84 protein-coding genes, 1 tRNA gene and 1 pseudogene are annotated in these 100,992 nt (G+C 64.7%); 56 read left to right on the top strand and 30 right to left on the bottom strand.

Translation table 11 applies throughout. The features are described from left to right. Nucleotides 1–122 precede the first annotated feature (122 nt). Nucleotides 123–1,313 carry a M20 aminoacylase family protein gene (locus QCE69_RS12950; RefSeq protein WP_309918614.1) on the bottom strand — a complete coding sequence of 397 codons (1,191 nt, stop codon included), beginning with the start codon at nucleotides 1,311–1,313 and terminating at the stop codon, nucleotides 123–125. A gap of 164 nt (nucleotides 1,314–1,477) precedes the next feature. Between QCE69_RS12950 and QCE69_RS12945 the strand changes: the two genes are divergently transcribed. Both QCE69_RS12945 and QCE69_RS12940 read left to right on the top strand, forming a co-directional pair. Continuing rightward, nucleotides 1,478–3,559: a molybdopterin oxidoreductase family protein gene (locus tag QCE69_RS12945; RefSeq protein WP_309931070.1), complete on the top strand. Its 2,082-nt coding sequence runs from the start codon at nucleotides 1,478–1,480 to the stop codon at nucleotides 3,557–3,559. Between the two features lie 125 nt (nucleotides 3,560–3,684). After that, complete coding sequence (locus QCE69_RS12940) at nucleotides 3,685–5,358, top strand: long-chain fatty acid--CoA ligase (protein WP_309918609.1); 1,674 nt, start codon at nucleotides 3,685–3,687, stop codon at nucleotides 5,356–5,358. 156 nt (nucleotides 5,359–5,514) lie between these two features. On the opposite strand, the gene QCE69_RS12935 is transcribed toward QCE69_RS12940, so the two are convergent. Then, the gene (locus QCE69_RS12935) at nucleotides 5,515–6,678 is read right to left on the bottom strand and encodes a porin (protein ID WP_309918606.1); all 1,164 of its coding nucleotides are present in this window, start codon (nucleotides 6,676–6,678) and stop codon (nucleotides 5,515–5,517) included. A gap of 492 nt (nucleotides 6,679–7,170) precedes the next feature. On the opposite strand from QCE69_RS12935, the gene coq7 reads away from it, so the two are divergent. The 18 genes from coq7 (at nucleotide 7,171) to lpxC (ending at nucleotide 27,744) form a co-directional block, all read left to right on the top strand. After that, the gene (coq7, locus tag QCE69_RS12930; RefSeq protein ID WP_309811680.1) at nucleotides 7,171–7,824 is read left to right on the top strand and encodes a 2-polyprenyl-3-methyl-6-methoxy-1,4-benzoquinone monooxygenase; all 654 of its coding nucleotides are present in this window, start codon (nucleotides 7,171–7,173) and stop codon (nucleotides 7,822–7,824) included. A gap of 450 nt (nucleotides 7,825–8,274) precedes the next feature. After that, entirely contained in the window at nucleotides 8,275–8,703 is a 429-nt protein-coding gene (gene mraZ, locus QCE69_RS12925; RefSeq protein WP_309810034.1) for a division/cell wall cluster transcriptional repressor MraZ, read from the top strand. Between the two features lie 28 nt (nucleotides 8,704–8,731). Then, the gene (gene rsmH / locus QCE69_RS12920; protein WP_309931068.1) at nucleotides 8,732–9,673 is read left to right on the top strand and encodes a 16S rRNA (cytosine(1402)-N(4))-methyltransferase RsmH; all 942 of its coding nucleotides are present in this window, start codon (nucleotides 8,732–8,734) and stop codon (nucleotides 9,671–9,673) included. Next, nucleotides 9,670–10,014, top strand: coding sequence for a cell division protein FtsL (gene ftsL / locus QCE69_RS12915; RefSeq protein ID WP_309810025.1), 345 nt, complete (start codon nucleotides 9,670–9,672; stop codon nucleotides 10,012–10,014). Before rsmH ends, ftsL begins: the two co-directional genes overlap by 4 nt. Continuing rightward, nucleotides 10,011–11,867: a penicillin-binding protein 2 gene (locus tag QCE69_RS12910; protein ID WP_309918600.1), complete on the top strand. Its 1,857-nt coding sequence runs from the start codon at nucleotides 10,011–10,013 to the stop codon at nucleotides 11,865–11,867. The genes ftsL and QCE69_RS12910 overlap by 4 nt, the downstream gene beginning before the upstream one ends. Then, on the top strand, nucleotides 11,864–13,408 hold the full coding sequence (locus QCE69_RS12905) for a UDP-N-acetylmuramoyl-L-alanyl-D-glutamate--2,6-diaminopimelate ligase (RefSeq protein WP_309918597.1): 1,545 nt from the start codon (nucleotides 11,864–11,866) through the stop codon (nucleotides 13,406–13,408). Before QCE69_RS12910 ends, QCE69_RS12905 begins: the two co-directional genes overlap by 4 nt. After that, the gene (murF, locus tag QCE69_RS12900) at nucleotides 13,405–14,835 is read left to right on the top strand and encodes a UDP-N-acetylmuramoyl-tripeptide--D-alanyl-D-alanine ligase (protein ID WP_309931067.1); all 1,431 of its coding nucleotides are present in this window, start codon (nucleotides 13,405–13,407) and stop codon (nucleotides 14,833–14,835) included. The genes QCE69_RS12905 and murF overlap by 4 nt, the downstream gene beginning before the upstream one ends. Before the next feature lie 17 nt (nucleotides 14,836–14,852). Continuing rightward, complete coding sequence (gene mraY / locus QCE69_RS12895) at nucleotides 14,853–16,022, top strand: phospho-N-acetylmuramoyl-pentapeptide-transferase (RefSeq protein WP_309810012.1); 1,170 nt, start codon at nucleotides 14,853–14,855, stop codon at nucleotides 16,020–16,022. 71 nt (nucleotides 16,023–16,093) lie between these two features. Next, nucleotides 16,094–17,605, top strand: coding sequence for a UDP-N-acetylmuramoyl-L-alanine--D-glutamate ligase (gene murD / locus QCE69_RS12890; protein ID WP_309918593.1), 1,512 nt, complete (start codon nucleotides 16,094–16,096; stop codon nucleotides 17,603–17,605). Then, a complete protein-coding gene (gene ftsW / locus QCE69_RS12885) occupies nucleotides 17,602–18,897 on the top strand; it encodes a putative lipid II flippase FtsW (protein ID WP_309918590.1) in 1,296 nt (431 codons plus the stop codon). The genes murD and ftsW overlap by 4 nt, the downstream gene beginning before the upstream one ends. Beyond that, entirely contained in the window at nucleotides 18,894–20,012 is a 1,119-nt protein-coding gene (gene murG, locus QCE69_RS12880; protein ID WP_309931065.1) for an undecaprenyldiphospho-muramoylpentapeptide beta-N-acetylglucosaminyltransferase, read from the top strand. The genes ftsW and murG overlap by 4 nt, the downstream gene beginning before the upstream one ends. Beyond that, nucleotides 20,013–21,422 (top strand): UDP-N-acetylmuramate--L-alanine ligase, encoded by a 1,410-nt coding sequence (gene murC / locus QCE69_RS12875; RefSeq protein ID WP_309918585.1) that lies wholly within the window; start codon nucleotides 20,013–20,015, stop codon nucleotides 21,420–21,422. Nucleotides 21,423–21,447: 25 nt separating this feature from the next. Then, nucleotides 21,448–22,389: a D-alanine--D-alanine ligase gene (locus QCE69_RS12870; protein ID WP_309918582.1), complete on the top strand. Its 942-nt coding sequence runs from the start codon at nucleotides 21,448–21,450 to the stop codon at nucleotides 22,387–22,389. A 50-nt stretch (nucleotides 22,390–22,439) separates the two neighbouring features. After that, nucleotides 22,440–23,192 carry a cell division protein FtsQ/DivIB gene (locus QCE69_RS12865; RefSeq protein ID WP_309809994.1) on the top strand — a complete coding sequence of 251 codons (753 nt, stop codon included), beginning with the start codon at nucleotides 22,440–22,442 and terminating at the stop codon, nucleotides 23,190–23,192. Between the two features lie 26 nt (nucleotides 23,193–23,218). Further along, nucleotides 23,219–24,451 carry a cell division protein FtsA gene (gene ftsA / locus QCE69_RS12860; protein ID WP_309809993.1) on the top strand — a complete coding sequence of 411 codons (1,233 nt, stop codon included), beginning with the start codon at nucleotides 23,219–23,221 and terminating at the stop codon, nucleotides 24,449–24,451. A 109-nt stretch (nucleotides 24,452–24,560) separates the two neighbouring features. Continuing rightward, on the top strand, nucleotides 24,561–25,769 hold the full coding sequence (gene ftsZ, locus QCE69_RS12855) for a cell division protein FtsZ (protein WP_309809990.1): 1,209 nt from the start codon (nucleotides 24,561–24,563) through the stop codon (nucleotides 25,767–25,769). Nucleotides 25,770–26,059: 290 nt separating this feature from the next. Further along, nucleotides 26,060–26,563 carry a peroxiredoxin gene (locus QCE69_RS12850; protein WP_309918579.1) on the top strand — a complete coding sequence of 168 codons (504 nt, stop codon included), beginning with the start codon at nucleotides 26,060–26,062 and terminating at the stop codon, nucleotides 26,561–26,563. A gap of 263 nt (nucleotides 26,564–26,826) precedes the next feature. Next, on the top strand, nucleotides 26,827–27,744 hold the full coding sequence (gene lpxC, locus QCE69_RS12845) for a UDP-3-O-acyl-N-acetylglucosamine deacetylase (RefSeq protein WP_309918576.1): 918 nt from the start codon (nucleotides 26,827–26,829) through the stop codon (nucleotides 27,742–27,744). A 53-nt stretch (nucleotides 27,745–27,797) separates the two neighbouring features. Here the strand turns inward: lpxC and QCE69_RS12840 are convergent, their stop codons facing one another. Continuing rightward, a complete protein-coding gene (locus tag QCE69_RS12840; RefSeq protein WP_309931063.1) occupies nucleotides 27,798–28,289 on the bottom strand; it encodes a DUF721 domain-containing protein in 492 nt (163 codons plus the stop codon). Between the two features lie 297 nt (nucleotides 28,290–28,586). Here QCE69_RS12840 and secA point away from each other — a divergent pair, with 297 nt between their 5' ends. The 4 genes from secA (at nucleotide 28,587) to QCE69_RS12820 (ending at nucleotide 34,122) form a co-directional block, all read left to right on the top strand. Then, nucleotides 28,587–31,406, top strand: coding sequence for a preprotein translocase subunit SecA (gene secA / locus QCE69_RS12835; protein WP_309809975.1), 2,820 nt, complete (start codon nucleotides 28,587–28,589; stop codon nucleotides 31,404–31,406). Nucleotides 31,407–31,562: 156 nt separating this feature from the next. Next, entirely contained in the window at nucleotides 31,563–32,804 is a 1,242-nt protein-coding gene (gene argJ / locus QCE69_RS12830; RefSeq protein ID WP_309931061.1) for a bifunctional glutamate N-acetyltransferase/amino-acid acetyltransferase ArgJ, read from the top strand. Nucleotides 32,805–32,830: 26 nt separating this feature from the next. Then, nucleotides 32,831–33,694, top strand: a complete 864-nt coding sequence (locus QCE69_RS12825) for an ATP-binding protein (protein WP_309918567.1) — start codon at nucleotides 32,831–32,833, stop codon at nucleotides 33,692–33,694. Further along, nucleotides 33,691–34,122 carry an NUDIX domain-containing protein gene (locus QCE69_RS12820; RefSeq protein ID WP_309918565.1) on the top strand — a complete coding sequence of 144 codons (432 nt, stop codon included), beginning with the start codon at nucleotides 33,691–33,693 and terminating at the stop codon, nucleotides 34,120–34,122. The genes QCE69_RS12825 and QCE69_RS12820 overlap by 4 nt, the downstream gene beginning before the upstream one ends. A 25-nt stretch (nucleotides 34,123–34,147) precedes the next feature. Here QCE69_RS12820 and yacG read toward each other — a convergent pair whose 3' ends face one another. The 9 genes from yacG to QCE69_RS12775 all read right to left on the bottom strand — a co-directional run bounded on the left by yacG (nucleotide 34,148) and on the right by QCE69_RS12775 (nucleotide 41,974). Continuing rightward, nucleotides 34,148–34,339, bottom strand: a complete 192-nt coding sequence (gene yacG / locus QCE69_RS12815) for a DNA gyrase inhibitor YacG (protein WP_309918562.1) — start codon at nucleotides 34,337–34,339, stop codon at nucleotides 34,148–34,150. A 64-nt stretch (nucleotides 34,340–34,403) separates the two neighbouring features. Next, entirely contained in the window at nucleotides 34,404–35,159 is a 756-nt protein-coding gene (gene zapD / locus QCE69_RS12810) for a cell division protein ZapD (protein WP_309809957.1), read from the bottom strand. A 152-nt stretch (nucleotides 35,160–35,311) separates the two neighbouring features. Next, on the bottom strand, nucleotides 35,312–35,923 hold the full coding sequence (gene coaE, locus QCE69_RS12805) for a dephospho-CoA kinase (RefSeq protein ID WP_309931059.1): 612 nt from the start codon (nucleotides 35,921–35,923) through the stop codon (nucleotides 35,312–35,314). 31 nt (nucleotides 35,924–35,954) lie between these two features. Next, nucleotides 35,955–36,875, bottom strand: coding sequence for an A24 family peptidase (locus tag QCE69_RS12800; protein WP_309931057.1), 921 nt, complete (start codon nucleotides 36,873–36,875; stop codon nucleotides 35,955–35,957). 31 nt (nucleotides 36,876–36,906) lie between these two features. Next, entirely contained in the window at nucleotides 36,907–38,124 is a 1,218-nt protein-coding gene (locus QCE69_RS12795; protein WP_309918551.1) for a type II secretion system F family protein, read from the bottom strand. Further along, nucleotides 38,121–39,317: a GspE/PulE family protein gene (locus QCE69_RS12790; protein WP_309931056.1), complete on the bottom strand. Its 1,197-nt coding sequence runs from the start codon at nucleotides 39,315–39,317 to the stop codon at nucleotides 38,121–38,123. The genes QCE69_RS12795 and QCE69_RS12790 overlap by 4 nt, the downstream gene beginning before the upstream one ends. Before the next feature lie 73 nt (nucleotides 39,318–39,390). Then, nucleotides 39,391–40,680 carry an HlyC/CorC family transporter gene (locus tag QCE69_RS12785; RefSeq protein ID WP_309931054.1) on the bottom strand — a complete coding sequence of 430 codons (1,290 nt, stop codon included), beginning with the start codon at nucleotides 40,678–40,680 and terminating at the stop codon, nucleotides 39,391–39,393. A gap of 157 nt (nucleotides 40,681–40,837) precedes the next feature. Continuing rightward, nucleotides 40,838–40,914 (bottom strand) — tRNA-Pro (locus tag QCE69_RS12780). Nucleotides 40,915–40,981: 67 nt separating this feature from the next. After that, complete coding sequence (locus QCE69_RS12775; protein ID WP_309931053.1) at nucleotides 40,982–41,974, bottom strand: polyprenyl synthetase family protein; 993 nt, start codon at nucleotides 41,972–41,974, stop codon at nucleotides 40,982–40,984. Nucleotides 41,975–42,266: 292 nt separating this feature from the next. On the opposite strand from QCE69_RS12775, the gene rplU reads away from it, so the two are divergent. The 4 genes from rplU to proB all read left to right on the top strand — a co-directional run bounded on the left by rplU (nucleotide 42,267) and on the right by proB (nucleotide 45,322). After that, nucleotides 42,267–42,578: a 50S ribosomal protein L21 gene (gene rplU, locus QCE69_RS12770; protein ID WP_309931642.1), complete on the top strand. Its 312-nt coding sequence runs from the start codon at nucleotides 42,267–42,269 to the stop codon at nucleotides 42,576–42,578. Between the two features lie 25 nt (nucleotides 42,579–42,603). Then, nucleotides 42,604–42,864, top strand: a complete 261-nt coding sequence (rpmA, locus tag QCE69_RS12765) for a 50S ribosomal protein L27 (RefSeq protein WP_014192314.1) — start codon at nucleotides 42,604–42,606, stop codon at nucleotides 42,862–42,864. 193 nt (nucleotides 42,865–43,057) lie between these two features. Continuing rightward, nucleotides 43,058–44,146 (top strand): Obg family GTPase CgtA, encoded by a 1,089-nt coding sequence (gene cgtA, locus QCE69_RS12760; RefSeq protein WP_309918542.1) that lies wholly within the window; start codon nucleotides 43,058–43,060, stop codon nucleotides 44,144–44,146. Nucleotides 44,147–44,203: 57 nt separating this feature from the next. Continuing rightward, complete coding sequence (gene proB, locus QCE69_RS12755; RefSeq protein ID WP_309931051.1) at nucleotides 44,204–45,322, top strand: glutamate 5-kinase; 1,119 nt, start codon at nucleotides 44,204–44,206, stop codon at nucleotides 45,320–45,322. An 83-nt stretch (nucleotides 45,323–45,405) separates the two neighbouring features. On the opposite strand, the gene QCE69_RS12750 is transcribed toward proB, so the two are convergent. Both QCE69_RS12750 and QCE69_RS12745 read right to left on the bottom strand, forming a co-directional pair. After that, on the bottom strand, nucleotides 45,406–45,975 hold the full coding sequence (locus tag QCE69_RS12750; RefSeq protein ID WP_309918538.1) for a CNP1-like family protein: 570 nt from the start codon (nucleotides 45,973–45,975) through the stop codon (nucleotides 45,406–45,408). A 159-nt stretch (nucleotides 45,976–46,134) separates the two neighbouring features. Then, complete coding sequence (locus QCE69_RS12745) at nucleotides 46,135–46,788, bottom strand: RNA pyrophosphohydrolase (protein WP_309809923.1); 654 nt, start codon at nucleotides 46,786–46,788, stop codon at nucleotides 46,135–46,137. Nucleotides 46,789–47,085: 297 nt separating this feature from the next. Here QCE69_RS12745 and QCE69_RS12740 point away from each other — a divergent pair, with 297 nt between their 5' ends. Further along, on the top strand, nucleotides 47,086–48,822 hold the full coding sequence (locus tag QCE69_RS12740; RefSeq protein WP_309918536.1) for a proline--tRNA ligase: 1,737 nt from the start codon (nucleotides 47,086–47,088) through the stop codon (nucleotides 48,820–48,822). Then, nucleotides 48,822–49,421, top strand: coding sequence for a MarC family protein (locus QCE69_RS12735; protein WP_309833395.1), 600 nt, complete (start codon nucleotides 48,822–48,824; stop codon nucleotides 49,419–49,421). Before QCE69_RS12740 ends, QCE69_RS12735 begins: the two co-directional genes overlap by 1 nt. Before the next feature lie 43 nt (nucleotides 49,422–49,464). Here the strand turns inward: QCE69_RS12735 and QCE69_RS12730 are convergent, their stop codons facing one another. Beyond that, nucleotides 49,465–50,016 (bottom strand): hypoxanthine-guanine phosphoribosyltransferase, encoded by a 552-nt coding sequence (locus tag QCE69_RS12730; RefSeq protein ID WP_309809915.1) that lies wholly within the window; start codon nucleotides 50,014–50,016, stop codon nucleotides 49,465–49,467. A 133-nt stretch (nucleotides 50,017–50,149) separates the two neighbouring features. Then, nucleotides 50,150–51,517 (bottom strand): signal recognition particle protein, encoded by a 1,368-nt coding sequence (gene ffh / locus QCE69_RS12725; protein ID WP_309918533.1) that lies wholly within the window; start codon nucleotides 51,515–51,517, stop codon nucleotides 50,150–50,152. A 121-nt stretch (nucleotides 51,518–51,638) separates the two neighbouring features. Here ffh and QCE69_RS12720 point away from each other — a divergent pair, with 121 nt between their 5' ends. The 4 genes from QCE69_RS12720 (at nucleotide 51,639) to QCE69_RS12705 (ending at nucleotide 57,171) form a co-directional block, all read left to right on the top strand. After that, nucleotides 51,639–52,583, top strand: a complete 945-nt coding sequence (locus tag QCE69_RS12720; RefSeq protein ID WP_309918530.1) for a cytochrome c biogenesis protein CcsA — start codon at nucleotides 51,639–51,641, stop codon at nucleotides 52,581–52,583. A 29-nt stretch (nucleotides 52,584–52,612) separates the two neighbouring features. Further along, a complete protein-coding gene (locus QCE69_RS12715) occupies nucleotides 52,613–52,954 on the top strand; it encodes a PP0621 family protein (RefSeq protein ID WP_309918528.1) in 342 nt (113 codons plus the stop codon). Continuing rightward, a complete protein-coding gene (gene ampD / locus QCE69_RS12710; protein WP_309918525.1) occupies nucleotides 52,951–53,553 on the top strand; it encodes a 1,6-anhydro-N-acetylmuramyl-L-alanine amidase AmpD in 603 nt (200 codons plus the stop codon). Before QCE69_RS12715 ends, ampD begins: the two co-directional genes overlap by 4 nt. Before the next feature lie 582 nt (nucleotides 53,554–54,135). Then, complete coding sequence (locus tag QCE69_RS12705) at nucleotides 54,136–57,171, top strand: ribonucleoside-diphosphate reductase subunit alpha (RefSeq protein ID WP_309918522.1); 3,036 nt, start codon at nucleotides 54,136–54,138, stop codon at nucleotides 57,169–57,171. A 278-nt stretch (nucleotides 57,172–57,449) separates the two neighbouring features. On the opposite strand, the gene QCE69_RS12700 is transcribed toward QCE69_RS12705, so the two are convergent. Then, nucleotides 57,450–58,847, bottom strand: a complete 1,398-nt coding sequence (locus QCE69_RS12700; RefSeq protein ID WP_309931049.1) for an MFS transporter — start codon at nucleotides 58,845–58,847, stop codon at nucleotides 57,450–57,452. Nucleotides 58,848–58,968: 121 nt separating this feature from the next. Here QCE69_RS12700 and QCE69_RS12695 point away from each other — a divergent pair, with 121 nt between their 5' ends. The 4 genes and pseudogenes from QCE69_RS12695 to QCE69_RS12680 all read left to right on the top strand — a co-directional run bounded on the left by QCE69_RS12695 (nucleotide 58,969) and on the right by QCE69_RS12680 (nucleotide 62,350). Next, on the top strand, nucleotides 58,969–59,187 hold the full coding sequence (locus tag QCE69_RS12695; RefSeq protein WP_309811677.1) for a DUF3820 family protein: 219 nt from the start codon (nucleotides 58,969–58,971) through the stop codon (nucleotides 59,185–59,187). 766 nt (nucleotides 59,188–59,953) lie between these two features. Beyond that, nucleotides 59,954–61,207, top strand: coding sequence for a ribonucleotide-diphosphate reductase subunit beta (locus tag QCE69_RS12690; RefSeq protein WP_309809883.1), 1,254 nt, complete (start codon nucleotides 59,954–59,956; stop codon nucleotides 61,205–61,207). Between the two features lie 104 nt (nucleotides 61,208–61,311). Next, nucleotides 61,312–61,645, top strand: a pseudogene (locus tag QCE69_RS12685) (hypothetical protein). Nucleotides 61,646–61,675: 30 nt separating this feature from the next. Next, nucleotides 61,676–62,350: a histone H1-like DNA-binding protein gene (locus tag QCE69_RS12680; RefSeq protein WP_309931047.1), complete on the top strand. Its 675-nt coding sequence runs from the start codon at nucleotides 61,676–61,678 to the stop codon at nucleotides 62,348–62,350. A 244-nt stretch (nucleotides 62,351–62,594) separates the two neighbouring features. On the opposite strand, the gene QCE69_RS12675 is transcribed toward QCE69_RS12680, so the two are convergent. The 9 genes from QCE69_RS12675 to QCE69_RS12635 form a co-directional block, all read right to left on the bottom strand. Then, a complete protein-coding gene (locus tag QCE69_RS12675) occupies nucleotides 62,595–63,074 on the bottom strand; it encodes a hypothetical protein (protein WP_309809876.1) in 480 nt (159 codons plus the stop codon). 18 nt (nucleotides 63,075–63,092) lie between these two features. Continuing rightward, nucleotides 63,093–64,031, bottom strand: a complete 939-nt coding sequence (locus QCE69_RS12670; RefSeq protein ID WP_309931046.1) for a carbohydrate kinase family protein — start codon at nucleotides 64,029–64,031, stop codon at nucleotides 63,093–63,095. A gap of 122 nt (nucleotides 64,032–64,153) precedes the next feature. Then, nucleotides 64,154–64,654 carry a thiol peroxidase gene (tpx, locus tag QCE69_RS12665; protein WP_309809870.1) on the bottom strand — a complete coding sequence of 167 codons (501 nt, stop codon included), beginning with the start codon at nucleotides 64,652–64,654 and terminating at the stop codon, nucleotides 64,154–64,156. Between the two features lie 117 nt (nucleotides 64,655–64,771). Continuing rightward, nucleotides 64,772–66,112, bottom strand: a complete 1,341-nt coding sequence (locus tag QCE69_RS12660) for a DUF3426 domain-containing protein (protein WP_309931045.1) — start codon at nucleotides 66,110–66,112, stop codon at nucleotides 64,772–64,774. A gap of 50 nt (nucleotides 66,113–66,162) precedes the next feature. Then, nucleotides 66,163–67,065, bottom strand: coding sequence for a 50S ribosomal protein L11 methyltransferase (prmA, locus tag QCE69_RS12655; RefSeq protein WP_309931044.1), 903 nt, complete (start codon nucleotides 67,063–67,065; stop codon nucleotides 66,163–66,165). A 34-nt stretch (nucleotides 67,066–67,099) separates the two neighbouring features. Continuing rightward, the gene (gene accC, locus QCE69_RS12650; RefSeq protein ID WP_309918506.1) at nucleotides 67,100–68,467 is read right to left on the bottom strand and encodes an acetyl-CoA carboxylase biotin carboxylase subunit; all 1,368 of its coding nucleotides are present in this window, start codon (nucleotides 68,465–68,467) and stop codon (nucleotides 67,100–67,102) included. Between the two features lie 236 nt (nucleotides 68,468–68,703). Then, complete coding sequence (accB, locus tag QCE69_RS12645) at nucleotides 68,704–69,177, bottom strand: acetyl-CoA carboxylase biotin carboxyl carrier protein (protein ID WP_309918504.1); 474 nt, start codon at nucleotides 69,175–69,177, stop codon at nucleotides 68,704–68,706. Nucleotides 69,178–69,570: 393 nt separating this feature from the next. Then, nucleotides 69,571–70,125 (bottom strand): TlpA disulfide reductase family protein, encoded by a 555-nt coding sequence (locus QCE69_RS12640; RefSeq protein WP_309918502.1) that lies wholly within the window; start codon nucleotides 70,123–70,125, stop codon nucleotides 69,571–69,573. Between the two features lie 17 nt (nucleotides 70,126–70,142). After that, nucleotides 70,143–70,790, bottom strand: a complete 648-nt coding sequence (locus tag QCE69_RS12635; RefSeq protein ID WP_309918501.1) for a UDP-N-acetylmuramate--alanine ligase — start codon at nucleotides 70,788–70,790, stop codon at nucleotides 70,143–70,145. 188 nt (nucleotides 70,791–70,978) lie between these two features. Here QCE69_RS12635 and mpl point away from each other — a divergent pair, with 188 nt between their 5' ends. From mpl to pyrF, 16 genes are all read left to right on the top strand, one after another. Then, entirely contained in the window at nucleotides 70,979–72,373 is a 1,395-nt protein-coding gene (gene mpl / locus QCE69_RS12630) for a UDP-N-acetylmuramate:L-alanyl-gamma-D-glutamyl-meso-diaminopimelate ligase (protein ID WP_309931041.1), read from the top strand. Next, nucleotides 72,370–72,969: a YqiA/YcfP family alpha/beta fold hydrolase gene (locus QCE69_RS12625; RefSeq protein WP_309918496.1), complete on the top strand. Its 600-nt coding sequence runs from the start codon at nucleotides 72,370–72,372 to the stop codon at nucleotides 72,967–72,969. Before mpl ends, QCE69_RS12625 begins: the two co-directional genes overlap by 4 nt. 89 nt (nucleotides 72,970–73,058) lie before the next feature. After that, nucleotides 73,059–75,119 carry an RNB domain-containing ribonuclease gene (locus tag QCE69_RS12620; RefSeq protein ID WP_309931040.1) on the top strand — a complete coding sequence of 687 codons (2,061 nt, stop codon included), beginning with the start codon at nucleotides 73,059–73,061 and terminating at the stop codon, nucleotides 75,117–75,119. Then, nucleotides 75,116–75,958, top strand: a complete 843-nt coding sequence (gene aroE / locus QCE69_RS12615; RefSeq protein WP_309931039.1) for a shikimate dehydrogenase — start codon at nucleotides 75,116–75,118, stop codon at nucleotides 75,956–75,958. The genes QCE69_RS12620 and aroE overlap by 4 nt, the downstream gene beginning before the upstream one ends. Beyond that, entirely contained in the window at nucleotides 75,958–76,719 is a 762-nt protein-coding gene (mtgA, locus tag QCE69_RS12610; protein WP_309931037.1) for a monofunctional biosynthetic peptidoglycan transglycosylase, read from the top strand. Before aroE ends, mtgA begins: the two co-directional genes overlap by 1 nt. 407 nt (nucleotides 76,720–77,126) lie before the next feature. Further along, nucleotides 77,127–78,071: an IclR family transcriptional regulator gene (locus tag QCE69_RS12605; RefSeq protein ID WP_309931035.1), complete on the top strand. Its 945-nt coding sequence runs from the start codon at nucleotides 77,127–77,129 to the stop codon at nucleotides 78,069–78,071. Further along, nucleotides 78,068–79,045, top strand: coding sequence for a 2-dehydro-3-deoxygalactonokinase (locus tag QCE69_RS12600; RefSeq protein ID WP_309931033.1), 978 nt, complete (start codon nucleotides 78,068–78,070; stop codon nucleotides 79,043–79,045). The genes QCE69_RS12605 and QCE69_RS12600 overlap by 4 nt, the downstream gene beginning before the upstream one ends. A 16-nt stretch (nucleotides 79,046–79,061) precedes the next feature. Continuing rightward, nucleotides 79,062–79,751, top strand: coding sequence for a 2-dehydro-3-deoxy-6-phosphogalactonate aldolase (locus tag QCE69_RS12595; RefSeq protein ID WP_309931030.1), 690 nt, complete (start codon nucleotides 79,062–79,064; stop codon nucleotides 79,749–79,751). After that, on the top strand, nucleotides 79,748–80,527 hold the full coding sequence (locus QCE69_RS12590; RefSeq protein ID WP_309918474.1) for an SDR family oxidoreductase: 780 nt from the start codon (nucleotides 79,748–79,750) through the stop codon (nucleotides 80,525–80,527). Before QCE69_RS12595 ends, QCE69_RS12590 begins: the two co-directional genes overlap by 4 nt. A 142-nt stretch (nucleotides 80,528–80,669) precedes the next feature. Beyond that, nucleotides 80,670–81,677 (top strand): arabinose ABC transporter substrate-binding protein, encoded by a 1,008-nt coding sequence (locus tag QCE69_RS12585; RefSeq protein WP_309809827.1) that lies wholly within the window; start codon nucleotides 80,670–80,672, stop codon nucleotides 81,675–81,677. A gap of 60 nt (nucleotides 81,678–81,737) precedes the next feature. After that, nucleotides 81,738–83,252, top strand: coding sequence for an L-arabinose ABC transporter ATP-binding protein AraG (araG, locus tag QCE69_RS12580; RefSeq protein ID WP_309918471.1), 1,515 nt, complete (start codon nucleotides 81,738–81,740; stop codon nucleotides 83,250–83,252). Nucleotides 83,253–83,295: 43 nt separating this feature from the next. Then, complete coding sequence (gene araH / locus QCE69_RS12575) at nucleotides 83,296–84,312, top strand: L-arabinose ABC transporter permease AraH (protein WP_309918468.1); 1,017 nt, start codon at nucleotides 83,296–83,298, stop codon at nucleotides 84,310–84,312. Nucleotides 84,313–85,306: 994 nt separating this feature from the next. Beyond that, a complete protein-coding gene (locus tag QCE69_RS12570) occupies nucleotides 85,307–86,095 on the top strand; it encodes an SDR family oxidoreductase (RefSeq protein WP_309918465.1) in 789 nt (262 codons plus the stop codon). Continuing rightward, nucleotides 86,095–86,973: an SMP-30/gluconolactonase/LRE family protein gene (locus tag QCE69_RS12565; RefSeq protein WP_309931028.1), complete on the top strand. Its 879-nt coding sequence runs from the start codon at nucleotides 86,095–86,097 to the stop codon at nucleotides 86,971–86,973. The genes QCE69_RS12570 and QCE69_RS12565 overlap by 1 nt, the downstream gene beginning before the upstream one ends. Before the next feature lie 88 nt (nucleotides 86,974–87,061). Then, nucleotides 87,062–88,186, top strand: a complete 1,125-nt coding sequence (locus QCE69_RS12560; RefSeq protein ID WP_309918458.1) for an aldose 1-epimerase — start codon at nucleotides 87,062–87,064, stop codon at nucleotides 88,184–88,186. A gap of 78 nt (nucleotides 88,187–88,264) precedes the next feature. Beyond that, nucleotides 88,265–89,077: an orotidine-5'-phosphate decarboxylase gene (gene pyrF, locus QCE69_RS12555; RefSeq protein WP_309931026.1), complete on the top strand. Its 813-nt coding sequence runs from the start codon at nucleotides 88,265–88,267 to the stop codon at nucleotides 89,075–89,077. Between the two features lie 9 nt (nucleotides 89,078–89,086). Here pyrF and QCE69_RS12550 read toward each other — a convergent pair whose 3' ends face one another. Genes QCE69_RS12550 through thiL form a run of 4 tightly spaced genes read right to left on the bottom strand, consistent with a single transcriptional unit; the run spans nucleotide 89,087 to nucleotide 94,483 of the window. Beyond that, on the bottom strand, nucleotides 89,087–92,416 hold the full coding sequence (locus QCE69_RS12550; RefSeq protein ID WP_309931024.1) for a DEAD/DEAH box helicase: 3,330 nt from the start codon (nucleotides 92,414–92,416) through the stop codon (nucleotides 89,087–89,089). Between the two features lie 16 nt (nucleotides 92,417–92,432). After that, nucleotides 92,433–92,933, bottom strand: a complete 501-nt coding sequence (locus QCE69_RS12545) for a CinA family protein (RefSeq protein ID WP_309918449.1) — start codon at nucleotides 92,931–92,933, stop codon at nucleotides 92,433–92,435. A gap of 28 nt (nucleotides 92,934–92,961) precedes the next feature. After that, entirely contained in the window at nucleotides 92,962–93,483 is a 522-nt protein-coding gene (locus tag QCE69_RS12540; protein ID WP_309931021.1) for a phosphatidylglycerophosphatase A, read from the bottom strand. Beyond that, entirely contained in the window at nucleotides 93,473–94,483 is a 1,011-nt protein-coding gene (gene thiL, locus QCE69_RS12535; RefSeq protein WP_309918444.1) for a thiamine-phosphate kinase, read from the bottom strand. The genes QCE69_RS12540 and thiL overlap by 11 nt, the downstream gene beginning before the upstream one ends. A gap of 253 nt (nucleotides 94,484–94,736) precedes the next feature. Here thiL and QCE69_RS12530 point away from each other — a divergent pair, with 253 nt between their 5' ends. Together QCE69_RS12530 and QCE69_RS12525 are read left to right on the top strand one after the other, a co-directional pair. Further along, entirely contained in the window at nucleotides 94,737–97,031 is a 2,295-nt protein-coding gene (locus QCE69_RS12530) for an NADP-dependent malic enzyme (RefSeq protein WP_309918442.1), read from the top strand. Nucleotides 97,032–97,467: 436 nt separating this feature from the next. Beyond that, on the top strand, nucleotides 97,468–100,992 hold a 3,525-nt coding region (locus tag QCE69_RS12525), incomplete at its 3' end, for an ESPR-type extended signal peptide-containing protein (RefSeq protein WP_309931019.1).

Here is a 100,992-nt window from a genome sequence, read left to right as displayed (position 1 = left end):
GCAGCTTCGATCCCGCCGCCTTCGATCTCGTGCTAACGAATCAGCGGCTCTCAGAGGTCAAGTTCTGATCGTCAAGACGGCCTCAGATTGACGCTTACGCAGTGACTCACGCTAAACCAAGTTCAACGCGCCAAAAATCGCTCAGCCAAACGTACCCAATACGATGAGCCGATCGATAGCAGGTCATCGTTGAAGTCGTAGCTGGCGTTATGCAACATGCACGGTCCGGCGCCGTGTCCGTGATCGCGATGTCCACCGTCGCCGTTGCCGAGAAACGCATAACAGCCCGGCTTCGCAAGCAGCATGAACGAAAAATCTTCCGCGCCCATCGTCGGTTCGACGGAACTGTCCACCTTGTCTTCCCCGACAACCTCTGCCATGACCGCGGCTGCGAACCGTGCTTCCTCGGGTGCGTTGATCGTAGGGGGATAGTTGCGCAAGAAGTGCACGTCAGCTTCGCAGTCGTAAGCGGACGCAGTCGCTTCGACGATCTTCCTCATGCGCGCCTCGATCAAATCGAGCGTCTCGACCGTAAAAGTCCGCACAGTCCCACCCAGCCAGGCCTGATCCGGGACGACATTGACGGCATCGCCGGCATGAATCTGCGTGATCGAGAGCACCGCGGTATCCATGGGCTTCTTGTTGCGCGTGATGATGCCCTGAAGCCCGTTCGCGATCTGCACTGCCGTGAAAACCGGATCGCGTCCGTTATGAGGCATTGCCGCGTGCGAACCCGTTCCGCGGATCGTCACGCGAAACTCGTTGCTCGACGCCATGATCGGCCCTGCAGTCACACCGAAGTGGCCAGCCGGCATGCCGGGCCAGTTGTGAATGCCAAACACGGCATCGACGGGAAAGCGCTCGAAGAGTCCATCCTCGATCATCGCTTTCGCGCCCGCGCCGCCTTCCTCCGCCGGCTGAAATATGAAGACGACAGTTCCATCGAATTGACCGTGTTGCGACAAATGCTTCGCGGCCCCGAGCAACATGGCCGTATGGCCATCGTGACCGCAGGCGTGCATGCGCCCATCGTAAGTCGACCGGTGACCAAAGGTGTTCAGTTCCTGGATGGGCAAGGCGTCCATGTCGGCACGCAGGCCAATCGAAGCATGACCGTCGCCGCGTTTCAACACGCCGACCACACCCGTCTTGCCCACCCCGCGATGAACTTCAATGCCCCATCGTTCGAGGCTTTCGGCTACCAGCCGAGCCGTGCCGACCTCCTCATAACGCAGTTCGGGATGAGCATGAATGGTTCGTCGAAGGGTCTGGATTTCGTCGTGTGATGCTTCGATTTCAGGGATCAGGTTCATTTGAACTACTCTTGGATTTGAATTCGGAATGCGCGTATTGACTACGTATGGTGTTCTCCCATTCTACGCCCCCACTATTTGCCGGATCGGGCGGACGGTCGCATAGCGGGCGTAATAGAATTCCGTTATCTGCCGCCGTTTTTCATGTTTTTTCGGACTTTCCAATGAACGCCCCAGCCGAGTTCGCCCGCGCCGTTTGCCCGCATGATTGTCCCGACACGTGCGCCTTGCGCGTGACCGTCAAGGACGGCAAGGCGATCAAAGTCAGCGGCGATCCCGACCATACGCCCACCCAAGGCGTGCTCTGCACAAAGGTAACGCGCTACGCCGAACGCACGCATCACAAGGATCGCCTGCTCACGCCATTGCGGCGTATTGGCCGAAAGGGCGAAGGACGATTCGAGGCGATCGGCTGGGATGAAGCGCTCAAGCTCGCAGCCGAACGGCTTAAGCCAATCGCGAAACGCGCCCCCGAAGCCATCCTGCCGTATAGCTATGCCGGCACCATGGGACTCGTTCAGGGCGAAAGCATCGCGGCGCGCTTCTTCAACGTACTCGGCGCGTCGCGGCTCGAGCGCACGATCTGCGCCGCCGCGGGCGCTGCCGGCCTCCGCTATACCTACGGCGCCAGTCTCGGCATGCACACCGAGTTCTATGCCGAGAGCGAAATCATTCTGATCTGGGGCGCCAATCCGATCGCATCGAGCCTGCATTTCTGGACCCTTGCCCAGGAAGCCAAGCGCCGAGGCGCGAAGCTGATTGCCATCGATCCCTATCGATCGCTGACGGCCGAGAAGTGTCATCAGCACATCGCGCTGCGGCCCGGCACTGACGCAGCGCTCGCGCTCGGCATGATCGACGTGCTGATTCGCGAGCATCTCATCGATCCCGACTACATCCGCGCGCATACGCTCGGTTTCGACGCGCTCGCCGCGCGAGCAGCGCAGTTTCCGCCTTCGCGCGTCGCGCAGATCTGCGGCATCGAAGAGGGCGTCGTGGTCGAACTGGCGCGCGCCTTCGGCTCGACGAAGAAAGCGTCGATCCGTCTCAACTACGGGATGCAGCGGGTGCGCGGCGGCGGTAACGCGGTGCGCGCGATTGCCTGTCTGCCGTCGCTCACGGGCGCATGGCGTGAACGTTCGGGCGGGCTGCTGCTGTCGTCATCGGGTTGGGCGCCCATCGATGGCGCCGCGCTCGAGCGTCCCGATCTCCTGCCCGGCTGGCCCACTAAGCTTCCCCGCGCGATCAGCATGAATGCGATCGGCGATGCGCTGCTGCATCCGGGCGACGAGACCTTCGGCCCGAAGGTCGAGGCGCTGATCGTGTACAACTCCAATCCGGTCGCGGTTGCGCCGGACTCGGCGAAGGTCGCCGCGGGTTTCGCGCGTGAGGACTTGTTCACGATCGTGCTCGAGCATTTCCAGACCGATACCGCCGACTACGCCGACCTGATTTTCCCGGCGACGACGCAGCTCGAACATCTCGACGTCCATAAGTCATACGGCCATACGCACATCATGGCGAACATGCCGGCAATCGAGCCCGTTGGCGGATCGCGGCCGAATACCGACATCTTTCGTGGCATCGCCCGCGCGATGGGCCTGGACGAGCCGGCGTTATACGAGACCGACGAGGCGATTGCATCGAAGGCGTTTCACTGGAACGATTCGACGCTCGAAGGCGAAGGCTGGGACAGCCTGAAGGAAGCGGGCTGGCTGAAGCTCCGACTGGACGACGCGCCGCTGGCGAATGGCGGGTTTCGCACGCCCTCCGGCAAGTGCGAGTTCTACAGCGAACGCCTGAGACAGGAAGGACTCGACCCGCTGCCGGACTATCTGCCGCCCTATGAATCGGCCGACGGCTCGCCGGAACTGCACGCGCGCTATCCGCTCTCGATGATCTCGCCGCCCGCGCGCAACTTCCTGAACAGCAGTTTCGTGAATATCGAGAGTCTGCGCGCCGCGGAGCGCGAGCCTCATCTTGATCTCCATCCCGCCGACGCAGCGGCTCGCGGTATTGCAGACGGTGCCCTGGTGCGCATCTTCAACGACCGCGGTTCGATGCAGGCCCGTGCGCGCGTAACGGAGCGGGCGCGCGAGGGCGTCGTCGTCGGTCTGTCGATCTGGTGGAAGAAGCTGTCGCCGGACGGCCGCAACGCGAACGAAGTGACCAGCCAGGCGCTGACGGACCTCGGCCGATCGGCAACCTTCTACGATTGCCTGGTGGAAGTGGAACCCATGCATTGATGAGTTCGTTCACGAGGGACGAAACAAGTGTGCAGCATGGCGTCTAACCCAGTTGTCGGACGTAATCCAAGCAGCTAGGATTTCATTTCCGCACGACCATTCTAAAAGCTGATAAAGGAGACGCCGTGGAGAAACCGTGGCTGAAGTCGTATCCGGCCGGCGTGCCAGCGGAAATCGATGTATCGGCGTATCGGTCGGTTTCCGAGTTGCTCGAGGACAGCTTCCGCGCCAATCGCGACCGTCGCGCGTTCGTGTGCATGGGGCAGGCCATCACCTACGGCGAGCTCGACACGATGTCGCGCAACCTCGCCGCGTTTTTCCAGCAGAAGGGCCTGGCGCGCGGTGCGCGCGTCGCGCTGATGATGCCGAACGTCCTGCAATACCCGGTGGCGATCGCGGCCGTGTTGCGCGCGGGATATATCGTCGTCAACGTGAATCCGTTGTACACGCCGCGCGAACTGGAGCATCAGCTCAAGGACAGCGGCGCGGAAGCGATCGTCATTCTGGAAAACTTCGCGGGCACCTTGCAGGCCGTGGTCCGGAACACTGCGATCAAACACGTGATCGTCGCTGCGATGGGCGACCTGATGGGCGTGAAGGGCCTGCTCGTCAATTTCGTCGTGCGCCGCGTGAAAAAGCTGGTGCCCGAATGGAGTTTGCCCGGAAGCATCCGCTTCAATGACGCACTGGCCGAAGGCGGCCGCGCGACGCTTCGAGCGGTGACGCAGGGCCCCGACGACGTCGCGTTCCTGCAATATACCGGCGGCACCACGGGCGTCGCGAAAGGCGCGACGCTCACGCACGGCAACGTGGTGGCGAACACGCTGCAATCCCAGGCGTGGTTCGATCCGGCGCGCAAGCGTCGGCCGGACATCGACCAGTTCGTGTGCGTGGTTGCGTTGCCGCTGTATCACATCTTCGCGTTGACGGTCTGCGGCTTCCTGACGATCCGCTGCGGCGGCGTCGGCATGCTGATTCCGAATCCGCGCGACATCGCGGGCACCATCAAGGAACTGAAGGGCGTGCAGATCAACACGTTCCCGGCTGTCAACACGCTCTACAACGCGCTGTTGAATCATCCCGATTTCGGCAAGCTGGATTTCTCGAAGCTCATCGCCGCGAACGGCGGCGGCATGGCCGTGCAGGAAGCGGTGGCCAAGCGCTGGTTCGCGAGCACGGGCGTGCCGATTGTCGAAGGGTACGGGTTGTCGGAAACGTCGCCGTGCGTCACCTGCAATCCGTCGACGGCCACCGAATACACCGGCACGATCGGCCTGCCGCTGCCTTCGACGGAAGTCGCCATCCGCGACGACGACAATCGCGACGTGCCGCTCGGTCAGCCCGGCGAGATCTGCATTCGCGGGCCGCAGGTGATGGCGGGCTACTGGAATCGTCCGGATGAAACCGCCAAGGTGATGACGCCCGACGGCTTTTTCCGTTCCGGCGATGTCGGCGTGCTGGACGAGCGGGGCTATGTGAAGATCGTCGATCGCAAGAAGGACATGATCCTGGTGTCCGGCTTCAACGTTTATCCGAACGAGATCGAGGATGTCGTCGCGATGCTGCCCGGCGTGTTCGAAGTGGCGGCGGTCGGCGTCAAGGATCAGAATTCCGGCGAAGCGGTAAAGCTGTTCATCGTGCGCCGGGACCCGAGCCTGACCGAAGCGGACGTGATCGCCTATTGCAAGGAGCGGCTCACGGGCTACAAGCGTCCGCGCATGATCGAATTTCGCACCGAACTGCCGAAGAGCAATGTCGGCAAGATCCTGCGGCGCGAACTGCGCGACGGACGAGTCTGAAAAATCGGCCAGTCGAGAAAAAGCCTTCGTGTCGTGAGACATGAAGGCTTTTTTGTTGGCTGCGAGCGACAGCCGCCGCAGACAATGCCGGACCGGAACGCAGACGAAAAAAAAGGCGCCCGAAGGCGCCTTTCAGAGCATGCTGCTTTGTTCTTATTAGAACTTGTGGCGGATGCCGACGATGGCAGCGACCTGGTTCGTCGTCGACGACGGCGACAGGCCGTTGATGCTGGCAACTGCGCTGCGGCCAGTCGAATCCGTGCCGCTTGCGTGCTGGTACACACCGTCGAGGTACACGTCGGTACGCTTCGACAGGAAGTAGTCCGCGCCGAGCATTGCCTGATGGTACTTGGCATCGCCCAGGCCGTAGCCCTTCGTGTAATCGTAAGCGACGCCGAGCAGCAGAGCCGGGGTCAGCTGATACTTGAAGTTGATTTCGGCGTTGTGGAACTTGCCCGAACCGCCCGTGTAACCTGCCGGGTTCAGGCCCGTGCCGGCTTCCGAAGCGACATCCTTGAACTGCGTGTTGCTATACGTTGCGCCAACGGTCGCTGCGCCGAACGTGTAAGCACCGCCTGCCGAGATGACTTGCTGCGTCTTCGCCGAAGCAAAGCCCGAGTACACGCGGCTGGCAGCCATGTTCGAGGCCGTAGCGCTCGACGACGGCGTGTTGCCGAAGAACGAGTAGTTCGGATCCTTGACGTTCAGGTAGCCGGCGCCCAATTGCAGCGGGCCTTGTGCGTAGCCTGCGCCAACCGACCAGATCTGGTTGCGGTTGAACTGGCCAGCGTTGCCGCCCAGGCTGTACAGACCGCCGAACGTGAAGCCAGCGTAGTTCGCGCTCGTGTACTTGACCGCGTTGTTCACGCGATTCGAGTTGTTCAGGTTGTCGAGGTCGCCCGGGTGTGCGCCGAAGTACGAGGCCCACTGGCTACCGACTTCGAATGCGCCCGTGTAGTCAACCACGGAGTCGTACTGGCGACCCAGCGTGACCGTACCGAATTGCGTCGAACCCAGGCCGACATATGCCTGACGGCCGAATTCAGCACCACCTTGGCCCAGACGGCCGTTGAACACGTTGAAGCCGTTTTCCAACACAAAGATGGCCTTCAGACCGCCACCCAGATCTTCCGTACCACGCAGGCCCCAACGGCTGCCTTGCAGGTTGCCGCTGTTCATCTGGTACTGCTTTTGGCCGTTGGCGTTATTCGTGTACACGAAGCCTGCGTCGATGATGCCGTACAGCGTCACGCTGCTCTGCGCATGGGCAGCACCAGCGAAAAGGCCCAAAGCTGCGAGAGCGAGAAGCGACTTTTTCATTGAATAGATCTCCAGGGAGTGATTGCGACTTTTTGGCAAGGTCACTGTTCTTGGCGCCAGTGTGTTGACGGTCCCTGCCGGGCTTCTTAACGAAGTTGACACGTAATGTAACAAAGAGACTTTTACGGACAAAGGAAAAGGGGCCCGTCCTTGAGACTCATGTGACGTTTACGCAACAGGCGCTAAAATGTTGGTTTTGCAGGATTTTTGCGACCCGTGTTTGCCCTAATTCCAAATTGTGGCTGATTCGAGCGGTCGGTTCCGTGCTTTTTGGCCACGCCGGCGCACTGGCAACAGCCAGATTCCTGTCATGTCGCTGCCATTTTCGAGGGCCGTTGCGGAGCTACAGACGCAGCGGAGCGAGCCATCGGACGCATTCGAGGTACGCTAGAATCCGCGTTTTGCCGCCGCGATACGCTGGAGTGAAGAACGCGGATTGCTGGATCGGGTAGTTCCAGCCACCGTCGGCGGATAACGAAGAGAGGTGAGAACATGACGCTCGATGAAGTCATCAGCGAGTTCGATCGGGGGCTGCGCTCCATGACCGGTGTGAGCCGCATGTCGCGGCCGCTTCCCGAGGCGGCGCCGGGCACGAGTGCCGAAGACGATCTCTTCCCTGAGGAACTGCAACTCACCGACAAGGAGCGCGCGCACTCGGCCGGCCTGATGCGCGTGAATCATGTCGGCGAAGTCTGCGCACAGGCGCTTTATCAGGCGCAGAAGCTCGCGACAACCTCGCCCGAACTGAAATCCAGTTTCGAGCACGCGGCACGCGAGGAAGAAGATCACCTGGCGTGGACGTCGCAACGGCTCAAGGATCTCGAGTCGCGTCCGAGCCTCCTCAATCCGTTCTGGTATGCCGGTGCGCTGGCACTCGGTTTTGTCGCGGGACGGTTCGGCGATCGCGCGAGCCTCGGCTTCATGGCCGAGACCGAACGTCAGGTCGAGCAGCATCTCGACGGCCACATGAAGACGTTGCCGGCCAATGACCGCGCGTCGCGTGCCATTGTCGAGCAGATGCGACTCGACGAAAGTGCGCACGCCGCCGCGGCAACCAGCGCCGGCGGCAGCGAGATGCCCTTTCCCGTGCGCGCGCTGATGCGCGCGGCATCGAAAGTCATGACCACTACCGCCTACTATATATAGTATGACCACGGTCCCGGTCGCCCATGGATGGCCGATCGGGCCGCTTCTCGGCGAAATTCCACTTTTCGCCTGAGAAACGCCCGCAAGAACCGTTACATTTCCCTCATTTCACGCGCTGATTTCACGTATCACCTTCAGATCCGTCACTAGCTCTCTAATTCATAACGCTTTTCTGTTTTCCCGTCACTTCAAGCTCGTGCGCTAAGTCCTTGTTCTAGCGGAAAAAAACGTCTCGAAAAAAAGTTACGCGTCTTGACCGAGGAAATGCCTTCCTCTAAAGTGGGAGACAGTGTGAGAAAGTGGTCTTTTGTGTGATTCACAGGCCATTTTTGAGCAAAACAGCGGCGGGAGGGGCGCCATCGTGGCGCCGGAGCCGGCCAGAAGGTCCGGACGCACGCCAAGGCGCGCACCCGGACGGCACAAGGCAGAAGGCACAGGGGAGAGGGGCGAGTGTTCCAAGGGGCGTCGGCGCTGACGCTCGATGCGAAAGGGCGGATGTCGATTCCGTCCCGCTATCGGGAAGCGCTGCAAGGGCAGGCAGAAAGCCGGGTGACGCTCACGAAGAGCCCGGATGGATGCCTGTTGCTGTTTCCACGCCCCGAATGGGAAGTCTTTCGCGCCAAGGTCGCCGCGCTTCCGATGGAAGCGATGTGGTGGCGGCGCATCTTTCTCGGTAATGCAATGGACGTCGAACTGGACGGCAGCGGGCGCGTGCTGGTTTCGCCCGAGTTGCGCTCGGCTGCGTCGCTTGAAAAAGACGTGACGCTGCTCGGCATGGGCGCGCACTTCGAATTATGGGATGCCGAAACCTACGCCGCGAAGGAAGCCGCGGCCATGGCGCAGGGCATGCCCGACGCGCTGAAGAACTTCACCTTCTGACGCGGCGCTGAAGAACATGGCACCTGCGATGGGAAATGAACTGCAGCATCGCACGGTGCTGCTGAAGGAAGCGGTAGACGGGCTGATCACGCGGACCGACGGCATCTACATGGATGGCACGTTCGGGCGCGGCGGACACAGCGGAGCAATCTTGCAGCGGCTGGGCGAAGCGGGGCGGCTGATCGCTTTCGATAAAGACCCGCAGGCCATCGCCGCGGCGGAAAAGATTCAGGATTCGCGCTTTGCGATCGTTCACGACAGCTTCGCGGTCATGCGTGAAGCGGCCAGCGAGCGCGGCGTGCAGAAAGTGTCGGGTGTGCTGCTGGACCTGGGCGTGTCGTCGCCGCAAGTGGACGATCCGGAGCGCGGCTTCAGCTTCCGCGCACAAGGTCCGCTCGACATGAGGATGGATCCGACTCGAGGGGAGTCGGCGGCTGAGTGGCTCGCGCGAGCCACGGTGCAGGAACTGACGGAGGTGATAAGAGATTATGGGGAAGAACGGTTTGCTTTTCAGATTGCAAAGGCGCTTGTTGCTCGCCGGGCAGAGTCCGACCGTCTTGGGCCTCTCGACACCACGCGCGAGCTTGCCGAAATCGTGGGTCACGTCGTCAAAACCCGTGAAAAGGGCAAGGACCCGGCAACTCGCACCTTTCAAGCTATACGGATTCACGTCAATCAAGAGCTTGCGGAGCTGCAGGTAGTTCTCGAATCGGCACTGGCATTGTTGGAGCAAGGGGGGCGGCTGGTCGTGATCAGCTTTCATTCGCTCGAAGACCGGATCGTCAAGCGGTTCATGCAGGCGCACGCAAGCGCGCCCGCCGTGGACCGGCGCTTGCCGATCCGTGCGGTCGATCTTCCCAGCCCGCCGTTGCGGGTGGTGGGCCGCGTGTTTCCGAGCGAGGCTGAAGTGGCCGACAACCCCCGGGCACGGTCCGCGGTGATGCGTATCGCGGAGCGGATCGCGCCATGAACCGTCTCAACATCCTGCTGCTGATCGTCGTGCTCGGGTGCGCGCTGTCGGTCGTCAGCGCCACCAACAAGCAGCGGCAGGTGTTCATCGAACTGCAGCGGGCGCAATCGCAGGAGCGTCAGCTGCAGCAGGATTATTCGCAACTGCAGTATCAGCAGAGCGCGCTGTCGAAGACTTCGCGCATCGAGCAATTGGCCAACACGTCCCTCAAGATGCAGCCCGTGACGACCGGACGTACCCAATATCTCACCTATGACGCGGCCGCCAACAAGGCCGCCGACGCCCCCATGCCGCCGCCGCTGCCGGCGTCGGCGCCGCCTGCCCGCGGAGCCAAGCGATGAAAAAAGCCGCGAAGCAGAGAGACATCGCTCATACGCCGAATCCGCTCCTCGCCGTGCGCCTGCCGATGTGGCGCTCGAAGTTCGTCGTGTTCCTGCTGTTCATGGCGTTCGTCGCGCTGGCCGGGCGCGCGTTCTGGATCCAGGGCCCGGGCAACGCCTTCTTCAAGAAGCAGGGCGAGAGCCGCTATCAGCGCACGCTCGAAATGCCGGCCACGCGCGGGCAGATTCGCGACCGCAACGGTCTCGTGCTTGCCACGAGCCTGCCGGTGAAGGCCATCTGGGCGATTCCCGAAGCCGTGCCGAACGATCTCGGCGCGGACAAGCTCGCGGAGCTGTCGAAGCTGCTCGACATGTCGCAGAAAGAGTTGCGCACGAAGCTCTCGATGGACAAGACCTTCGTCTACGTGAAGCGCCAGGTGCCGCTCGAAGTCGCGCAGAAAGTCGCGGCGCTCGACATCCCCGGGATTTATTCGCGCGGCGAATACAAGCGCTTCTATCCGGAAGGCGAAATCACGGCACACCTGATCGGCTTTACTAATATTGAAGACAAGGGCCAGGAAGGGGTCGAACTCGGCGACCAGGGCGTGCTCGCCGGCACGCCGGGCATGCGCCGCGTGATCAAGGACCGCATGGGGCACATCGTCGAGGACGTCGACGAGCAGGTGGTGCCGCACAACGGCAAGGATGTCGAACTGTCGATCGACAGCAAGATCCAGTACATCGCGTACACGAACCTGAAGGCGGCCGTCGAGAAGTCGAAGGCGAAGGCGGGCGCGGCGATCGTGATCGACGTGAAGACGGGCGAGGTGCTCGCGCTCGTCAACTATCCCACCTACAACCCGAACGACCGCTCGCACATGACCGGCGAGCAGTTGCGCAACCGCATTCTCACGGACACCTTCGAGCCGGGCTCGATCATGAAGCCGTTCACCGTTTCGCTCGCACTGGATCTGCACCGGGTGACGCCGAACACGCTCGTCGAAACGGGCGGCGGCTCCTTCGTGCTGGACGGCGCGCGCATCACGGACGACGCCGGCTTCGGCACGCTCACGGTGGGCGGCGTGATCCAGAAGTCGAGCAACATCGGCGCGACCAAGATCGCGATGCAGCTGCGTCCCGAAGAAATGTGGAACATGTACACGAGCATCGGGCTCGGTCAGGCGCCGAAGGTCGGCTTCCCCGGCGCGGTGACCGGACGCCTGCGGCCGTGGAAGAGCTGGCGCCGCATCGAGCAGGCGACCATGTCCTACGGCTACGGCCTGTCCGCCTCGCTGTTCCAGCTGGCGCGCGCCTATACGGCCATCGCCAACGACGGCACCATTCTGCCGGTCTCCATCTTCCGCACGCCGGCCGACCAGCCGCCGCTCGGCCAGCGTGTCTTCGCGCCGACCACCGCGCGTGAAGTGCGCGCGATGCTGGAAACCGTGGTGTCGAAGGGCGGCACGTCGCCGGATGCGGCGGTGCCGGGCTATCGCGTCGGCGGCAAGTCGGGCACGGCCTACAAGCACGGCGGCCACGGCTACGATCATTCGAAGTACCGCGCGTCGTTCGTCGGCATGGCGCCGATGCCCAATCCGCGCATCGTCGTGGCCGTGTCGGTCGACGAGCCGACGGCCGGCAGCCACTTCGGCGGCCAGGTGTCGGGTCCGGTGTTTTCGGGCGTGGTCGGCGACACGCTGCGCGCGCTCAACGTGCCGCCTGACATGCCGGTCAAGCAGATGGTCGTGAACGACGAGTCGAATCCGGCGAATGCCGTGAATGCTTCCGTGGGCGCCCAGCCGTCGAATCCGAACACCGCGAAGAAGGTCGCGGTGTCGAGCAATGCGAAGACGCATCCGGGAGTCGTGCGATGAGCGCGCAAGCCCGTCAGACGCGCATGCAGAAGGACATGTCGCACGCCGTCGACTGGCTGCGCGCGCATGCTCGCCCGGACGCGCACCTGCATGCGGACACGCGTTCGCTGAAGAGCGGCGACGTGTTCCTGGCGTATGCCGTCGATGGCGCCGACAACCGTCCGTACCTCGATGCAGCGCTCGCCGCGGGCGCCGCCTGCGCGCTCTATCAGCCCGAGCATTTCGCGGGCAAGCCGGACGCAGCGAAGACGCTCGCCGTGAAGGCGCTCAATGAGCTCGCCGGTCCCATTGCTGCTGCGTGGTATGGCGAGCCCACGGCGTCGATGCTGACCGTCGGCGTGACCGGCACGAATGGCAAGACCTCGTGCAGCCAGTGGATCGCCACCGCGCTGACGGCGCTCGGCCGCCCGTGCGCGATCATCGGCACGCTCGGCATCGGCATGCCGGGCAAGCTCACGCATACCGGTTTCACCACGCCTGACGCGCCGCAATTGCAACGCAATCTCGCGCAGCTGAAGGCGCAGGGTGTTGAAGGCATCGCGATGGAAGTGTCCTCGCACGCGCTGCATCAGGGGCGCGTGAACGGCGTGGATTTCGACATCGGCATCTTCACGAATCTCACGCAGGATCATCTCGACTATCACGGCACGTTCACGGCCTATGAAGCCGCGAAGGCGCGCCTGTTCGCGTGGCCGACGCTCAAGACGGCCATCGTCAACCGCGACGACGCGGCGGGCCAGCGCCTGATCGAATCCCTGCGCGGCAAGGTCCGCACGATTGCCTATGGCGTCGAGATGCCCGTCAGCGCCACGCCCGGCGCCGACGCGCTGCTGCTCGCCACTCAGGTGCGCGCCACCGCGACGGGCACGGCGTTCCACCTGTCGTCGGATTGGGGCGAGGCCGATGTCGAAGTCGGCACGCTCGGCGACTTCAACGTGAGCAATCTGCTCGCGGTGCTCGGCGTGCTGCTGGAAGTGGGCGTGCCCTTCGATGCCGCGATCACGCGCATCGCGAAGCTCGAATCGGTGAACGGACGCATGGAACGGCTGGGCGGCCGCCTGCAGAACGACGAGCCGCTCGTCGTGATTGATTACGCGCACACGCCGGACGCACTGGACAAGACCCTGGCCGCGCTGCGCCCGATGGCGGCGGCGCGCGGCGGCGAACTGATCTGCATGTTCGGCTGCGGCGGCGACCGCGACGCGACCAAGCGTCCGTTGATGGGCGCCATCGCCGAGCGTCTTGCCGATCAGGTCGTCATCACGAGCGACAACCCGCGCAGCGAAGACCCGATGTCGATTATCGAGCAGATCGCCGCCGGCATGAAGGACGCGGCGCGGACGCGCCGCATCGAGGATCGCGCGAGCGCCATCCTGCAGGCTATCCGTGCAGCCGCGCGCGAGGACGTCGTCGTGCTCGCCGGCAAGGGGCATGAGGCCACGCAGGAAATCATGGGCAAGAAGCGCGCGTTCTCGGACCAGGATCACGCGCGCCTCGCCTTGGCATCGCGCGCCACGCAACCGCGCGGAGGTGGCGAATGACGATGTTCACCTTGCGCGACGCCGCCGCGCTGATCCCGGGCGCCACGCTCCACGGCGAGAACGACATTGCGATCGAACGCATCGTCACCGACAGTCGCGGCGTGCAGCCCGGCGACCTGTTCATCGCGGTGAAGGGCGATCGTTTCGATGCGCATGATTTCCTCGATCAGGTGGCGAAAAGCGGCGCGGCCGCCGCGCTCGTGTCACGCGAATCAAGCAACGGCAGTGCCTGGCCGCTTCCTGCCATCAAGGTAAAGGACACGCGCGCGGGCCTCGGTGCGTTGGCACACGGCTGGCGCATGCGCTTCACGATGCCGCTCGTCGCCGTCACGGGCAGCAACGGCAAGACCACGGTCAAGGAAATGATCGCCTCGATCTTCGCTGCGGCCGTCGGCGAAGAGACGCGTCTCGCGACCGCGGGCAACTTCAACAACGACATCGGCCTGCCGCTCACGCTGTTCCGCCTGAACGCGTCGCACAAGCTGGCCGTGGTCGAGCTCGGGATGAATCATCCGGGCGAAACCGAACTGCTGGGCAAGATCGCGGCGCCGACTGTCGCCGTGGTCAACAACGCGCAGCGCGAGCATCAGGAATTCATGGCGACGGTCGAAGCCGTCGCGCTCGAACATGCGTCCGTGATCCATGCGCTCGGCGAAACCGGCACGGCCGTGTTCCCGGCGGACGATCACTACGCCAGCATCTGGCGCGTCGCGGCGACGGGCAATCCGATCATGGATTTCGCGCTCACCGACGACACCTCGAAAGCCGCCGTCACCGGCACGCTCGACGGCACGACGGTCCATCTGCACACGCCGCAGGGCGCGTGCGATGTCGCGCTGGCCGTGCTCGGCGAGCACAACGCGCGCAACGCGCTGGCCGCCGCGGCGGCGGCGCTGGCCGCAGGCGTTGCGCTGGATGCCGTGAAGCGCGGCCTCGAAGCCTTTCAGCCGGTAAAGGGCCGCCTGCAAGTGAAGCGCGCGCAGCTCGGCGCGCTGGCCGGCGCCACGGTGATCGACGACACCTACAACTCGAATCCGGATTCGATGCGTGCCGCCATCGACGTGCTGGCCTCGCAGGCCGCGCCGCGCGTGCTCGTGATGGGCGACATGGGTGAAGTCGGCGAGGAAGGCCCGGCGTTTCATCGCGAAGTCGGCGCGTATGCGGCGGAGCGCGGCATCGATGCGCTGTTCGCGCTGGGCGCAGCCAGCCGCGATGCGGTGAACGCATTCAACGCGCAGGCATCGAAGCAGACCGGCGCGCATTTCGATGACGCGGCCAGCCTGATCGACGCGCTCGAACACGCCGGCTACGGCGAGCACGCCACGTATCTCGCGAAAGGCTCGCGCTTCATGAAGATGGAGCGCGTGGTGGACGCCTTGACGAGTCCACATCAACCCGCAGCGGGCCAAGCGCCCGCCGCACATTGATTCACTGAAGGACCAGCATGCTACTCGCACTCGCGCAATGGCTCCAGAATGACGCCAGCTTCATGCGCGTGTTCAACTACCTCACGTTTCGCGCCGTGGGCGCCACGGCGACGGCCATGTTGATCGGCCTCGTCTGCGGCCCCTGGGTGATCCGCAAGCTGACCGCGCTGAAGGTCGGCCAGGCCGTGCGCAAGGACGGTCCGCAGTCGCACCTCGTCAAGTCCGGCACGCCGACCATGGGCGGCGTGCTGATCCTCATCGGCATCGCGGTGTCCACGCTGCTGTGGGCCGACCTCACGAACCGCTTCGTGTGGATCGTGATGCTCGTCACCTTCGGCTATGGCGTGATCGGCTGGGTGGATGACTACCGCAAGGTCGTGCACAAGGACCCGCGCGGCATGTCGTCGCGCGAGAAGTATTTCTGGCAATCGGTGATCGGCCTGTTCGCCGCCGTGTATCTCGCGTTCAGCGTGTCCGAAGCGAGCAACACGCGCGTATTCGATCTCTTCATGGCGTGGGTGCGCAGCGGTCTTTCCATGGGCCTGCCCGCGCGCGCCGACCTGATGCTGCCGTTCGTGAAGGCCATCAGCTATCCGCTCGGCGTGTGGGGCTTCATCGCGCTGACGTATTTCGTGATCGTCGGTTCGAGCAATGCCGTGAATCTCACCGACGGCCTCGACGGCCTCGTCATCATGCCCGTCGTGCTCGTGGGTGCGTCGCTGGGCGCGTTCGCATACGTGATGGGCAGCTCGGTGTACTCGAAGTATCTGCTGTTCCCGCACATTCCCGGCGCGGGCGAACTGCTGATCTTCTGCTCGGCGATGGGCGGCGCGGGCCTCGCCTTCCTCTGGTACAACACGCACCCCGCGCAGGTCTTCATGGGCGATGTCGGCGCGCTCGCGCTCGGCGGCGCGCTCGGCACGGTGGCGGTGATCGTGCGTCAGGAGATCGTGCTGTTCATCATGGGCGGCATCTTCGTGGCGGAAACGCTGTCGGTGATGCTGCAGGTGTTCTGGTTCAAGTTCACGAAGCGCCGTTACGGCGAAGGCCGCCGTTTCTTCAAGATGGCGCCGCTGCATCACCACTACGAGCTGTCCGGCTGGACCGAAACGCAGGTGGTGGTGCGCTTCTGGATCATCACGTTGATGTTGTGCCTGTTTGGCCTCTCGACGCTGAAGCTGCGTTGAGCGTTTGCTGAGCGTTTGCAGCACCCAAAGCTGTTCAGGTCTTTTTGTAGTTCTCCGGGAAAGGTAAAGCGATGTTTGGCGAGAAGTTCGTGGGTCGGCAAAGTCCGATGGTGCTCGTGCTGGGACTGGGTGAATCCGGTCTGGCGATGGCGCGCTGGTGCGCCAGGCACGGCTGCCGCCTGCGTATCGCCGACACGCGCGAGACGCCGCCCAATCTCTCCGAATTGGCCGTCCACAAGATCGATGCGGACTTCGTCGGCGGCGCCTTCACGCCCGAATTGCTGGACGGCGGCATCGAGCTGGTCGCGATCAGCCCGGGGCTGTCGCCGCTCGCGGAAGACCTCGCGCCGCTGATCGCCGCTGCCAACGAGCGCGGCATTCCGGTGTGGGGCGAACTCGAACTGTTCGCGCAGGCGCTTGCCGGGCTCGGCGCGAATGGCTATGCGCCGAAGGTGCTGGCGATCACCGGCACCAACGGCAAGACCACGACCACCGCGCTCACCGGCCTCTTGTGCGAGCGCGCGGGCAAGACGGTGGCGGTGGCGGGCAACATCAGCCCGGCCATGCTCGACAAGCTGACCGAAGCCATCGACCAGACCGCGCTGCCTGACGTGTGGGTGCTCGAACTGTCGAGCTTCCAGCTGGAAACCGCGCACACATTCGCGCCGGACGCCGCCGCGGTGCTCAACATCACGCAGGATCACCTCGACTGGCACGGCGGCCTCGATGCCTACGCCGCCGCGAAGGGCCGCATCTTCGGGCCGCGCACGGTGCGCGTGCTGAACCGCGACGACTCGCGCACCATGGCGCTCGCGAAGAACATCGCGCAGGACCGCGTGGTGAGCTTCGGCCTGAACGAGCCGTCGTTCGTCGGCGACTACGGGCTGCTGCGTGACAACGGCATGCTGTGGCTGGTGGCAGGCATCGATCAGGACGCCTCGGGCGAGCCCGCGCCGTCGCGTCGCCGCAAGCAGGAAGCCGCCGAGCCGAACCTCGTGTCGAAGCGTCTGATGCCCGCCGACGCGCTGCGCATCCGCGGCCTGCACAACGCGGCGAACGCGCTGGCCGCGCTGGCGCTCGCGCGCGCGATCGACCTGCCGCTCGCGGCGCTGCTGCACGGGCTGCGTGAATATCGTGGCGAGCCGCATCGCGTGGAAGTGATCGCGCAGATCGACGGCGTCGATTACGTCGACGACAGCAAGGGCACCAATGTCGGCGCCACGGTCGCGGCGCTCGACGGCCTCGCGCAACGCGTCGTGCTGATCGCCGGCGGCGACGGCAAGGGCCAGGACTTCTCGCCGCTCGAAGCGCCGGTCGGCCGCTGGGCGCGCGCGGTGATGCTGATCGGCCGCGACGCGCCGCGCCTGCGCGAGACGCTCGCCGCCACCGGCGTCGCGCTGGAAGACCACGCCACGCTCGAAGCGGCGACGAACGCCGCCGCGCGCATCGCGGAAGCCGGCGACGCCGTGCTGCTCTCGCCCGCGTGCGCGAGCCTCGACATGTTCAAGAACTACGCACATCGCGCCGACGTGTTTCGCGGCGCGGTCGAAGAAATCGCCGCCGCGCGGGGAGTGATGCTATGAGCTGGACGGAACGCTTCGGATCGAAACTGACGGGCCAGCGCAACGTGGTCTCGCACGACTCGCTCGCGGGCCGCACGGACTCCGGCATGCGTTCGCGCCGCGAAAGCGCGGGCGGCATTTCGAGCGCGGTGAACGGCGTGCGTCCCGCGCGCTCGCGCATGCTCGACTATGACTATTCGCTGTTGTGGGTGACGATCGCGCTGCTCGGCCTGGGCGTGGTGATGGTGTATTCGGCGTCCATCGCGATGCCGGATTCGCCGAAGTATTCGAGCTACCGCGACTGGCACTTCCTCGTGCGCCACCTGATCTCGATTGCGACAGCGCTCGTCGGCGCGGTGATCGCCTTCAAGATTCCGATCAAGGTCTGGGAAAAGTACGCGCCGAAGTTCTTCCTCATCTCGCTGGTGCTGCTGATCATCGTGCTGATCCCGCACATCGGCAAGGGCGTGAACGGCGCGCGCCGCTGGATTCCGCTCGGCATCACGAACATGCAGCCGTCGGAAATCATGAAGCTCGCGGTGACCATCTACGCCGCGAACTACACCGTGCGCAAGCAGGAGTTCATGCACAGCTTCGGCAAGGGCTTCCTGCCGATGGCCGTCGCGGTCGGTTTCGTCGGCGCGCTGCTGCTGCTCGAACCGGACATGGGCGCGTTCATGGTGATCGCGGCCATCGCGATGGGCGTGCTGTTCCTCGGCGGCGTGAACGGCAAGCTGTTCGGCGGCCTGGTGGCAACGGCCGTCGGCACCTTCGCGCTGCTGGTGTGGGCGTCGCCGTGGCGTCGCGAACGGATCTTCGCCTACCTCGATCCGTGGGACGACCGTTACGCGCAAGGCAAGGCTTATCAGCTGACGCACTCGCTGATCGCGTTCGGACGCGGCGAGTGGTTCGGCGTCGGACTCGGCGGCAGTGTCGAGAAGCTCAACTACCTGCCGGAAGCGCATACCGACTTCATCCTGGCTGTGATCGGCGAGGAGCTTGGTTTCGTCGGCGTGATCTGCGTGATCCTGCTGTTCTACTGGATCGTGCGCCGTGCGTTCGAGATCGGTCGCCAGGCGCTCGCGCTCGACCGCACCTTCGCCGGCCTGATGGCCAAGGGCGTGGGCATCTGGTTTGGCGCGCAGACCTTCATCAACATGGGGGTGAACCTCGGCCTCCTGCCGACCAAGGGTCTCACGCTGCCGCTCGTCAGCTACGGCGGCTCGGGCATTCTGCTGAACTGCGTCGCGCTGGCGGTGCTGCTGCGCGTCGACTATGAAAACCGGGTGCTGATGCGCGGAGGAAAAGTATGAGCGCGCGACGCGACCGCACCTTGATGGTGATGGCGGGCGGCACCGGGGGCCATGTGTTCCCGGGGCTCGCGGTCGCGCACTGGATGCAGTCGCGCGGCTGGCGCGTGGTATGGCTCGGCAACGCGTCCGGCATGGAGGCGACGCTCGTGCCGAAGCACGGCATTCCGATGGAATACGTGCGCTTCGGCGGCGTGCGCGGCAAGGGTCTCAAGACCAAGCTGATGCTGCCGGTGAACCTGCTGCGCGCCTGCACGCAGAGTCTCGCTGCGCTGCGCCGCGTGAAGCCGGATGTGGTGCTCGGCATGGGCGGCTACATCACGTTTCCGGCGGGCATCATGACGAAGCTCGCGGGCTGCCCGCTCGTGCTGCACGAACAGAATTCGATCGCCGGACTCGCGAACAAGCTGCTCGCGCATCTCGCGAAGCGCGTGCTGGTGGCGTTCCCCAATGCTCTGCCGAATGCGGAATGGACGGGTAATCCGATCCGTGCGGAACTAACCAGCGCTTTGCCACCCAAAGAACGCTACGCCGCGCGTTCCGGACGCCTGAATGTGCTCGTCGTCGGCGGCAGTCTTGGTGCTGCGGCGCTGAACGAAACCGTGCCGAAGGCGCTCGCGCTGCTCGCATCGGACCAGCGTCCGCGCATCGTGCATCAGGCGGGCGCGAAGCATATTGCGGCGCTCGAAGCACATTACGCGGCGGTGGGCCTCGTGCAGGACGAAGACCTGCAACTCGTGCCGTTCATCGAAGACATGGCCAGCGCCTATGCGGCGGCGGATCTCGTGATCTGCCGCTCGGGCGCCATGACCGTTTCCGAAATTGCGGCCGTGGGCGTGGCTGCGTTGTTCGTGCCGTTCCCGTTCGCCGTCGACGATCACCAGACGACCAACGGCGCGTTCCTCGCGAAGAACGGCGCGGCCGAGCTGATACAACAACATGATTTGTCGGCGCAAAAGCTCGCCGACTGGTTGCGCGTACAGACCCGCGACACGCTGGCCGGAATGGCCGTGCGTTCACGCGAGCTGGCGAAGCCGGACGCGACCGAGAAGGTCGCGAGTATTTGCGCCGACGTGGCGGGCGCGCGTTTCGACGCGCATGCTCGGGAGGCACACTGAATGAAACATATCGTCAAGCATATTCACTTCGTCGGGATCGGCGGCGCGGGCATGAGCGGCATCGCCGAAGTGCTGCTCAATCTCGGCTACCACGTCAGCGGCTCGGATCTCTCGAACGGCCCGGTGACCGAACGCCTGCGCGCACTCGGCGCGCGTGTCGAGATCGGCCATCACGAGCACAACATCGAAGGCGCGAACGCGGTCGTCGTGTCGACGGCCGTGCGTTCCGACAATCCCGAAGTGCTGGCCGCGCGCCATCGCCGCGTGCCCATCGTGCCGCGCGCCGTGATGCTCGCGGAGCTGATGCGCCTGAAGCAGGGCATCGCGATTGCCGGCACGCACGGCAAGACCACGACCACCTCGCTCGTCGCGAGCGTGCTGGCGGCGGGCGGGCTCGATCCGACCTTCGTGATCGGCGGGCGTCTCAACAGCGCGGGCGCGAACGCGCGGCTCGGCACCGGCGACTTCATCGTGGCCGAAGCGGACGAGTCGGATGCGTCGTTCCTGAATCTGTTCCCGGTGATCGAAGTCATCACGAACATCGACGCCGATCACATGGACACCTACGGCCACGACTTCGCGCGGCTCAAGCAGGCGTTCATCGAGTTCACGCACCGTCTGCCGTTCTACGGCATCGCGGTGCTGTGCGTCGACGATCCGAACGTGCGCGAGATCCTGCCGTTCGTATCGAAGCCGATCATCCGCTATGGCCTCGGCGCGGAAGCCGAAGTGCGCGCGGTGAACGTCGAGGCGCGCAATGGCCGCATGCATTTCACGACGCTGCGCACCGACGCGCCGTCGCTCGACATCGTGCTGAACCTGCCGGGTACGCACAACGTGCAGAACGCGCTCGCGGCCATTGCGATTGCGACTGAACTCGAAGTGCCGGATGCCGATATCCAGCGTGCGCTCGCCGAATTCAACGGCGTGGGCCGGCGCTTCCAGCGCTACGGCGAAGTGAACGCGAACGCAGGCGAAGGCGCGTACACGCTGATCGACGACTACGGTCATCACCCGGTGGAAATGGCCGCGACCATCGCGGCGGCGCGCGGCGCGTTTCCGGGGCGCCGTCTGGTGCTGGCGTTCCAGCCGCATCGCTTCACGCGCACGCGCGACTGCTTCGAAGACTTCGTGAAGGTGCTGTCGACGGTCGATGCCCTCGTGCTCACCGAGGTGTACTCCGCGGGCGAAGCGCCGATCGTCGCCGCCGACGGCCGGGCGCTCGCGCGGGCCATTCGGGTGGCGGGCAAGGTCGAGCCGGTGTTCGTCGACACGGTGGACGAGATGCCGGATGCGATCACGACGCTCGCGCGCAACGGCGATGTGGTGATCACGATGGGCGCGGGTTCCATCGGCGGGGTGTGCGGCAAGCTCGCCAATGCCACAAGCACGACGAGCGGTCAGAACTGACATGACAGACGTAACGAGCAATCAAGTGAATCGAATCGATCCGAAACTCTTCGGCAAAGTCGCGGTGCTGCTGGGCGGTCATTCCGCCGAGCGCGAGGTGTCGCTCAACTCCGGGCGGCTCGTGCTCGAAGGTCTGCGCGCCGCCGGCGTGGATGCGCATCCGTTCGACCCGGCCGAGCGTCCGCTGGCGGAACTGAAGAGCGAAGGCTTCGAGCGCGCTTTCATCGCGCTGCACGGCGGTTACGGCGAGAACGGACAGTTGCAGGGCGCGCTGGATTTCTACGGCATCCGTTATACGGGCAGCGGCGTGCTGGGTTCCGCGCTCGGCATGGACAAGCTGCGCACCAAGCTCGTGTGGCAGCAGACCGGCATCCCGACGCCGCCGTTCGAAACCGTCTTCCGCGACGAAGACTATGAAGCGCGCGCGCAGGACATCATCGCGAAGCTCGGCTTGCCGCTCTTCGTGAAGCCGGCGAGCGAAGGGTCGAGCGTCGCGGTCATCAAGGTGAAGAGCGCCGAAACGCTCGGCGCGGCGCTGGCGGAAGCCGCGCGTTTCGACAAGATCGTGATCGTCGAGCAGAGCATCGAGGGCGGCGGCGAATACACCTGCTGCATCGCGGGCGACCTGGATTTGCCGGTCATCAAGATCGTGCCGGCCGGCGAGTTCTACGACTATCACGCGAAGTACGTCGCCGACGACACGCAGTACCTGATTCCGTGCGGCCTGACGGAAGCCGAGGAAACGCGCATGAAGCAGTTGACGAAGCGCGCGTTCGACATCCTCGGCTGCACCGACTGGGGCCGCGCCGACTTCATGCTCGACGCCGACGGCAATCCGTATTTCCTGGAAGTGAACACGGCGCCCGGCATGACGGATCACTCGCTGCCGCCGAAAGCCGCGCGTGCGGTCGGCATCAGCTACAGCGATCTCGTCGTGCAGGTGCTGTCCCTGACCTTGAAGCAATAAAGCAGCAAAGCAATAAAGCGATCACTCACCGGACCTGTAGCAGCGAAACTATGTGGAACAACGTTCGCCAACTCAACCTCGCCGCCAATGCGCTGCACGTCGTACTCGTGCTGCTGCTGCTGGGCGCCGCGGGTTACTGGGCGATCCAGCGTCCCGAGTTCCGGCTGCGCGAAATCCAGATCGACGGCGACACGACCCACATCAGTTCGCCGGTGATCCGTGCGAGCGTGGTCGGGCGCGTGAAGGGCAATTTCTTCACGGTGGACCTGGATTCGGCGCGGACCGCGTTCGAACAGGTTCCGTGGGTGCGGCATGCGAGCGTGCGCCGGGTCTGGCCGAACGCGCTTGCAGTGACGCTCGAGGAATACAAGCCGCTCGGCACGTGGGGCACGGATCAGCTGGTGAGCACGGACGGCGAGTTGTTCACCGCGAACCAGGGCGAGCTGGACGACGACCTGCCCGCGTTCGACGGACCGGAAGGCACCGCGAAGGAAGTGGTCGCGCGCTATCACGACTTCGAGAAGTGGTTCGCGCCGCTGGATGCGAAGCCGGACGAAGTGACGCTGTCGCCGCGTTTCGCGTGGACGGTGAAGCTCTCGAACGGCATGCAGGTCGAACTCGGGCGTGAGCGCAATCAGGACACGCTGCTCGAGCGCAGCAAGCGCTTCGTCGCGTCGTGGCCGGCGGTCACGGGGCGCTGGGGCAAGGAGATCGAATATGCGGATTTGCGTTACCCGAACGGCTTCGCGATACGAGCAGCGAACATGCGCTTCATCAATGACACCGACAAGGCCAAGAAGTAAGCAGACATCACGGGCATGAGCACGCTATGAGCAAAGACTACAAAGACCTGCTGGTTTCCCTCGACATCGGAACGTCGAAGGTGGTCGCGATCGTCGCCGAACTGAAGGGCGAAGGCCACTATGAGGTGATCGGACTCGGTCAGGCCGACTCGAAGGGGTTGAAGAAGGGCGTCGTGGTCAATATCGAGGCCACGGTGCAGTCCATCCAGCGCGCGCTGGAGGAAGCCGAGCTGATGGCCGACTGCAAGATCACGAACGTCTTCACCGGCATCGCGGGCAGCCATATCCGCAGCTTCAATTCGAGCGGCATGGTGGCGATCAAGGACAAGGAAGTCACGCAGGCGGACGTCGCGCGCGTGATCGAAACGGCCAAGGCGATCAACATCCCGACCGACCAGCAGGTGCTGCACATCCTGACGCAGGAATTCATCATCGACGGCCAGGAAGACGTGCGCGAGCCGATCGGCATGAGCGGCATCCGGCTGGAAGTGAAGGTGCACATCGTCACGGGCGCGGTGAGCGCGGCGCAGAACATCGTCAAGTGCGTGCGCCGCTGCGGCCTCGAAGTGAACGACCTCGTGCTGCAGCCGCTGGCGTCGTCGCTGGCGGTGCTGACCGAGGACGAGAAGGAACTGGGCGTGGTGCTCGTCGATATCGGCGGCGGCACGACTGACATCGCCATCTTCAGCGAAGGCGCGATCCGCCACACAGCCGTGATCCCCATCGCCGGCGACCAGATCACGAGCGACGTCGCCATGGCGCTGCGCACGCCGACGCCCGACGCGGAAGACATCAAGGTGAGCTACGGCATCGCGAAGCAGGCGCTCGCCGATCCGGACGAAATGATCGAAGTGCCGGGACTCGGCGAACGCGGCCCGCGCACGCTGTCGCGCCAGGCGCTGGCGGCGGTGGTCGAGCCGCGCGTCGAGGAGCTGTTCTCGCTGGTGCAGCAGGTGGTGCGCGAGTCGGGCTACGAAGAGCTGCTGTCGAGCGGCGTCGTGCTGACCGGCGGCGCCGCGATGATGCCCGGCATGGTCGAACTCGGCGAAGACATCTTCCTGAAGCCGGTGCGCATCGGCGTGCCGGAATACGCGGGCGGTCTCGCGGACGTGGTGCGCAATCCGCGCTACTCCACCGCGATGGGCCTGCTCGCCGAAGGACGCTCGCAACGCATGCGCGGCCGCAAGGTCGCGGTGCAGAACGGATCGATGGGACAAGTTTTTACGAGGATGAAGGACTGGTTCCTCGGGAATTTCTGACGAATACGCAGCAAACGAATTACGCGCTGGTACCGGCGGCTGGCGCGCGATGTGAGGTTGCCCGATCTCTCATCGAATAACGCCGATCTTCATTCTTGACGGAGGCAACATGGATTTCGAAATGCTGGAAACGGAAACCAACGGCACGATCATCAAGGTCGTGGGTGTTGGTGGTGCGGGCGGTAATGCAGTTCAGCACATGATCAACCGCGGTGTGCAGGGCGTCGACTTCATCGTGATGAACACCGACGCGCAGGCGCTGGCCCGTTCGCGCGCGCCGACGGTGCTGCAACTGGGCATGACCGGTCTCGGCGCAGGCGCCAAGCCTGAGAAGGGCAAGGAAGCGGCGGAAGATGCACGCGAGCGTGTCGCCGATGCACTGCGCGGCGCGCACATGGTGTTCATCACGGCAGGCATGGGCGGCGGCACGGGCACGGGCGCGGCGCCGGTGGTCGCGCAGATCGCCAAGGAAATGGGCATTCTGACGGTCGGTGTGGTGAGCAAGCCGTTCGAGTTCGAAGGCGGCCGCCGCATGCGTGTTGCAGAAGCTGGTTCGCAGCAACTGGAGGATCACGTCGACTCGCTGATCGTCGTGCTGAACGACAAGCTGTTCGAGGTGATGGGCGATGACGCCGAGATGGACAAGTGCTTCCAGTGCGCGGACGACGTGCTGAACAACGCTGTCGCGGGTATCGCTGAAATAATCAATGTCGATGGACTGGTCAACGTCGACTTCGAAGACGTGAAGACCGTGATGGGCGAGCAGGGCAAGGCGATGATGGGCACGGCGACGGTTGCCGGCGTCGATCGCGCGCGTCTGGCTGCCGAGCAGGCTGTTGCCAGCCCGCTGCTGGAGGGTGTGGATCTGTCGGGTGCGCGCGGCGTGCTGGTGAATATCACGTCGAGCCGTTCGCTGCGTCTGTCGGAAACGCGTGAAGTGATGAACACCATCAAGTCCTACGCGGCTGACGATGCCACCGTGATCTTCGGTGCAGTGTATGACGACGCAATGGGCGACGCCCTGCGCGTGACGGTGGTGGCGACGGGTCTGGGCCGCGCGGCGAAGAAGCAGCAGCAAGCGCCGATGACCCTGCTCCGTACCGGCACCGACAACCAGCCGATCGCACACGGTCCGCAAACGGCGCACAATTCGTACGGTTCGCAGCACGGCCAGTCGACCACGGATTATGGTCAGCTCGACACCCCGGCGGTGTGGCGTTCGACGCGCGAGACGGCGGCATCGCATGTGCAGGCTTTGCAGGAAAAGGGTGTCGATACGTATGACATTCCGGCGTTCCTGCGCAAGCAGGCCGACTGAGCGTCGCGCACGTGATTTGCTGCTGAACGAAGTCTGACGAAGCAGCTCACCGCGTTGCCGCGCCGGACGTCTTGCGCGGTTCATGCAGGCATCACGTGGGGCGACTGTCCAAGGCCGCGTCCTGATTCACAGACGGACGCCGGGCCGTGGCCAGCCGACCCCCACGCTTTCGCTCCCCGAGGCTGGGGAATCCGGATGGAAGCCGCATGACCGTCACGCCGTCGGGCAGGATTCGCGGGACGATGCGATCGCAAGCAGGTTCACGAGCACTGACAAGGGAAGGACCGAGCATGATCAAAGTGGGTGACACGCTGCCGGATGTGCGTCTCTTCGAGTTCATCGAGGAGGCGACGGAAGGCTGCGCCGTGGGACCGAACGGGTTCCAGGCGCGCGAGCGGTGCGCAGGCAAACGCGTGGTGATCTTCGGATTGCCGGGCGCGTTCACGCCGACGTGCTCCGCCAGGCACGTGCCCGGCTATGTCGAGGCGGCGGCGGAGTTGTCCGCTGCCGGCATCGACGAAGTCTGGTGCGTTTCCGTCAACGACGCGTTCGTCATGAGCGCGTGGGGACGCGATCTTCAAACCGCGGGCAAGGTGAAGATGATCGCGGACGGCAGTGCGCGTTTCGCCCAGGCACTCGGACTGGATCAGGATTTGACCGAGCGTGGCATGGGAATCCGTTCCCAGCGTTACGCGATGGTGGTCGACGACGGCGTGGTCAAGACGCTGCACGTCGAAGCGCCCGGCAAGTTCGAAGTCAGCGACGCTCGAAGCATCCTCGCGACGTTGCGCTGATTCCAGCGGCGCCGCGTTGCCGTAGCGCAACGCTGATGGCGCCCTCGTAATCCGCCGCAACTTGGGGCCGATGACCGGAAATGCCTCCATTCCGGGCATCGGCCCGTTCTACTTTCAAAAATGCCGCGCGCGAGTAACACAGGGAAACAGTTGATACGTCCCGAAGCACGACGGCGCCTGGCGAATAGAGTATAATTCGGCCTATTGGAATAAAGTGAGTGATTGATTCTCTTTATAGGGAATGTAAATCGGAAAAGAACATCATGTTGAAGCAGCGAACAATCAAGACCGTCGTCAAGACCGTGGGAATCGGGCTCCATTCCGGCCGCAAGGTCGAGCTGACCCTGAAGCCCGCGCCGGCTGACACGGGCATCGTGTTTTCGCGCATCGATTTGCCCCAGGCAGTCGATATCCCCGCGTCCGCGATGTCGATCGGCGATACCCGGCTCGCGTCCGTGTTGCAGAAGGACGGGGCGCGCGTGTCCACAATCGAGCACTTGATGTCGGCGTGCGCGGGCCTCGGCATCGACAATCTGTACGTCGATGTCACCGCCGAGGAAATCCCGATCATGGACGGCAGCGCGGCTTCCTTCGTGTTCCTGATCCAGTCGGCGGGTATCGAAGAGCAGAATTCGCCGAAGAAATTCATCAAGGTGACGAAGCCCGTCGAGGTCCGCGACGGTGACAAGTTCGCCCGTCTCGAGCCGTACTTCGGCTTCAAGCTGAGCTTCACCATCGACTTCCGTCATCCGGCCGTCGACAAGACCGGTCAGGCGCTGGAAGTGGATTTCGCGACCACGTCGTATGTCCGCGAGATCGCCCGGGCCCGCACGTTCGGCTTTGCGCATGAAGTCGAGATGATGCGCGAGCTGGGTCTGGCGCGCGGCGGCAGCATGGACAACGCGATCGTGCTGGACGAATACCGCATCCTGAACAACGACGGCTTGCGTTACGACGACGAGTTCGTCAAGCACAAGATGCTCGACGCGATCGGCGACCTCTACGTGGTGGGACATCCGCTGCTGGCTTCGTACAACGCGTATAAGGGCGGCCACGCGATGAACAACATGCTGCTGCGCGAGTTGCTCGCGCACGAGGATGCCTACGAGATCGTCACGTTCGAGGACAGCAAGCAGGCGCCGCGCGGTTTCGGCTTCGACACGCAAACGGCATTTGCCTGATCAAAGCGGCAGCAGCCGGCGGCAACATGAGATGAGCGACGCGCAAGCGCCGCTCATTTTTTTTGCGTGAGGCGATGACGTGACGCCATTCGCGCCAGCGCTTCCTGAAGTGGCGACGGTTCGAGCGCCTCGGCCAGGTCCTGCAGCGCAGACGCGCCCGCTTGCGACATGCGCGCCTGCTTCGGCTGCGCGGGCTCTTTCATCGGCTGCGGACGCACGCGGATGCGCAACGCATTCACGGCCCAGCCGCGCGCCTGGAGGTCCGAGAGCAGACGGGGTTCGAGATGCCGCAGGCGCGCGGCGAGCGCATTGTGCGCGGCGAACAGCGCCAGCACGCCGTCCTTGATGAAGCCCGGCTCCACGTTCGAAGCAAGATAATCCGGCAGCAGCGCGCCCAGATCGCGCTGCAGAGCGGCAACCTGCTCGACGCCCGCGCGCAACGCCTGGAACGCATCGGTGCGGCCGAGCACGTCGGCGACAGCCTGCGGGCGTCGCGGATCGACCTTCCGGGTGCCTTGCCTTGAATTTGTAGAAAAGCGGCTCATTTTGATGGGTGCGGACCCTGACAGGACCGTTCAAAGACACGTTCGATTGTACGTGAGGCAGACGGCAGCGCTGGACGAGGCCGCAGGAAAACGCAAGGCGCGGCAAGCTTTCGGCGGGTTGACTGTCGCATTGCGCCGACGCGCGCTCAGGCAAGCCGACGCAAGGTCTGCCATAGTCGCGTGCTAAAATTCCCGATTCGAATTTCACCCTATGGACTTAAGTCGCCGAGGTTCTCCGAGCCCGGACGCAGCTTGGTGCTGTCGCCCGTCCGAAGCCGCGACGCAGACACTGATCCGATGACGACCGGTTTCCTTCAAAAGATTTTTGGCAGCCGCAATCAGCGGCTGGTCAAGCAGTACCAAAAGACCGTTGCGGCGATCAATGCGCTCGAGCCGACCGTCGAGAAGTATTCGGACGATCAACTGCGCGCCAAGACCGACGAATTCCGTCAACGTGTCGCGGGCGGAGAGTCGCTGGACGTGATCTTGCCCGAGGCGTTCGCGGTGTGCCGCGAAGCCAGCCGGCGCGTGCTGAAGATGCGTCACTTCGACGTCCAGCTGATCGGCGGCATGGTCCTGCACTACGGCAAGATCGCGGAAATGCGCACCGGCGAAGGCAAGACGCTCGTCGCCACGCTCGCGGCGTATCTGAATGCGCTGTCGGGCCGCGGTGTGCACGTCGTCACGGTGAACGACTACCTCGCGCAGCGTGATGCCGAATGGATGGCGCGCCTCTACAACTTCCTCGGCCTGTCCTGCGGCGTGAATCTCTCGCAGATGGCGCACGAGCAGAAGCAGGAAGCCTACGCCGCGGACATCACGTACGGCACCAACAACGAATTCGGCTTCGACTACCTGCGCGACAACATGGTCTACGAGCCGAACGCGCGGGTGCAGCGTCCGCTCAACTTCGCGATCGTCGACGAAGTGGACTCCATCCTGATCGACGAAGCGCGTACGCCGCTCATCATCTCCGGCCAGGCGGAAGACCATACGGACCTGTACGTCCGCATGAACGCGCTGCCGCCGCTGCTCGAACAGCAGATCGGCGAGGAAAAGGCCGACGGCACCGGCGTCGAGAAGCCGGGCGACTACACGCTGGACGAAAAGGCGCGTCAGGTGTTCCTGACCGAATCGGGCCACGAGAAGGCCGAGCGCCTGCTGGCCGAGTGGGGCCTGATCGGCGAGGGCGAAAGCCTCTACGCGCCGCAGAACATCACGCTGATGCACCACGTGTACGCCGCACTGCGCGCGCACACGCTGTTCCATCGCGACCAGCACTACGTGGTGCAGAACGGCGAAGTCGTGATCGTCGACGAATTCACCGGCCGCATGATGACCGGCCGCCGCTGGTCGGACGGCCTGCATCAGGCTGTGGAAGCGAAAGAGCACGTGCAGATCCAGGCCGAGAACCAGACGCTCGCCTCCATCACGCTGCAGAACTACTTCCGCATGTACGCGAAGCTGTCCGGCATGACCGGCACGGCGGACACGGAAGCCTACGAATTCAACGAGATCTACGGTCTCGAAACGGTCGTGATCCCGACCAACCGGCCGCCGAAGCGCGTCGACAAGCAGGATCAGATCTACAAGACCTCAAAAGAGCGCTACGACGCGGTGATCCGCGACATCCAGGACTGTGTCGAGCGCGGTCAGCCTACGCTGGTCGGCACGACGTCGATCGAAGCGTCCGAACTGCTGTCGGACCTGCTCGGCAAGGCCGGCGTGCGTCACGAAGTCCTCAACGCGAAGCAGCACGCACGTGAAGCGGCCATCGTCGCGGAAGCGGGGCGTCCGGGCGTCGTCACCATCGCGACGAACATGGCCGGCCGCGGCACCGACATCGTGCTGGGCGGCAACGTCGAGAAGCAGGCGTCGTTCATCGAGGCGGATCTTTCAATTCCCGAAGACGAGAAAGCCGCGCGCATCCAGAAGCTGCACGACGAATGGCAGACGCTGCACGACAATGTGAAGGCCGCGGGCGGCCTTCACATCATCGGCACCGAGCGTCACGAGTCGCGCCGTATCGACAACCAGCTGCGCGGCCGTGCCGGCCGTCAGGGCGATCCGGGTTCGTCGCGCTTCTATCTGTCGCTGGACGATCCGCTGCTGCGCATCTTCGCGGGCGACCGCGTGCGCGCCATCATGGATCGTCTGAAGATGCCGGAAGGCGAGCCGATCGAAGCGGGCATGGTCACGCGTTCCATCGAGGGCGCGCAGCGCAAGGTCGAAGCGCGCAACTTCGACATCCGCAAGCAGCTGCTCGAATACGACGACGTCTCCAACGACCAGCGCAAGGTGATCTACCAGCAGCGCAACGAACTGCTCGAAGCCAACGACGTGCAGGAAACCATCGCGGCGATGCGCCAGAGCGTGATCGGCGACGTGGTGCGCACGTTCGTGCCGGCGGGCAGCATCGAGGAGCAGTGGGAAGCGCCCGAGCTGGAAGAGGTGCTGCGCAACGAGTGGTCGCTGGATCTCGCGGTGCAGGAGATGATCAACGAGTCGAATTCGATCGACGCCGAGGAAATCTCCGAAGCCGTGCTCGCCGCCGCCGACGAAGCGTATGAAGCGAAGGTGACGCTGGTGGGCCGCGAATCGTTCAGCGCGTTCGAGCGTTCGATCATGCTGCAGACGCTCGACAGCCGCTGGCGCGAGCATCTGGCCGCGCTCGATCACCTGCGTCAGGGCATCCATCTGCGCGGCTATGCGCAGAAGAATCCGAAGCAGGAATACAAGCGCGAGGCGTTTGAACTCTTCGCCGCGATGCTCGATTCCGTGAAGCAGGAAGTGACGCGGGTCGTGATGAACGTGCAGATCCAGTCGCCGGAACAACTGGAAGAAGCGGCCGAGCAGTACGAAGAGAAGGGCAGCCATCTGGAGAACGTGTCGTTCCAGCACGCGGACTTCAACGCGCCCGCCGCCGAACCCACCCCGGCCGCCAGCGCCGCGAACGCCGCCGCGCAGATGGTCAGCCAGGCCATGGCGGGCGCGGGCAGCGAGGACGTCAGCGTCGTGACGCGCGGTGTCGACGACGTGCCGAAGGTCGGCCGCAACGATCCCTGCCCGTGCGGCAGCGGGAAGAAGTACAAAAACTGTCACGGCAAGCTGGCTTAATCGCTGCTGACACAGAACAAGCGACGCAGCGATGCGTCGTTTGTTTTTGCAGATTCCCTTTTTCACGGCGCCGGTCCGGCTCAGCCGGTCCGCGTCAGTCTTTCATCCCGTGCCGGTGCATCCGCCGGCACGCGCCATCCTCAGCGAGACGCGAACATGGCCGTCAACTTTCCCTCGATCGATCCCGCAGCGCTTCATCCCGTCGCCGGCGTCACGCTAGGCTGGGCCGAGGCGAATATCCGCAAGCCCAATCGCAAGGATGTGCTCGTCATCCGCGTCGATGAAGGCGCGAGCGTCGCCGGCGTGTTTACCACGAACCGCTTCTGCGCCGCGCCGGTCATCGTGTGCCGCGAGCATCTCGCGGCGGCGGGTCAAGGCGGCAAGGGCATTCGCGCGCTCGTCGTGAATACCGGCAATGCGAACGCGGGCACGGGCGAGCCGGGCATGGTGATCGCGCGCGAAACCTGCGCGGAACTGGCGCGCCTCGCCGGCCTCGACGCACAACAGATCCTGCCGTTCTCGACCGGCGTGATTCTGGAGCCGCTGCCGCTCGACCGCCTGAAGGCCGGCCTGCCTGCCGCGCTCGCGAACCAGCAGCCGGCGCACTGGTTCGACGCCGCACAGGCCATCATGACGACCGACACGCTGCCGAAGGCCACGTCGCGTCAGGTCACCATCGACGGGCACGTGGTCACGTTGTCGGGCATCAGCAAGGGCGCGGGCATGATCAAGCCGAACATGGCGACGATGCTCGGCTTCCTCGCCTTCGACGCCAACGTCGCGCAGCCGGTGCTCGACGCGCTGGTGAAGCACGTGGCGGATCGCTCGTTCAACTGCATCACGATCGACGGCGATACCTCGACGAACGATTCGTTCATCCTGATCGCGTCGGGCAAGTCGAGCCTGCCCGCCATCACGTCCACCGATTCCCCGGCCTACGCCGCGCTGCGCGATGCCGTGACCGAAGTGGCGCAGGAACTGGCGCAACTCATCGTGCGCGACGGCGAAGGCGCGACCAAGTTCATGACCGTGACCGTCGAAGGCGGCCGCGATGCAGCGGAATGCCGTCAGATTGCCTACGCGATCGGTCATTCGCCGCTCGTGAAGACGGCGTTCTACGCATCGGATCCGAACCTCGGCCGCATTCTCGCGGCGATCGGCTATGCCGGCGTGACGGACCTCGATGTCGGCAAGGTCGATCTCTATCTCGACGACGTGCTGGTCGCGAAAGCGGGCGGGCGCAATCCGGATTACAAGGAAGAAGACGGCCAGCGCGTGATGAAGAAGAGCGAAATCGCGATTCGCGTGCTGCTTGGTCGCGGCAACGCGCAGGCCACCATCTGGACGTGCGATCTCTCGCACGATTACGTGAGCATCAACGCCGACTATCGCTCCTGATCGGGCGGCGCGCAACGATACCGACAATGGACAAGCTCGAACAATTTCTCACGCGCGCCGAAGCAGTGCTCGCGCGCATCGAAGGCATGTTGCCGCCCGCGGCGCCGGACATCGACTGGGAAGCCGCGGTCGCGTTCCGCTGGCGCAAGCGTCAGGGCCGCGGCTTCCTGCAGCCGGTGCCGGCCATTTCGCTCATCTCGCTCGACGACCTGCAGAACATCGATCGCCAGAAAGGGCTGATCCAGCAGAACACGCTGCAATTCGTGAAGAAGCTGCCTGCGAACAATGTGTTGCTGACGGGCGCACGGGGTACGGGCAAGTCGTCGCTGATCAAGGCGTGCCTCAATGCCTACGCGAAGGACGGCCTGCGTCTGATCGAAGTGGACAAGGACGATCTGCACGATCTCGGCGATATCGTCGATCTGATTTCGGCGCGGCCCGAGCGCTTCATCGTGTTCTGCGACGACCTCTCGTTCGAGGAAGGCGAGTCGGGCTACAAGGCGCTGAAGGTGGCGCTCGACGGCTCGGTAGCCGCGCAGTCCGACAACGTGCTGATCTACGCAACCTCGAACCGCCGCCATCTGCTGCCCGAGTACATGAGCGACAACGAGACCTACAAGCACACGTCCGACGGCGAGATTCATCCGGGCGAAGTCGTCGAAGAGAAGATCTCGCTGTCCGAGCGCTTCGGCCTGTGGGTCAGCTTCTACCCGTTCAAGCAGGATGATTACCTGGCGATCGTCGGCCACTGGCTGAAGCATTTCGGCTGCGCTGACGCAGAGATCGAAGGCGCGCGCGGCGATGCGCTGGTGTGGGCGCTCGAACGCGGCTCGCGCTCGGGACGCGTGGCGTGGCAGTTCGCGCGCGACTGGTCGGGACGCAAGCAGTGAGCGGCGCACAGAGCGATCTCGCGCCCGACGGCCGCAAGGTGACGGAAGTGGCCGTCGGCGTGATGGTGCAGCACGACGGCCGCTATTTGCTCGCGCAACGCCCCGCCGGCAAGCCGTATGAGGGTTACTGGGAGTTTCCGGGCGGCAAGCTGGAGGCGGGCGAGAGCATCGAGGCGGCGCTCGGGCGCGAACTGCACGAGGAACTGGGCATCGATGTCACCGCGTGCCAGCTGTGGCGCACGCTCGAGCACGATTACCCGCATGCCTACGTGCGCTTGTTCTTCTGCAAGGTGACGGAGTGGAAGGGCACGCCGCTCGGCCGCGAGGGACAGGCGATTGCGTGGCAGACGCTGCCTGTCGAAGTGGCGCCGCTGCTTCCGGCGGCCATTCCCATTCTGGAATGGCTCGAAGAAGAAGAGCGGGAATAAGACTTTTCGAGGCTCTGATCGAGCTTTAGTTCAGGCCGCCGTGCTGGTCGTCGTCCGGCGGCGTTTCCTGCGCATTCCCCGCGATCTTGTATTTCTCGGCCGCCCACGCGCCGAGATCGATCTGCTTGCAGCGCTCCGAGCAGAACGGGCGAAAGCGGTTTTCAGGGACCCAGCGGACATCCTTGCTGCAGGTCGGGCATTTGACGACAGTGGTCATGACGGGTGCGATTCGAGCCGGTTACAGACGGTATTTGACCATATGAGGCCAGACCGCTCCGGATTCAAAGGCTGCAAAGCGTCAGATGAAAGGGCACGTCGACGTCCACTGCGCGCGGCTTGAGGTCGCCGTCCTGCACCGTGAAGCGCACCCACAGCATGTACTTGTTCGCGCTCGCTTCGGGAATGACGCGCGTATCGGGCGAGACGCGCACCTGCATCAGCTGATAAGTGCGCCCGGACAACATCTGCTGATAGCTGCCCTGCATCGCCATCACTTTCGACGCCTGACCGGATTCACGGGCGAGGCGCAGCACGATGGCGGCCGCGTCGCGCAGTGCGAGCATCGGCATGACCCATTTGGCGATGTCCTGGCGACGTTCCTCCACGGGCAACTGCTGCCACGCGTAGTACGACGGAAGATCGAACTTGCAGGTGCCGCCGGGAATGATCGTACGGCTGCGAATGCTCGCGAGCCATTCGTTGTCGGCGAGGTGCTGGCCCGTCTTGCCGTGCATGTCGGTGAGGCCGGCGAGCGTCTGCTCGATTTCACCGAGCACCGCTTCCAGCGCTTCCTGTTCGATGCCCGGATTGCCGCGGAACGGTGCGAGCGTTTGCCGCTGCCGCTCGAGTTCCTTCATGAGGTCGGCTTTCAGATCCGTACGGCCCGCCACTTCGGCGATTTCGAAGAGCGTCGTGAGCGCGACGTGATGTTCGCGCGCGTCTTCCTGAGTCAGAAAGAACGTGAAGCGCTCGAACAGGTCTTCGAGCCGCAACAGCGTCCGGATGCGCTCGTTGAAGGGGTACTCGTAAAGGATCAAGCGCGCTCGCCTCGGCGTGGGTCGGTTGCTTCCATGAGCGGAAGTGAGCACATTCTAATGCCGCATCCTCACCCTAGCAAATCAGGGCAAAATCGGGCCTCTCGTTGCGTCTTTCGAAGCAAAAGCGGGAACTTTCGAGACGTTCGGGCAACTCAGGCGCTGCCGTTCGCGAGTGTCAGATAGCGCGCGTGAAGCGTGTTCACCTGTTCGGCGAGGTGATCGAGCGTGGCGGAATCGTCGTTGAGGACGATGTCGTCGGCGGCGGCGAGCCGGGTCTCGCGTGCTGCCTGCTTCGCCATGATCGCGAGCACCTGTTCGCGCGCAAAGCCGTTGCGGCGCATGACGCGCGCGATCTGCGTTTCGACCGGACAGTCGACCACGAGGACGCGCGACACGCGCTCCGACCACGAGCCGGATTCCACCAGCAGAGGCACGACCACGATGTGATACGGACCCGCTGCACTATGACGTTGCCGTTCTGTCTCGGCGCGGATGAGCGGATGCGCGATGGCTTCGAGGCGTGCTTTCGCGGTGTCGTCGGAAAAGACGAGCGTGCGCATTTTCGCGCGGTCCAGCGAGCCGTCCGCCGCCACGAAGTCCTGGCCGAACTCCGCGGCGATCAGCGGCATGGCGACGCCGCCCGGCGCCGTGATCTGGTGTGCGATGAGATCGGTGTCAATCAGCGGTACGCCGCGTGCGGCGAACAGATCCGCGACCGTGCTCTTGCCGCTGCCGATTCCTCCGGTAAGTCCGATGCTGAACATGCGCGCAGGTTCTCCTAAGATGCCGATGCGTTCATCCGAACATGGCGTACAGCGGGGTGCCGACGAACAGCGTGATTGCTCCGCCGGCCGCAAGAAACGGTCCGAACGGCAGGGGCTCTTCGAAGCGCATGCGCTTGCGCATCGTCGCGACGATGCCGAATGCCGCGCCCGCGATGGCCGCGATCAGGACCACCTGCGCGAGCGGCGCCCAGCCAAGCCAGGCGCCGATGGCGGCGAACAGCTTGAAGTCGCCGTAGCCCATGCCTTCCACGCCGCGCGCGAGCTTGAAGAGCCAGTACACGGACCACAGGAACAGATAGCCGGCGATCGCGCCGCTCACCGCGTTCTGCAAGCTGGTGAAGCCTGTGTCGCCCAGATTGACGATGAGGCCCGCCCACAGCAGCGGCAGCGTCAATACGTCGGGGAGATAGCGCGTGTCGTAGTCGATGAGGGCCGCGACGAGCAGCGTCGCGCACAGTCCGAAGGCGGCGAGCGCGTCCCATCCCGGACCGTACGCGTACAGCGCGAGCCCGGCGAGCGCGCCGGTTGCCAGTTCCGTCAGCGGATACCGCGGGCTCACGCGCGCGCCGCATGCCGAGCAGCGTCCGCGTTGTGCGAGATAGCTCACCACGGGAATGTTCTCCCAGGCGCGCAACACATGCCCGCAGTGCGGACACGCGCTGCGCGGCACGGCGAGGTTGTAACGCGCGGGGTAGGAGTCGGTTTCGGCGGGGTTCGACGTGTTCGGACCATCCGCGGCGGCGGCGACTTCCGCCCGCCAGGCGCGCTCCAGCATGACCGGGAGGCGATGCACGACCACCGTCAGAAAGCTGCCGATCACGAGACCGAACACGATGGCGAACCCGTACTGCGCGGCGACGGGCAGCATCGCGAAGGCTTCCGCGTAGCGGCTGGCGATATGCGCGGCGGACGGATCGAACGAGGGTTGCATGATGAACGATGGATGGCTTTGGCCCGCGATGCTACACCACGTTGCCGAGCTGAATGATGGGAAGATACATCGCTATGACGAGACCGCCCACGAGCGCGCCCAGCACGGCAATGACGATGGGTTCGCACAGGCTGGCAAAGCCGCCGATGCGCTCGTCGACCTGACGATCGGCCAAGGCGGCGAGGTCGAGCAGCATGGCGTCGAGCGAACCGGATTCCTCTGCGACGGCGATAGGCTGCACCACGTCCGGCGGGAAGCAACCTGGCGCGCGCATGGCGACCGCGAGCCGCTCGCCGTTGCGCAGGCGCGCGGCGATCTCGACAGTCGCGCGGTCGAAGACGCGGTTGCCGGTGGCGTGGGTGAGCGAATCGAAGGCATCGGACAGCGGCGTGCCGGCGGACAGCAAGGTGCCGAGCGCACGGCTCCAGCGCGCCACGGCCAGCGCGCGCAACAGCGAGCCGATCAGCGGCAGGCGCAAGCTCAGTCGATCCGCCGCTTCGCGCGCATCCGGCGAGCGCTTCAGCCAGCGCCACGCGGCCAGCGCGAGGCAGCCCGACGCAGCGAAGAACGGCACACCGAAGCGAGCGACGCCGTCGGAGAGCGCAAGCACGAAGCGCGTGGGCGCGGGCAGCGCGGCGCCGAAGCCGTCGAAGATCGTCTTGAAGGTGGGCACGACGCCGATCAGCAGTCCCGCCGTGATCGCCAGCGACAGCAGCAGCACCATCACCGGATAGGCCAGCGCGGCACGCAGCCGGGCGCGTTGCGACGCGGCGCGCTCGCGATCGTCGGCGAGACGCGCGAGTACCGCGGGCAGTGCGCCGGCCACTTCGCCCACCGAGACCAGCTGGCAGTAGAGCGTGCCGAACGCGTCCGGATGATGCGCGAGCGCGGCCGAAAACGGCAGGCCGCGCGTGATGCCACGGGATAGCGCGCGCACGATGCGCGGCAGTCCGCTGCGCGTCGTGCTGTTTCCGATCAGATCGAGGGCGCCGGCGAGCGGCAGTCCCGCGCGCAGCAGGCTGGCCAGCTGGCGCGTGAAAAGGGTGATCTCGGCGGCGGTGGCTTTCGGCGGCGGCGCGACGCCCGTCATATCGAGCACGGTGACGATGACGCCGTTGCGCCGCAGCGCCGCGCGGGCCGACGGCGCATCGACGGCGATGATCCGCCCGCGCTGTTCGCGGCCGTCCGCATCCAGCCCGCGCCAGGCGTAGCGCAGCTCCGATCCTTCCTGCATGGCGGCGCGCATCATTCGAGCTCCGTTGCTTCGGCGGCCTCGGCAACGCTCGTCACGCCTTCGCGCACGCGGGCGAAGGCCGCCTCCCGCAGCGCCGGCATGCCCTGCGCCTGAGCGGCGCGCGCGACGGCATGGGTGGCGGCACGCGCGACGATCAGTTCGCGCAGTTGATCCGACACGGGCATCAGTTGATGCACACCGATCCGCCCGCGATAGCCGATGCCATGGCACGCCGGGCACCCGCGCGGCTCGAAGGGATGGAAGCCGCCGTCCAGCGCCAGCGCCGAGGCTGCGCGGCACGCCGTGCAAAGCTTGCGCACCAGCCGCTGCGCCGTGACGAGCCGCAGCGCCGACGCGAGGTTATAAGGCGCGATGCCGATGTCGATGAGCCGCGCGATAGCGGCGGGCGCGTCGTTGGTGTGCAGCGTGGAGAGCACGAGATGGCCGGTCTGCGCGGCCTTCACGGCGACATCGGCGGTTTCGGCGTCGCGGATTTCGCCCACCATGATGACGTCCGGATCCTGCCGCATGAACGCCCGCAGCGCGACAGCGAAGGTCAGCCCGGCCTTTTCGCGCACGCTCACCTGATTGATGCCGGCGAGCTGGATCTCGACCGGATCCTCCACCGAACATACGTTGCGCGCCTCGGCGTTCAGCAGTTGCAGGAAGCAATAGAGCGACAGCGTCTTGCCGCTGCCGGTGGGCCCCGTCACGAGCACGAGCCCGTGCGGCGCGCGGATCGCTCCTTCGACGACGCGGCTCTGCGCTTCGTCGAGCCCGAGCGCGCCGAGCGACAGATCGGGCGGCAGCGCGTCGAGCCTCCGGAGCACCAGCTTTTCCCCGAACAGCGTAGGCAGCGAATTCACGCGATAGTCGCCGACCTGCCCGCCCGCCAGATGCAGACGCAGCCGGCCGTCCTGCGGCACGCGCCGCTCGGCGATGTCCATGCGCGCCAGCACCTTGATGCGCGTAACGAAGGCGTCGCGCAGATGCGGCGGCGGACGCCTCAGCACGTGCAGCACGCCGTCGACGCGCACACGGATGCGCCAGTCATGCTCGGCAGGTTCGACGTGAATGTCGGACGCCCCGCGCGCAGCCGCTTCGCGCAGCGTTTCGGCAAGCAGCGAGACGGCAGGCGCCTCGTTGTCCGGGGCGGAGTCGGCGATGCGCGGAGGGCGCGTGAATGCTTCGTGCGAAGGGTGGGTCATGGCGTGGAGTCGTCGCAGTCGGAATGAATCGATCATCCCGCTTGCGCGCCGCCACGCCCAGTCGGCCGAACGGCTAGCGCGCGCTGCGCCGGGCCGGCGGTGTCGGCTGGAAAATCTTCACCGTGCGGATGGCTTGATCGTCGCTGCGCATCACTTCGAACGTCACGCCCGCGATGCGCACCGAGACGTCGCCGTCCGGAATGTCCTCGAGCGTTTCGAGGATCAGGCCGTTGAGCGTCTTCGGGCCGTCGGTTGGCAGGGTCAGGTGCAGCCAGCGGTTCAGTTCGCGCAACGGCATGCTGCCCGCCACGATGCATTCGCCTTTGGCATCCCAGCCGCCGCGTGAGCCGGCGCCGCGTGGAATGGTCGTGGTGAATTCGCCGATCAGTTCCTCGATGATGTCCTCGGGCGTCACGAGTCCCTGCAGTTCGCCGTACTCGTCGACCACGATGGCAATCCGCTGGCCGCTTTCCTGGAAATACTGCAATTGCTGGAAGACGGGCGTTCCTGTCGGGACGAAATAGGGCTCGGCAAGCAGTTCGCGCAGCGTCTCGCGCTCCAGCTCCTGGTTATGCAGCGCCGAAAGCGTCTTGCGCACGTGCAGGATGCCCATCACGCGGTCGATGTCGCCCTGATACACCAGCAGCTTGTTGTGATAGCAGGTTTCGAGCTGATGCAGGATCTGTTCGAACGGCGCATCGAAATCCAGCGCCTCGATGCGACGGCGCGGAATCATCACGTCATCGACGGAAATGTTCTCGAGATCGAACAGGTTCAGCAGGATGCTGCGGTGCTTGGTCGGCATGAAGCTGCCGGTTTCGAGCACGATGGTGCGCAATTCCTCCGGCGAGATGCGCTGGTCGCGCTTGTTTTTCGTGTTGATGTGCAGCGCCGCGAGGATCGCGTTGGCGAACAGGTTCACGAACCAGATGAGCGGCCGCGCGATGCGCATCAGCGGCGCGAGAATCAGGCTCGCGGGCAGCGCAACCTTCTCGGGATAAGTCGCGCCGACGATCTTCGGCGCAATTTCCGCGAACACGATGATGAGGAACGCGATGACGCCGGTCGTGATCGACAGCACCATGTTGTTGTGGCCGAAGGTGCGCAGCGCGATCGACGTGGTCAACACCGGGATGATCGTGTTGATCAGGTTGTTGCCGATCAGGATCACGGACAGCAACTGGTCAGTCTTGGCGAGGAGGCCTTGGGTAGTGCGGGCCCGCAGCGAACCCTGGCTCGCGAGATACTTCAGCCGATGACGGTTGAGCGCCATCATCGATGTTTCGGAAATGGAGAAAAAACCGGACAGGAAGAGCAGCAGAAAGATGGCGCAAATTTGCGCCCATAAGGGGAGGCTGTCCACGCGATTGGTCGGTAGGGGCGGAGATGGAAGGAAATATAGCAGACGGGGTTTCCGACCTTGCCGCCAGCCCTTCTGGCTGATACAGGAGAAGCAAGCTGAAACACGGTCGCCGGAAACAAAAAACCCGCATGGCGGACCATGCGGGTTTCGGAAATTCTGGTCGGGGTGAGAGGATTCGAACCTCCGGCCTCTACGTCCCGAACGTAGCGCTCTACCAGGCTAAGCTACACCCCGAATTTTTACTGCTGACTGACTACTGCGGACCTACTCGACTCAGACTCTTGCACCGCTTTAGTCTTTTTCAAGACTGCCGCGATGTCGAGTAAGAACATAATTCTAGCAGGCTCTCTCTGTAGATGGAAGGGGGGAACGAAGAAATCGCGTTCGCCGCCGCTTCTGCTTCCTTGCGCGCGCACTCCAGCGTGTGATCGAGCGCGCCGGACGTGGTGATGGCATGGAAGATCGTGTCGAAGCGGTCCGTGCCGCCTTGTTCGATTGCCTCGCGCGCGAGCGCCGCCTGTTCCGGCGTGCCGTGCTCCATCAGGTAGATGAGCGGCAGCGTGGGCTTGCCTTCGCGCAGGTCGTCGCCGGCGTTCTTGCCCATCGACTCGGGCGTGCCGGTGTAGTCCAGCCAGTCGTCCATGATCTGGAACGCCGTGCCGATGCGCCGGCCGAATTCCGCCGCCGCCGCTTCGGTGCGCGCATCCGCGCCCGACAGCACCGCGCCGAGCTGCGCCGCCGCTTCGAACAGCTTTGCCGTCTTGTAGCGGATCACCTGCATGTAGCGCGCTTCGTCGACGTCCGGATCGTGCATGTTGAGCAACTGCAGCACTTCGCCTTCGGAAATGATGTTTGTCGCCACCGACAGGATTTCCATCACGCGCATCTTGCCGACGCTCACCATCATTTCGAACGAGCGCGAGTACAGGAAATCGCCCACCAGCACGCTCGCCGCGTTGCCGAACAGCGCATTGGCCGTCTGGCGGCCGCGCCGCAGGTCGGATTCGTCGACCACGTCGTCGTGCAGGAGCGTTGCCGTGTGGATGAACTCGACCACGGCGGCGAGTTCATGGCGATGTCCGGTGGTTTCCCCCAGCGCGCCCGAAACCAGCAGCAAGAGCGCCGGACGCAGCCGCTTGCCGCCCGCGCCGATGATGTACTCCGAAATCTGGTTGATGAGCATCACTTCTGATGCCAGGCGCTGCCGGATGACGCGATTGACCTGCTGCATGTCCTCGGCAATCGGGGCGAGCAGCGCGGCGGCGTTGGGGGAGGAAGTGGCGGTGGACGACATGATGGGCGGTTAAGGTAATCCGGCGGATTATAAGGCGAATCGGCCGGACGACGGGGGCACGCCGTCACGCATCCGCGGGTATGAGGGAATTTCGGACGCCGTTCGACGGCATTTGACCGGGGTTCGCATGGGGTCCGGCTCAGCGCGGCGACAGGCAAAGCGCTTTGACCTCGGGCGTAACCCCATGTATAATCGCGTGTTTTCCGCGCGTGGTGCGTGGAAAGTCTTCGTGATCTCCAGGAAGCTACAGGAAATCCGGAGAAACAAGTTTGAATTCAGAGTGAGGTTCTCAATGTACGCGGTCATAAAAACCGGCGGCAAGCAGTATAAGGTTGCTATCGGCGAAAAATTGAAAGTAGAACAGATACCGGCAGACATTGACGCTGAAATCACGCTCGACCAGGTTCTCGCAGTAGGCGAAGGTGAATCGATTCAGTTCGGTACGCCGCTGGTCAGTGGGGCTTCCGTCAAGGCTACCGTCGTGTCCCAAGGTCGTCACAAGAAAGTGACCATCTTCAAGATGCGTCGCCGGAAGCACTACCAAAAGCACGCTGGCCATCGCCAGAACTACACCGAACTGCGCATCGACGCGATCAACGCGTAAGCGCACCGGTTAAGGAGCTAAGCAAATGGCACACAAAAAAGCAGGCGGGTCTTCCCGCAACGGCCGCGACTCCGAGTCGAAGCGTCTCGGCGTGAAGGTGTACGGCGGCCAGGCAATCAACGCAGGCGGCATCATCGTTCGCCAGCGCGGCACGCGCATGCACCCGGGTGAAAATGTCGGCATCGGCAAGGATCACACCCTGTTCGCACTGGCCGACGGTCACGTGAAGTTCGTGACCAAGGGCGCTGCCCGCAAGCATACGGTCGTCGTCGTCCCGGCAGCGTAAATTTTACGCACGGGCTTCAGGACCGAAAAAAGGATCAAGGCCGCAAGGTCGAAAATCCAGGGCCCCGCGAAGTTCGCGGGGCCTTTTTCATTTGATGCGCAGCAATTGCGCATCGGCAGGATTCATCAAGGCCAGTGACCGGCAGCGCCGGGTCGCGGCACAATAGCTCGAATTACACGGGACGGAGCAACGCATGAAGTTCATTGACGAAGCGAGGATCGAAGTCATCGCCGGCGACGGAGGAGATGGCAGCGCGTCGATGCGCCGCGAGAAGTTCGTTCCGTTCGGCGGGCCGGACGGCGGCGACGGCGGCCGCGGCGGCAGCGTCTACGCGGTCGCGGACCGCAACATCAACACGCTGATCGACTACCGGTTCGCGAAGAAACACCAGGCGCGCAACGGCGAGAACGGCCGCGGCGCCGACTGCTACGGCAAGGGCGGCGACGACATCACGCTGCGCATGCCGGTCGGCACCATCATCACGGATCAGGAAACCGGCGAGCTGATCGCCGACCTGACCGAACACAATCAGCAAGTGCTCGTCGGCCAGGGCGGCGCGGGCGGCCTCGGCAACCTGCATTTCAAGTCGAGCACGAACCGCGCGCCGCGGCAGAAGACCGAGGGCAAGCCGGGCGAGCGCCGCATGCTCAAGCTCGAACTGAAAGTGCTCGCCGACGTCGGCCTGCTCGGCATGCCGAACGCGGGCAAGTCCACGTTCATTTCGTCGGTGTCGAACGCGCGGCCGAAGATCGCCGACTATCCGTTCACGACGCTCGCGCCGAACCTCGGCGTGGTGCGCGTCGGGCCGAGCAAGAGCTTCGTGATCGCCGACATTCCGGGCCTGATCGAAGGCGCGGCGGAAGGCGCGGGGCTCGGTCACCGCTTCCTGCGCCATCTGCAGCGCACCGGCGTGCTGCTGCATCTGGTCGACATGGCGCCGTTCGATGAAAACGTCGATCCGGTGGCCGAGGCCAAGGCAATCGTCAACGAACTGCGCAAGTACGACGAGCAGCTCTATGAAAAGCCGCGCTGGCTCGTGCTGAACAAGCTCGACATGGTGCCGGAAGACGAGCGCGAAGCGCGCGTGAAGGACTTCGTCGAGCGCTTCGAGTGGGACGGTCCGGTGTTCGAGATTTCGGCGCTGACGGGCCAGGGCTGCGAAGCGCTGACCTACGCGGTGTTCGACTACATCTCGCAGCACTCGGATGCGTCGCGCGCGGCGGAAGAGGAAGATCTCGCCGCCGACGTGCGTTTCCGCGACGACCAGGCCAGCAAAGAGTAACGACGAGCATCAAAGAACGAGCTTCAAGAACACGCCTTCCGAGGGAGAAAGCGCACGATGCGTTCAGTCATCGCCGCAGCGAAGCGAATCGTAGTGAAAGTCGGGTCTAGCCTCGTCACCAACGACGGGCGCGGGCTCGATCATGCGGCCATCGGCCGCTGGGCGGCGCAGATCGCGGCGCTGCGCGAACAGGGCAAGGAAGTCGTGCTCGTGAGTTCGGGCGCGATCGCGGAAGGCATTCACCGGCTCGGCTGGAGCAAGCGGCCGCGCGAGATCGACGAATTGCAGGCGGCGGCGGCCGTCGGACAGATGGGGCTGGCGCAGGTGTACGAGAGCAGCTTCGGCGCGCACGGCATCCGCACCGCGCAGATCCTGCTGACACACGCCGACCTGGCCGACCGCGAACGCTATCTCAACGCCCGTTCGACGCTGCTCACGCTGCTGCGGCTGGGCGCGGTGCCGATCATCAACGAGAACGACACCGTCATCACCGACGAAATCAAGTTCGGCGACAACGACACGCTCGGCGCGCTGGTGGCCAATCTGATCGAAGGCGACGCGCTCGTGATTCTCACGGATCAACGCGGCCTGTTCACGGCGGATCCGCGCAAGGATGCCAGCGCGACGCTCGTCGAGCAGGCCGATGCCGGCACGCCCGAGCTCGAGCAAATGGCCGGCGGCGCCGGTTCGAGCCTCGGCCGCGGCGGCATGCTGACCAAGATCCTGGCGGCGAAGCGCGCGGCGCACAGTGGCGCGAACACGGTGATCGCGAGCGGCCGCGAGGCCGACGTGCTGACGCGGCTTGCGTCGGGCGAACTGATCGGCACGCAGCTTATCGCACGCACGGCGCGCATGGCGGCGCGCAAGCAGTGGATGGCGGATCACCTTCAGGTGCGCGGGCACGTCGTGATCGATGCGGGCGCCGTGGACAAGCTCACCGCCGACGGCAAGAGCCTGTTGCCGATCGGCGTGATCGACGTGAAGGGCGCGTTCGGCCGTGGCGAGGTGATTGCGTGCATCGACGATCAGGGCCGCGAAGTGGCGCGCGGCATCACGAACTACAGCAGTTCGGAAGCGCGGCTGATTCATCGGCGGCCGAGCGGCGAGATCGAGAGCGTGCTGGGTTACATGCTGGAGCCCGAGCTGATCCACCGCGACAACCTGGTGCTCGTCTGACGCCGGTTCATCAAGACCGCAGCCGTAAAAAAGCCCGCCAGACCGCAAGGTCCGCGGGCTTTTTGCATGCGTGGCGGCCGTGATCAGCGCGTGTTGATCGAACGCTGGGTGCGCTTGTACTGGATGTTCTCGACAATCTGCTTGGCCGTGCCGACCACCAGCTTGCTCGTGCAGAAGTAGTCTTGATAGAGCGCGGCCTGGTAGGCGTTCAGTTCGCCGTTCTCGATGCGTTTGAAGTCGAACGCGGCGCCCTGGTCCCAGCCGTTCTGATCGTCATTGATGCTGGCATAGCGGCGCCACTCATACGTGTCGCAACGGATGCCTTCATAGTTGACGTTGCGCGCCCCGGCCGGACTCGTGACGACGACCACATAGCGCACGACGCCATCATTGCCGACCGTCAGCGTGGATTTGTCGACGGCGAAGTTGAGCGGCGTGTTCTGCGACACGTTGAAGGGCAGCAGATTCGCTTCCTTCGGCAGCGGCGGCATCGTGTCGATCTTGTCTTCGGCCCAGGTGCTCTTGCGGTCGAGCAGATAGGTGAAGACGCCGTCATCCTGATTCGACGGCGTCTTGGAGCTTGAGCAGCCGGCGAGCACGGCGAGTGCGGCCGTGGATGCCGCGAGCAACGCGAGTGAAGCTGTGACTTTCAATTGGATTTCCCGGAAACATGCGCGCGGGCTTCGGGCACCCCGCCCGGCGCTAAAGGCGAAATGGAAACAACAGCCCGGCGAGTGTATCGCCGGGCTGCCGCTTCAAGTCATGCCGAGTGTCAAAGTGTGCGAAGAACCGAGAACCTGAAACAAGGGAACTCAGTCGCACGGTGAACGCTGCTGCACGATCACCGTCACTTCTTCGCTGACCGTGCATTCTGCCTGAACTGCCGCGCCGGAGGCAGTTACCGCAGGTGCTTCGATCGTTATCGTCTGGAGCACGCGCGGATAGCGCGCCCCATGATGCGCGGCTCGCTCGCCGCGTTCGCCGCGGGAGTTGGTGCGCCGCAGGAAGCGGGACAGCTCGTTGAGAGCCAGTTGATAAACGTCGCGCTTGAACTCGATGACCGCATCCAGCGGTACCCAATACTCGTTCCAGCGCCAGGCATCGAATTCCGGATGGTCCGTCGCACGCAGGCAGATGTCGCAATCGCGGCCCACCATGCGCAGCAGAAACCAGATCTGTTTCTGACCGCGATAATGTCCGCGCACCTCGCGCTTGATGAACTTGTCCGGCACCTCATAACGCAGCCAGTCACGGGTGCGACCCATGACCTTCACGTGTTCAGGAAGCAAACCGGTTTCTTCGTGTAACTCCCGATACATCGCTTGCACGGGGGTCTCGCCGTATTTGATACCCCCTTGCGGAAACTGCCAGGAATGTTCACGCAGTCGCTTACCCCAAAACACTTCGTTGCGCGCGTTCAAGAGGATGATGCCGACGTTCGGGCGAAAGCCTTCACGATCCAGCATACAACCACCTTCGAATCCTTTAAAATTGCTTTGATTATAAACAGTTAACGGGCCTGGCGCACCGGCAGGAACCCCAATCCGGGGCACGAATCCGGCGCCGCGTCTGCAACGCTGCGCCAGACGCTTTGCCAGACCACCCGGAAGGCGGCAAAATCTTCGCTTCAGACAGGCGAGTGGCCGGCGCAAGACACAGCTCCGCTCCATGCAACGCCGTCGACCGTTTCCGTTGTTCACCCTCGTTTCGCCTGCTTCGGCGCTCACCCGCAGCGCAGCACGCGCCGCTCTTGGAAAAATTGAATGAAAGCATCCCGTTTCTTCATCGGCACTCTCAAGGAAGCTCCCGCCGACGCCGAGATCGTCAGCCACAAGCTGATGATGCGCGCCGGCATGATCCGCCGCGTCGCGGGCGGTATCTACGACTACATGCCGATCGGCCTGCGTTCGATCCGCAAGGTCGAAGCCATTGTGCGTGAGGAGATGAACCGCGCGGGCGCGCTCGAATTGCTGATGCCCGCCGTGCAGCCCGCCGAACTCTGGCAGGAATCGAAGCGCTGGGAACAATACGGTCCGGAACTGCTGCGCTTCAAGGATCGTCACGAACGCGACTTCGTGATGGGCCCGACGCACGAGGAAGTCGTGACCGACATCGCGCGCCGCGATATCAAGAGCTATCGCCAGTTGCCGGTGAACTTCTATCAGATCCAGACCAAGTTCCGCGACGAGATCCGTCCGCGCTTCGGCGTGATGCGCGGCCGCGAGTTCATCATGAAGGACGCGTATTCCTTCGATAAGGACCTCGACGGCCTTGCCGAGTCGTATCGCAAGATGTACGACGCGTACGTGCGCATCTTCACGCGCATCGGCCTGGAGTTCCGCGCGGTGGCGGCGGACAACGGTTCCATCGGCGGCAGCGGTTCGCACGAGTTCCACGTGATCGCCGAAACGGGCGAGGACGACATCGCCTATAACCCGGCTTCCGAGTTCGCGGCGAACGTCGAGGCCGCGGAAGCGCTGCCGCTCATCGCGCAGCGCGCTGCGCCCACGGAAGAACTGAAGAAGACGCCGACGCCGGGCGCCGCCAAGTGCGAAGCCGTCGCGCAACTGCTGAACATTCCGCTCGAAAAGACCATCAAGTCGATCATTCTCGCGACGGAAAACGACGGCGCCGAGCCCACCATCTGGCTGCTGATGCTGCGCGGCGATCACTCGCTCAACGACATCAAGACCAACAAGCTGCCGGGCCTGAAGGAATACCGCTTCGCGACCGAAGCCGAGATCGTCGAGTGGTTCGGCACGCCGCCGGGCTACCTCGGTCCGCTCAACACGAAGAAGCCGGTGCGCGTGATCGCCGACCGCACGGTCGCGAACATGAGCGACTTTGTCGTCGGCACCAACGAAGTGGATTTCCATACCACCGGCGTGAACTGGGGCCGCGATCTGCCGGAACCCGAAGTGGCGGATATCCGCAATGTCGTCGCGGGCGATCCGTCGCCGGATGGCAAGGGCACGCTCGAAATCTGCCGCGGCATTGAAGTGGGCCACGTGTTCCAGCTCGGCACGAAGTATTCGGAAGCGATGGGCGCCACGATCCTCGATGAAAACGGCAAGCCCGCGCCGATGCAGATGGGCTGCTACGGCATCGGCGTGACGCGCGTGCTGGGCGCGGCGATCGAACAGAACTTCGACGAGCGCGGCATCATCTGGCCGGAAGCCATCGCGCCGTTCGAAGTGGTGATCTGCCCGATGGGCTATGACCGCAGCGACGCCGTCCGCGAGCAGGCCGATGCGCTTTACTCCGCGCTGCAGGAAGCCGGCATCGACGTGATTCTCGACGATCGCGGCGAGCGTCCGGGCGTGATGTTCGCCGACTGGGAACTGATCGGCGTGCCGCATCGCATCGTGATCGGCGATCGCGGGCTCAAGGAAGGCAAGCTCGAGTACCAGGGCCGTCGCGATACCGAAGCCACGCTGCTGCCGGTCGAGGAAGCGGCCGCTGTCGTGACGGGCAAGGTCCGGGCCGCGCTCGGGAAGTAATGCAATACAACTTCCTGTCGGCGACGATCCTGTTGCTGCTGATCACCGATCCGCTCGGCAACATCCCGATCTTCATCAACGCGCTGCGCGGCGTCGCGAAGGAGCGGCGTCGCGTGGTCGTGCTGCGGGAAGTGGCGATTGCGTTCGTGATCCTGCTGGTATTCATGCTGGCCGGCGACCGGTTCCTGCGCGCAATGAACCTCACGGATGTTTCATTGCGCATCGCCGGGGGCATCGTGCTGTTCCTGATCGCGCTGCGGATGATCTTTCCGCATCCGGACGGCGCCATGGGCGGCGACTCGCGCGGCGGCGAGCCGCTCATCGTGCCGCTCGCCATTCCGGCGCTGGCGGGGCCGTCGGCCCTTGCAACGGTGATGCTGCTGACCTCGCAGGCGCCCGGCAAGATGTTCGAGTGGATCGGCGCGCTGACGGTGACGATGCTCGTCTGCGCCGTCGTGCTGATCCTCGCGGAGAAGATCCAGCAATGGCTCGGCGAGCGCGTGGTGACGGCGTTCGAGCGGCTGATGGGGCTCGTGCTGGTGGCGATTTCCGTCGAGATGATGCTCACCGGCATACGCACTTTCGTGCATCAGCTGTAAAAAAAGCGGCCAAGGCCGCTTTTTCATTGGAGGCGAACAAGCCTCATGCGCCCTCGGTCAGCGCGCGGATGGTCGGCAGATTGCGCCAGTAGCCCTTGGCGTCCATGCCGCAGCCGAACACATAGCGGTCCGGCACTTCGAAGCCGCAGAAATCCGGACGCAGCGGCTTGGCCTTCGGAATGATCTTCTCGCACAGCACCGCCGAGAGAAACGTCTTCGCGCCCATCGCCATGATGCGGTCGCGGATGGCGGCCATGGTCTCGCCTTCGTCGAGGATATCGTCGAGCACGAGCACCGTGCGATCCTTCACCGATTCCGCCGGCGCCACGCGCCACTGCATCTCGCTGCCGCCCTTGATGGCATTGCGATAGCGCGTCAGGTGGATGTAATCGAACTCGAGCGGGAAATCCAGATGCGGCAGCAGCATGCCGGTGAACACGGCCGCGCCGCCCATGACCGAGAGCACCAGCGGGAAGTCGTCTTGCGTCGCCGCCTTGATGGCCGTGGCCATCTTGCCGATCGAGGCGTTGACTTCAGCGGCCGTCACGATCTCTTCGGAATGGCTGAAAATATGCAGGGCTTCTTCGCGATTCATAGGGCAAGCGGGGGAAAGGCAGACTTCTTAGTGTGGAAAAAAACGGCGGCGTGCGCCACATGATAAACCCGCGCCTTGTGTCGCTCCTTGTGTCGCGTCGGACGAGCGCAGCGCGGGTTCAAGGAAGCGAAGCTCAGCGCATGCCCGGCATCATGCCCTTCATGCCACGCATCATCTTCTGCAGGTTGCCGCCCTTCAGCTTCTTCATCATCCCGCGCATCTGCTCGTACTGATTGAGCATGCGGTTGACTTCCTGCACGTGCACGCCCGCGCCCGCCGCGATCCGGCGCTTGCGCGCGGCCTTGATGAGCTCGGGCTTGGCGCGTTCCTGGCGCGTCATCGAATTGATGATGCCTTCCATGCGGCGCATCTGCTTCTCGGCGTTGTTCATGTCCGCGCCCTGCGCGGCCTGCTGGAACTGCGCCGGCAGCTTGTCCATCAGCGACGACAGCCCGCCCATCTTCTTCATCTGCGAAAGCTGCGCCTTGAAGTCGTTCAGGTCGAAGTCGCCGCCTTTCTTGACCTTGTCGGCGAGCTTCTGCGCGGCGGCGGTATCGACGCCGCGCTGTGCTTCCTCGACCAGCGCGAGGATGTCGCCCATGCCGAGGATCCGGTTCGCCATGCGGTCCGGATGAAAGACTTCGAGGCCGTCGAGCTTTTCCGCGACGCCGACGAACTTGATCGGCTTGCCGGTGACGTGACGCACGGAGAGCGCCGCGCCGCCGCGCGAATCGCCGTCGAGCTTGGTGAGCACGACGCCGGTCAGCGGCAGCGCGTCATTGAAGGCCTTTGCGGTGTTGACGGCATCCTGACCCAGCATGGCGTCGACGACGAACAGCGTCTCGGCGGGCTTGAGCAGCCCGTGCAGTTCGCTGATCTCCTTCATCATGGCTTCGTCGATGCCGAGACGGCCGGCCGTATCGACGATCACCACGTCATGAAAGTGACGCTTCGCCCAGTCGATGGCCGCGCGCGCGATATCTGCGGGCTTCTGGTCGGGTTCGGACGGGAAGAAGTCCGCGCCGACCTGCTCCGTCACCGTCTGCAACTGACGGATGGCGGCGGGACGGTACACGTCGACGGAAACGGTCAGGACCTTCTTCTTCTGCTTCTCGCGCAGCAGCTTGGCGAGCTTGCCGGTGGTGGTGGTCTTGCCGGCGCCCTGCAGGCCGGCCATCAGGATCACGGCGGGCGGCGTGACGGCGAGATTCAGTTCGGCGGCCTTGCCTTCGTAATCGCCGCCGATCACGGCCGTCAGTTCCTTCTGGACGACGCCGACGAGCGCCTGGCCCGGCGACAGGCTCGACAGCACTTCCTCGCCGAGCGCCTTCTCCTTCACCTTCGCGATGAACTCGCGCACCACCGGCAGCGCCACGTCCGCTTCGAGCAATGCGAGGCGCACCTCGCGCAGCATCTCCTGGGTGTTGGCTTCAGTGAGGCGGGCCTCGCCGCGCAGCGTCTTGACGACGCGCGCCATCCGTTGAGTGAGGTTATCGAGCATGGGGAAACGGTAGGAAAGGGGGCCCTTTTCGGCGCGGTGTCGTACGCCGGCTCAGGTTTCGCCCCGCGCTGGCGCAAGGGGCAAAACGTCGTGACTCAGGGGCCTAGTGTAAACTTCGAACATGGATATTGTACTGTATGCCCTCACTGCGCTTCTCTACGGCGGCCTTGCCGTGGCGGGCTGGCGCGCGCATCGCCACCCGGCCGTGGAGCCGGCGCTGGCGGGCATGCCGCCGGCGGGATTCGGGGCGGCGGTGCGGTCTCCGGTGCCGTCTTCCGTCCCGGCTGCGCCTCAGTCGAAGGCGTCCGGCATGAGCGGCGTCGGACGCTCACTATTATTAGTGGCGTTGCTGGTGCATGGCGTCTTGCTGCACACCACCATCTTTCCCCAGAATGCGATGATCTTCGGCTTCGCGTTCGCGCTCTCCGCTATGTTCTGGCTCGGCGCGGGCATTTACTGGATCGAAAGCTTTTTCTTCCCGCTCGACGGCCTGCGTCTGCTCGTGCTGCCGCTCGCGTGCATCGCGTCGCTGATGCCCTTGCTGTTCGGCGGCGTGCGCGTGTTGTCGTATTCCGCCGCGCCGATGTTCAAGGTGCATTTCCTGATCGCGAACATCGCCTACGGGCTGTTCGCCATCGCCGCGCTGCACGCCGTGCTGATGCTGATGCTCGAACGCCGCCTGCAGCGCATGCGCGGAATGGCCACGCGTCACACCGGCAATGGCTGGCTCGCCAGCTGGCTCGACACATTGCCGCCGCTTCTCACGCTCGAGAAGCTGTTGTTCCGGCTGATCGCGGCAGGCTTCGTGCTGCTCACGCTGACACTCGTCTCGGGCATCGCGTTCAATGAGCAACTGGTCGATCGCGCGCTGCGCCTCGATCACAAGACCGTGTTCGCGTTTCTCTCGTGGCTGATGTTCGGCGCGCTGCTGACCGCGCGCCGCATCTCCGGCTGGCGCGGACGCGCTGCGTTGCGCTGGGTGCTGGCGTCGTTCGCCGCGCTGCTGCTCGCTTATGTCGGCAGCCGCTTCGTGTTCGAAGTGCTGCTGCATCGCGCGGTGGTCTGAGCGGCGCGCTCTTCTTTCTGACCGTACTCATGCGAAATTTCCTCTTTCTGATCGTCCTGTTCTTCCTGAGCCAGTGGCTTTTGAAGAAGCTGCGCCGCGCGAACGAGCGCGCGCAACAAGGCGACACCGCGGCCGGCGGCGCGAGCGCAGGTGGCTTCAGCGGCGCCGGCGCGGGCCGTGCGCGCAATGGCAACGGCTCGGGCGCCTCGGCAGCCCAGCCGCCGCAACTCGCCGATCCTTTGATCCAATGCGCGCAATGCGGCGTGCACACGCCGCGCAGCGAAGCGATCGTCGTCGCGGGCGAGCGCTTCTGCTGTACCGATCACGCGCGCGCCCACGCCAACCGTCCGACTGGCCGCGACGCGCGATGAACACAGGCGGCGGCAGCACGGACCCGGCGCACATCGACGGGCAGGGCTGGCTCACGAACGCGCAGCGCCTGCCGTCGCCCAACTTCGAGGCGCGTCCGGGCAACGCGGCGCCGACGCTCATCGTCGTACACAACATCAGCCTGCCGCCCGACGACTTCACGACGAACGCCATCGCCGACTTCTTCCTCAACCGGCTCGATCACGACGCGCATCCGTACTTCGATCAGCTGCGCGGGTTGCGCGTGTCCGCTCACTTCGTCATTCGCCGCAACGGTGAGATCCAGCAATTCGTTTCCTGCGACGAACGCGCGTGGCATGCGGGCGTCTCGTCGTTTCGGGGACGCGAGCGCTGCAATGACTTTTCTATCGGCATCGAGCTGGAGGGCAGCGACCGCCTGCCCTTCGAGGACGCGCAGTACGGCGCGCTCGGCCCGCTCGTGCGCCTGCTCGTGAAGCGCTATCCCATCGACGCGCTCGCCGGGCACGCCGACATCGCGCCGGGACGCAAGACCGATCCCGGCACTCACTTCGACTGGCCGCGCCTGCGTCACGACAGCGCGTTGCCGCCCTCGTTCTTCCCGTTCCTGCCGCGCGACTGAGCCGGGTTGCTGACATCGAGCAAGATTTTTCTCGTTGCGACGCAGCACGGAGACGCGCGATACCTTTACCGCGCTTGAGGCGGAAAAAGTCAATCCCAATGAAGCAGAAAAAAGTTTTTGAGACTGCGCGGATGCCCACTATACTTGGTGCCGACAGACGTAATTTGCACTAGATCTTGTGTTGTTGAAGCGGCGCCCGCTCCTTGAGCCGGCGCCGTTGGCTTTCCGGCGTAGAAGAAGTTTGGCTGGCCCGGGGCGGTGCGCGAGGCGGTTTCTTTCGATGCAGGTTTCGATGCGAAGGAGGCTGCACGGGCATCGAGCGCCAGCAAGCAGCACCGTGAAGAAGCATGCAAGGGGGGCGAGTTGCGTCGACCGACACCGCGCGCCAACGCGGGCACCGCATGGACGCCAAGAACGATGCGGGCCGCCATCGCCGCGAATCGCGTTCCAGAGCCTGCTGCATTCACAGCCCGGCTTTACCGCCAAAACACCGCGCGCCGCATGACGACTCATGACGCACGCGCGGCATAAGTGATAAATCCGCGGACCATCCGCACCATTCGAACACCAGGAGTTTTGCACATGCAAACCACCGACACCGCCACGACTTCCTTCGAAGGCGCCTCCACCCAGCCGATGGGCGGCGCGCAGCCCGTGAGCGCCCAGGCGCTCGCGCCGAACACGACGTTCGCCGACTATAAGGTCATTCGTCGCAACGGAAGCGTGGTGTCGTTCGAGCCGTCGAAGATCGCGATCGCGGTGACCAAGGCGTTCATCGCCGTGAACGGCGGCCAGGGCGCCGCCTCCGCGCGCGTGCGCGAGCTCGTCGAGCAACTGACCCAGGCGGTCGTGCGCGCGCTCGTGCGCAGCCGTCCGCACGGCGGCACGTTCCATATCGAAGACATCCAGGATCAGGTCGAACTCGCGCTGATGCGCGGCGGCGAGCACAACGTCGCGCGTGCCTACGTGCTGTATCGCGAGAAGCGCACGCAACAGCGTTCGCAGGAACGTTCGGCGAACCCCAACGCGCAGTCGCATGAAGGCGGCGTCATCAACGTGACCGACAACGGCGTCACGCGCCCGCTGGACCTCGACGCACTGAAGGCGCTGATCGCCTCCGCATGCGCGAACCTGGGCGACGCCGTGTCGGCCGACCCGATCCTCGCGGAAACGGTGAAGAACCTGTACGACGGCGTGCCGATGTCGCAGGTCTACGACTCCGCGATCCTCGCCGCGCGCACGATGATCGAGAAGGACCCGGCCTACAGCCAGGTCACCGCCCGCATCCTGCTGCACACGATCCGCCGCGAAATTCTTCAAGAGGAAGTGACGCAGGCCGACATGGGCGAGCGTTACGCCGAATACTTCCCGCAGTTCATCAAGCGCGGCATCGAAGCCGGGCTGCTGGACGACAAGCTGCAACAGTTCGACCTGAAGCGCCTCGGCGCCGCGCTCGACCAGAACCGCGACCTGCAGTTCGGCTACCTCGGCCTGCAGACGCTGTACGACCGCTACTTCCTGCACGTCGAAGGCACGCGCATCGAACTGCCGCAGGCATTCTTCATGCGCGTCGCGATGGGCCTGTCGCTCAACGAAATCGACCGCGAAGCGCGCGCCATCGAGTTCTACAACGTGCTGTCGTCGTTCGACTTCATGTCGTCCACGCCCACGCTGTTCAACTCGGGCACGCACCGCTCGCAGCTGTCGTCGTGCTACCTGACGACGGTCGCCGACGACCTCGACGGCATCTACGAGGCGCTCAAGGAAAACGCGCTGCTCTCGAAGTTCGCGGGCGGCCTGGGCAACGACTGGACGCGCGTGCGCGCGCTCGGTTCGCACATCAAGGGCACGAACGGCAAGTCGCAGGGCGTCGTGCCGTTCCTCAAGGTGGTGAACGACACGGCCGTGGCCGTGAACCAGGGCGGCAAGCGTAAGGGCGCGGTGTGCGCGTACCTGGAGACGTGGCACCTGGACATCGAGGAATTCCTCGAGCTGCGCAAGAACACCGGCGACGACCGCCGCCGCACGCACGACATGAACACGGCGAACTGGATTCCCGACCTGTTCATGAAGCGGGTCATGGAAGGCGGCGACTGGACGCTTTTCTCGCCGTCCACCTGCCCGGACCTGCATGACCTGTTCGGCGCGGACTTCGAGAAGGCGTACACGGCTTACGAAGAGAAAGCCGCGCGCGGCGAACTCAAGCTGTTCAAGAAGATTCCGGCGGCGCAACTGTGGCGCAAGATGCTGGGCATGCTGTTCGAGACCGGCCATCCGTGGATCACGTTCAAGGATCCGTGCAATGTGCGCTCGCCGCAACAGCACGTCGGCGTCGTGCATTCGTCGAACCTGTGCACGGAAATCACGCTGAACACCAGCGACACGGAAATCGCCGTCTGCAACCTGGGCTCGGTGAACCTCGTCGCGCACATGGTCAAGCAGGCCGACGGCAGCTACGCGCTCGATCAGGCGAAACTCAAGCGCACCATCAGCGTCGCGATGCGCATGCTCGACAACGTGATCGACATCAACTACTACGCGGTGCCGAAGGCGCGTAACTCGAACCTGAAGCATCGTCCGGTCGGCATGGGCATCATGGGCTTCCAGGACTGCCTGCACCTGCTGCGCACGCCGTACGCGTCGGACGAAGCCGTGGAGTTCGCCGATCGCTCGATGGAAGCCGTCTGCTACTACGCCTACTACGCGTCGACAGAGCTGGCGGAAGAGCGCGGCCGTTACGCGACGTATCGCGGCTCGCTGTGGGATCGCGGCATCCTCCCGCAGGATTCGCTGAAGCTGCTGGCCGAAGCGCGTGGCGGCTACGTGGAAGTGGATGCGTCGGAATCGATGGACTGGCCGGAACTGCGCTCGCGCATTTCCACCCACGGCATGCGCAACTCCAACTGCGTGGCGATTGCGCCGACGGCGACCATTTCGAACATCATCGGCGTGTCGGCGTGCATCGAGCCGACCTTCCAGAATCTGTACGTGAAGTCGAACCTGTCGGGCGAATTCACGGTGGTGAACGACTACCTCGTCCGCGACCTGAAGACGCGCGGCCTGTGGGACGAAGTGATGGTGTCGGATCTGAAGTACTTCGACGGCACGCTGTCGCGCATCGACCGCGTTCCGGCTGACCTGCGCGCGATCTACGCAACGGCCTTCGAAGTCGATCCGAAATGGCTGGTCGAGGCGGCGTCGCGTCGTCAGAAGTGGATCGACCAGGCGCAGTCGCTCAACATCTACATGGCAGGCGCGTCAGGCAAGAAGCTCGACGAGGTCTACAAGCTCGCGTGGCTTCGCGGCCTCAAGACCACGTACTACCTCCGCACGATGGCGGCGACGCACGTCGAGAAATCGACGGTCGCGCACGGCGCGCTGAACGCGGTGCCGTCGGGCAACGGCGGCAACGGCGGCCATGGTGCCTCGGGTGCGAACGGCGGCTTCGGCGGCGGCGTGAATGGCGGTGCGAATGGTGCATCGGCGGCGGGCAACGGCGGCTTCAACGCGGCGGCAGCGAGCGCGCAGGCGGTCGAGACGGCCCCGGAAGCGGATGGTCCCGTGTGCATGATGCGTCCGGGCGATCCGGGCTTCGACGAGTGCGAAGCCTGCCAGTAAGCGCAGGTTAAGCCGGTCGGGCGGGCCGGCATCGGAGCAGCGTTTCGCTCCGGTGCCGGCCCGTTTGTTTTGCGGTGCGGGCTGGATTGTCGCGGGCGCGGTGGGACGGTTGTGAAGGGTGTGACGGCGAAGGGCGTGAGGGCGAAAGCGAAGCAGGCCAGGCAGGCGAACCGCAACGGCTCAAGGCACGCAGCCGAAGGAGCCAGACGACGCAAAGCTCAACGCCACGCCGACGAGCACCATGCAGGCAAACGCCGCCCGGTCGAACTCCCGAACGCTCAGCCGCGCGTACCCCGCGAGATCTCGGTACCCGCATCGTGCGCGAGGCGCGCGGTGATCGGCATCGAGAAGAACGAGAACAGACCGACGACGAGGAACGCCGGCCAGAAATCGGACCACTGCACGGTGGCATGGCCGTTCAGATACTGCGACAACTCCAGCGTGATGCCCGCGACCGTCACGCCGAGGCCCAGCGACACCTGCTGCACGAAGCTCGCGAGGCTGGTCGCACGGCCGACGTCGCGCGTCTCGATCTCCGCGTAGGCGAGCGAGTTGAGGCTCGTGAACTGCAACGCGGGGAAGAAGCCGCCGAGCAGCACGACTGCCCAGATCACCCACGCGGGCGTGCCGGGGAAGAACGCACCGCATGCCGCAATCGCGATGCCCGACAGCGCCGCGTTATAGAACAGCGTCTGCCGGAAGCCGAAGCGATGCAGCACGCGCGAGGCGAGCGAGCGCATGAACATGCCGCCGAACGCCGACGCGCAGGTGATCGCGCCGGACTTGAACGCGGTCATGCCGAGGCCTTCCTGCAACGCGAGCGGCAGCAGGAACGGCACGGCGCCGAGACCGATGCGGAACATCGAGCCGCCTAGCACGCTGGCCTGGAAGGTCGGCACGCGGAAGAAGCGCAGGTCGAGCAGCGGTTTGTCGGCGCGGCGCGCGTGGATGCAGTACAGCACGACCAGCAGCGCGCCGGCGGCGCACATCGCCCAGGCGATGCCTTGCGGAATCAGTTCGCCGCCGACGAGCGAGAGCCCGAGCAGCAGCAGCACGCCGGCGCTTCCCGAGAGGAAGAAGCCGAACCAGTCGAGCCGTCCCGGATGCTCCTCGCGCGAGTTGGCGATATGACGATTCGTGAGCCAGATGCCGAGGATGCCGATCGGGATGTTGATGAAGAAGATCAGGCGCCAGTGCAGGTAGGTCGTGATGAAGCCGCCGAGCAGCGGTCCGATGGCGGGCCCGAGCATGGCGGGCAGCGAGAGGTAGTTCATCGCGCGGATGAACTCGGAACGGCGCACCGAACGGAAGATGATGATGCGGCCGACCGGAACCATCATCGCGCCGCCTACGCCCTGGATGAAGCGCGCCACCGTGAACGGTCCGAGCGAGGTGGACGCCGCGCACAGCAGCGAGCCCACGACGAAGATGCCGATGGCGGTGCGGAACACGACTCGCGCGCCGAAGCGGTCGGCGACCCAGCCGCAGATCGGGATGAAGACGCCGAGGCCGAGCACGTAGCTCGTGACGGCAACCTTGAGCGTGACGGGATCGCGGCCGAAGGCGCGAGCCATCTCGGGGATCGCGGTGACGATGACGTTGGCGTCGACGCTTTCCATGAACATCGCACACGCGACGATGAGAGGGGCAACGAAAGCTTTGACGGCAAGCGGCATGGCGAATCGCGATCAACTCTTGGCAGCGAGAGCGGCGATTATGGCACCGATATGGAGCAGTCGCTGAAGGATTGCTGTGCGCAACGTGGCGCGAAGAACATTGCTCAATGCGTGAGGACAGATGGAACCGGAAGACCTGCAACGACTCATCACGATGAAGATGCCGTATGGCAAGTACAAGGATCGCGTCATCGCCGATCTGCCCGCGCACTATCTCGCATGGTTCGCGCGTGAGGGTTTTCCAGAGGGCAAGCTCGGCAGGCTGCTCGCGTTGATGCATGAGATCGACCACAACAACCTGCGCTCGCTGCTCGATCCCTTGCGTGGCGGGAAGGCCTGACAGCACGGTTTCGCGGGGTTTCGGGTCGTGGTGTTAACGCGCTATAGGTTGTGTTGAAGGATTTTGCAAGCACAAGATATTGTGGAAAAGCGAGGCATCGAATGCTAAACTTCGGCAACGAATCCGAAGCGCGCGAGCGGTCTTGAAGCGGTCTTCAAGCGGTCTTGCAGGGCATATGAGCAGGCTGCCGCGAGCGTGTTTCGAGCGAAGCGAAGGTGTGGAGCGAAGGGTGTGCGATGACGCGCAACGGAGGTCATCGAAGCGCGCGAGTGAGTGGCAAGAACACGTGATGCGAGTCATCGTTCGGGCACCTCGCAAGCAGTCGCTCTTCACGCATCTTTCGTTTCGCATCGAGTGTCGTCGAGCGACATCGTCGATGCATGAAGCGAGCGACGCTTCGCTGCATCGATCATCGGGCGCGCTGCATGACGCGATGCTCGCGGCACAACGGTCCGCATGACACTGCCGTGTTGAGTACCCAAGCCGCAAAGCCTTGTACGGCGAGGCTCTCAAGGCAGCGAGACAAGCTGCATGAAGCACGCTGCACTGACCTCGCGAGGTCGTCGAAGTCACTCGATCAGGATCGCTTCACACACGTTTGAACGGATATCGCATCAGGCTTCAAACACATCACGCTCTGTCGAGTGTTGTTTGCAAGTAGCAACGTGGAATCCAAATCGCAAGAAAACGAGATTTTTCATGAGCAAACTCTTTTAACGCTCAGAAAAAGATGGTACAAACCGATCTAAATTGATGGTGAGAATTTATGCTCAACTGGGATGACGAGACCACTGCCGTAGCTCCCTCGAGCGCTCCGCAACCGAACGCGTTGCGTAACGCTCAAGGCACGACTTTCGGTACGCAAGCTGCAACGCAAGTTGCGCATGCTCATCAAGCCACTCATCAAGCTGCGCAAGCGAACACGACCAACATCTTCTCCGATGGCTTCGTTCCGCCCGCAGCCGCCACGCCTTCCGCCGGCGCCATCGCCGCGCAGAGCGAGGCCCGCGTCAATGTCGCCGACAAGCGCATCATCAACGGCCAGACCGACGTCAACCAGCTCGTGCCGTTCAAGTACAAGTGGGCGTGGGAAAAGTATCTCGCCGGCTGCGCGAACCACTGGATGCCGCAGGAAGTGAACATGTCGCGCGACATCGCCCTGTGGAAAGACCCGAACGGTCTGTCGGACGACGAGCGCCGCATCGTCAAGCGCAATCTCGGATTCTTCGTAACCGCGGATTCGCTCGCAGCGAACAACATCGTGCTGGGCACGTACCGTCACATCACCGCTCCGGAGTGCCGCCAGTTCCTGCTGCGCCAGGCATTCGAAGAGGCGATCCACACGCACGCGTACCAGTACATCGTCGAATCGCTGGGCCTCGACGAAAGCGAGATCTTCAACGCGTATCACGAAGTGAAGTCGATCCGAGACAAGGACGAGTTCCTCATTCCGTTCATCCAGACGCTGACCGATCCGGCCTTCACGACCGGCACGCTGGAAGCGGACCAGAAATTGCTGAAGTCGTTGATCGTGTTCGCCTGCATCATGGAAGGACTGTTCTTCTATGTGGGCTTCACGCAGATTCTGGCGCTGGGTCGCCAGAACAAGATGACGGGCGCGGCGGAGCAGTATCAGTACATCCTTCGCGACGAGTCGATGCACTGCAACTTCGGCATCGACCTCATCAACCAGATCAAGCTGGAAGAGCCGCAACTGTGGACCGCCGAATTCAAGGCCGAGATCCGCGAGCTCTTCAAGCAGGCGGTGGAACTTGAATATCGCTACGCGGAAGACACCATGCCGCGCGGGGTGCTCGGCCTGAATGCGTCGATGTTCAAAAGCTACCTGCGGTTCATCTGCAACCGGCGTTGCCAGCAGATCGGACTGGACCCGCTCTTCCCGAACGAGGAAAACCCGTTCCCGTGGATGAGCGAGATGATCGACTTGAAGAAGGAACGCAACTTCTTCGAGACACGCGTGATTGAGTATCAAACCGGCGGCGCGCTGACCTGGGAATAATAAAAATCCAGGACGTGTTGCAGACGAAATCGATGGGATGGCCGGGCAGCAGCGTGTCGCTCACGCGCGCCCGGACCAACAAGGTTTAGGAGAACGGTCGCCTGATGCAATGTGCGCCTAGCAATTCAACGCGCCGATTATCGGCTCGAACAGAAGACAGGCGTTGTGCATTCCCTGCAAAGGGATGGGCAAACTTCCCCCCGGAATATGCCAGCGGCAGGCCCGCTGGCTCGATCAAGCGATGGCCGGCGCCACGAAGACGTGGTGCTGACTCAATTTGGCGCGCGGTGCCTCGGGGCACGGCGCGCCTTGCCGTATTCATTAGCGTAAGCAGGTGGGATCAGCGTACGCCGATGAATAATCCGCTTCGTAGCGTGCGCTGTCGAGAAAGGCGACACGTGGGAAGCGGGTTTTGACGAAGGGTGTTGTTTGAACTGACTCTCATCTGAAAACCTGAAGGAGTAAACCATGGCACTTGCCAAGAAAAAAACCGCCGTTAAAAAGGCTGCAGCAAAGAAAGTCACCGCCAAGAAGGCCGCTCCGGCGAAGAAGGTCGCAGCCAAGAAGGTCGCTGTGAAGAAGGTCGCGGCAAAGAAAGTCGCAGCCAAGAAAGTCGCAACCAAGAAAGTAGCGGCGAAGAAGGTTGCAACGAAGAAGGTCGCGGCGAAGAAGGTTGCAGCGAAGAAGGTCGCAGCCAAGAAGGCGCCGGCGAAGAAGGCCGCGGCGAAGAAGGTTGCAGCGAAGAAGGTCGCAGCCAAGAAGGCGCCCGCGAAAAAGGCCGCAGCGAAGAAGGTCGCAGCCAAGAAAGTAGCCGCCAAGAAGGCGCCTGCGAAGAAGGCTGCCGCGAAGAAGGCGCCGGCGAAGAAGGCCGCAGCGAAGAAGGCCGCTGCGAAAAAGGCTCCCGCGAAAAAGGCTGCTGCGAAGACCGCAGCCCCTGCGCCTGCTGCTGCACCCGCTGCGAAAAAGGCCCCTGCGAAAAAAGCTCCGGCCAAGAAAGCCGCTGCTGCGAAGAAGACCACGGCTGCCGCTCCTGCCACGACGGCAACGACCGTTTCGGCGCCTGCTCCGGCTCCGGCCGCAGCGGTCAAGACGGCGTTGAACCCGGCAGCAGCATGGCCGTTCCCGACGGGCAGCCGTCCGTAAGTTCGCGTAGCAGGCAGCAAACCGGCACATTGCGATGTGCCTTGAGTCCGGGTAATGCTACCCGGACTGAACCCGCCGTCCGGGGCAACCCGGCGGCGGGTTTTTCATTCGTATGGCGGGAACGCGCAGGCGTGATTGCGCCAAGCCAGTCGCATCGGCAAGCTCGCTGTGCGCGGGCAAAGAAAAAGCGCATGCATCGTTCGATGCATGCGCCCGGTCAGTCCTGTTGAAGTGTTTTGGACGTTCAGTGCGTCACGCGCGTCACGCCACCGCTCGACAGCAGGCGCACCCGCTCGCCTGCCTGGAAGACTTCGCCGTTGGCGGTCTGCGTGATGGCGCGGAGGTCGCCGTTGTCGAGGCGCACGGTGATCTCGAGGCCGTTCTTCGTGGCCACGTTGTTCTCCACCGCGTTGCCCGCGACTGCGCCCGCCAGGCCGCCGATGATGCCCGCGATGATCGAACCGTTGCCGCCGCCGATCGCGCTCGCCGCCGCGACGCCGCCCAGCGCGCCGCCACCGATGGCGCCCAGGCCGCTCGGCTGGCCGTTGTTCGAGCTGATCTTCACGCCCCGCACGCTTTCGACGGTGGCCATGCGGACCGTCTCCTCGCGCTGCGCCTGCGAGGACGTGTAGACGTCCGGCGAACTGCTGTTATAGGCACAGCCGGTCATCGCTACTGAGCCGATGAGCGCCGCCGCCAGCACGACACGACTTACCGTTTTCATACCCTTGCTCCAAATCAGTTACGACAGGCTGCTTCCAAAAGCCTGCTGATAGCGTTCTTCAATCTCGGCGCGCGTGGGCGCGTAAGTCTGCGGCCCCTGATGCTCGATCTTCAGCGCGCCCATCAGGCTTGCCAGGCGCCCGGTCTTTTCCCAGCCAAGCGCATTCTCGATGCCGTAGAGCAAGCCGCCGCGGAACGCGTCGCCGCAACCGGTGGGATCCACCACTTGCCGTGCCTGCACCGCCGGCACCTCGAGCACGCCGTCCGCGTGATGGATCTGCGCGCCGTGTTCGCCGCGCGTAATCACGAGCGCCTTGACGCGGCTCCTGATGTCTTTAATTGACCATCCCGTCTTGTTGCTCAAGAGCTTGGCTTCGTAATCGTTGACCGCCACGTAGGTGGCAAGTTCAATCATGCGACAAAGCTCTACACCTTCAAGGATAGGCAATCCCTGACCCGGATCGAAGACGAACGGCACGCCCGCTTTGGCAAACCCTTCGGCATGCTCCCGCATACCTTGTGCCCCGTCCGGGGCGACGATGCCGAGCGAGACGCCGCGTGCTTCCTCGGTGCGGTTGAGGTGCGATTCCATCATCGCGCCCGGATGGAACGCGGTGATCTGGTTGTTCGCGAGGTCGGTGGTGATGAAGCATTGCGCCGAATGCTGGTCGGGCAACACGCGCACGTATTCCTTCGACAAACCGAGCGCGTCGAGCCGGTCGATATACAGCTGCGCATCCGCTTCGCCGAGCGTGGCCATGATCTTCGCGTCGCCGCCCAGCAGCTTCAGCGCGTACGCAATGTTGCCCGCGCAGCCGCCGAAGTTGCGGCGCATCGTCGGGACCAGGAAGCTGATGTTCAGCATGTGCACCTGGTCCGGCAGGATATGGTCGCCGAAGCGGCCCTGGAAGGTCATGATGTTGTCGTAGGCGAGCGAGCCGCAGATGAGCGTAGCCAAGGCGAACGTCCTTATTGTTGGAAGCCGGAAGAGGGAAAGCGCATGCGCATGCGGGGCGCGACGGCACCTGGCATCGCGCCTCGCATGCGCGCGGGCCGCTCAGTGCGGCCCGCGTTTCAGCGTTACTTCAGTGCGGCGAGTGCGGCGTCGTAGTTCGGCTCGTCCTTGATCTCAGGGACGAGTTGCGAATGCAGCACCGTGTTGTTTTCGTCGAGCACGACGACCGCGCGCGCCGTCAGGCCGCGCAGCGGGCCGCTCGTGATGTCGACGCCGTAGGACTGCGCGAACTCGTGGCCACGGAACGTCGATGCCGACACGACGTTCTCGAGCCCTTCGGTCGTGCAGAAGCGCTTCATCGCGAAGGGCAGGTCGCCCGACACCACCACGACCACCGTGTTGTCCAGCTTGCTGGCGGCTTCGTTGAACTTGCGCGTGGAGGTGGCGCAGGTCGGCGTGTCCAGGCTCGGCACGATGTTCAGCACTTTGCGCTTGCCGGCGAAACTGGCGAGCTTGACGTCGCCGAGATCCGTACCGACGAGCGTGAACTCGCTGGCCGGCTGGCCCTTGCCCGGGAACGTGCCGCCTACGTCGATGGGATTGCCGCCGAGGGTAACTTGACTCATGTTGCGCTCCAGAGAATTGTCAGATGCTGACGGGAAAACCGCGCGTGCACGAACCGCGAAGGCCGTGACGCGCGTCATGTGGAACAGGGGGCCGGACGCTCGCGCGCCGGCCCGCCATTACGGATAAAAGACCTGAACCCGGTAGTTCGCGGCGACGGCGTCGCCGGTATCGAGCCGGACGACGACCGGCTGCGCGCTCTGCGGCGGAAGGCCGATGGCGAATATCGTACCCGGTCGCGCGTAATCCTGCGGCCAGAGCACGCGGCGGATGGCGACATTGTTCTTGTCGTCGAGCAGCGTGAGTTCGAGCGCGGGATAGGCGAGCGCGACATCCATCCGGTTGCGCAGCGAGAGTTTTAGTTCGAGCTTGTGCGGGCCGTCCACCTGGCGCAGTCCCGAGCTTTCGATCTGGAGTCCGTCGATATCGCGCGGCGGCGAAACCTTGCAGCCGAGCTGATCGCAGACATCGGCGTAAATGGCATGCGCGCCGGGCACGCTCACCATGACGGTCTCGCGCTGCCACCAGGCAAGCTGCGCGACGAGCAGCAGCACCAGCAGCACCGCCAGCACGATCCCGGCGATACGGCCGCCCTTGCTCTTTGTCCTGCTGCGCGTGCCGCCTTCGGGCTCGGCCGCATGCGGGCGGGACGCGTCGCGCATGGGGTCATGCATCGTTTCGCGCATCGCGGGAAAGGCTTCGTTGGCGCTGGCCGCGCGCGCATTGCCGGCGCGCCTTTCGCCGAAGCCCGGTTCGGGATCGTCGGCCCAGGCGGGCGCGGCCGGGGTTGAGGCGGGTTCCGGCGCGGGACGCTGAGGCGGCGTCTCCGGCGCCTTGTCCACCGGACCAATGAACGGCTCGGCGCGATCGTCGACCGGATCGAACGACGAAGAGGCCGGCCTGAACGGCGGCGGAGGCGGTTCGACCGGCGAAGCAAACGGCGCATCGGGCCGCGTCTGCGGCGCGCCCGCGCGAACGAACTGCTTCACGCGCGGCGGCGTTTGCGGTTCGGCGGACGGTTCGTTGGCGGCGTCGCTCGATGCGGTCTGCGTGGCGTCGTCTTGCGGCGCCGGTGACGGCGTTTGTGGCGACGCCGGAGCGTGTGCGTAGGCCGTGCGGTCTTCGTCTTCCTCCGGCGCTGAAACGGGTGCAGCAGGTGCAGCAGGTGCGGCAGGCGGCGGCGTGAACGGCCGCGGCTTCGGCGGCGCGTCCGCTACGGGCGACGGGTCGGCGGGAGCCGTGTGCGTGGACGGGCCGATCGCGGCGTCGTCGTCGATGATCGCGGCGTGCTGCGGAATGGCGGACGCGGCGGTTTCGTCGGGCAGTTCGAAGCGATGATGCGCGGCGTCGAAGACTTCCTGGCAGTGGCCGCAGCGCACGCGGCCGTCATGCGGCGCGAGCAGGTGAGGGTCGAGCTTGAAGACGGTTTCGCAGTGGGGGCAGCGGGTTGCCAGCGCCATATAAGAAGTGCCGTTGGCCTTGCGGCCGGTTCGTGGACGATGGCGCTATTTTAATGACTTTCGCGCCGCGTTCCGGCCAGACATACCCACCCTTCGTGCTCGCGCCAGACGCCGATGTCGATCCACTTCGCATAGGCCGCCGCAACCTCGTCGGCCTGGCGCGCGAGCACGCCCGACAACGCGATCCAGCCGCCCGGCTTGACCTTCGACGAGAGCATCGACGCCATCAGCTTGAGCGGGTTCGAAAGAATGTTCGCGACGACGATATCGAATTCGCCGGACGGACATTCATCGGGCAGGCCGTAGGCCACGGCCGCGTGGTTGCGCTCGCTGTTGTGGCGGGCGGACTCGACAGCCTGCGGATCGATATCGATGCCGGTGACCGGATCCGCGCCGCATTTCTTCGCAAGAATGGCGAGGATGCCGGAGCCGCAGCCGTAGTCGAGCAATGACTGTCCGGGCTTGACCGATTGCTCGAGCCATTCCATGCACAGGCGCGTGGTCGGATGGCTGCCGGTGCCGAACGCGAGACCCGGATCGAGTTCGAGCACGAGCGCGTCCGGGTCCGGTGCGTCGTGCCACGACGGCACGACCCAGATGCGCTCGCCGATGGAGATCGGATCGAACTGCGCCTGCGTCAATCGCACCCAGTCCTGCTCGGCGACATCGCGCACGCTGAACGACGGCGTCGCGTCCAGCCCGATTTCATTCGCGGCCGCCGCCAGCAACACGGCGGGTTCGGCGTCCTCGGCGAGCAGCGCCACCACGCGCGAACGCTTCCACGCACTCTTTTCCGGCACGAGACCGGGCTCGCCGAAGAGCGGCTGTTCGTCGGGCGTGTCGGCGTCGGCGTCCTCGACGGAAACCGACAGCGCGCCCACGTCGAGCAGCGCATCCGACAGCGCTTCCGCGTGCTCGCGGTCCAGTTCGGCGATCAGTTCCCGATAACTCATGCTGACTCTCTTGCGGGTTTTCTTGCTGCGGGCTTCAGGATTCTTCGGCCACGGCCGCCTGACGCGCGGCGAGCTTGTTCTCGAGGTAATGGATGCTCGTGCCGCCCTCGACGAACTTCGCGTCGATCATCATCTCGCGATGCAGCGGGATGTTGGTCTGGATGCCTTCCACGACCATCTCCGACAGCGCGATGCGCATGCGGTTGATGGCTTGCTCGCGGGTCGCGCCGTAGGCGATGAGCTTGCCGATCATCGAATCGTAGTTCGGCGGCACGAAGTAGTTCGCGTAGGCGTGCGAGTCGACGCGGATGCCGGGGCCGCCCGCCGTATGCCACGACGTGATGCGTCCCGGCGACGGCGTGAACTTGAAGGGATCTTCCGCGTTGATCCGGCATTCGATCGCATGACCGCGGAACTGGATGTCCTTCTGGCGGATCGTGAGCTTTTCGCCCGCGGCGATGCGGATCTGCTCCTGCACGATGTCGACGCCCGTGATGAGCTCCGTCACCGGATGCTCGACCTGCACGCGCGTGTTCATCTCGATGAAGTAGAACTCGTTGTTCTCGTAAAGGAACTCGAAGGTACCCGCGCCGAGATAGCCCATCTTCTTGCAGGCGTCGGCGCAGCGGTCGCCGATGCGTTCGATCAGACGCCGCGCGATGCCCGGCGCCGGCGCTTCCTCGATCACCTTCTGGTGACGGCGCTGCATCGAGCAGTCGCGCTCGCCCAGCCAGATGGCGTTGCGGAACGAATCCGACAGCACCTGGATCTCGATGTGCCGCGGGTTCTCGAGGAATTTCTCCATGTAGACCTGCGGATTACCGAAGGCCCGGCCGGCTTCCTCGCGCGTCATGTTGACGGCGTTGACCAGCGCCGCTTCGGTATGCACCACGCGCATGCCGCGTCCGCCGCCGCCGCCGGCCGCCTTGATGATCACCGGATAGCCGATGACGCGGGCAATCTTCACGATTTCGCGCGGATCGTCCGGCAATGCGCCTTCCGAACCCGGCACGCACGGCACGCCGGTCTTGATCATGGTCTGCTTCGCCGTGACCTTGTCGCCCATCATGCGGATCGTTTCCGGGCGCGGGCCAATGAAGGTGAAGCCCGACTGCTCGACGCGCTCGGCAAAATCCGCGTTCTCCGACAGGAAGCCGTAGCCGGGGTGGATCGCTTCGGCGTCGGTGACTTCCGCCGCGCTGATGAGCGCAGGCATGTTCAGGTAGGAGAGATTCGACGGCGCCGGTCCGATGCACACGGCTTCGTCGGCGAGCTTGACGTACTTGGCTTCCTTGTCGGCTTCGGAATAGACGACAACGGTTTTGACGCCCAGCTCGCGGCACGCGCGCTGGATGCGAAGCGCGATTTCGCCGCGGTTCGCAATAAGAATTTTTTCAAACATGGTGGGTCGGCTCATCAACGGGCACGCGCGAGCGGCCCTCGGGGATCCAATCGGCGGCGCGCGCGGCTCGGGCGAACGAGGTCTGCGAACGGGTTCGCAAGCGGGTTCGCAAGCGGGTTCGCGAGCGAGTCTGCGCGCTGGACGCAATGCCGGACAGCAATGGCGACGGCATGGGCAAAGTGCGCGCGTTCAGGCTGCGTTCGACGAAAAAGCGGCGCATCCGGCGCGGCGGCGCGTCAGTCGCCGATGACGAAGAGCGGCTGGCCGTATTCCACCGCCTGGCCGTTCTCGACGAGGATTTCCTTCACGACGCCGGCCTTGTCGGACTCGATCTCGTTCAGGAGCTTCATGGCTTCGATGATGCACAGCGTCTGGCCTTCCTTCACCGTATCGCCGACCTGCACGAACGGGTCTGCGCCCGGCGAGGGTGCGCGGTAGAACGAACCGACCATCGGCGAGGTCACGACGTGGCCCTGCACGGCTGCGGCCGGTGCGCCGGCGGCAACCGGGGCGCCGGCTTCGCTGACCGCACCCATGTGCTGGCCCGACTGCATCGGCGCTTGCGGCGCGTACTGTTGCGGCGCCTGCATGTACACGGGCGCGGCATTCTTGACGATGCGAACCTTGCCTTCGCCTTCCGTCACTTCCAGCTCCGAGATGCCGGATTCCGAGACGAGGTCGATCAGCGTTTTGAGTTTACGAAGGTCCATCGAAAAATCCCCTTTCAATACTTGGAGACCGGGCTGCCCGGTGCTTGACTTGATTTGTGGGTGCTCTGACTGCTTCAGCCGCGAGCCGGTGCAACAGCGGCGTCGCAGTTCCGGCGCGCCTGCCCGAAGGGAACGTGCATGATGGCTCTGACGTCGAGGTAAGCGCGCGGCACCGGCAGAGTCGTCATGGTCGCTTCGGGTTGTGCGGAATTGGGCGCACTTTAGCGCCGTTTAGAGAATTTTGTCTAGTTTTACCGTTTGGGCCAACTCTCCGGCGCGGGACAAATTACCGCGTGCGCCAACGGTTCATCTCGAATTTGGCTCAAGATCGCCGTAATGTACCCTAACTCGCGGCTTACTTAATGCAACCCGCGCGCAGCATAGAGTCAAATTTTACAGGCTGTCGAGAGTGCGTTTAAGTTCAGCGCTGTCCACTTCGCCTAATTTTGTTGAACGAACGGTGCCTTTTGCATCGATCACGACGGTAAAAGGCAGAGCGCCGGCACTGTTGCCGAAGCTGCGCGCCAGATCAGCGCCGCCAAAACCGGTGACATAGACCGGATAGGCCACCGGAACTTTCTTGAGGAAGTCGTTGACGTTCTTTTCGCTGTCGACGCCCAGGCCGATGAAGGTGATGCCCTTCTTCTCGTACTCGCGCTGAAGCGCGGACAGTTCCGGCATTTCCTTGACGCACGGCCCGCACCACGAGGCCCAGAAGTTGACGACCACCGGCTTGCCCTTGAATGCCGACAAGGGTTGCGACGTGCCCGCCGCGCCCGGCGGCGCCGTCTTCCAGAGTTGTTCGACGGGGCTGCCGGCGCTCGCGCTGCTGTTGGCAGGTGTCGCGGCTTCGCTGTCATTGCCGTGGAAAACGTGACTCGCGTACAAGCCGCCGGCCGTTGCGGCGACCGCGACGACGAGGGCCGCGAGAATGCGTGTGGTGTTCATGAGCGTCCGGAAAAGTGTCAGCCGCCGATTTCGAGCGGCGGCGCATCGGGAGAATCGAGCAGCGAGCGGACCGTGGCGGCATTGGCGCGCGCGAGCCGCCCGCGGCCGTCCGCGCGCACGGCGCCGCGCAGGTCGTCCGGATCATACAGCGCGATGTGCACGCCGACCGGTTCCTCGCCCGGCGTGCGCTGCAGGAAGCTGAGCGTCTCGACGTAGCCGCGCCCGGCAAAATGCCGCGTCTCCGAAACGTCGTATTGCACGTTGTTGTTCAGCAGGTAGATGGCGACTTCCTTCGGGTTGTCGCAGAAGCATTGCAGATGGACATCCGAATGTTCGCCTGCCGTGCCGTTCAGCACCGCGCCGGTCAGATAGGGATCGAAGGGCTTGAGCCGCTCCATCCAGTCGAGCGCGGTTTCACGCATGCGGCGCAGCACCGCCGGCTGACTGTCGCTCTGGAAAATCGCCTGGTACTCGCGGATTTCCTCTTCGATCTGGTCGTTATCAGGCAGGAATTCGCCGCCGATCTTCGTCTCGCCGACCACCTGCTTCGCGGCCTTGCGCTTGGCGGTGGCGTAGTCGAGACCGTCTTCGGCGATCATTCTCGCGGCGGCGATCGCGATTTCCTCGCGCACGCGCTGCGGATCGAAATGTGATTTGCGAACCATGCCGAAATGATACTAGATAACAGCAGGCAGCCATTTTGGCCGGCTGCGAACACCACCGCCGCGGACGCCGGGCGGCGGAGTTCGCTCGGTTACAATAGCCTCTCTCCGGCGCGCTCCCGCAAGGGCCTCGAACCAGGCGCCATTCCCTGTTTTCCGCACTGAATCGCCCGCGCGGCGCGACACGCTTTATGCATATCCACATCCTCGGCATCTGCGGCACCTTCATGGGCGGACTCGCCGTCCTGGCGCGCGAAGCGGGCCACAAGGTCACCGGCTGCGACGCGGGCGTCTATCCGCCGATGAGCACGCAGCTCGAAGCGCAGGGCATCGAGTTGATCGAGGGATATGGGGTCGAGCAGCTGGCGCTGGAGCCGGACCTGTTCGTGATCGGCAACGTGGTGACGCGCGGCAATCCGCTGATGGAGGCCATCCTCGATCGCGGACTGCCGTACACGTCCGGCCCGCAATGGCTCGGCGAGCATGTGCTGAACGGCAAGTGGGTACTGGCGGTGGCCGGCACGCACGGCAAGACCACCACGAGCTCGATGCTCGCCTGGCTGCTGGAAGACGCGGGCATGAACCCGGGCTTCCTGATCGGCGGCGTGCCGCTCAACTTCGGCATTTCGGCGCGCTTGACCGATTCGAGCTTCTTCGTCATCGAAGCGGACGAATACGACACGGCGTTCTTCGACAAGCGCTCGAAGTTCGTCCATTACCGTCCGCGTACCGCCGTGCTCAACAACCTCGAGTTCGATCACGCCGACATCTTCCCGGATCTCGCCGCCATCGAAACGCAATTCCATCATCTCGTGCGGACCGTGCCCAGGATTGGGCGCATCGTGACGAACGGGCGCGAAGCGGCGCTCGAACGCGTGTTGACGCGCGGCTGCTGGTCGGGCGTGGAGCGCTTCGGCGTGCAAGGCGGCTGGGAGGCGTTGCCCGCTGAAGACGGCGTGGCCGTCGACGAGCAGTTCGCCGTGTATTGGGAAGGCGAGCGTCAGGGCGTGGTCGACTGGCAGGTGCAGGGCGAGCACAACCGCATGAATGCGCTCGCGGCTATCGCGGCGGCGCGCTCGGTGGGCGTGCCGGCGGCGCAGTCCGTGAAGTCGCTCGGCAGCTTCCGCAACGTCAAGCGGCGCATGGAAGTGAAGGGCAGCGTCGACGGCGTCACCGTGTACGACGACTTCGCGCATCATCCCACCGCCATCGACACGACCGTCGCCGGACTGCGCACGCGCATCGGCGAGTCGCGCATCCTGGCCGTGCTCGAACCGCGTTCCAACACGATGAAGCTCGGCACGATGAAGGCGCAACTTCCCGCCAGCCTCGCCGGTGCAGACCTGGTATTCGGCTACGGCGCACGCGAAGGCCGCGACAAGCTCGGCTGGGATCTGGCCGACGCGCTCGCGCCGCTCGGCGACAAGGCGCGGGCGTTCAACGAAATCGAACCGTTGGTGAAGGCGGTCGCGGCCGCCGCGCGTCCCGGTGACCACGTGCTCGTCATGAGCAACGGCGGCTTCGGCGGCGTCCATCAGAAATTGCTCGACGCGCTTTCGGCGCGCGGCGCCGGAGGACGGGCGTGATTCTCTACCTGCACGGCTTTCGTTCGTCTCCCCAGTCCTTCAAGGCGCGCGTCATGCATGCGCGCCTCGCGGAACTCGGGCGGCTCGGCGAATGGCGGTGCCCGACGCTGCCGGTCTCACCGTCCGATGCCGTCGAACTGGCGGAGTCGCTCGTGGCGGACGAAGCGGCTCGTGACGTGACGGTGGTCGGCAGTTCGCTCGGCGGCTACTACGCTACGTATCTCGCGGAGAAACATGGCTGGCGCGCCGTGCTGCTGAATCCGGCCGTCGTGCCGCAGCGCGACCTGAGCCATTTCCTCGGCGAACAGCCGCTGTGGCACGGTGGCGGCAGCATCACCGTGCTGCCGCGTCATCTCGACGAACTGCGCGCGCTCGCGGTCGACCGGATCACGCGGCCCGAACGCTATTTCCTGATCGCGGCGACGGGCGACGAAGTGCTCGATTACCGTACGATGCTCGACCACTATCCCGGCGTGCGCACCACGCTGATTCAGGGCGGCGATCATGCGATCAGCGACTTTCCGGCGCATCTCGCCGACGTGCTCGCGTTCTGCGATCAGGCGCCGCCGCCGCTGGTCACGCCCGCCGCGGCGTGAATCCGGGCGGTCGAACCCATTCAACCACCGGCGCGCGGGCAAAACCTAATCGGTCTGCGTTCCGGTCCACTGTCTGACGAGAGTATTGAGTGAACGTTTTCTTCGAGGAATCGGGTAGTTTCAAGGCCGGATCGGTGCTGTCCAAGCAGGGCGACGCGTTCCAGGTCGAGTTGCCGGGCGGACGCCGCGCCAAGGTGCGGGCGAAGGACGTGCTGATCGAATTCGACAAGCCCGCCGCCGGCGACCTGATGCAGGAGGCCGACGCGATCGCGCAGGAGATCGATCTCGATTTCCTGTGGGAATGCGCGCCCGACGAGGAATTTCCGTTCGCCACGCTCGGCGCGGATTATTTCGGCGACAAGTTCGGTCCCGCCGAACGCGCCGCGCTCGTGCTGCGGATGCACGGCTCGCCGGTCTACTTCCGCCGCAAGGGGCGCGGCCAGTATCAGCGCGCGCCGCAGGAGCAGTTGCAGATGGCACTCGCCTCGCTCGAGCGCAAGCGGCAGCAGGCGCTCGTGCAGCAGGGCTGGGAAGAGGAACTCAAGGCCGGCAAACTGCCCGACGCGCTGAAGGGCAAGGCCATCGGGCTCCTGACGAAGCCGGACAAGAATTCCAGTGAGTACAAGGCGCTTGAGGCGGCCGCCGCCGCGCGCGGCATTTCGCAGGCGCGGCTGATGCTCGAATGCGGCGGCATCGCGTCGCCGCGCGCGCTGCACGAGGCGCGTTTCCTGTCGGAGCACTTCCCGCATGGCATCGGCTTTCCGGCGGTGCAGCCGGCGCCGCTGCCCGAGGATCTGCCGGAAGCGAACGTCCAGGCGTTCTCCATCGACGACGTCACCACGACTGAAATCGACGATGCCTTCTCCGTTGAACATCTCGCCGATGGCCGCGTGCGCGTGGGCATCCACATCGCGGCGCCGGCGCTCGGCATTACGCGCGACGACGCCATCGACGCGATCGCGCGCGGGCGCCTGTCCACCGTCTACATGCCGGGCGACAAGATCACGATGCTGCCGGACAACGTCGTCGAGGTCTTCACGCTCGGCGAGGGCGGGCTGCGCCCGGCGCTGTCGCTGTACATCATCGTGAATCGCGAGACGCAGGAGATCGTCGCCACCGAGACGCGCGCCGAGCGCGTGTTCGTGAAGAGCAACCTGCGCCACAACCATCTCGATGAGCACGTCACCGAGGAAAGTCTCGCCGCCGGTACGGGCGAGTATCCGCACAAGGACGATATCGCGGTGCTGTGGCCGCTCGCGCAGGCGCTGTTCGAGAAGCGCCAGGAAGCGCGCGCCGGCTATGGCCTGCGTCGTGAAGTGCAGCGCAACAACGACTTCAACTTTTATGTCGACGGCGAGCACATCACGATCACGCCGCGCCGCCGGGGTTCGCCGCTCGACCTGATCGTCGCGGAACTGGCGATTCTCGCGAATTCGTCGTGGGGCGCGTTTCTCAACGACCACGGCGTGCCGGGCATCTACCGTTCGCAGCGCGGCTTCGGCGGTCCTGGTCCGAAGCGCACGCGCATGCAGACGACGCCCGCGCCGCACGAAGGGCTGGGCGTCGCGCAATATGCGTGGAGCACGTCGCCGCTGCGCCGCTATGTCGACCTCGTCAATCAATGGCAGCTGCTCGCCTGCGTGCAGCACGGCGTGATGGCCAAGCTGGCCGCGCCGTTCAAGCCGAAGGACGCGGATCTGTTCGCTGTCGTGCAGGGTTTCGACGACACCTACAGCGCCTACGCGGATCATCAGCGCCGCATGGAGTATTTCTGGTGCCTGCGCTGGCTCAGGCAGGAGAATAAAAAGCAGGTGCCGGCGTCGGTGATCAAGGACGATCTCGTGCGTCTCGAAGAAATTCCGCTGATGCTGCACGTGCCGGGCCTCGGCGTGCATGCGCGCGGCACGCGCGTGATGCTGGAAGTCGTCTCGACCGATGAGCTGACGGTCGAGGCGTCGTGCCGCCTGCTGCACGTGATCGATGCGCCGTCCGTCAGCGCACCGGCCGAGGAAGACGAGGCCGAAGAAGAGATCATCGAAGCCGACGATCTCTCGGCGCAAAGCGAGGCGGAGGCGGCGGCGGAGGCGTCGACGGAACCGCCGGTTGCCCCTGACGATGCGCCGCAACCCTCGGAGCCGAGCGGATCATGAAAGATCGTTACGCGGTGATCGGCAATCCGGTCGAGCACAGCAAGTCGCCGTGGATCCACGCACGGTTTGCCGTGCAGACGGGCGAGCCGGTCGAATACGGCCGCATGCTCGGGCCGCTCGGCGGCTTCGAACCTGAAGTGCGGCGCTTCATCGCGTCAGGCGGGCGTGGCCTGAACGTCACGGTGCCGTTCAAGCTCGAAGCGCACGCGCTGGCCGATTCGCTGTCGCCGCGCGCCGCCGCGGCGGGCGCGGTGAACACGCTGGCGTTCGGGCCCGATGGCGTGCGCGGCGACAACACCGACGGCGTCGGGCTCGTGCGCGACATCGAAGTGAATCTCGGCGTGAGCCTGAAGGGCGCGCGCATCCTGCTGCTCGGCGCGGGCGGCGCGGCGCGCGGCGTCGTGCTGCCGATCTTCGAACGCGCGCCGGCTGCGCTCACCATCGTCAATCGCACGGCGTCGAAGGCGCATCAGCTCGTCGACCAGTTCGCGCAGAATGCGGCCGATTGCGGCGTGCGCTTCTCGGGCGGCGGCGCGGCGAGTGTCGAGGGCGGCGCCTATGACGTGATCGTCAACGCGACGGCCGGCAGTCTCGATGCCGCGCTGCCCGAGTGCGACGACAGCGCCTTCGGCACGGCCACGCTGGCCTACGACATGATGTACGGCGCGCAGCCCACCGTCTTCATGCAGCACGCGTCGCAGCTCGGCGCGCGCGCGGCGGACGGGCTCGGCATGCTGGTCGAGCAGGCCGCCGAATCGTTCTTCGTCTGGCGGGGCGTGCGTCCCGACGGCGGCGCGGTGCTGCGCGAGCTGCGCCAGTCGCTGGCCGCGAAAGCCTGATGACCACCGCGCCGGTCGGCGGCCGTACGCCATCGGGCAGCACCCGGAGCCGCCGCGAGGTGCGGCTCGGGCCGGCGCGCTGGATTGCCTACGGCGTCTCGGTGCTGGGTATCGCATTCTTCGCCACGCAAGTCTGGTTCTTCGCGCAGGTCGGCATCTGGACGGTGGTGAATCCCGGACCGACAGCCTTCATGCGCAGCGACGCATGGACGCTCGCCAAAACGCATCCGGGCGTGACGCTGCAGCGCACCTGGGTTCCCTACGACCAGATTTCGCGCAATCTGAAGCGCGCGATCATCGCGTCCGAGGACGCCAACTTCGTCAACAACAACGGCTACGAAACCGACGCCATCCTGCAGGCGTGGGAGAAGAACAAGACGCGCGGCAAGATCGTCGCGGGCGGTTCGACCATCTCGCAGCAGCTGGCCCGCAACCTGTTGTTGTCGCGTGAGAAGAGTTATGTGCGCAAGGCGCAGGAGCTGGTCATCACCTGGATGCTCGAATTCTGGATGGACAAGGAACGCATCTTCGAGATCTATCTGAATTCGGTCGAGTGGGGCAACGGCGTGTACGGCGCGGAAGCGGCGGCCCAGCACTATTACAAGACCTCGGCGGCGAAGCTCACCGCCTGGCAGAGCGCCCGGCTTGCCGTCATGCTGCCGCGCCCGAAGTATTTCGACGACCATCGCAACGCGCCGTATCTGTCCCAGCGAGCAGGCGTGATCGCACGCCGGATGGGCGCCGCAGAACTGCCGCAATGAGTTTTAGCTGAAGCTCGATAAACACGATAAAGCCCTGATTCATAAGGGCTTTTTTGTTTTTGAAAAGCGGCCCGTCACACACTGAACTCCCATTATGTGAGTCGATCGATCACATATTGAATAAATCAAACGGGCAGAACTACAATCCGACCAAAGCTGGCAAACGGCACTTCGCGTGCCGCCGGATCGACCGCCCAAGCGGCGCCCGGCACGCGACAAGAACAACGGAGACACGTCATGCAATCGATCGCCTGCCCGCGTTCGCGGGCACCTTCGCACCGGACACCTTCGTCCGGCAAGCAGGCAGCGCACACTTCCTGGTCGGGCCATGCGGTTTCGGCGTTGCACGCGATGACGCCGTCATTCGCCGCTCGCCGCGCTTCGTGATTCGACAGGAGATCCGCGCCATGACTCAGTTCCAGAATCCCGAAACCGACGCCGCCGACGTGCAAGCCGTTCCCGCGAGCGCTCCGGACCTGAAACGCAACGGCAGCGGCGCCGCGCGCCACGCGCCCGATCCGGACGCGATCGCGCTGCCGAGCGCGCTCGTCGACATCACGCCGCAGCAGGCCGGTACGCAAACTCTGCTGCGCGGCCTCGCGATCCTAGAAGCTGCCGCCAACGGCGCGCGCGATCTGCGCTCGTTCGGCGCCGCGCTCGGCACCACGCGCAGCACGACGCACCGGCTGGTGAGTTCGCTGGTGCAGGCGCGCTATCTGCGCCAGGTGCAGGGCGGCTATCTGCTCGGGCCGAAGCTGATCGAACTGGGCACGATCGCGCTGGAACAGATGCCGCTGACCGCGGTCGCGCGTCCGCATCTCCAGGCGCTCGCCGACCATACGCACGACACCATTCACCTCGGCGTGCGCGACGGCGACGACGTCCTCTACATCGACAAGATTCCGGGCACGCGCGGGCTGGAAATGCGTTCGCGCGTCGGGCACCGCATGCCGCTGGCATCGACGGGGATCGGCAAGGCGATGATGCTCGACCTCGAAGCGAACGCGTGGAAGCGGCTGCTCGACGCGTCGCATCGCGTGCTGGCGAAAACCAGCTTCAAGCCCGACAACCGCCCCGACTTCGACACCTTCCTGCAACGCATGACGCGCTATGCGCAAGGCGGCTTCACCTTCGATCTCGAAGAGAACGAAGCGTCGATCCGCTGCGTCGCGGCGCCGGTGCGGGACGCGTCCGGGTCGATTGTCGCGGCCCTGTCGGTGGCGAGCACGATTCCGTACATGCCGCACGAACGCATGGAAGAACTGATTCCGGTCGTGCAGCGCGAGGCGCGCGCGATCTCCGAGGAACTCGGCTGGCGCGCGCCGCAGCCGTCGCGCAGGATCAAGCGATGAGCGCAACCGCGTCCGGACCCGCACTCATCGCGCTCGACTGGGGCACGACCTCGCTGCGCGCTTATCTGCTCGGCGGCGATGCCGGCGCGCTCGACACGCGCGCCTCGTCGGCGGGCATCATGAAACTGCCCGAAGGCGGCTTCGATCAGGCCTTCGAGGACACCTGCGGCGCGTGGCTCGATGCGCATCCGAAGCTGCCGGTGATCGCGGCGGGCATGGTCGGCAGCGCGCAAGGCTGGGTCGAGGCGCCTTACGTCGAAACACCGGCCGGCGCGGATGCGCTCGTCGGCGGCATCGTGACGGTGCAGACGGCGCGCGGCGTCGCGCTGCATGTCGTGCCCGGCGTGCTCGAACGCGGCACGCTGCCCAACGTGATGCGCGGCGAGGAAACCCAGATCTTCGGCGCGCTGGCGAGCGAACCGTCGCTGGGCGCCGCCGGCGGCGCGCTGATCGGCCTGCCGGGCACGCACGCCAAATGGGCGTTCGTCGGGCAGGACCGCATCGAGCGTTTCTATACCTTCATGACCGGCGAGACCTTCGGCGCACTGCGCGACCACACGATCCTCGGCCGCACCATGCATCCGAGCGCGACGCACGACGAAGCGGCGTTCCTGCGCGGCGTCGATACGGCGCGCGACGCCGGTCATCCGGGCGTGCTCGCGACGATCTTCAGCACGCGCACGCTCGGCCTCACCGGCCAGTTGACGGCGGAACAGCAGTCGGACTATCTGTCCGGCTTGCTGATCGGACACGAGCTGCGCGGCCTCAACGAAGTGCTGGTGCGCGAACAGGGCGCGCTGGCGGGCAAGACATTGCGCCTGATCGGCAACGACGCGCTGTGCGACCGGTATCGCGCCGCACTGGCGCGCTACGGTTGCCACGAGGCACGAACGGTCGCGCACGCCACCGAGCACGGCCTTTACCGAATTGCCGCGCAGGCCGGGCTGGTGTCCGCGCCGTCGTGCGCGGCCTGAGATGGAGTCACGAGACATGCAGCCTCCCATCAATCTGCCCGCGCCGTACGGCATGCACGGCGGCCTGGCCAAGGCGTTCGCCGCCTGTCCGCTGATCGCGATCCTGCGCGGCATCACGCCGGCCGAAGCCGCCGATCACGGCCGTGCCCTTTATGCGGCGGGCTTTCGCATCATCGAGGTGCCGCTCAATTCGCCGCAGCCGTTCGACAGCATCGCGGCCATCCGCCAGGCGCTGCCGGACGACGCGATTGTCGGCGCGGGCACCGTGCTGCATCCGAGCTACGTCGACAACGTGAAGGCGGCGGGCGGCGAGCTGATCGTGATGCCGCACAGCGACGCCGACGTGATCCGTGCCGCGAAGGCGCAGGGCATGGCGTGCGCGCCGGGCGTCGCGACGCCGAACGAAGCGTTTCTCGCGCTGAAAGCGGGCGCGGACGTGCTGAAGATGTTTCCCGCCGAGCAGCTCGATCCGACCGTGACGAAGGCCTGGCGCGCGGTGATTTCGAAAGAGGTGCCGCTGGTGCCGGTCGGCGGCATTGCGCCGGACAACATGGGGCCGTTCCTGACGGCCGGCGCGAACGGTTTCGGTCTGGGCTCGGCGCTGTACAAGCCGGGCCAGAGCGCCGAAGTGACCGCGCATCACGCGAAGGCCTTCATCGACGGGCTGGCACTGGCGCGACGTGAACATGGAGGCGAAAAGAAATGAGCCGCCTCGCCGGCAAGGTGGCGATGGTCACCGGCGCGGGACGCGGCATCGGCGCCGCGATCGCGCTGGCCTTCGCGCGCGAGGGCGCCGCGGTGGTGCTGGCGGAACTCGACATCGACACCGCGCAGGCCACGGCCGAACGCATTGCGGCGGAAACGAACCATGCGCGCGTGATCGCGCTGCGCACGGACGTGACGCAGAGCGCGTCGGTGCAGGACACGGTTGAGCAGGCGCAAGCGCGGCTCGGCCCGCTCGACGTGCTGGTGAACAACGCGGGCATCAACGTGTTCTGCGATCCGCTCACCATGACCGACGACGACTGGCGCCGCTGCTTCGCCGTCGATCTCGACGGCGTGTGGAACGGCTGCCGCGCGGTGCTGCCGGGCATGGTGGAACGCGGGCGCGGGAGCATCGTGAACATTGCGTCGACGCACAGTTTCAAGATCATTCCGGGCTGCTTTCCGTATCCGGTGGCGAAGCACGGCGTGATCGGCCTGACGCGTGCGCTCGGCATCGAGTACGCGCCGAACAACGTGCGCGTGAATGCGATTGCGCCGGGTTACATCGAGACGCAGCTGACGCTGGACTGGTGGGATGCGCAGGACGATCCGCGGGCCGCGCGCCAGGCGACGCTCGACCTGCAGCCGATGAAGCGCATCGGCCAGCCGCGCGAAGTGGCGATGACGGCGGTGTTCCTGGCGTCCGACGAGGCGCCGTTCATCAACGCGAGCTGCATCACGGTGGATGGCGGGCGCAGCGCGCTGTATCACGACTGATGCAGAAGACAGATCCGGACGAATGACGCACTGGCCGCTGTGCGACATCACACATGAGAAAAAGCGGCCGCACACCTTCGTAGCTTCGTAGCGCCCGCACGCGGGCATCTTTGAAATAACGGAAAAAGTCAGGAGACACAAGATGAAACGCAGACTGTTCCTCACGCTGATCGCTGCCGCCACGGCCACAAGCGCCTCCATGATCGCGGCGCCGGTTGCGCAGGCCGCCGACGACGTCAAGATCGGCTTCCTCGTGAAGCAGCCGGAAGAGCCGTGGTTCCAGGACGAGTGGAAGTTCGCCGAAATGGCCGCGAAGGAGAAGGGCTTCACGCTCGTGAAGATCGGCGCGCCGTCGGGTGAGAAGGTGATGAGCGCCATCGACAACCTCGCTGCGCAGAAGGCGCAGGGCTTCATCATCTGCACGCCCGATGTGAAGCTCGGGCCGGGCATCGTCGCGAAGGCGAAGGCCGACAAGCTCAAGATGATGACCGTGGACGACCGTCTCGTCGACGGCTCGGGCAAGCCGATCGAATCCGTGCCGCACATGGGCATTTCGGCTTACAACATCGGCAAGCAGGTGGGCGACGGCATTGCCGCCGAGATCAAGAAGCGCGGCTGGGACATGAAGGATGTCGGCGCGATCGACGTGACTTACGAACAGCTGCCGACCGCGCATGACCGCACCTCCGGCGCCACCGACGCGCTGGTCGCCGCCGGCTTCCCGAAGGCGAACATCGTGATGGCGCCGCAGGCGAAGACCGACACCGAGAACGCCTTCAACGCGGCCAACATCGCGCTGACGAAGAACCCGCAGTTCAAGCACTGGGTGGCCTATGCGCTGAACGACGAAGGCGTGCTGGGCGCGGTGCGCGCGGCGGAAGGCCGGGGCTTCAAGGCGGACAACATGATCGGCATCGGCATTGGCGGTTCGGACTCGGCGTTGAACGAGTTCAAGAAGCCGAACCCGACCGGCTTCTTCGGCACCGTCATCATCAGCCCGAAGCGTCACGGCGAAGAGACCTCCGAACTGATGTACGCATGGATCAAGGACGGCAAGGCGCCGCCGCCGCTGACGCTCACGACCGGCATGCTGGCGACGCGTGACAACGTTGCGTCGGTGCGTCAGCAAATGGGTCTGGCATCGAACTAAGACTTTCGTGCAGCAAGCGGGCCGCGCATGCGTGGCCCGCCGATGAAATCAGGAGGCGATGTGTCAGCGACGCTGCGGTTTGACAATATCGGCAAGGTGTTTCCAGGTGTGCGCGCGCTCGACGGCGTGTCGTTCGACGTCAACGCCGGCGAAGTTCACGGTTTGATGGGCGAGAACGGCGCGGGCAAATCGACCTTGCTCAAGATTCTCGGCGGCGAGTACCAGCCCGATTCGGGGCGCGTGCTCATCGATGAAAAGGAAGTGCATTTCGCTAGCGCGGCGGCGTCGATCGCCTCGGGCATCGCGGTGATTCACCAGGAATTGCAGTACGTGCCGGACCTGACGGTGTCCGAGAACCTGCTGCTCGGCGCGCTGCCGAACCGGCTCGGCTGGGTCAACAAGCGCGCGGCGCGGAAGCACGTGGCCGAACGGCTCGCGGCGATGGGCGTCGATCTCGATCCGAACGCGAAGCTGCGCAAGCTTTCCATCGCGCAGCGGCAGATGGTGGAGATCTGCAAGGCGCTGCTGCGCAATGCGCGCGTGATTGCGCTGGATGAGCCGACCAGCTCGCTTTCGCATCGCGAGACCGAGGTGCTGTTCAAGCTGGTGCGCGATCTCCAGGCCGACAACCGTGCGCTGATCTACATCTCGCACCGCATGGACGAGATCTACGAGCTGTGCAACGCGTGCACCATTTTCCGCGATGGCCGCAAGATCGCCTCGCATCTGTCGCTCGCCGACGTGCCGCGCGACACGCTGGTGCAGGAGATGGTCGGCCGCGAGATCAGCGATATCTACAACTACCGCGCGCGGCCGCTCGGCGACGTGCGTTTCTCGGTGAAGAACGTGCAGGGCGCTGCCTTGAGCGCGCCGGCGAGCTTCGAGGTGAAGCGTGGCGAGATTGTCGGGTTCTTCGGGCTGGTGGGTGCGGGCCGGAGCGAACTGATGCATCTCGTCTACGGCGCGGACAAGAAGAAGGACGGCGCGATTGCGCTCGACGGCCAGCCGATCAAGGTGCGCAGCACCGGCGAGGCGATTCGTCACGGCATCGTGCTGTGTCCGGAGGACCGCAAGGAGGAGGGCATTGTCGCGATGGCGACGGTTGCCGAGAACATCAACATTTCGTGCCGGCGGCATTATCTGCGCGGCGGTTTGTTTCTCGACCGGAAGAAGGAAGCGCAGACGGCGGACCGGTTTATCGACTTGCTGAAGATCAAGACGCCGAGCCGCCGGCAGCGCATCCGCTTTTTGTCGGGCGGCAACCAGCAGAAGGCGATTCTGTCGCGCTGGCTGGCGGAGCCGGATCTCAAGGTGGTGATTCTCGATGAGCCGACGCGCGGCATCGATGTCGGCGCGAAGCATGAGATCTACAACGTCATCTATCAGCTTGCGGAGCGTGGCTGCGCGATCGTGATGATTTCGTCGGAGTTGCCGGAGGTGCTGGGTGTGTCGGATCGCATCGTGGTGATGCGGCAGGGGCGCATTGCGGGCGAACTGCCGCGTGAGAAGGCGAATGAACAGGCGGTGCTGAGTCTGGCGCTGCCGCAGTCGGACAGCGTCGCGCAGGCGGCGTGAGCCGGGCGGACGGCGACGGAACAGGACAAGAGAGGAGTCAAACATGGAAGCCAGAGAAAACATCGTGGGGCAGGCGGCCGAGACGGTGGCGAGCACGCTGATCCCGCAGAAGAGTGACAAGCAGAAGTGGTGGCAGCAGATCACGGAATACAGTTTGATCGTGATCTTCGTCGTGATGTTCGTGACGATGTCGCTGACGGTCGATCACTTCTTTTCGATCGAGAACATGCTGGGTCTGGCGCTGTCGATTTCGCAGATCGGCATGGTCGCGTGCACGATGATGTTCTGTCTTGCGTCGCGGGACTTTGACCTTTCGGTGGGTTCGACGATCGCGTTTGCGGGTGTGTTGTGCGCGATGGTGTTGAACGCGACGGATAACACGGCCATTGCGATTGTTGCGGCGGTGGCGGCGGGTGCGGTGATCGGCTTCGTCAATGGGGCGGTGATTGCGTACTTGCGGATCAACGCGCTGATTACGACGCTGGCCACGATGGAGATCGTGCGTGGACTGGGTTTTATCGTGTCGCACGGGCAGGCGGTGGGTGTGTCGTCGGATACATTCATTGCGCTTGGCGGGCTTGCGATGTTCGGGATTTCCCTGCCGATCTGGGTCACGCTTGCGTGTTTCATCGTTTTTGGCGTATTGCTCAACCAGACTGTGTATGGGCGTAACACGCTGGCGATTGGGGGTAATCCGGAGGCATCGCGGCTTGCGGGGATTAATGTCGAGCGGACGCGGGTTTGGATCTTTTTGATTCAAGGCGCGGTGACGGCGCTGGCGGGGGTGATTCTTGCATCGCGGATTACGTCGGGGCAGCCGAATGCTGCTCAAGGATTCGAGCTCAACGTGATCTCGGCTTGTGTGTTGGGGGGTGTGTCGCTGCTCGGCGGACGGGCGACGATCTCTGGCGTGGTGATTGGCGTGCTCATTATGGGCACGGTTGAGAATGTGATGAATCTTCTCAATATCGATGCGTTTTATCAGTATCTTGTGAGAGGGGCGATTTTGCTTGCTGCAGTCTTGCTCGATCAGTTGAAGAATCGCGGTTCGCGGGATTGATGTTTTGCTTCTGCTTGCGCTTGGTTCTCTGCTCGCGCTTCTATGGAATACCTGTGTTCGCGTCGGTCTATTGGCACTGCCCCTCCCCGGGGCGGGGGTAACTTTCTTTGCCGCTGCAAAGAAAGTCACCAAAGAAAGCAGCTTTCTTACCGCCCAAGGTCCACTAGCGGCACGACACAGAAATGCCTCACTGGCCCGGCACTAGAGAGTGCCCTCACAGGCCATACCCGGCGTGGATCGCGGACCCACTGAGACAAACTGCCGTTTAACGAACTGGTGCAGCACCTGAAAATTCCGGCCCAGCGCTACGCGCTGCCGTAAGGTATGCAAGGGAAACCGGCGGGAGGCAGGGGACGCAGGAGCAATGAGATGGACGCGTTAGCAAGAGTGCACTGGCATCCCTGATTGACCGGTCGGCGGCGCGTAGCGCAGCGCCGGAGCTTTGAGGGGCTGTACCAGTTTGATTGAGGGCGCGGTTGCATAGTGGGTCCGCGATCCACGCCCGGTGTGGCCTATGAGGGCACTCTCTACTGCAGTGCCAGAAACATGGTTCTGTGTCGTGCCGCTAAATGACGCTGGGCGAGAAAAAAGCTGCTTTCTTTGGTGACTTTCTTTGCAGCAGCAAAGAAAGTTACCCCCGCCCCGGGGAGGGGCAGTGCTAATAGACCGACGCGAAAGCGGGAAGTCCATAGAAGCGCAGGCGAGAGAAACAGACCACGCGAAGGGCCAAGCGCAGAACCTCGCCCCGGGAAGGGGCAGTGCTAATAGACCGACGCGAAACCGGGAAGTCCATAGAAGCGCAGGCGAGAGAAACAGACCACGCGAAGGGCCAAGCGCAGAACCTCGCCCCGGGAAGGGGCACTGCTAATAGACCGACGCGAAACCGGGAAGTCCATAGAAGCGCAGGCGAGAGAAACAGACCACGCGAAGGGCCGCAAGCGAAGACCCCCGCCCCGGCGAGGGGCAAACCAACCCATCCACTGACCTCAAAACCATGCCCCAACCCGAACCCAAACTTGCCACCTACCCCAGCCTGTCAGGCAAAACAATCCTGATCACCGGCGGCGCGACCGGCATCGGCGAGGGTTTCGTCGAACACTTCTTCGCCCAAGGCGCGAAAGTCGCCTTCTTCGACATCAACACAGAAGCGGGAGAAGCACTCGCCGACCGCCTCGGCGCGGCACTGCAGCAACACCAAACCCGCCCGACGTTCCTGAACGTCGACCTCACCGATATTGACGCCTTGCGCAAAGGCATTGCCGATGTCCGCAGCACCCTCGGCCCCATCGGCGTGCTCGTCAACAACGCCGCCAACGACAAACGTCACGCCATCGAGGACGTCACCCCCGAATCCTACGACGCAGGCATCGCCGTCAACATCCGTCATCAGTTCTTCGCCGCACAGGCGGTCATCGACGACATGAAGCAACTCGGCGGCGGCTCCATCATCAACCTGGGCTCCATCAGCTGGATGCTCAAGCAAGGCAACTTCCCCGTCTACACCACCGCCAAGTCGGCGGTACAAGGCATGACACGCGGCCTCGCCCGCGATCTCGGCAAGTTCGGCATCCGCGTCAATACGCTCGTGCCAGGCTGGGTCATGACCGAAAAACAAAAGCGCCTCTGGCTCGACGACGCCGGCCGCGAAGCCATCAAGCAAGGCCAATGCATCGGCGGGGAACTGCTGCCGGAACACCTCGCGCGCGCCGCGCTCTTCCTCGCCTCCGACGACAGCGCCATGATCACCGCACAGGACATCATCGTGGACGGAGGCTGGGCCTGATGGACACCTCCCATGCCCGGCTCCTGATCGACAGCCAATGCGCCCTCGGCGAAGGCACAACCTGGTGCGCGGCCAGCCACCGCCTCTGGTGGACCGACATCGAAGGCGCCCGGCTATGGCGCTGCAATCCGCTCGACGGTTCGAGCGAGTCGTTCGACATGCCCGAGCGGCTCGCGTGCTTCACGCCCTGCGCCGACACACGCTTTCTGCTGCTCGGCCTCGCGTCGCGGCTCGCGTTCTACGAGATCGCAACCGGCCGCATCGACACCATCATGGAAGTCGAAGCCGGTCTGCCCACCCGTCTCAATGACGGCCGCTGCGACCGCGACGGACGCTTCGTGTTCGGCACCAAGCACGACGTCGAAGACGCGCAAGCCGTGGGCGGGTTCTATCGGCTCAACCCGGATCTTGCGCTGGAGCGACTGCCGCTCGGCGCGTGCGCGATCTCGAACAGCATCGGCTTCGCGCCCGACGGCAAGACGATGTACTACTGCGATTCACCGACGCGCCAGATCCGCGCGTGCCACTATCCTGACTTCACCGGCGACCGCGTGTTCGTCGAACTGACCGACATGACCGGCGTGCCGGACGGTTCCATCGTCGACGCCGACGGCGGCCTCTGGAACGCACAATGGGGCGGCGCGCGCGTCGTCCGCTACGGACCCGACGGCCGCGAGACGGCACGCATCGACGTGCCCACCACGCAGCCGAGCTGCACCGCGTTCGGCGGCCCGGATTTCGCCACACTGTTCGTGACGAGCGCACGCATCGGGCTCGATGACGACGCACTGCGTCGCGATGCCCACGCAGGCGGCGTGTTCGTCGCGACGCCCGGCGTGCGCGGCCTCCCGGAAACGGCATTCGCGGGCCGCGCCTGACAACAGCATTCGAGGCGGCGCGCGATGACGCGCCGCCCGACCCGTCCCGGCCGCGCCGGGTTTTTCGCCCCTCGATGGAGCACGCGTCATGACTGTTGCCCGCACAGAACCCAGACCGAATCCTGCATCGACGTCCCAGCTGCAAGCCCAGGCGCGCCGCTCGCGTCTGGCCGCCGCCACCGAGCCGCCAGTGCGGCCGGGTCCGGCCACGGCCGTCATCGCCATGGGCGGCACGCGCACCGAAGGCTGCATCACGCTCTCCAATGCGCATCTCCGGCTCGAACTCGCACCCGCGCTGGGCGGCGGCATCACGCGCTTCGACTGGCGCGACGAAGGCGCGCTCGTGCCGATCTTCCGGCCATGCATCGAGCCTGGACCCGACACCGATCCCAATCAGCTCGCGTGCTATCCGCTCCTGCCGTATTCGAACCGCATCGGCAACGGGCGCTTCCAGTTCTCGGGCCGCGCCATCGACGTGCCCTGCAACCGTGCCGGCGAACCGCTGCCGCTGCACGGCGACGGCTGGCTCGGCGCGTGGGACGTGGAAAACGAGGGACGCGCGGACGGCGAGGACGGCGGACGCGTGCGGCTGACGCTCGATCGCAGCGACGGCAAGCCGTACGCCTTTCGCGCGGCGCAGATGGTTGCGCTGGAAGAAGCGAGCCTCCTCGTCACGCTCGAGATCGAGAACGCCGGCGACGCCGTCTTGCCCTTCGGGCTCGGCCTGCATCCGTTCCTGATGCGCGAGGCCGACACCGAACTCTCGGCGGCGGCGGGCGGCCTGTGGCTGTGCGGCGACGACTGGCTTCCCGTGCGGCACGTGCCGGCGCCGCCCGCGTGGCAATTCGGCGTCGCCTATCCGATGCCCACCGCCATGGTGAACAACGCCTTCACCGGCTGGAGCGGGCGCACCAGCGTGCTGTGGCCGAAGCGGCGGCTGTCGCTGACCATCGCCGCCGACACCGATTACTACGTGCTCTATGCGCCGCCCGGCGAGGATTTCTTCTGCTTCGAACCGGTCGATCACCCGATCAACGCAGTGAACCTGCCCGGCGGCGCCGAAGCACACGGCATGACCGCGCTCGAACCGGGCGAACGGCTGACGCGGACCTTCCGCTTCACCGTCGAACGGACCGGCGAGGCCACGCGCCGCGGCCGTCCGAAGACCCGGGCCGGAGCCAAGGCACGCACGCGCACGGCCGCCGCGCGTTGAACGTGTCATGAAGCGGAAGGGGAAGCGCTGCGCCGCACGTTAAAATGCGGCGCATCGACGTTCAACGAAATCCCCGCCATGTCCTTTCTCCAGACCCTCCAGACCGCGTGGTCGCGGACTCAATCGCTGCTGTGCGTCGGCCTCGATCCCGAGCCCACGAAGTTTCCCGGCGCGCTCAACGGCCGCTCCGACGCGATCTTCGAGTTCTGCAAGTCCATCGCCGATGCCACCGCGTCTTATGCGTCGTCGTTCAAGCCGCAGATCGCCTACTTCGCCGCGCATCGCGCCGAAGACCAGCTCGAAGCGCTGATTGCGCACATTCATGAGCGCCATCCCGGCATTCCCGTGATTCTCGATGCAAAGCGCGGCGATATCGGCAGCACCGCGGAGCAATACGCGAAGGAAGCCTTCGAGAGATATCGCGCCGATGCCGTGACGGTCAATCCGTACATGGGTTTCGATTCCATTCAGCCGTATCTCGAACACGAGGGCCGGGGCGTGATCGTGCTGTGCCGCACGTCGAATCCGGGCGGCTCCGACCTGCAATTCCTCACCACCGGCGGCCAGCCGCTGTATCAGGTCGTCGCCCGGCTCGCGGCGGAGAAGTGGAACGCGAGCGGGCAGCTCGGGCTCGTGGTCGGCGCGACCTTCCCGAAGGAAATCGAAACGGTGCGGGGCATCGTCGGGGACATGCCGCTGCTGATTCCGGGCATCGGCGCGCAAGGCGGCGATGTCGAGGCAACCGTGCGCGCCGGCCGCACCGCGAACGGCGCGGGCATGCTGATCAACTCGTCGCGCGCGATCATCTATGCCGGCAAGGGCGATGACTACGCGCAGGCCGCAGCCGATGCGGCGAAGAAGACGCGCGACAGCATCAATCAGTATCGGTAACGCGACGCCTCATTCGCCGGGGATAGGTTCGAACAGCGCTTCGAGATCCTCGGCGGAAAACATCTGCGTCAGGCTCGTGTTCGCCGACAGGATTCCCGCCGCAAGCGCCGCCTTGCTCTCCTGCATCGCCAAAATCCTTTCTTCGATGCTTCCGGCCGCGACGAGCTTGTACACGAACACCGGCTTGTCCTGTCCGATGCGGTGCGCGCGATCCGTCGCCTGATTCTCGGCGGCCGGATTCCACCACGGATCGTAATGAATGACGGTGTCCGCCGCCGTCAGATTCAGCCCCACGCCGCCCGCCTTCAGGCTGATCAGGAAGATCGGTACCTCGCCCGCCTGGAAACGCCGCACCGGCGTCTTCCGGTCGACGCTCTCGCCTGTCAGCGTCACGTAGGCGAGGCCCGCCTGATCGAGCGCATGCGCGATGATCGCGAGCATTCCCGTGAACTGCGAGAACACCAGCACGCGCCGTCCCTCTTCAATGAGTTCCGGCAGCATCTCCAGCAGCAGGGCGAGCTTCGCCGAACCTTGTCCCTTCTTCGCGCCGGGCATTTTGACGAGCGACGGGTCGCAGCAGACCTGCCTCAGCTTGAGCAACGCGTCGAGCATCAGGATATGGCTGCGCGCGACGCCCTGTTTTGCAACGGCGTCGCGCACTTTCTTCTGCATCGCGGCGCGCACGGTTTCGTAGAGGTCGCGTTGCGGCCCTTCCAGTTCGACGCGGCGCACGATCGTCGACTTGGGCGGCAGTTCGGTCGCGACTTCGTCCTTGCGGCGACGAAGCATGAACGGTCGGATCCGGCGGGCAAGCAGAGCGCGGCGCGTGGTGTCGTTCAGCTTTTCGATCGGCCTGCGCCAGCGGGAGGAGAACTCCTTCTGCGTGCCGAGAAACCCGGGCAAGAGAAAATCGAATTGCGACCAGAGTTCGCCCAGATGATTCTCGAGCGGCGTGCCGGTGACGCACAGCCGATGCCGCGAGCGCAAGGTGCGCAGCGCGCCCGCCGCCTTGCTCGACGCGTTCTTGACCTGCTGGGCTTCGTCGAGGATCAGCAGATGAAAGTCGTGCTGCGCCAATGTGTCTTGATCGCGCCAGACGAGCGGATACGTCGTCACGACGAAATCGTGTGCGGCGATTTCCGCAAAACGCTCATGGCGTCGCGGCCCATGCAGATCCAGCACTTTCAGCGCGGGCGCGAAACGCCGCGCTTCTTCGATCCAGTTGCTGACAAGCGTCGTCGGCACCACGATCAGTGCCGGCTGCGCGAGCCGGCCCGCTTCCTTCTCGACGAGTATGTGCGCGAGCGTCTGAACGGTCTTGCCCAGGCCCATGTCGTCGGCGAGCACGCCGGCGAGGTCGTGCTCGCGCAGAAACTGCATCCAGTCGAGTCCATCGCGCTGGTAGTCGCGCAGCGTGGTGTGCAGGCCGCGCGGGGCCTCGATGCGTCGCGGTCTGGCGGCGCTGCCCAGCCGTTGCGCCAGCTTGACGAGCAACGCGTCGCCATCGAACTGCCAGCGCTGTTTGTCATTCGTTCCGGCGAGGTTCGTTCCGGAAAGGCGGCCGGCCTCCAGCGCCGACAGCCGCAGGGGCGCCGCAGCGCCGGGCCCGGTGCGGTCGAACAGGTCGAGCAGGTCATGCACGAGCGGCTTGATTCGGGCTGCGCGCAACTCGAAACGACGGCCCGTCTGCGTGCGGAATTCGATGGCATGGCGGTCGTCGATCATGTCGATCGAGCCGTTGAGCCAGCGACGGTCGCGTGCGAAGAGTTCGGCGAGCAGCGGTTCGAGACGCACGCGCTCCGCCTCCACCATGATGCCAAGTTCGAGATCGAACCAGCCGTCTTCGGAGGCGCGCGCGGTGGCATCGATTTCGTCGATCTCGACACGGTCGAAGCGCGAATTGGGCGCGATCACCACGCGCCAGCCCGCTGCATGCAGCGCGGGCACGTCCTGTTCGACGAAGCCCGGCCACGCGTCCCGGTCCGGCATGAAGAAGGCGCCCGCACAGGGTGAATCATCGTGGCTGACGGGCGCACCGGAGACCGGCTTCAGACCGCTGTCGAGCAGGCGTTGGGCGCAGCTGTTTTCCGCAACGCGCCGGCGCGCGACGCGAGCCAGTTCACCGCCCGCGAGCCGCACGAGCATGTGCGGACTGTTCGCCGCGATCTTGACGCCGTCGTAGTCGAATTCGAGGCGCGCGAGGTCGAGTTCGGTCGGAGGCATGTCGAGCCTGCCGGGCGCATCGAGCAGAAGCGTGTCGAGCGTCAGCACCGGAACCGGCTCGGCCTCGATCGTGCGCATACCCATGTCGCCGTCCTCTGGCGGGGCGGGCAGTTCAGGCGCGCATTCGGCGAGCGCAGCGCGTACCAGGTTCGCTTCCCGCGGGGTCAGCGCGGGCATGGACAAGTAATCGGCGAGCAGCGCGTCGGGCATCGGCGCGTCGATGACGCCGGTTTCGCTCGTGACGAGGTCGATGTACCAGGCCGGCTCGGTCGGCAGCACGACGTTGGATTCGGGCTCGGTTTCGAGCGACGCGAGGATCATGTCGTCGCCGTGCGGATTCCATTCGATGTTCGCGCGGCGGCTCGCGCCCTCTCGCAGCGGCTCGAGCAGTTGCATGGCGCCGGGATTCGCTTCGAAGTAGAGGCGGCCGGTCGTCAGCATCATGTGCCAGATCTTCGCTCCGCGCGCAGCCCACAACGCGTAACCATGGTTCGCCGCTTGACGCTCCGACCGCAGCGCGCGAGCGATGGCGTCGTCTTCAGGGGTCACGAAGCGGGGCGGGCTGTTCCACGCGGCGTAGTTCGGGTACCACGGTTCGACTGCGCGAATGTCGCCGTCGACGCCGAGTCGCGCTTTCAGCAGGGTCAGTTCGAGGCTTGCCGCGGTGGAAAACGGCAGCGTGAGCACATAGAGAATCTGGTGTTTCGCACCCGTCGCGGGTTTCGACGCTTTCGCCTGCGCCAGTTGGACCGCCTGAACGCTCGCGCGAAAGCGCGTGAGCCATTGCCCGACTTCAACGCTCACGCCGTTCCGCGCGGCTTCGTCCTCACGCTCCAGGCAGGCGAGAAGCGTCGCCGCGACATGCTTGCATTCATGGCCGACGGGACACGAGCAATAGCCGTGCGGACGCTCCTCGTGAAGCGAGATTTCGACTGCGTAGGGCCGCGCCTGCGTGCCCTTGACCTGCGCGCGCAGAATGTTTCCCTCCCAACTGATGTCGGCGACGGCGCGGACGTAGCCGAGCGCCTTGTCGAATGTCTTCGGGCCCATCCAGCGGGCCACCTGGTCGCGCGTGAAACGGACGGGACGGGGCGCGTCGCTGCGTGCTTTGCTCATACGATGAACGTGTGTCTCAACGCTCGCGCTGATCGATGAACTCCAGCAGCGTACGCAGCGCGTGCGCCGCCGCCTGGGTGCGCACCTGATCGCGGTCGCCCTTGAACAACACCGTTTCGACCGTCGTGTGCAGCCGGTTGCTCCAGCCGAAGCACACCGTGCCCACCGGCTTCGCCTCGCTGCCGCCCGCCGGGCCCGCCACCCCCGTGATCGACACCGAAACCTGCGCGCGGCTGTTGCGCAGCGCGCCTTCGGCCATGGCCTTCGCGACCGGCTCGCTCACCGCGCCGTGCTGCTCGATCAGCGCAGCGGGCACGCCGATCATTTCCGTCTTCGCCAGATTCGAATAGGTGACGAAACCGCGCTCGAACCATGCGCTGCTGCCCGAAATGTCCGTGATCGCGGCCGCGACCATGCCGCCGGTGCAGGATTCGGCGGTGGCGAGCATCAGCCGCTCGTCGCGCAGGGCGTTGCCGACGCGGATCGCAAGTTGGTGTACGACGGTGTCGGTTGGCATGGCAGAGATCCGAAGGTGAAGGTGGAAGTCAGACGGTCATGCGCCACAGCGCGATCACGAGCAGCGTGAAGAACGCCGCGACGAGGTCATCGAACATGATGCCGAATCCGCCTTTCAGATGGCGATCGAAATAGCGGATGGGCGGCGGCTTCACCATGTCGAAGAAGCGGAACACGACGAACGCCCACATCTGCCCGGTGAAGGTGGCGGGCGTGACGAGCAGCAGCACGAGCCAGAACGCGACGATCTCGTCCCACACGACCGGCGACGGATCCGCGATGCCCATTTTGGTCGCGGTGAAGCCGGTGAACCCGCATCCGGCGATAAAGCCCACGACGATCAGCGCGCCCCATTCCGCCACCGTCAGGTACGGATTGAGCACGACGAACGACAGCCACGCGAACAGCGTGCCGACGGTGCCGGGCGCGACCGGCGACAGCCCGCTGCCGAAGCCAAGCGACAGGATGTGCAGCGGATGCGTGAGCATGAAGCGCGCGCTTGCGCGGCGCGGCGCCGCGGTTTCGCCCGCGAGGGTCGGGTCAGTCTGCATGGAAATGATCGAAGCCTTGCAACGTCAGGGAGAGCGGGGCGCCGGAGGCATCGCGCCAGGCGAGGGCGGGCGCATCCCCGGATTCATCCGGAGATTCGATTGTACCGATGCGCGTCAGCGGCACCTGCACGCGCTGCGCGATCGCGGCGAGCGTGTCGCGCGCCGACTGCGGCGCGGTGAAGCAGAGTTCGTAATCGTCGCCCCCGGCGAGCGCGCACTGGCGGCGCACGGCATCGGGCATCGTACGCAGCGCGTCGGAGCACGGCACGGCATCGGCATCGACGACGGCGCGCACCCGCGAGCGTCTCAGGATGTGCATCAGGTCGCCGGCGAGACCGTCGGAGATGTCGAGCGCCGCATGCGCCACGCCGCGCAGCGCCAGCCCCAGCGCGATGCGCGGCTCGGGCCGCTCCAGCGCGCGGCGCCAGTCAGCGGCCGCGGCGGCATCGGGCGCCTGCCACTCGCCGCGCAGCAGGCCGAGACCGGCGCGCCCGTCGCCGAGCGTGCCCGACACCCAGATGTCATCGCCGGGACGTGCGGCATCGCGGCGCAGGGCCATGCCGTGCGGCACGTCGCCGAATACGGTGATGCAGAGATTGAGCGGCCCGCTCGTGGTGTCGCCGCCGACCAGCGCGCAGCCGTGCCGTGACGCCAGCGCGAACAGCCCGTCGCTGAACGCGGCGAGCCACGCTTCGTCGGCGCGCGGCAAGGCCAGCGCCAGCGTGAACGCATGCGGCTGCGCGCCCATCGCGGCCAGGTCGGAGAGGTTCACGGCGAGCGCCTTGTGCCCGAGCGCGGCCGGATCGACATCGGCGAAGAAATGGCGGCCTTCCACCAGCATGTCCGTCGAAATGGCCAGTTGGCTGCCAGCAGGCGGCGCGATCAGCGCACAGTCGTCGCCGATGCCGAGCGGCGTCGCGGCGGCATCGTCATGACGCGGTGCGGGCGCCGTCGCGCGGCGGGCAAAGTATCGGTCGATCAGTGAAAACTCGGAAAGCATGGTCTGCCGTGAAGGGTTTTTTGTGCGCTGCAAGAACGGAACGAGGCGCGCCCGCCGTCGCCCTCGGGCGCCCGCGGCACATCTCAAAAAAATCGAACGACAGGCGGCGAGCCTTGCCTGGCCGGGCGATCAGACCTTTTCCGGTCATGGCAGTTGTAGCCGAAATGCACGGGCCGCTGCCCGAAACGCCCGCTGATTGGCGCTACAATGCGTTCGAACTTCCATTCTAAATCCCGCACCACTGGCCCGCCTTATGACGACTCCCGCCAATACCAAGTTGCGCGAAGCAGCGCTCGACTATCACGAATTTCCCGTCCCGGGGAAGATCGCCATCGCCCCGACCAAGCAGATGATCAACCAGCGCGACCTCGCGCTCGCGTACTCGCCGGGCGTCGCGTTCGCGTGTGAGGCCATCGTCGAGGATCCGCTGAACGCCGCGCGCTTCACCGCGCGCAGCAACCTCGTCGGCGTCGTGTCGAACGGCACGGCCGTGCTCGGCCTCGGCAACATCGGACCGCTCGCGTCCAAGCCGGTGATGGAAGGCAAGGCCGTGCTGTTCAAGAAGTTCGCCGGCATCGACGTGTTCGATATCGAGCTGAACGAAAGCGATCCGCACAAGCTCGTTGACGTGATCGCCGCGCTCGAGCCGACCTTCGGCGGCATCAATCTCGAAGACATCAAGGCGCCGGACTGCTTCATCGTCGAGCGCGAGTGCCGCAAGCGCATGAAGATCCCGGTCTTCCACGACGACCAGCACGGCACGGCCATCGTCGTCGCGGCGGCGATCACCAACGGCCTGAAAGTGGTCGGCAAGGACATCGGCGAAGTGAAGCTGGTGGCGTCCGGCGCGGGCGCGGCGGCGCTGGCCTGCCTGAACCTGCTCGTCGATCTCGGCATGAAGCGCGAGAACATTTTCGTGACGGACCTGGCCGGCGTGGTCTACAAGGGCCGCACGGAACTGATGGACCCGGACAAGGAACTGTTTGCCCGCGAAACCAGCGCGCGCACGCTGGCCGAAGTGATGGAAGGCGCCGACGTGTTCCTCGGCCTTTCGGCAGGCGGCGTGCTCAAGCAGGACATGGTCAAGGGGATGGCCGCAAAGCCGCTGATTCTCGCGCTCGCCAACCCGACGCCCGAGATCCTGCCGGAACTCGCGCTCGAAGTGCGTCCGGACGCGGTACTGGCCACGGGCCGCACCGATTACCCGAACCAGGTCAACAACGTGCTGTGCTTCCCGTTCATCTTCCGCGGCGCGCTGGATGTCGGCGCGACCGTCATCACGAAGGAGATGGAAGTCGCAGCGGTGAACGCGATCGCGGAACTGGCGCGTCAGGAGCAGAGCGATATCGTCGCGACCGCTTACGGCATCCAGGATCTGTCGTTCGGTCCGGAGTATCTGATTCCGAAGCCGTTCGACCCGCGCCTGATCGTGAAGATCGCGCCGGCGGTGGCGAAGGCCGCGATGGAATGCGGCGTGGCGACGCGTCCGATCGAGGACATGGACGCCTACGAACAGCACTTGCAGCAGTTCGTGTATCACAGCGGTACGACCATGAAGCCGGTGTTCCAGCTGGCGCGCAGCGTGGAGCCGGAGAAGAAGCGCATCGTATTCGCCGAGGGCGAGGAAGAGCGCGTGCTGCGCGCGGTGCAGATCGCGGTGGACGAGAAGATCGCCAAGCCGATTCTGATCGGCCGGCCGGCGGTGATCGAGCAGCGCATCCAGAAGTTCGGCCTGCGCCTGACACCGGGCGTGGATTTCACGGTGGTCGATACGGATCACGACGAGCGCTATCGCGACTTCTGGCAGACCTACGCGAAGATGATGGCGCGCAAGGGCATCAGCGAGCAGATGGCCAAACTGGAAATGCGCCGGCGCACGACGCTGATCGGTTCGATGCTCGTCAAGAAAGGCGAAGCCGACGGCATGATCTGCGGCACGGTGAGCACGACGCACCGGCATCTGCACTTCATCGATCAGGTGATCGGCCGCAAGGAAGGCGCGAACGTCTATGCGGCGATGAATGCGCTGGTGCTGCCGGGCCGGCAGATTTTCCTGGTGGATACCCACGTCAATGTGGACCCGACGCCGGAGCAGCTCGCTGAAATCACGATCATGGCGGCGGAAGAAGTGCGGCGCTTCGGCATCGTGCCGAAGATCGCGCTGCTGTCGCACTCGAACTTCGGCACGAGCAACGCGCCGACCGCGCAGAAGATGCGCGACGTGCTGGCCCTGCTGAAGGAACGCGCGCCGGATCTGGAAGTGGACGGCGAAATGCATGGCGACGTCGCGCTGGATGCGCGTCTGCGCAAGGAAGTGCTGCCGGAATCGACGCTCGAAGGCGATGCCAACTTGCTGGTGCTGCCGAACATCGATGCCGCGAACATCTCCTACAATCTGCTGAAGACGGCGGCGGGCAGCGGCATCGCGATCGGGCCGATCCTGCTCGGCGCGGCCCAGCCGGTGCATGTGCTGACATCGTCGGCGACGGTGCGGCGGATCGTCAACATGACGGCGCTGCTGGTGGCGGATGCGTCGGCGGCGCGGTGAGGTAAGCCGAGCTGAGCGCTTCGGGCGCAAGATGGCGGTGTAGAGCGCGGCGGATTTTTCCGCCGCGTTTTTTTTTGAGCTGCGGGGTTTCTGAGCGCTGCGGCGTCTGTTCGATTCCTTGTCCCAATCTCTGCGCAGTTTTTCAGCACAGTCCTTGACAGTCCCGCCGAAGCGCCTTCGCGGGATTGAGCGCATTCCCGGCACACCATGAGACGCCTCCGAGGCACGCCGAGGTTTTAAGAGTCGTGCCATTTCAGGGATTAGTCCTGAACCTTAATGTTCCAGCACGAACTCCAGACGGAATGCGATCCGGCTGACACGAGTTCCCGCACGCGAGCGGAATCAAACGAAGCAAAGGTCCTTCGTCGTCCGGGCGATGTGATTCATGTCGCTTTCTCCGTGTCGTGTCCATGGGCAAATTAATAAGGATCAGAAAATGAATAAGGCGCACCGCACTGTTTGGTCGGAGGCTACCGGGAACTGGGTGGCGGCTCCCGAAACCGCCAAGGGAAAAACCAGGCGCAGTCAGAAGGCGATCTCGGCAGCGGTGAGCTCGCTGGCGATGGCGCTGGGCGGCGGCAGTCTGCCGGCGGAGGCAACTGTTGGCGCGGCGGGCATCGAGATTTGCGAGAACGGCACGGACACCGGCATCAACAGCAGTGTCTGCGCGATTCCGAGTTCCGGCGGTGTGCAGAATGGCTGGGGGCTGTTCACCAATAACGGCGCGGGCTTTACCACCAGCGAACCCGCGTTCATCACCGGTGTGATGCAGGGTTATGTGACGATGTATGGCCAGAACGGCGTGTACTCGTGGAGCGACCTGTACATGAACGGCGCGAACAACGTGCTGGGCGGCACGGGCACAGCGCACAAGATCAAGGGCCTGGCAGCGGGCGACGTCACGACCTCGAGTCAGGACGCGGTGAATGGCTCGCAGCTGTTCGCGACGAACCAGTCGATCAATAACCTGAAGTCGGCCGGGACCACGTATTTCCATGCCAACAGCACGGGCGCGGATTCGGTGGCATCGGGTTCAGATGCAATTGCGATCGGCCAGGCGGCGACGGCATCCTCTTCGAACGGCATCGCGATGGGTAATGGCGCGGTTGCAGGCGGCTCGTCCGGCTGGGGCAACATCGCCATCGGCGGTGGAGCGCAGGCGCAAACGGCAAGCAACGGCGGCAACAACAACGGTACCGGACGAAGCACGGCCATCGGCTATCAGGCGAACGCCACGGGAAGCAGTTCGTGGGGAAACAACACGGCCATCGGCGCCACAGCGACCGCCGGCGGCTTTAACTCGACCGCTGTTGGTGTCGAGGCTCTGACGTCGGCGAACGATGGCGTGGCAGTCGGATCGTGGACCACCGCTTCGGGAGCCAATGGTACGGCCTTGGGCTTCGGAGCAAACGCCAGAAATGCGAATGACGTAGCACTGGGCGCGAACTCATCGACGGCTGCGGTCGTCAACTCCACCGGCGCGACCATCGGCGGCAAGGCCTATACGTTCGCCGGCAGCAATGCGGGAAGCACGGTATCCGTCGGTTCTGTGGGCGGCGAACGCACGGTGACGAACGTCGCGGCGGGCCAGTTGTCGTCGACTTCGACGGACGCCGTGAATGGCTCCCAGGTCTTCGCCACCGATCAGGCGGTGAACCAGAACACGACGGACATCGCCAACGCATTCACCGCGATCAACAACGTCAAGAGCACGGGCACGATGTACTTCCATGCCAACAGCACAGGCGCGGATTCGACGGCTGCGGGTGCGAATGCGATTGCCATCGGGCAGGCGGCGACAGCGGGATACGCCGGGGACATTGCGATCGGCTTGAACGCGACCACGAGTGGCGCGTACGGTTATCCCGCCATGGCGATCGGGAGAAATGCGCAAGCCACTGCGATGGGCACGATGGCGCTGGGCGTGAATGCACTGGCCAACGTCAATGCAGCAATCGTATTGGGTTATGACTCCACTTCGTCGGCCGATAACGCACTCGCGCTCGGGGCGAACACCCTCTCTTCGGCCACCGCTGCGTCATCGGTCGGGGGACGTTCGACGGCAAGCGCAAGCAGCGCAACCGCAGTGGGCTACGGTGCCAAAGCAAGCGAGACGAATAGCGTCGCATTGGGTGCCAACTCCACCACGGCGGCCGTGGTGAACACCACGGGTGCAACGATCGGCGGCAAAGCCTATACATTCGCCGGCAGCAACGCAGGAAGCACGGTATCCGTGGGTTCGGCGGGCGGCGAGCGCACGGTGACAAACGTCGCGGCCGGCCAGTTGTCGGCGACTTCGACGGATGCCGTGAATGGCTCCCAGATCTTCGCCACCGATCAGGCCGTGAACCAGAACACGACGGAAATCGCCAACGCATTCACCGCGATCAACAACGTCAAGAGCACGGGTTCGATGTACTTCCACGCGAACAGCACGGGCGCGGATTCGGTGGCGTCAGGCTCGAATGCCATCGCCGTCGGGCAGGGCGCATCGTCGGACGCGAAGGACGCAATAGCGATGGGCAATGGCGCGAGCGCGGGCGGGGCGTCTGGTCCCAGCAACATCGCCATCGGCGCGGGCGCGCAGGCGCTGACTGCAACGTCCGCCGGCGACTTTCAAACCGGCCGCAGCATTGCCATCGGTATGTCGGCCAATGCAAACAGCGCTGCGTATGGCAACAACACCGTGATCGGCGCGGTGGCCACGGCGAGCGGGATGAATGGCGTGGCAATCGGTGTCGATTCGCGAGTGTCCGCTGACAATGGCGGCGTGGCAATAGGAGAACATGCGAATTCGTCTGGAAGCTTTTCGGAGGCGCTTGGCTACGGAGCCACCGCGTCAACGAACAACTCGGTGGCGCTCGGATCCTTCTCCACCACGGGCGCAGTCACAAATACCACTGGTGCGACGATCGGCGGCAAGGCCTACACGTTTGCCGGCAGTAACGCGGGGAGCACGGTATCCGTAGGCTCTGCAGGCTCGGAGCGCACGGTGACGAACGTCGCGGCAGGCCGCGTATCGTCGAACTCGACCGATGCCGTCAACGGCTCGCAACTCTACGCGGCCGATCAGGCCATCGACCAGAACACCGCCGACATCAGCAACGCAGTCAACTCGATCAACACCATCGTCGCCACGGGCACGAAGTACTTCCACGCGAACAGCACGGGAGCGGATTCGTCGGCCTCGGGTTTTGAAGCCATCGCGATCGGATCCAGCGCCACGGCCCTGGGCGGTAATAACGTGGCGATCGGATACCAGGCCACCACGTCGGTCAATGGCGATCTGGCGATTGGCGGCATGGCGCAGGCGACCGGAAGCGGCGGCGACGGCGCCACGGCGGTCGGCGTGAATGCAAGCGCCAATGGCAGCTTCTCGTCGGCGCTCGGCAACCACTCCAGGTCCGGAAATATCGGCGATACCGCCGTGGGCGGCTATGCCAGTGCGACGGGCGGAGGCACCACCGGACAGTTCGCGGTGGCAATGGGCTATGGCGCCTTGGCGACCAGCGGCGCGACGGCGCTCGGCGGCAACAGCAACGCGGCCGGTGCGAAGTCGGTCGCGCTGGGGTCGGGCGCCAAGGCAAGCAACGCGAACGACATCGCGCTCGGCGCCAACTCGACGACGGCGAACGTGGTGAACACCGCCGGCGCGACGCTCGGCGGCAAGGACTACGTGTTCGCGGGCAGCAACGCGGGGAGCACGCTATCCGTGGGTTCGTCGGGCGCGGAACGCACGGTGACGAATGTCGCCGCGGGCCGCCTGTCCGCCAGCTCGACCGATGCCGTCAACGGCTCGCAACTCTTCGCGGCCGATCAGGCAATCAACCAGAACGCCGCTGACATCAACAATGCGGTCAATTCGATCAACACGATCGTCGCCACGGGCACGAAGTACTTCCACGCGAACAGCAGCGGAGAGGATTCGACAGCCCTCGGTCTCGACTCGGTCGCCATCGGG

The organism is Caballeronia sp. LZ032 (assembly GCF_031451315.1).
Lineage (GTDB): Bacteria > Pseudomonadota > Gammaproteobacteria > Burkholderiales > Burkholderiaceae > Caballeronia.
Note: the sequence above shows the minus strand (reverse complement) of the source record. Positions and strands in the feature narration are given on the sequence as shown.

Bases quoted from the DNA above. Each gene is read 5' to 3' on its own strand.
- QCE69_RS12950 (WP_309918614.1), bottom strand. From the start codon at position 1,313: ATGAACCTGATCCCTGAAATCGAAGCATCACACGACGAAATCCAGACC.
- QCE69_RS12945 (WP_309931070.1), top strand. From the start codon at position 1,478: ATGAACGCCCCAGCCGAGTTCGCCCGCGCCGTTTGCCCGCATGATTGT.
- QCE69_RS12935 (WP_309918606.1), bottom strand. From the start codon at position 6,678: ATGAAAAAGTCGCTTCTCGCTCTCGCAGCTTTGGGCCTTTTCGCTGGT.
- coq7 (WP_309811680.1), top strand. From the start codon at position 7,171: ATGACGCTCGATGAAGTCATCAGCGAGTTCGATCGGGGGCTGCGCTCC.
- rsmH (WP_309931068.1), top strand. From the start codon at position 8,732: ATGGGAAATGAACTGCAGCATCGCACGGTGCTGCTGAAGGAAGCGGTA.
- ftsL (WP_309810025.1), top strand. From the start codon at position 9,670: ATGAACCGTCTCAACATCCTGCTGCTGATCGTCGTGCTCGGGTGCGCG.
- QCE69_RS12910 (WP_309918600.1), top strand. From the start codon at position 10,011: ATGAAAAAAGCCGCGAAGCAGAGAGACATCGCTCATACGCCGAATCCG.
- QCE69_RS12905 (WP_309918597.1), top strand. From the start codon at position 11,864: ATGAGCGCGCAAGCCCGTCAGACGCGCATGCAGAAGGACATGTCGCAC.
- murF (WP_309931067.1), top strand. From the start codon at position 13,405: ATGACGATGTTCACCTTGCGCGACGCCGCCGCGCTGATCCCGGGCGCC.
- mraY (WP_309810012.1), top strand. From the start codon at position 14,853: ATGCTACTCGCACTCGCGCAATGGCTCCAGAATGACGCCAGCTTCATG.
- murD (WP_309918593.1), top strand. From the start codon at position 16,094: ATGTTTGGCGAGAAGTTCGTGGGTCGGCAAAGTCCGATGGTGCTCGTG.
- ftsW (WP_309918590.1), top strand. From the start codon at position 17,602: ATGAGCTGGACGGAACGCTTCGGATCGAAACTGACGGGCCAGCGCAAC.
- murG (WP_309931065.1), top strand. From the start codon at position 18,894: ATGAGCGCGCGACGCGACCGCACCTTGATGGTGATGGCGGGCGGCACC.
- murC (WP_309918585.1), top strand. From the start codon at position 20,013: ATGAAACATATCGTCAAGCATATTCACTTCGTCGGGATCGGCGGCGCG.
- QCE69_RS12865 (WP_309809994.1), top strand. From the start codon at position 22,440: ATGTGGAACAACGTTCGCCAACTCAACCTCGCCGCCAATGCGCTGCAC.
- ftsA (WP_309809993.1), top strand. From the start codon at position 23,219: ATGAGCAAAGACTACAAAGACCTGCTGGTTTCCCTCGACATCGGAACG.
- ftsZ (WP_309809990.1), top strand. From the start codon at position 24,561: ATGGATTTCGAAATGCTGGAAACGGAAACCAACGGCACGATCATCAAG.
- QCE69_RS12850 (WP_309918579.1), top strand. From the start codon at position 26,060: ATGATCAAAGTGGGTGACACGCTGCCGGATGTGCGTCTCTTCGAGTTC.
- lpxC (WP_309918576.1), top strand. From the start codon at position 26,827: ATGTTGAAGCAGCGAACAATCAAGACCGTCGTCAAGACCGTGGGAATC.
- QCE69_RS12840 (WP_309931063.1), bottom strand. From the start codon at position 28,289: ATGAGCCGCTTTTCTACAAATTCAAGGCAAGGCACCCGGAAGGTCGAT.
- secA (WP_309809975.1), top strand. From the start codon at position 28,587: ATGACGACCGGTTTCCTTCAAAAGATTTTTGGCAGCCGCAATCAGCGG.
- argJ (WP_309931061.1), top strand. From the start codon at position 31,563: ATGGCCGTCAACTTTCCCTCGATCGATCCCGCAGCGCTTCATCCCGTC.
- QCE69_RS12825 (WP_309918567.1), top strand. From the start codon at position 32,831: ATGGACAAGCTCGAACAATTTCTCACGCGCGCCGAAGCAGTGCTCGCG.
- yacG (WP_309918562.1), bottom strand. From the start codon at position 34,339: ATGACCACTGTCGTCAAATGCCCGACCTGCAGCAAGGATGTCCGCTGG.
- coaE (WP_309931059.1), bottom strand. From the start codon at position 35,923: ATGTTCAGCATCGGACTTACCGGAGGAATCGGCAGCGGCAAGAGCACG.
- QCE69_RS12800 (WP_309931057.1), bottom strand. From the start codon at position 36,875: ATGCAACCCTCGTTCGATCCGTCCGCCGCGCATATCGCCAGCCGCTAC.
- QCE69_RS12795 (WP_309918551.1), bottom strand. From the start codon at position 38,124: ATGATGCGCGCCGCCATGCAGGAAGGATCGGAGCTGCGCTACGCCTGG.
- QCE69_RS12790 (WP_309931056.1), bottom strand. From the start codon at position 39,317: ATGACCCACCCTTCGCACGAAGCATTCACGCGCCCTCCGCGCATCGCC.
- QCE69_RS12775 (WP_309931053.1), bottom strand. From the start codon at position 41,974: ATGTCGTCCACCGCCACTTCCTCCCCCAACGCCGCCGCGCTGCTCGCC.
- rplU (WP_309931642.1), top strand. From the start codon at position 42,267: ATGTACGCGGTCATAAAAACCGGCGGCAAGCAGTATAAGGTTGCTATC.
- rpmA (WP_014192314.1), top strand. From the start codon at position 42,604: ATGGCACACAAAAAAGCAGGCGGGTCTTCCCGCAACGGCCGCGACTCC.
- cgtA (WP_309918542.1), top strand. From the start codon at position 43,058: ATGAAGTTCATTGACGAAGCGAGGATCGAAGTCATCGCCGGCGACGGA.
- proB (WP_309931051.1), top strand. From the start codon at position 44,204: ATGCGTTCAGTCATCGCCGCAGCGAAGCGAATCGTAGTGAAAGTCGGG.
- QCE69_RS12745 (WP_309809923.1), bottom strand. From the start codon at position 46,788: ATGCTGGATCGTGAAGGCTTTCGCCCGAACGTCGGCATCATCCTCTTG.
- QCE69_RS12740 (WP_309918536.1), top strand. From the start codon at position 47,086: ATGAAAGCATCCCGTTTCTTCATCGGCACTCTCAAGGAAGCTCCCGCC.
- QCE69_RS12735 (WP_309833395.1), top strand. From the start codon at position 48,822: ATGCAATACAACTTCCTGTCGGCGACGATCCTGTTGCTGCTGATCACC.
- QCE69_RS12730 (WP_309809915.1), bottom strand. From the start codon at position 50,016: ATGAATCGCGAAGAAGCCCTGCATATTTTCAGCCATTCCGAAGAGATC.
- ffh (WP_309918533.1), bottom strand. From the start codon at position 51,517: ATGCTCGATAACCTCACTCAACGGATGGCGCGCGTCGTCAAGACGCTG.
- QCE69_RS12720 (WP_309918530.1), top strand. From the start codon at position 51,639: ATGGATATTGTACTGTATGCCCTCACTGCGCTTCTCTACGGCGGCCTT.
- QCE69_RS12715 (WP_309918528.1), top strand. From the start codon at position 52,613: ATGCGAAATTTCCTCTTTCTGATCGTCCTGTTCTTCCTGAGCCAGTGG.
- ampD (WP_309918525.1), top strand. From the start codon at position 52,951: ATGAACACAGGCGGCGGCAGCACGGACCCGGCGCACATCGACGGGCAG.
- QCE69_RS12705 (WP_309918522.1), top strand. From the start codon at position 54,136: ATGCAAACCACCGACACCGCCACGACTTCCTTCGAAGGCGCCTCCACC.
- QCE69_RS12700 (WP_309931049.1), bottom strand. From the start codon at position 58,847: ATGCCGCTTGCCGTCAAAGCTTTCGTTGCCCCTCTCATCGTCGCGTGT.
- QCE69_RS12695 (WP_309811677.1), top strand. From the start codon at position 58,969: ATGGAACCGGAAGACCTGCAACGACTCATCACGATGAAGATGCCGTAT.
- QCE69_RS12690 (WP_309809883.1), top strand. From the start codon at position 59,954: ATGCTCAACTGGGATGACGAGACCACTGCCGTAGCTCCCTCGAGCGCT.
- QCE69_RS12680 (WP_309931047.1), top strand. From the start codon at position 61,676: ATGGCACTTGCCAAGAAAAAAACCGCCGTTAAAAAGGCTGCAGCAAAG.
- QCE69_RS12675 (WP_309809876.1), bottom strand. From the start codon at position 63,074: ATGAAAACGGTAAGTCGTGTCGTGCTGGCGGCGGCGCTCATCGGCTCA.
- tpx (WP_309809870.1), bottom strand. From the start codon at position 64,654: ATGAGTCAAGTTACCCTCGGCGGCAATCCCATCGACGTAGGCGGCACG.
- QCE69_RS12660 (WP_309931045.1), bottom strand. From the start codon at position 66,112: ATGGCGCTGGCAACCCGCTGCCCCCACTGCGAAACCGTCTTCAAGCTC.
- prmA (WP_309931044.1), bottom strand. From the start codon at position 67,065: ATGAGTTATCGGGAACTGATCGCCGAACTGGACCGCGAGCACGCGGAA.
- accC (WP_309918506.1), bottom strand. From the start codon at position 68,467: ATGTTTGAAAAAATTCTTATTGCGAACCGCGGCGAAATCGCGCTTCGC.
- accB (WP_309918504.1), bottom strand. From the start codon at position 69,177: ATGGACCTTCGTAAACTCAAAACGCTGATCGACCTCGTCTCGGAATCC.
- QCE69_RS12640 (WP_309918502.1), bottom strand. From the start codon at position 70,125: ATGAACACCACACGCATTCTCGCGGCCCTCGTCGTCGCGGTCGCCGCA.
- QCE69_RS12635 (WP_309918501.1), bottom strand. From the start codon at position 70,790: ATGGTTCGCAAATCACATTTCGATCCGCAGCGCGTGCGCGAGGAAATC.
- mpl (WP_309931041.1), top strand. From the start codon at position 70,979: ATGCATATCCACATCCTCGGCATCTGCGGCACCTTCATGGGCGGACTC.
- aroE (WP_309931039.1), top strand. From the start codon at position 75,116: ATGAAAGATCGTTACGCGGTGATCGGCAATCCGGTCGAGCACAGCAAG.
- mtgA (WP_309931037.1), top strand. From the start codon at position 75,958: ATGACCACCGCGCCGGTCGGCGGCCGTACGCCATCGGGCAGCACCCGG.
- QCE69_RS12605 (WP_309931035.1), top strand. From the start codon at position 77,127: ATGACTCAGTTCCAGAATCCCGAAACCGACGCCGCCGACGTGCAAGCC.
- QCE69_RS12600 (WP_309931033.1), top strand. From the start codon at position 78,068: ATGAGCGCAACCGCGTCCGGACCCGCACTCATCGCGCTCGACTGGGGC.
- QCE69_RS12595 (WP_309931030.1), top strand. From the start codon at position 79,062: ATGCAGCCTCCCATCAATCTGCCCGCGCCGTACGGCATGCACGGCGGC.
- QCE69_RS12590 (WP_309918474.1), top strand. From the start codon at position 79,748: ATGAGCCGCCTCGCCGGCAAGGTGGCGATGGTCACCGGCGCGGGACGC.
- QCE69_RS12585 (WP_309809827.1), top strand. From the start codon at position 80,670: ATGAAACGCAGACTGTTCCTCACGCTGATCGCTGCCGCCACGGCCACA.
- araH (WP_309918468.1), top strand. From the start codon at position 83,296: ATGGAAGCCAGAGAAAACATCGTGGGGCAGGCGGCCGAGACGGTGGCG.
- QCE69_RS12570 (WP_309918465.1), top strand. From the start codon at position 85,307: ATGCCCCAACCCGAACCCAAACTTGCCACCTACCCCAGCCTGTCAGGC.
- QCE69_RS12565 (WP_309931028.1), top strand. From the start codon at position 86,095: ATGGACACCTCCCATGCCCGGCTCCTGATCGACAGCCAATGCGCCCTC.
- QCE69_RS12560 (WP_309918458.1), top strand. From the start codon at position 87,062: ATGACTGTTGCCCGCACAGAACCCAGACCGAATCCTGCATCGACGTCC.
- pyrF (WP_309931026.1), top strand. From the start codon at position 88,265: ATGTCCTTTCTCCAGACCCTCCAGACCGCGTGGTCGCGGACTCAATCG.
- QCE69_RS12550 (WP_309931024.1), bottom strand. From the start codon at position 92,416: ATGAGCAAAGCACGCAGCGACGCGCCCCGTCCCGTCCGTTTCACGCGC.
- QCE69_RS12545 (WP_309918449.1), bottom strand. From the start codon at position 92,933: ATGCCAACCGACACCGTCGTACACCAACTTGCGATCCGCGTCGGCAAC.
- QCE69_RS12540 (WP_309931021.1), bottom strand. From the start codon at position 93,483: ATGCAGACTGACCCGACCCTCGCGGGCGAAACCGCGGCGCCGCGCCGC.
- thiL (WP_309918444.1), bottom strand. From the start codon at position 94,483: ATGCTTTCCGAGTTTTCACTGATCGACCGATACTTTGCCCGCCGCGCG.
- QCE69_RS12530 (WP_309918442.1), top strand. From the start codon at position 94,737: ATGACGACTCCCGCCAATACCAAGTTGCGCGAAGCAGCGCTCGACTAT.